The sequence below is a fragment of the Acinetobacter ursingii DSM 16037 = CIP 107286 genome (genome assembly GCF_000368825.1).
Lineage (GTDB): Bacteria > Pseudomonadota > Gammaproteobacteria > Pseudomonadales > Moraxellaceae > Acinetobacter > Acinetobacter ursingii.
In genome coordinates, this window is sequence record NZ_KB849719.1 from 201,803 (window position 1) to 317,145 (window position 115,343).

The window sequence follows — 115,343 nt, forward strand, 5'->3', positions numbered from 1 at the left end:
TCATTCTTGGTTTTACTTTCAGATTTGTCATAAATTCGGAAATTAATTGGAATATTTTGGCCATTCTGATCTGTCGCATACAAGGTAATGAGATTAATACCCTTGACGGATCGGTGGTGTTTGCCTGACCAAAAATAGCTAACCAAGTCCATATGTTGACTATAGGGTTTATCTAAAACAGTATCATCAATACTGACTATAAGTTTATTATTATCAATATGTTGAATTGCTTCTTGATATAGGTCGTGAGGTGTGTAGTCTTCACGTTCTAGAAAGCGATTTACACTATCATGCGAGATGTTATAAGTCTCGGCAAGTTGTGTGCAGCTAATAGAGTTCGGTTCTGTCATGAGAAAGCCCATATAAATGGGTAATGTACAAGTTGCTGTAGAAGCATGTTTAATTCGTCTGATCACAGATACTTTATAAAGTATTTTAATACTTTTTTGAATCCGTCAATGCGTAAGTCCTAGTATATATCTTTATTTTTTTGTGTAGTACATGACTTTTCATTCGTCTTAGATGTGCTAACGTAATAAACTATTGAACATTAAGTATAAAACCTTAGCGGTTGACCATTGATTGAGGATAAAGAATGAACTCATTGGAACAAAATTTTCTAAATAACTTAGATGATAAGCTTTGGAAAGCCGCTGATAAATTACGTAGTAGCTTAGATGCTGCCAACTACAAACATATTGTCCTTGGGTTAATTTTCTTAAAATATGTATCAGATGCCTTTGATGAACGTCAGGCAGAACTTAAAGAGTTATTTGCACAAGCGGATGATCACAACATCTATTACATGCCTCGTGATCAATACGACACAGAAGAGGAATACCAACAAGCAATCGCTGATGAGTTGGAAATAATTGATTACTATAAAGAAAAAAATGTGTTTTGGGTGCCTAAAGCTGCACGTTGGTCAACATTACAAAATACAGCCGCTTTAGCGATTGGTTCGATTATTTGGCAAGATGAACATGGGGAAGATGTCAAACTACGTTCTATCTCGTGGTTAGTCGATAATGCTTTTGATGAAATTGAGAAAGCTAATCCTAAATTAAAAGGTATTCTGAATCGTATTGGGCAATACCAGCTTGATAATGACAAGCTATTGGATTTGATCAATACTTTTTCTGACACTAGTTTTACCAAGCCTGAATATAATGGTGAAAAACTCAGTCTGCACAGCAAAGACATTCTCGGGCATGTCTACGAATACTTTTTAGGGCAGTTTGCTTTAGCTGAAGGAAAACAAGGTGGGCAATATTACACACCTAAAAGTATTGTGACCTTGATTGTAGAAATGTTGCAACCTTATAAAGGTCGTGTTTACGACCCTGCGATGGGTTCAGGTGGTTTCTTTGTTTCCAGTGAGAAGTTCATTGAACAACATGCACAGGAAAAGCATTACAAAGCATCTGAACAGAAAAAGCATATTTCGATTTACGGACAAGAAAGTAATCCAACCACTTGGAAACTGGCTGCCATGAACATGGCAATTCGAGGCATTGATTTTAACTTTGGTAAAAAAAATGCTGACACATTTTTAGATGATCAGCATCCAGACTTACGTGCTGATTTTGTCATGGCAAATCCACCGTTCAATATTAAGGATTGGTGGCACGCTTCACTGGAAAGTGATGTACGTTGGAAATATGGTACACCTCCTCAAGGCAATGCTAACTTTGCTTGGATGCAACACATGCTCCATCACCTATCACCTACAGGTAGTATGGCCTTGTTGCTTGCCAATGGCTCGATGAGCTCCAATACCAATAATGAAGGCGAGATTCGTAAAAACTTGATCGAAGCTGATCTGGTGGAGTGTATTGTCGCATTGCCTGGACAACTGTTTACCAATACGCAGATCCCTGCCTGTATTTGGCTCTTGACCAAAGATAAAAAGAACGGCTTATCTTTGGATAAAAAGAAAGCAAATCGTGAAGGCAAAACCTTATTCATCGATGCTCGTAGTTTAGGTTATATGAAAGATCGTGTACTGCGTGACTTTACTGATTCTGATATAGCTAAAATTACCAATGCCTTACATGCTTGGCAGCAAGGTGGAAATTTTGAAGGTGACGTCTATCAAGATGAAAAAGGCTTTTGCTTCTCGGCTGAATTGAAAGATATTCAAAAGCATGACTATGTATTGACCCCAGGGCGTTATGTGGGTGTAGTCGAGCAGGAAGATGATGGTGAATCTTTTGCTGAGAAGATGGCACGCTTAACAGGACAATTGAAACAGCAATTTGTTGAAAGTGCTGTACTAGAAAGTGAAATCAAAAAGAATTTAAAAGGCTTAGGTTATGAGCTTTGAGCAACCCTCTCTACTGTGCAATGCCGAAAAATGGGTAAGGTCTGAATTTTTAGAAACCAATTATTTCTTTGATGTGAAGTTATATCATCCTGTGATTGAGTCGATAGGTGGTGCAATCGAAGCAAATCAGCTCACTGAACGTCAACAGGAAATTTTAGTCTTAATTCAGCGTAATCCGAAAGTTTCTTATCGTTCTTTGGCAGAACAACTTGGTATTAATCAATTTGCCTTACAAAAGCATCTGAATCATTTAAACGATGCTGGCTGGCTTGAGCGTATAGGTGGAACTCGTGGACATTGGGCGATTAAGAAAAAGTTTGGGGGTGAAGTGTGAGTGATGGATGGTTCAAAACAACGGTTGGTGAATATTCTCCCTTTGTTTATGGGAAAGCTATTAAAAAAGACAATCAGAGAACTATGGGTATTCCAGTTTATGGTTCTAATGGCATATATACATATTCTGACTCAGCACTAGTAAAGCAACATGCTGTAATCATAGGCAGGAAAGGTAGTGTAGGGAAAGTTCATTTAAGTGCTGAAAAGTGCTGGATTAGTGATACAGCTTTTTATGTCATTAAGGATTCTTTGGACGAGTCGTATTTTGTATATTATTTATTGTCCTCGTTAGGGCTTGAGAACATGAATACAGATGCAGCTGTGCCTGGATTAAATAGAGATAATGCGCATCGTTTAGAAATTCAAATCCCAAATAGTATTGAGAAAAGAATTAAATTAGTTGAGCCATTAATTAAGCTAGACAAAAAAATCCATCTAAATAACCAAATCAACCAAACATTAGAATCCATTGCCCAAGCTATTTTTAAAAGTTGGTTTATCGACTTTGACCCTGTACATGCCAAAATTGTAGCAAAGCAAGAGGGTAAAGACCCTGAACTTGCTGCGATGTGTGCGATGAGTGGTAAAAGTGAAGCTGAGCTTGAGCAAATGGCAAAGGAAGATTTTGCAGAGTTAAAAGTTACTGCCGCATTGTTCCCAGATGAATTGGTGGAGAGTGAGTTAGGGGATGTGCCGAAGGGGTGGGAAATACTAGATATTGATAAAACAACTTCATTAATCATTGACCATCGAGGTAAGACACCTAAAAAATTAGATGGAGATTGGTCAGACTCTGGTATAACAGTTTTATCTGCTAAACATGTTAAAGATGGTTGTATTGTTAATCGTGAGCAACTTAGGTTTGTTGATACAGAACTTTATAATAAATGGATGAAAGAAGAGTTAGAGGAGGGTGATATTCTTTTAACATCAGAAGGACCAATGGGGGAAATGTATTATTTGGCTTCTGATGAAAAATATTGTTTGAGTCAAAGATTGTATGCGCTAAGGGCTAATACTGATTTAGTATCTTCAGCATTTTTGTATTTTTGGTTGTTAAGTCCTTTAGCAAAATCAGATATGAATGGACGAGCTACAGGTACGACAGTTGTTGGTATCAGACAATCTGAGCTTAGAAAGGTGAGAGTCTTAACTCCACCGCAGTCTATTTGTCAGTTGTTCGAGGATACAGTAAAAGCAAATTTAAAAAGTATTACAGTAAATAATAGAGGGTCTCTAGATTTAGCTCAGATTCGAGATACCTTATTAGTGAAACTATTATCAGGTGAGGTAGATGTTTCGGATTTGCATGGTGAGGGAGTATAGCTATGTCACTACGTCAAATTACTATACATGGCTATAAATCAATTGAACATTTAGATAGGTTTGAGTTAAACAATTTAAATGTATTGATTGGTGCAAATGGCGCAGGTAAGAGTAATTTTATCAGTATTTTTAAACTGCTCAATGAAATGTATGAGCAACGTCTGCAAAGTTTTGTACAAAAACAAGGCGGACCAGATAGTCTATTGCATTTTGGCAGAGATATAACCGATAAAATTCATGCAGAATTTTATTTTTATATGAATGGCTATAAATTTGATTTAGTACCTACATTAGATAATAGGTTGATTTTTAATCGCGAATCTACGTGGTTTGAAGGTGTATATTACGGTGCAAGTACTCACACGATTGGTTCAGATCATGAAGAGTCAAAATTAAAAGAAACTAAAGATTCATTTGCTGAATATGTCAGACCAGCTATACAAGGATGGCGAATTTATCATTTCCATGATACCAGTGATACAGCTAAAGTTAAGCGATCACATGCAATAAATGATAATTTAAGGTTAAAACCTGATGCAGAAAATTTAGCAGCATATTTAAGAATGCTTTCAATAAAATATCCTGATGAATATCGAAGAATTGTAGAAACAATACAAATTGTTTTGCCATTCTTTAAGGACTTTGTGCAGCGTGAAGATGACGAGATATTTATTGAACTAGAATGGTTTCAGGTTGATCGTCCAGATACGCCTTTAAGAGCACATCTATTATCTGATGGCAGTTTGCGCTTTATTTGTTTAATGACGTTATTGTTGCAACCTAAAGAGTTGTTGCCAGATACCATTATCATCGATGAGCCAGAACTAGGTTTGCATCCGTATGCGATCAGTGTACTTGCTGATATTTTTAAACAAGTGGCAGAAGATAAACAATTAATTATATCAACTCAATCTGTTGAACTCATTAATGAAATGGAAGCAGAAAATATTATTGTTGTGGATCAAGAACAAGGAAAATCAACGTTTAAGCGTTTTGGGCAAGAGGAGTTATCGGAGTGGTTGGATGATTATAGCTTGGGCGAGCTATGGAAGCGTAATGTTTTAGGTGGGAGACCCTGATATGCAAGAGATAATTGTAATTGCTGAGGGGCAAACGGAGGAAGCATTTATTAAACGAGTGGTTGCTCCAGTATTCCATTCGCAACAAATTTTTTTAAAGCCAGTGTTGATGAAGACTTCTTCTACAGCTAAAGGTGGCGCGGTTACTTTTGACCGCTTAAAACTAAACGTTAGAAATGAAATTAGACGAAATCAAAATATAAAACTGACAACATTTTTAGACTTATATGGATTGGATACGAGTTTTCCTGATTTTAATCAAGCACAGTCAATACAAGATGTTTATTTACGTGTAGAACATTTAGAACAGGCCCTACATAGAGAGCTTATTGCATTTGTTGAGTGTAGACCTGAAAGAATTATTACTCATATACAACCTTATGAATTTGAAGGATTACTATTTTCAGATGTTGAACAACTTTGTTCAATTGAACCTACTTGGCAAAGATCTCACGTAACGTTGCAAAGAATGAGAGATGAAGTGGATTCACCAGAACATATTAATAATGGTTATGAGACTAAGCCATCAAAAAGATTAGAAGATAATCTACATCCTAAGTATAAAAAAACGACTCATGGACCACGGATTGCTCAACATATTGGTGTGGAACGAATGGAGCAAGAGTGCGCCCATTTTAAATCTTGGATGGATAAAATCAGGGCATTAGGATAAACCATGAATGAAACACAACTCGAAAACCTATGCCTAGAATGGTTCTCTGAAAATGGCTGGGAAGTCGTTCATGGTATTGATATAGCGCCTGACAGTAGCAATGCTTTGCGTAAAGACTATAAACAAGTTCTGATTGAAGCAGATTTACAGACTGCTTTTGAACGCTTAAACCCACATTTGCCAACGAGCTGTTTTGAGCAGGTTTTACAGAAACTCAGTAAACCTGAAAGTCTGGACTTAATCACCAATAACCGTGCTTTTCACCACATGTTATTGGAAGGTGTGCCCGTCAACTATAAAAAAGAAGATGACTGGGTGAATGATCATGCTTTTTTGGTCGATTTTAATCATGTACAGCAAAACCGTTTTGTCGCAATCAATCAATTTACCATCCAAGGTACAAAGCAACCAAGACGACCTGATATTATCTGTTTTATTAATGGTATTCCGTTTGCAGTATTAGAGTTAAAAAGCCCCACCGTTGAAAATGCAGACATTTGGGATGCGTTTAATCAACTACAAACCTACAAAGAAGAAATCTCTGATTTATTTGTTTTTAACGAAGCTTTGGTGGTGAGTGATGGTATTACAGCTCGGGTAGGTTCATTAACAGCAAGTCAAGAACGTTTCTTACCGTGGCGTACCATTAAAAATGAAGATGATAAGCCTCAGCTAGAGTGGGAACTCGAAACGGTTATTCGAGGTTTCTTTGATCGTAAGTTATTCCTCGATTACATCCGTTTCTTTGTGTTATTTGAAACAGATGGTGAAAAGACCATTAAGAAAATTGCAGGCTATCATCAGTTCCATGCGGTGCGTGAAGCTGTTCAGGCTACTATTGCTGCATCGAATCCTACAGGAAATAAAAAAGCAGGTGTGGTTTGGCATACCCAAGGGTCGGGTAAAAGCATTTCGATGTGTTGCTATGCAGGTAAACTTTTACAACAACCTGCCATGCAGAATCCTACATTATTGATTGTGACTGACCGTAATGATCTGGATGGACAACTATTTGAAACCTTTGGGCAAGCACAAGAATTATTAAAGCAAACACCAGTACAAGCCAATAATCGTGATGAGCTGAGACAACTCCTTTCTGAACGTGAATCAGGCGGAATTATTTTTACCACGGTACAAAAGTTTGCTTTGCTTGATGGAGAAGCTGAGCATCCATTACTGAATGGTCGGCACAATATTGTGGTCATGTCCGATGAAGCACACCGTAGCCAATATGGACTCAAAGCCAAACTGTCTAATGATGGAACGTATAAATTTGGCTATGCCAAGCACATGCGTGATGCCTTAAAAAATGCGGCATTTATTGGTTTTACAGGTACGCCAATTTCCAGTGAAGATAAAGATACCCGAGCTGTCTTTGGTGATTATGTTTCAATTTACGATATCCAAGATGCGGTAGAGGATGGCGCAACCGTACCGATCTATTATGAATCTCGCTTGGCAAAATTGGATATTAATAAGGCTGAAATCGAGGAACTCTCTGATCAAGTCGATGAAGTGGTAGAAGATGAGGAAGATGTCGGTAGTCGTGAAAAGACCAAAGGTGAATGGAGTCGATTAGAGAAGTTAGTAGGTGCAACACCACGCCTGAAACAGATTGCTGCGGATTTGGTGACGCACTTTGAAGCCCGTACTGAAGCCACAGCAGGCAAAGGTATGATTGTGACCATGAGCCGTGAAATCTGCGTGCATTTATATAATGAAATTATCGCTTTGCGCCCAGATTGGCATGATTCTGATCCTGAAAAAGGCAAAATCAAAATTGTGATGACAGGTTCAGCATCGGATAAGCCGTTATTGCAACCGCATATCTACAATAAGCAAACTAAAAAACGCTTTGAGAAACGTTTTAAAGATGTGAATGACCCTTTGCAGTTGGTGATTGTGCGGGATATGTGGCTGACAGGTTTTGATGCACCGTGTACCCATACCATGTATATCGACAAACCAATGAAGGGGCATAATCTCATGCAGGCGATTGCTCGTGTGAACCGTGTCTTTAAAGACAAGCAAGGTGGGTTGGTTGTTGACTATATTGGGATTGCCAATGAGTTAAAGCAGGCATTAAAAACCTATACCGATGCCAAAGGGAAAGGTGAGCCGACTTTACGTGCGGAAGAAGCCTATGCCGTGCTTGCTGAGAAAATGGATGCCATCCGTGGGATGTTTGCCAAGACCAATGACCAAGCTGGGTTGGATTTAAGCAGTTATGAAAAACAAGCACACCGACTGATTATTCCAGCAGCCAACTATGTGTTGAGTCTAAAAGATGGCAAAAAACGCTTTTTAGATTTAGTACTTACAGTCAATAAAGCCTTTTCATTGTGCGGTACCTTGGATGAAGCCAAGACATTGCATAAGGAAATTGCATTTTATTCAGCCATTAAAGCAGTGATTAGTAAGCATACCTCTGTGGATCGTAAATTATCGCAAGCAGAAAAGGACAGTACGCTTAAACAAATTTTAGATAATGCTGTTGTTGCTGATGGCGTAGCAGATGTATTTGCACTTTGTGGTTTAGATAAACCGAATATTGGCTTACTGTCGGATGAGTTTTTAGAGGATGTAAGGCAGATGCCATATCGTAACTTGGCGGTTGAATTACTGGAAAAATTACTCAACGACGGTATTAAAGCCAAAACACGCAATAATCTAGTTCAAGAAAAACGCTTCTCGGATCGTTTACAAGAAACCTTGCGTAAGTATAACAACCGTGCCATTGAAACCTCGCAAGTCATTGAAGAACTGATTCAGATGGCAAAAGAGTTTCAGGCAGAAATGGAGCGTGAAGCTGCGCTCGGTTTGAACCCCGATGAAATCGCCTTTTACGATGCCTTAGCCAATAACGAAAGTGCAGTCCGTGAGTTAGGTGACGATACGCTTAAGCAGATCGCTCGAGAAATTACAGAGAAGTTGCGTAAATCGACCACAGTAGATTGGCAGGTGCGGGACAGTGTACGTGCTCAGCTTAAAATCTTGGTGCGTCGTACTTTACAGCGTTGGAAGTATCCACCAGATAAAGCGGCTGAAGCGATTGAGTTGGTGATGAAGCAGGCTGAAATGCTATCGAATGCATGGACGAAATAAAGTAAGTGTATTAATTCTGCTGTGTTGGTACGCTAACTTTATTTTAATATCAGAAAATCCCAATCTGGAAGTTAATTGGTTTTACATTTGATAAAAGAATATATTTAAGTATTTTGAATTTAAGATTTACTTTGATATTTCTATATTTTAAAAGAATTTATTTAAACAGTTTAAAGCATAACTATTAGGTAGGGGAATTATGACAATTGAACTTGAGATTAAAAAATGGTTATTAACACAAGCCGATTGGTTACAAGAAGCGGCGGTACGAATACTTCAGAAAGCCCAGCTTGATGATAACGACTATAAGGATTTATGCATACTAATAAAGACTCCCGAAGGCAAAGCGGTAACAACTCATCGAACTTACGATGAGTTGACTGTAAACCAAGTCAAAAATGAATTGCGTCTAAAAGCTATCAATGAAGTTGTTGGTATAGAAAACTTAGCTCCTAAAAGCCCCTTAATATTTGGAGAAGGGAATTTAAGTGTAATTTATGGACATAATGGTTCGGGTAAGTCGAGCTATACCCGTATATTAAAAAAAGTATCAGGAGTTCCACGAGCACAGAATTTAAAACCAAATGTTTTTTTGCCACCACCCGATCTTAGTCATTGTATTTTTGTAATTGATATAGATGGAAGTGAGCAAGAAATTAAGTGGGGTGCTCATGAGTCATGTTTAGATGACCTCGTTTCAATTGATATTTTTGATAGTGAAGAAGCAAATTATTATTTAACCAAAGAGAGTATTGCTACATACATGCCTCCAGCAGTTACCTTGTTTGCAGAATTGGCAAAAGTTTGCTCAAGAGTAAAGGATATACTACAAACCGAGCAGGATACTCTTTTAAGTAAATTACCAAAGCTTCCTAGTCAATTCTATTCAACAGAAATAGCTATTAAGTTGAATACATTAAATGAAAAAACGAATGATAAATTCCTAGAGAGCTTTACTTTATGGTCTGAAAATGATCAACAGCAACTCAATAATTTGAATTTAAGATTGAGTACAGATAATCCAACTGAACTTGCGAAGCAAAGAAGAAATACAGCCTTACAAGTGAAGGAAATTATTAAAACACTTGAAGAGGCACAACACTCGCTAAGCTCTTCAAATATAGATTTAATTAGACTTCTTAAACAAGATGTATTACAAAAGCGCCAAGTTGCCTTAGATGCAGCAAAGAATTTAGTTGGTGAATTAGCTGGGGTAAGTGGCGATACTTGGCGAGCAATGTGGAGCGCTGCTAGAAAATATTCTCAAGTAGTATATCCAGAACAAAAATTTCCAGTTACGGATGATGCAAAATGTTTACTTTGCCATCAAGAACTTAATTTTGAGGCAAAAGAACGACTGCAAAATTTTGAAAAATTTGTATGTAGCACTCTTGAGCAAGATGCTGAAAATGCAGAAAAAAACTATAGAACTATCCTTACTCAACTTCCTTTAGTTTTAACGGATCAGCAAATAAGAACTCAATGTGAGGCTGCGGGAATCGGTACTGACGATTGGTTAAAATGTTTGGGAGGTATCTGGTTAAAAATTAAGAATAATATTTTAGTTCTTAATGCTCACGAAGAGCAGGGAGTACTTAGCGATATTTCCGAAGCACAAAAAGTAATAGTTGTTCTTAATGAATATACAGATCGTTTAAATCGAGAAGCAAATCAATTTGATCAGGATGCTACAGAGTTCGATAGAGTTCTGGCTAATAAGCAAAAGTTAGAATTAGAAGCTAAGCTGTGGACCAGCCAGCAAGTTGAATCAATTAAGCAAGAAGTACTTAGATTAAGAAATCATAAGCAGTACGAGTTGTGGAAGTCATTAACAAATCCTAGAAATATTTCCATAAAAGCCGCATCAATTTCTGAAAGAGCTATTACTGAAGCATATATTCGGCGTTTCAATGACGAATTACGATTATTGGGAGCACATCATTTAAAGGTTGAGTTAATAAAATCGAGAACAGCAAGAGGGGAAGTTTTTCATAAAATTCAATTAAAGGGTACAACTAATGAAAACTTATTACCAGAACTAGTTTTAAGTGAAGGGGAGCGTAGAATAATTTCTTTAGCAGCTTTCTTAGCAGATGTGGTCAATAAGCCCTATTTGGCTCCATTTATATTTGATGACCCAATTTCCTCATTAGATCATGATTATGAGTGGCATGTGGCTTCCCGTTTAGCAGATTTAGCCAAACAACGACAAGTTATTATATTTACACATAGACTATCACTTTTTGGCACAATGGAAGATGTTTCTAAGAAAAATGGTGAACAATGGCATAAGGTTCATTTCTCAGCAATATGTATTGAGGGTTTTAATGGGAGTGTGGGACATCCAGCACATCAGCAAACTTGGAATTCTAATACAAAAACAGCTAATAATATTCTTCTAACTAGATTAAAAGATGCTTCTAGTTTAGGACAACAATCTGGAGTAGAAGTTTACCGACAATTAGCTCAAGCTATTTGTAGTGATTTTAGAAAATTATTAGAGAAAAGTGTTGAAGATGACTTATTGAATGCAATTGTAAGAAGACATCGTCGATCCATCACAACAGATAATAAAATACATTCTTTAGCATTGATTGAAAAAGATGATTGTCTATTTATAGAACAATTGATGACTAAGTATTCATGCTTTGAACATAGTCAGTCGACAGAAATCCCAATACGTATTCCTGAAGAAAATGAGCTACGTTCAGATATTGAGAGTCTTAAAAAATGGAGAGAAGAGCTTTCAGCTAAGCGGAAAAGTGCCAGCTAGCAGTAATTGCTATTTTAAAAAATTATGGATGGTGATACTTTCTATCCATTTTTATTATAACGAATATGTCTTTGGTGACCCACTTATTTATTGGCGGGAACATATTGATGAACTAGGAATTAACTATTGCTGATCCTGAATCTATAAAAAAGCAATGTCGGATCTACAGCGATGACTTCAAATGCGAGCTTGTAAAAAAATGTAGCCACCCTCATATTTTGATTGCCAATGTGGCACTTTAAAATGGCATTAATACCAATTTACTCAATCGCTGACTTTAAATTTTTTAACTAATAGATTCCGCTTGAGATTTAGGTGAGTTCAAGTGCCATAGCCTCCTCAAATTGTCATTGTAGTGTTGTTGACAAAAAAAAATATTTTTCATATGATTTCTCTTAAGCAAAAAGCCTAGGTTGAGTTTTAACCTGCGGTTAAGAATTCATACTATCTTAAACAAAAATACTCAGCTTATTTTCAATAAGAAAAATCCGTTATTTCGTAAGTATGCCTCTAAATCAAAAGATTTAGTTGAGGGCTTTTTATTTGCTATCGAAATATAACGGATATGATCATGTATAACACATTTTCTGAAAGACATTTTCTCACTAAACCACCTGTCGTAGGTTATTTACCCCTTAAGAGATTCCATATTCTGCCAGTATTTGGGTTAGAGCCTGAATTAATTAAACAATCTGTTGAAAGCGTATCTCGAGATCGTGAAAAAATAGCTCATTGCACACTCTTAAATGCTCTTGTTCATTCATTGGGTTTTAACGGTGGTTTTTCAGGATTTTTGAATGCCTATGAGCAAATTTTAAAACCTTTTATGGAAGACCATAACTTATGCCAATATGCAGATCTTATTAAACCCCAGTTTCCATGTGATGGTGCAAGCCGTTTAAAACATCAACGTCAAGATGTATCCGATAGAATGTTCTATGGCAATAGTTCTATCCCAGACAAAATTTTTACAGGATATTAGGACTTACGCACTATTATTTATAGATTCTCTGTGGTAGCAGATGATTTTTATCGAGAATAAAGTCATCAATGAAGTTTTTGATAACTGGTCTAAATAATTTCTTCTGCCAACGATATACATTTTCAAAGATCCGCTCAAACTGGTTCTTTTGTATCTCGACGTAGGCCATCAAGGCTGAAAAAATATGATTCAAAATCAGTTTAGATCGTCTTACTTGAAACTTTTCAATATGACAAACCTGTTTAATCACCCGGTGATATTGCTCTATTTTCCAATGACTTGAATGTAATTCATGAAAACCCTCAAAGGACAATAAATCATCTTCATCTTGATGCACAATATAAAACCTCTGCTGTTCTTTTAACTGAGTCTTAAATAATTGTACAAAGCCAAAATCTTTGAGCCAGACCACTTGACCCTGATGGAAATTTGGCAATAAACGCAGTTGAAACCATTGTCCTTTTTCTGGGGAAACCTTACGGTTACAGTCGATACCAAACATAAATCGAATACCATATTTTCTTATGGTTTTTAGATTTCCAGTCGATGAATACCAACTATCACCTGTAATAAATTGAATCTTTGCACCCCAACTGAGTACTTCACTTAACATATCCATAAAGTAATCATTCTTGGTTTTACTTTCAGATTTGTCATAAATTCGGAAATTAATTGGAATATTTTGGCCATTCTGATCTGTCGCATACAAGGTAATGAGATTAATACCCTTGACGGATCGGTGGTGTTTGCCTGACCAAAAATAGCTAACCAAGTCCATATGTTGACTATAGGGTTTATCTAAAACAGTATCATCAATACTGACTATAAGTTTATTATTATCAATATGTTGAATTGCTTCTTGATATAGGTCGTGAGGTGTGTAGTCTTCACGTTCTAGAAAGCGATTTACACTATCATGCGAGATGTTATAAGTCTCGGCAAGTTGTGTGCAGCTAATAGAGTTCGGTTCTGTCATGAGAAAGCCCATATAAATGGGTAATGTACAAGTTGCTGTAGAAGCATGTTTAATTCGTCTGATCACAGATACTTTATAAAGTATTTTAATACTTTTTTGAATCCGTCAATGCGTAAGTCCTAGATATAACTTCCGTTACGATCAATACTTTGATGATGGTATAGGTATCTATAATTTTGAAATTGATCATTCTAATTATGGATTACATCAACGTGCCTATGATGATAATGATTCATCAAATGTAGATGTTGCTCTGAAAAACCCTATATTACAGGTACTTCTGAAACGTAAACAACCAAATACGAGAGCATTGATTGATATCGTGATTGGTGGAGATTTGTTTTATATTCAGGCGGGATTTAACCTACTTGGAGATCAATTAGTTCAACCTAGGGAACAAGAATCAGTTTTTCAAATCTATAATACTAATAAGGAAAACTTGGCAGAGTGTATAATACATTGTAATAAAAAGATGAACTTGTTTCTTCAGCGCATTGAAGAACTTAACCAAGGCTGGGTTGAAGTAATCCCTTTTAATGATAACCTTATTTTTTTAAAAGGGGAAAATGGACAATATGATTTTATTTTTAAAAATCAATGTGATGAGATGTTTGAACATCAAATTTATGCGCCTTACTTGAAACGAGCTGATGTACCAAAATTTGATGATGAATATCACTTTAAGCGCTGGTTCTACTTCGAATTCAAGGGAAATAGACAACAACGACTACATCAAGCAGAAACTGAATATTATTTTTCGGGTGGTAACACATGCGATTATCCTGGAACAGAAGAGTTATTAAAACGATCTTTGTATAGTAAATATGCTAAAACTCTTGTAGATTTGAGTTCTTCTATCGAGTTACCTTCTTTTCAGAAGATTCGGTTGGAAAATGGTAAATGCTTGATGATTTCCAATTTAATCACAATTGAAGATTTTCAAGATTTTTCAATTTCAAACTCATTGTATTTAGAAGCTAGAGCAACTGTTGTTGAGAAAGTGAAAAAAGGATGCTTGCTTGATAATCTAGAAGCAGTAAATGCTGATGAAGATACGACGTTGCCTGTATCACTGACTTGGTATGATGTGATGGTATTTATTAGCTGGTTTAATCGTAAGAATAAAGTTGAGACACGTCTATTAACTTTCGATGAGTTTAAGGAAGTTTCACCTTTTGATGAGCCTATAGACGATAGTCTAAGCTATTATTCACCTCCTTTAGAAGTAAGAACAAAAGGAAAAACTTATTTTAGTAACCAACGCAATGAACAGTTTGAATACAATTGCTTGAGTTTTTATGATGAAAACGGATATAAAATAATTGGTCATCCACCTTATATGGATGCAGAATCTTTTCAAAAAATTCAATTGAAATTCGAAGATGTAAATTTTTTGGAGAAACATGGGCTTCGATTTATTGATTCGAAAAACTTTGGTGAGTGGTTAAATGATAAAACTTGTGTCTGTTGTAAATCACTAGCGGAATTTTATAATTATATTGCCAGACCAACTCCAGCATTGAATTCTACTGGTAAATATAAGTTTAGAAAAACTGGCTTTAGACTTTGCTATGAATTAAAAAGTTAATTAAGTTGAGGATGGGCAAGATGAAACTCTTGCTCTAGTCTGCTTAAGATCATTTATCAGGGTGAGTAAATATAAAATCATACCTTATTTATGACTTTGAAAACTTATACTTTTAGCATTTAATTAAACAAAACTTTATATTTTATTTAGGAATCTATGCAATACCAACCGCCTTATACCATCACCTCAAAAATCATTCATCTGATTGCGCAGATCAGTGAAAATATAGGGCGTTTGACTGTTTTAGAGGAAATTCAAGATAGTCTGAAACTACGAAAAGCCAATCGTATCCGTACCATCCAAGGTTCATTGGCAATAGAAGGTAACTCCCTTAGCACAGAGCAGATCACGGCGATCCTCAATGGTAAGATCGTGATTGCACCCCCGAAAGAAGTTCAGGAAGTGCGTAATGCTATTAAAGCCTATGAAGCCTTTCAGCAGTGGCAACCAAGTCAAGAATCTGACTTACTACAAGCACATCAAATTTTAATGACGGGTTTGATCGATGAAATCGGTCAGTATCGTCATGGTGGTGTTGGTGTGATGTCAGGTGATCGAGTAGTGCATATGGCTCCGCCTGCTAATCAGATCAATCGTTTAATGGTTGATTTACTTGATTGGTTGAATGACAGTGATGAACATCCACTGATTCAAAGTTCTGTATTCCATTATGAGTTTGAGTTTATTCATCCATTTGCAGACGGTAATGGTCGAATGGGAAGATTATGGCAAACATTGATTTTAAGCAGATGGAATCCAATCTTTGCTAATATCCCTGTTGAGAGTCTGATCTATCAAAATCAAAAAGCCTACTATGAGGCTTTGCAAGCAAGTACTGACCGAACGGATTCAGCCCCGTTTATAGAATTTATCTTGCAGATGATTTTAGATGCCATTCTTAGTTCAACGGATACCGCTCAAGATAGCGACCATGTTACCGCTCAAGCTGACGTACATGCTCATCTAGAAATGAGCGACCAAGTTCAGCGTTTAATTTCGGCAATGAAGCAAGAAGATTATACTTTGGCTGAATTGATGCAATTGATTGGATTAACTCATCGAGCAACGTTCCAAAAGAATTACTTGAATCCTGCTATAGAAGCTGGCTTGATTGAGCGTACTATTCCAGATAAGCCTAAAAGTCCGAAGCAAAAGTATCATAAAGTTCAAAGACAATATTAGAGCCGTTTAAATTTTTTAAAGTCTACAAAAAATTCTGTAGCTTTTCTGTAGACTGCTAGATTGTTTTATAGTGATCTGAATTGTTGTGGATTGTCAGTAATAATTTAAATATATTTAATTAAAACAATATGATGTGTGGTTATGTGCTGTGGTGTGTTTTGATATATTTGTATAAGTCATGGAACTCAAAATCCACTGTCAGCGATGACGTGTCGGTTCGAGTCCGACCCTCGGACCATTGATTCTTCAAAGAATTTTAGATAAACCCCGAAACCTTGATATACAAAGGTTTCGGGGTTTTGTCGTTTCTGGGGTTTGTGTTTTTTTACGGTATTTTTCTGGATTATTTGGTATATGTTTCCGCTCGATTTCCACCCATAGAGTGACTTTGTAGCTCAAAGGTGTCTACATAAAAAGGAGTGTTGTTTTAGATGAGTATTTCGGTTTATCAAAAACTAAATAAAAATTGGATGGCCGATGTAGCACTTAATAGCATTAGAAGAACAAAAACATTTGATAAAAAAATTGATGCAACAAACTGAGCCAGATTTGCTGAACCAGAACTAATACTCAATGGAGCTACAGAATTTGCCTAAGTAAAGTAGTGCATAAGGTGAGCTACGACACGATACAGTTCCTGATCTGAATGTATTTGCTTCGTTCAGGAAAATGCTTGATCTTTTTCAGGTAAGTGCTGATTCACAAGACAAGGTGCTGGATAGATTTCGGGGGTGATTTCATCCAAAGCAGTGTTCAGGTTGAATAATTGGCCAATCTGGTGAAAAAAATAGCGCAGAGGTGATATCGGTTCCTGCATTTACAGGTTAAGGCCTATCAAATCTGATTTGTAGTAATTAAAAAATCGTTCGTTGGTTGAACATCAATGAAAATGTGATTAAAAGATGATTTGTTTTAACTCTTGGATAGGTCTTGATATTTCTCCCAAAGAGAAATATCAAGAGAATCTAAACAAGAATAAAAAACTATTATTCTGCAACTTCAACCGTTAAACCATAGGTATAAATATCGCTGGCTGGTTTTTTAGTGGCATCAGGGTTTGCTTCTGGATAAGCGGTCGTAATCAGGTAAATTCCTGTTTTTTCAAACTTGATTTCAACTTCACCTTTGTTATTGGTTTTCGTATGTGGCTGTTCACGTTGGGCGTTTAAATCATAACTATCGGCACCTTTAAATACATCGATTTCAAGGTTGGGAATAGGCTTACCATCAAACAATACTTGAGCTTTTAAAGCCTCACCTGCATAAAGTTCACCCGGATGGCTAAGAAGTTTGACTTCAAAGCCTTTGTTACTCACGGCTGGAATGGCAGACGGTTTACCTTTGGTCACAAAACTTTCAGCAATCAAATGATTGGTCACTTCGATCACTTGTGCATTTTTGGGGAGTTGATCTTCACTCACAAATCGTGGCGGTTGGTTATTGGCAGGAGCGGCAGGGCGTTGTTCAGTTTTTGCAGTCTCAGCAGGTTTATTCGCCTGATTTGGATTTTGCATTGGCATACGGTTGGCACGAACACGTAACCAACGACCATCGACTAATGCATACTTGCTTGGATTGCCTGTCGCGTTTTGGGTGCGAATACGATAGGTTCCATCTTCATTCAGATCAAACTCTGCGACATTAAATTTTTTCAAGGCAGCAGCAGCATCAAGATTTTTTTGTTGTCCTGATGGCGTGCTAATCACATAATTGGTTTTAAAATTAAAACTAGGAACAAAGAATTTTTCAAGCGTAATTGAACTTTGAAAGCTCACTGAATTTGCTGAAGACGTATCAAATACATCGGGTAAAATATAAGGACTCGCGGTATGAGCCGATGCTAAAACAGGCAATGCCGATGTTAAAATCAACGCTTTGAGCCAAGAAGTACGCATATAAAAATCTCTCTGAAAAATAACGTAACGCAATAAAACATTTTCCTAACAATTTACTTGATAATAAATATCATTTTCAATATTATTTTTGCAGAAAATTCTGGAGAATGAGCATGCCGCATCCTGCTTTGAAAAATGTTCTTAAACAATCCTCATCTGTGTTTCGTTTAAAACCCATCGTCATTGCGATTTCGCTTATTTCTCCACTGACGACCATCGATGCATTTGCTGCAACTTCGCTATCATCAGATTCTACGTCTGAATTAAACCTTAACTCACATCGTTTTCACCAAGATCATGTTTTGGGAACCTCTTTAGATGTAGTGATGATGGGGGTTAATGCTCATCAGGCAGACCAAGCATTTCAAGCAATTCAACAGGAAATTGCCCGCTTAGATCAGATTCTTTCGACTTGGCGAACAGATAGTGAAATTAGTGCGTTGAACCATCAAAAAGACGCACAGGTTTCAAATGAATTATTTGAAGTAATTGCGGCATGTGAAGATTGGCGCAGTAAAAGTTGCGGCGCGTTTGATGCACGTTTGGGGCAGTTGATTGGCCTATGGGAAAAAAATAACGGTGTACATCAATTAGATGAAAATACCCGTCAGCAAGTTATTCAGCAGATACAACAACAATCGATTCATCTGGATGCAAAGCAAAATCGAATTCAACTTGATAAATCGCTCAAGATTGCGCCTGATGCTTATGCCAAAGGTTATATTATTGATCTTGCTTTAGTCGCGGCGCGTCAAGCGGTGCCTTCTCTACAAGGTGTGATGATTGATATTGGTGGCGATTTACGGGTTTGGGGGCAAGCGCCACAAAAATCTGGCTGGAAAGTCGGTGTCCAAAGCGCACAGGCCAAATATGACAATGCCTTACCTGAACAGATTTTAAACTTAAATAATCAAGCGATTGCGTTTAGTGGTAAAGGTTATCGTGATTTGGCAGGACAAAGCCATTTAATTGATCCAAAAACAGGATTGCCACTGCAACAGGTCGAACAATGCGTGGTAGTGGGTCATTGTGCAGCCGATGCTGATGCTTTAGCAACGGCACTTGCTGCGATGCCTCCAGAAGAGGGAATGGCCCTCATAGAGTCCTTAATCGGATATGAAGCTAAAATCAGCATGAGCAATGGCGATGGCTATCAGACGACGGGATGGGGGCAAATGGTGGAGGCACGTCCACAGGCTGACCTATTAAATGTTGCTGTCGGTGCATCATCGTCATGGCCAGCAGGCTATCAGGCTATTCTTGAACTGGTGATTCCTAAAATTGCAGTTGAAAACTACCGTATTCCTTATGTTTCCGTTTGGGTGACAGACAGCAATAAAAAACTGGTGAAAACACTGGCAGTTTGGGGCAAAGACGAAAAATGGATCAATTCGAACTATGTCTGGTGGCGTCGTTATGGTCGTCAAATGCCAAATCTGGATGCCGTCGCCAAACCATCACGTCAACCGGGTCAGTATAAATTGGCTTGGGATGGTAAGGATGATGCAGGTAAAGCCGTTGCCGCAGGTCAATATATTGTGCATGTCGAAACTTCGCGAGAGCATGGCGAGCATTCTTATCAGACTTTTGATTTGGATGTAAAAGCCAAAATATCCAGTCAAAATCTCCCAGCGCAAAAAGAAATTGGCGCATTAAAACTGAATTTCCAGAAAGTGAATTAATCGTTAAAAATATAGACTGGGATTTTATTCGTGTACCAACGCCGTGATTTTTACCGCCATGCACGTTATGTGCATGGCTGGCTTTCTGCTTTTGCCTTTCTGGTTTTAATCTTTTTTGCTCTCACGGGTTTATTTTTAAATAATCCAGACTGGTTTAAATCTTCTGCCCAAGAGCAAACTCATCAAATATCCATTCCTCACGAGATGTTGGAAAAAATTCAGCATCAGGAAAATCCCAGTATGGCGTTATTGGATTACATTCGTCAAAAGCAAAGTATTGTGGGACGTTATCGCAGCAGTGAAGTGTTAGATGATGAAGTGATGATCCGATTGGAAAGTCCCGCAGGAACAACCGATATTTCTGTACTTCTGGATACAGGCGATGCTGAAATTACCCAAAAATCAGCCACCTTGGTATCGGTGCTGAATGATTTGCATCGTGGTAAAAATGTAGGAACTTCATGGCATTGGCTAATCGATATCAGCGCGATTCTCATTTTATTGCTTTCATTGGCGGGCTATATTTTATTTCTAAGTATAAAAACTCGTTTGGTGGCACATCTGCTGCTGACCGCAGCCAGTCTGGTGGTCTTGATACTCTTGGTTTGGTGTGCAATATGAGGACATTTTGATGACCTCTGCGATCATTTGCATTCTGGTTGTACTTTCAGTTTTATTATTTGTGCATCTTTGCGTGATTGTGATTTTATTATTCAATCAGCGTCGATCTTCTGCACAGGCAAATGTCAGTCATGACGGATATCTGGTGGTTTATGCCAGTCAGTCTGGTCATGTAGAACATTATGCCAAACAATTTTCCCATCAATTGCAGCAATCGGGACAGCTCAGTGCCGTTCTCGATCTGCAATATTTGTCGATCTCCGAATTAACCGCCGCCAAGAAAATCTTATGGTGCGTTAGTACTTATGGTGACGGTGATGCGCCCGATACTGCGCGAGCGATTGCCAAAAAAATGTTAGTGCAATCACTGGATTTATCTGCACAGCAATACGCAGTTCTGGCCTTTGGTGATCGTCGTTATGCGCAGTTTTGTGCATTCGGGCAGCATTTGGATCAATGGTTGAAGACTCAACAGGCACAACCACTTTTTGAAATGATTTGTGTCAATGCGCTGAATCTGCGTGATTTGGAGCAATGGCAGGCTCAAATTGAACAATTGATTGAGATTAAACTGGATGTACAAGCTGAACATCAGACATGGCAGCAATTTCAATTACAACAACGGAAATGTTTAAATACAGGCAGTTCAGGATTGCCGATTTTTCAGTTGCAACTGCATGCTCTTGAAACAATGCATTGGCAATCGGGTGATATTTTCGAAGTTCAATGTGGCAATGCTGAAATTGAGATTCAGTCGTTTCTAAAAGCACACGCCATTGCAGATGACATTCTTCATCAGCCTGAGTTGAAACAACAATTACGCCACAATAATCTCAGACATATTCCGCTACGTTTGGTTGATGAAGCGGTGGAAGCTTGGGTGCAGCGTTTCGATCCATTGCCGAGCCGTGATTATTCGATTGCCAGTATTCCAGAGCAGGGTTATGTGGAATTGGTGATTCGCCAGCAACAGACCGAACATGGGCTGGGTTTAGGCTCAGGTTGGCTCACGGCTGCTTTGGCGATGGGCGAGAACATTTCAGCAAAGATCCGTTCAAATCCATCCTTTCATCTGGTTCAACAACAGCAAGCACTGATCCTGATTGGTAATGGAACGGGAATCGCAGGGCTGATGTCGCATTTACATCAACGTGAACACTGGCAACAACAACGCAACTGGTTGATTTTTGGTGAGCGGCAGCAACAATATGATCATCTTTATGCAGAGCAGTTACAACACTGGCAGCAGCGTGGTTTTTTAACAGATCTTGACTATGCTTTTTCACGCGATCAACAACAAAAAATCTATGTGCAGGATCGACTGTTACAAAAAGCAGATCAGCTCAGACAATGGATTGCAGATGGTGCTGCCATTTATGTCTGCGGTAGCTTAAGTGGCATGGCGCAACAGGTTGAACAGGTGTTGATTCAGATTTTAGGTGAAACCCAATTAGAACAACTTCGTGAACAGCATCGTTATCAACGTGATGTGTATTAATATCAATAATTATAGGCTATCAATCATTAAAGCACATAAAAAGTCGTTAAAATTTAAGCCATAAAAAAGCCTTCTTGCAATCGAAGAAGGCTTGAATGTGGGATAAAAAAACAGTTGATTCGGGTGTCTAATCTTAAAATTTCTTCTCGATCGTCAACAGAATATTGGGAATCGATTCATTGATTCGAGCTTGATATAAGCTGCCATCAGATTGATTACGCAAATATTCCTTATAATCTGTACCGAGAATATTTCTTAAACTCAAAGTTGCACCCCAGTTATGACTAAAGTTTTTGGTGGTGCTTAGATCAACCGTGACTCGCTGATTGGTGGTACGGTCATAAGGTTGATTATCCAGTGCGCGTGTGAATTTGGGGGTATAGCTGATATTTACGCTGTTCGACAGTTTCCATGGTTTATAGCTATATGACAAGCCAGAACTGGCAGTATAAGGTGCAACATCACTGGCCAAACGTTCATTGCCATTTGTATCTTCAATACTGACATGAATAGTTGAAACCTGTCCTGTCAGCATGAGGCTATGTCCTGCTCCAGTTTCTTTAATCGCATAGCGCCCAGTCAGTTCAGCGCCGTAGGCAGTCGCTTTGTCCTGATTGATTGGACGTTGCACATAGCGCGAACCTTCAAGCTGAATCACATTTTCAATATAGTCTTTAATTTCACGATTAAATGCTGTCAAATTAAAACCACCCGCAGGCGTGTTGTAGCCGAGTGTCGATTCAATCGCAGTAATTTGTTCAGGTTTTAGGTCTGGATTACCGCCTCGATCTGGATTATTCAAACTTCCTGCATCGCTATCGGTCGAGATAGTCACAGTTGGTGCTAAACGGCTGGCATTGGGCGCCTGAAATGCTTTGCTTAAGTTGGTTTGTAGTGACCAGTGGTCATCAAAATCATAACGATGCGCCAAAACTGGACTTGCATGTTGATCACTATAATCGACGAGACCACTGCGATTAATCCATTCTTGTCGTACACCTAATGTGACGGTTTGTTGATCGGTAAAACGCCAGCTTCCCTCGCCATAAAGTGCATAACGTTCTTCATCTAGCGTCTCGGCAACATTACTTTCCAGTTCATTTTTGCGGGCTTCAAAACCAAATTTGATTTGTTTATTTGGATCTAGCTTTCTGACCCCATCGTAACCAATGGCGTATTCGTTCACTGTTTCATCGGTATAAATATCACCCTGATGAGTACCTGTCAGTTCAGTTTCATTTTGATGTTCACCTGTAATACGAACTTTATCCGAGCCATCGTCCGTTTTTCTTTCATAGCGCGTATTTAAACGAATACTATCATTTTGATCTTTTTGAATTTGATCCTGACGTGTTCCATCACTTTTAGTATTTCGATAAAACAGATCGGCCACCAACTTTTGAGTGTCATCAATCGCATATTCCAAACGTGGAGAAAACATTTGCATGGTGCGATCGGTGGTTCTTTGCTGTTGACGTTCGCCATTATTATCAATGGTTTTGGTTACTGAAGTCGTATCTTGCCACATTTGATTGGCAGAAAGACTATAGCTCCATTGGTTATCGCGACCATCGGTTTGTACGCTGACTTGCTTGCGAACTTCTTCTTGCGGACTGGATTTGGCGATGCCATAGCCGACACGTACATTGCCATTGATTAAGGTATTTAATGGTTCTTTTAAAATAATATTAATGACCGCAGAAGAGGCCACAGAAGCTTGAGCAACACTCGGTTGTTTCACCACTTCAATACGCTCAATCATATCAGTCGTGATGGTATCAATGACAGACATGCCACCACGAGGCCCGCCCTGAACAGGTTCTCCATTGATCAGAAAGGTAGGGCCTGCGCCACCACGAAAACGCATACCTGATGCTGGATTGTTCCCACGTGGCCCTTGACCAGGCGCAGGCATTTGAAAACCAGCGGCGCGACGTAATGCATCACTGACGGATTGGTCGCCATATTGCAGCATTTCTTCGCGGGTAATGATGGTTTTAGGAATTGCACTGATATCATTATCTTTGCTGTTTGGTTCCGACGCCGCTTTAAGAGTTATGGTTTTTAGGGTTTGGGTCGGCGGTATTGCAGGACTGGATTCAGATGGAGCAGTTGCACTATTGCTTGCTGCTGAGGGTTCTGTATCCGCTCCCCATGAATATGAACAAATCGAAAGTAAAGCAAAACTAAGCGGTGAAATCTTCCAGAAAACATGAGCTTGTTTCATGATTCTTATTCCGTTTGGAGTTAATTTTTGCGCAGCATAGCTCACAATTGTGGAGGAATTTTAAAGAAAAATAACAATCTAGGCTTAAATGTAAAATTTATTTATTATTTTTTAGTTGGTTGATAAAAATATCTAAAAAGTGATAAAAATTAAGATTTTCATAATATAAGTCATCAATAATTGTAGTTTATTGCCTCAAAAAGTTACTTCAAAAAAAGTAATCATCATTGGTTTTTTATCCGCACCTTATCAGAACGAATCCATCGCAAATCTATATTGTTTAGAAAAACTGGAAAATTTAAAAAATTTGATAAGATGCTATGCACATTGCTTAAAATAATATGGAGACGATAAGCTCTCAACATATTGAATTCTTGATCCTTTGGAGCATTGCTCTAAGCGACATGTATTTTCTATTTTTCTTGTGAAAATCATGATGTGGTTTCGCGTGGCTCAATGGTCTGTTCGACCCATTTTTATGAGATTGAGTCACCTTATTAAAAGTTGGTTTTTTAATGTGAGTAACAAACACCAATAGTTTGAATATCCGTTCTAAATTTTCTCTGGAAGAATTGAAAAAAAGAATCCTTAATGGCGTGATGGGGAGAAATCCAATCTGAAGTACGGCTTATCGAGGTAGCAAAGTGCTAATCTTCAATAAGAACTAAACAGGATAAATTTACGCCAAGAATTGTCTGATGACACCAAAATCCTAATCTGTTTATAGGTTGAAATACAGCTTTATTTTTAAACCATTTAATACTTCTGAGCGATCTAGCTGGATGTGGGCCTGAATCGATTCTAATGCAGATTTTACGATGGATAAGCCAAGTCCACTGCCGACAATCTGAGATTGTGTTTCCATCAGTCTAACAAAACGCTGCATGACATGATCATATTGTTCTGGTGCGATACCACGACCACTATCATGAATTTCGACCAAAATACCATCAGATTGTTCAAATAATTTAATGAGAATTTGACCATGTTCAGGACTATATTTAATCGCGTTATCAATCAGATTGAGGAAAATACTTTCCAATGCACTAAGCGTGGCTTGGACTTCTATTTTTTCATTAAAATCATCGATATTGACCTGTACATCAATGTCTTTTTTACGAGCATTGGCAAGCAATTGACCTGTACATTGGCGTATGATTTCAAGTAAATTCAAAGGATACAATGCTTCGCTCGAAAGAGCTTCCTGATGCGCCAGCGTCATGAGTTGATGCACCAGATGTGACATTCTTTTTAAATTTTGTTCCAGATCATCAATATTTTCCTGATAAAAAGGATTGTCTTTTGGTGTTTTAATCAGCAAGGCCGTTTGTAAACTTAAGGCAGTCAGTGGTGTTCTGAGTTCATGTGCTGCATTGGCGATAAATTTTTGCTGTTGTTGTTGGGCATCTTCAATTCTTTTAAATAAATAATTGAGTTCATCAATGGCAGGAGTAATCTCAACAGGCAAGTTCTTAACTTGCACCTCAGATAAATCATTATAATCTCGCTGCGAAAAGGTAGTCTTTAACTCGGCAAGGGGTCTTAAATGATATCGAATCAGAAAGTAAACGCCTAAAATTGCAAAAGGCATAAAAATAAAATAGGGGATCAGCATATTGGATGCCAATTCACGGGCTAAATTTTTTCGTACAAAAACCAACTGGCTAATCTGAATCTGCTTATCGGCAAGTGGCAAAACATAAGCTACAATTTGACCGCGATGGCTATTCTTTCTAATAAATTGGGCATGATCCAAATGACCGACCAGATAGTTATGATTTTTAATTAAAACAGGAAGTTGATCAAGGTCAACAATATCAATAAAAACATCTCTTTCGCCATAGCGACGGTGAGGATCATAGCTCGAAAGTCGAGGTGGAATATTGACGCTGGCAAGAAATTCCGCCATTTCCTCCATTTGTTTATCAATCACCTCCTGTGATTCTTCCAGCGCAATTCGATACGCAGAAACTGCAATCAAAACCAGTAAAATAATACTTAAAACAGAAATACTCCAAGTCATTCGAGAGCTTAGAGGTTGTTTATGATAGAAATGCAGCAGTTTGCTAAAAATCATCTTTCTCCTGTTTTATCGAGTTTCAATACAATATCCTAATCCTCGGACTGTACGAATCAAATCTTTACCCAACTTCTGCCGTAGTTTATGGATATGGACTTCAATGGTATTACTATTCAGTTCTACATCCCAGTCATAAAGTTTTTGCTCAAGTGTCTGACGAGAAAAGATCTGATTAGGATACATCATGAGAGGCTCGAGAACTGCCCATTCTTTGGCAGAAAGCTCAACAATATGACCTTGTTTTAATACTTTACGCGTGTTGGGAAACATTTGAGTATCTCCGACTTCAAAGCAGATTTCCTCAATCGTCGAAAATTTACCTCTACGCAGAACTGATTCAATCCTGGCGACCAACTCATCAAAATCGTAAGGTTTTACAATATAATCATCTGCACCGAGTCTAAGCCCTTGAATTTTATCTCGGCTTTGATCTCGTGCACTGATAATAATGACCCCTAATTGTTTTAAATCAGATTTTTGACGAATATGTTTAAGAACTTCCAAACCTTCTAATTCAGGTAGACCTAGATCAAGTAAAACCAGATGATAAACATGATTAAAAAGTAAATCTAAAGCTTCGAGTCCTGTCTTGGCCCAATCGACATTAAATTTTTCATGTTTTAGTAATCGGAAAGTTGATTTACCAATCATGCGGTCATCTTCGATATAGAGTATTTTTATCATGAAGCACCTGTATGAAGATTAAATTCTAACAAAGAGGCAAGGCGAGCACACTTTAGATCAAAATATTGCAATTATAACTCGGCCCATTTACGCATGAGATTATGGTACAAGTTAGTAAGTTTGATCACTTCCTGATGTTTATCGCCTAATTGCATCCGTAAATTTTGGATGGTTTGATCCAGATTAAATAACATATAACGTTCTGCATCATCTCGTACCATACTTTGCACCCAAAAAAATGAAGCAATACGACAGCCAGAAGTCACGGCAGTCACTTCATGCAAGCTGGTCGATGGATACAAGATCATATCGCCTGCCGGTAATTTGACTTCATGATAGCCATAAGTGTCTTCAACCACCAAATCGCCACCTTCATATTCTTCGGGTTCACTTAAAAAAACCGTACAGGATAAATCCGTTCTTAGACGTTCATTTGTTCCTCGAATGCGTCGAATCGAATTATCGACATGAAAACCAAAGGCTTCATTATTTTCATAGCGATTAAAGAGGGGAGGAATAATATCCAGAGGAACCGCAGCAGATAAAAATAAAGGGTGTTGCCCAAGCGACTCTAAAATAATATTACTTAAATGATGCGTTAAAGGGTGGTCTTCTGGAAGTTGCTGATTTTGTTTGACCGTGGCTGAAAGTGTTCCTGCGGTCACTTTTCCATCGACCCACTCAATTTTATTCATTTCTTCACGAAAATATTGAACTTGCTCTTTGCTTAAGACATTTGGAATATGATGAATCATTGTGATACCTATCAGATGATCAATTGATCATAAATAAAAAATAAAATAGCCTCAGGATGAGGCTATTTTATCTTAAATCCCATAATTAAAATATGGGATTAGTACTTAAAGTTTAATGCAACAACAGCACTGCGGCCTTCTGCTTCAGTAGCAAAGTGAGATGCATAAGCTTTAGTGAAATAGCGTGTATCAGATAGATTATTTACATTCAACTGTAAGTTGATATTTTTGTTCACATCGTAGCGAACCATGGCATCATAACGCACATAACCCGGTACCCATTTTGTATTGGCAGCGTTGCCGTAGACTTTATCCATCGCAATTGCACCTGCGCCTAAAGTCAACTGCGGTAACACTTTATAAGTTGTCCACAGTGTTGAGCTGTTGGTCGGAACGTTTGGAAGATCCTTACCTTTAGCTGGATTGTTTGGAGAACATACACCAGTACGTGAGCAAGATGGTCCTGGATCAGTTTGTTCACTATCTAAGTAAGTATAGCCCGCTGATACCGCCCATTTATCCGTAATATTTCCGTTTAGACCTAGCTCAATACCGTCAACCTTACTTTCCCCGCCATTGGTATAAGTGGTTGAATCGATTTGAATACGTGTATTTTGCTTTTCTGTACGGAAAATGGCAGCCGTTAGATTGAGTTTATCGTTGAAAAGATCCCACTTCGTACCCACTTCAAAGGTACGTGCTTTTTCTGGATCTAGATCCTGATTGTTCGCATTGACTGCTGTTTCAGAACCATCGCCAGCATCGGCACCTACAGGGTTGGCAGAAGTTGCATAGCTTGCATAGATTGCGCCGTTTTCCGTTGGTTTAAATGTTAGACCTGCTTGATAACTAAAGAAATCAGTATTGTTCTCTAATTTAGCACCAGTGGTATTGGTTTTTAGTTCAGTATCAAACTTGTCCCAACGTACACCGAGGTCTAACAACCATTGTGGGTTAAATTCAATATTATCCAATAAATAGATAGAGGTCGTTTCAGATGTAGTCGTGGTTACGGCTTTGTTGGCCGTAATAGTTCCGAGGAAACGATCACTTGAATTAGGATTGAAAGTCGATGTACACCAGCCATTAGAAGCGACCAAACCTAAGCTACATGCACCGTTTGCAACAGCGCCAGTAATTGATTTTGTATTTGGATCGGTAATGGTATAGCTACCTTTATCTGACTCTGCTTTACTATATTCAGCGCCAACATTGAAATTGTGTTTCAATGTACCAGTATTAAATTTACCCGCTAAAGATAATTGATCAGAAAAAGTATCAGTATCTGTAATTCGGCTGTTTGCACGACGCCAGATACCTGTATCTTTTAATTCACCAGTCGTTGTATTAATAAAATTACCCTGACTATCATCTGGTTGAGTCCATACATAGTCATTTTTAGATTTGTTGTAAACAGCGGTATTACTGATTGTAATATTGTCAGTCAAATCATGTTCAAGTTTGATGGTACCAATTTGATTTTCCTGTTTTTGAAAATCGCGGTCTTTCCAGCCGTAATAAATACCCTGTTTAACATCAATTGGCTTTCCAGAACCAGCAGCATAATTATTTGGATTGTTATAAGGAACACCAGAGTCAGGAGTATCATCCGTTCTTAAATAATAGTAACTTAAAGTGGCACGAGTAGCACTGTCCAGACCGAACGTGATACTTGGTGCAATACCCGCACGTTTATATTCTGTGCCATCACTTTGTCCGGCTTTGTCATTTTCATGGCCCATAACTGCAACACGAGCAGCAATGCCATTACCAAAGTCTTTATTCGCATCTAGAGTAATACGATGATAATCATCTGTACCATTTTGAATAGAACCTTCTAAAGAGTCGCCTTTCTTGGCTACTTTAGAAATCATATTGATGCTACCACCGACTGAACCTGCACCGCCCATTGACGATGAAGAACCTTTGGTGACTTCAACTTGTTCGATTGCAAACATTTCACGGTTTTGTGAAGTAGAGTTACGCATGCCATCGATATACATTGAACTTTCAGAGCTATAACCACGAATAAATGGACGATCACCATTTGGGTTACCGCCTTCACCTGCACCTAATGTAATCCCGGGTACAGTACGTAACGCATCGCTCAACGTTGTAACATTTGTATCTTCAATCAATTGTTGAGAAATAATCGCAACAGATTTTGGCGTATCAAGTAAAGGAGCAACAAATTTTGCATTTGCAGAATGATCAACTTTTAAAGATTCTTGTTGTGTTGCTGTTGCTGCACTTTGGATAGTTGGAAGTTGAGTCACATTGTCTTGTGCAAATGTAGGTACAGCAACCACCGATAATGAAGAAGCAATTGCAGATGAAACAATTTTCTTTCGCGTTTTGATAAAAGCCATTGTTGCCCCAATAGTTAATAGTCAATAATAAACAGTATGCGAATAGTAATGATTCTTAATTATAGATACAATCTATTTACATTGTTATTTTCGATAACTTTGTAGAAAAAGATAATATTTTTAAATATTTTAAGCTTAATAATAATGATTATTAGTAGTGATTAATTTTGTTTTTTCTCCATGCATTCTTCACATTTTATCTGTATAAAAACAGAAAAAGATTTAATAGATATATTTCTGGTTTTAGAAATATCAAGGATATCCTTTTCGATATTATCATTGTCTAATAAATAGGTTTTTTCACATTCTTCACAATATAATCGAATAGAACCATTTTGTTTTTTTATTGAATAGTAAGCCTGTTGATCTCCTATTTTAAAGCGTTGTATCACGCCTGCCATTTCCAAAGCTCTGAGTGAAGAGTATATAGTTGATATATAAACATTTTTACTATTTTTTTGAGCAACTTTTCTCTCAATTTCATAAGCGGTTATTTCTTTATCTGCCTCAATTAATGTCTGTACGACATGAATTCTAGGTAAAGTAGCGCGCATTTTTGCTTTTTTTAAGATATTTAAAACAACTTCTTCCAAGTTATTACTTTCCATGATAACTCTATTAACACATGTGAAAAGTGGTATTTTAACAATTAGTATAAAGAATGCCTATGTTTTGGAGTTAAAAATAAAAAAATAAAAGCTTAAGTAAGTCTTAAGAATTAATTTGTATAATATTTTTAATCTTCAAATAAAAATAAAATTATGTAGAAATTGTGAAGATACTTATCGAGAATAAAATATCTGTTTAATCGAATTTTGAGAAGTAGAAATCATATTTAATTTAAATTGGGTAATGGTTTAAGTTATGTGTTAAAGAAATTCAAGTAAAGATCTGATTATATATTTTATAAAGTGATTTTGATTGCAATGTCTTCTAGTCAGAAAGTCAGACAAGTACTTTGAAATTTTCCAAAAACTTAAGTTTTAGTTGAAATTAGAAATCCTAACTTTTTGAAGATCAAAATTTCTAGATATATTTTTTCAATACTTCCAAAAATTTTTCGAGTTCCTGTTCATTGTATTGATTTTCCTCTAGTACGTGGTTTTTTAAATGTTGCTCTACCAATTCATTCATCAAACCATTGATCGCGCCACGGATGGCAGCCACTTGCTGTAATACGTCAAGACATGAAACATCTTCATTGCTCATGGCGCTATGTATAGCATTCATTTGTCCTTGTACACGCTTAATACGATTTAAGATTTTGCGGTTGTCATGCAGATGGCTCATAGACGGACTCAAATAATTTAAATATACTCTGGGGGAGTATATTGGATTTCTAAAAAAATGACGAATAATATTTTATTAGATCAACATCATCATCAATTTGATAAAGGCAATCCATTAGCACAAAAGAAAATTCTCTGGGCGACCATCCTGACAGGTGTCATGATGATTGCTGAAATTTCTGGCGGTATGATATTTAACTCAATGGCCTTATTGGCAGATGGCTGGCATATGAGTTCCCATATGGTGGCACTTGGTCTGGCTTATCTTGCATATCGCGCGGCACGTTATTATTCAGCCGATTCCAGATTTTGTTTTGGAAGCTGGAAAATTGAAGTTTTGGCAGGTTATAGCAGTGCCATATTATTGATGGTCGTTGCGATCGTGATGGGTTTTAGTTCGATCGAAAGGTTATTCAATCCTGTAATCATTTACTATAACGACGCCATCGGGATTGCCATGGTGGGTTTAATGGTGAATTTAGTCTGTGCTTGGTTATTACATGACGATCATTCACATCATCACCATTCACATCATCATTCAGAACATGAACATTCTCATGGACATGATCATCAGGATTTAAACCAAAAAGCTGCTTTTATCCATGTGGTGGCTGATGCTGCCACTTCAGTACTTGCCATTATTGCATTATTCGCAGGTAAATATTTTGGATGGAATTTCTTGGATGCTGTATTAGGAATTATCGGAGCAATGCTTGTAGCAAAATGGTCATGGGGTTTGATCCGACAGACTGGAAAAATTCTTCTGGATGCTGAAATGCAAGAACCTGTTGTAGAGGAAATTAAGCAAGTCATTGAACAATTTGATAGCATGATCAAGCTGATGGATTTACATGTCTGGCAAGTAGGTAAAGGGAAGTTTGCCTGTATTTTATCATTACAAACAAGCAATCAGTTTTTAACGCCTCAAGCTATCAAACAGGCTTTATCCATTCATGAAGAAATTGTACATGCCAGTATCGAGATCAATCTTATACATTAAGATGATTTAGAACCGATTTTAAATCCCAAAAAAGTAGTAATGTAGTCAAGCTATTGAATTGATCTATTATTTCATTGATTTTAAATATATTGATTTTAAAAATTTAAACTTTTTACCCAATTTTAATTTTGTCTAGAAGAGGGGTAGCAGTCCATATTGAGTGGATGAGCGCAGTAAAAATGATCTGCAATTTTTATATGACACAGCTTCAATCTAAAATGACTCAACAGACAAAAATATTGAAACGAAGCGGAGTTTCAAGTTAAGGTGAAATTACTGACATATAATGACAATAAGCGGGATTGCCATGTTTGTTTTTGAAGAGGTTTTTAAAGAAAAGAGATTATCGCTTTCTCAAGGCTTGGATTTAAGATTGCAGCGTGCATTGAGTTGGGTAAAGCAAGCAGGTCAATTACAGCATGAACTCGAAGCAAAACTACTTTATCACTCGATCGCCCTTAATGCGCTTTATCTAAACGATATCGAATTAACCTATTCACAGCGTTTACAGCAGCTCTCATTTTTTCTGAAACGATTAGTCGATTTAGATCACGAAGCTAAGATTATGCGTAATCTCACTTCAAAATTAGATGCGACTATGCAAATATTTTTGGATAGTCCTTATTTATCTTATCATTTCTGGCTATTTCAGCATCAAAAACTGAATGAAACACAATGGCAAGAGCATCGATTGAATGAAAGAACTCAACTGAAAAATGCCATACATGTCGCTAACTATGCAGAAATTTTAAATTTCATTTTTGCACGTATTTCGATGTTACAGATGCAAATGAGTTTAGGTGGTTTGGTCAATCAAAGTCAGGTTTTTCGTCAATTGATCGATGCTGCTTGCCAAATATTGACCACGTTATTGCCTGTTTTTATGCATATTATGTTGGAACATACGCAAGACTTCGATGCTGATAAACAGTTTTTTCCAGTTGTTCAGTTTTCCTAAGTTCAAACAAGTTGCTTTTTTTGATGGAAATACATTCGATCAATCAGTGCAAATAATGCAGCAAGTAATGTGAGTGCTAATCCAGCGCTACAGGTCATGACCCAGCCGCCATGTCGCCATGCAAAGATTCCAATCGCTGAGCCGCTGGCTGCACCCGCAAAATATAAGGTCATGTAAATCGCATTTAAGCGTGATTTTGCATCGGGGCGTAGATTAAAAATAATGTTCTGATTACTGGTATGAATTAGCGCCAATCCCCAGTTAATCAAACCAAAACCGATCACATAAAACATAAGTGAGACTTTGGCAAAGAAAAAAGATGTCCAACTGATGAGCAGTAATCCACAACCCGCCCAAGTCAGAACAAGTGTATAACCACGATCAGCCAGTTTCCCTGCATAAGAAGTAGACAATGCACCAAAAACACCAATTAGACTGATAATACCAATCATAAAGTCTTTTAAGTGAAAGGGTGGTGAGGATAATAAAAGTGCCATAGTCGAAAATAAAGTACTCATTGAAGCAAAGGCGCAAGCACCGACCAACGCACGTAAGATCAAACGCTTTTCTTCAAATAGTAAATGGCGCATAGAATTGAAAATTTGCGCATAATTTAACTGAAAACGCATCACATAAGGCAATCGACCTTTAAGTAAATAGGCGGTGAAAAACATGAATGCTGCGCTGAGTAAATAAATGACCTTCCAGTGAAATAAATTGGATAATAAACCTGCCAAACTGGTGGAAAGCAGAATGCCGACCAATAAGCCACTCATTAAAAAGCCGACCACTTCCCCTATTTTTTCAGGTTTCACTGCCATAGTGGCTAACGGAATCAGTACCTGTGCAGTAACCGAAAAAAGCCCGGTCATAACTGTTCCAATCCATAACATCGGCAGGTTGATTGCAAAGCCACATAGCAATAAGCCAATGCCGGCAAGAAACATCAATAAAGGAATAAATTTGGTTTTATTGACCACATCACCTAAAGGAACAATAAACAACAAACCAAGTGCATAAGAAACTTGAGCGAAGGTTACGGTAAGTGCTGCTTGAGCTTCTGGTACGCCAAAGTCAGTCTGTATCGAGTGAATTAAAGGCTGACAATAATAATTTGCTCCTGCACACAGACCACAGGCAATTGCCATCAACCAGAGTAGAGCTTTATTTTGGTTGATGTCAGATGTATGTTGCATTTTTGCTCTCTTATTTAATCTAAGTAGGCGGTTGCTTCAACTTCAAAAAGCATCTCAGATTTTGCAAGTTGTGAAACTGGAATGAGGGTACAGGCTGGAAATTTTTGCTCAGACCAAAATTGCTGCATAATTTCAATCAGAATATGGTGCTTTATTTCATTATGAGCAACGATCAAGACGCGTAACATGGCAATATCTTGAAGTTTTGCACCCACGCAGTCTAAAGCGATTTGTACATTACCAAAAGCTTGTCTGACTTGTTGGGCAAAATCTGCGGAAAGTTCTCCATCTGGGTTTTCACCACCTTGACCCGCAATGTGTATGATACGTCGAAACTGCTGTACTTCAACAATATGGCTATATCCGAATGGCTGTGGATTATACAATGTATCTGGATTGATGATACGAAGATGGTGAGGTGATATGAACATGGCTGATTTTCTCAACTAGATTAACGATGCCATGCTAGTATCAAAGCTCAAGTTAACTTGAGGTCAAGCGTATCATGCAAAATAATCATCTCAAGCAATTTATAAGTATTGGCGAGCTGGCAAAACGTAGCGGTGTGAGTGTCGCAACCTTACGTTTCTATGAAGAAAAGCAATTGATCTGGAGTGTCCGTACCAATGGAAATCAGCGACGTTATCTCAGAGCAATGCTCAGGCGCGTGGCAATTATTAAAATTGCACAAGTGGTTGGCATCCGTTTAGACGAAGTCAAACAAGCTTTTTCAGTGTTGCCTCAGGAGCAAATTGCCTCTAAACAGGATTGGCAAAACATGTCCAAGCTTTGGAAAGAACAACTGGATAACAAAATCTTGACGTTATTACAATTACGGCAACAACTCGATTGGTGCATCGGTTGTGGTTGCTTGTCGATGGATCAATGTCCATTACGCAATCCTGATGATTATCTTGCTCAAGAATCTTCAGGTGCTCATTTTCAACAGGTATTGCTTGCGTTGGATCGGCTGGATCAAACAGAGGTTTAATGTTTCAGTCGATTCTTACTTAAACTGATCATCAGAACTCCAATAATATTAAGAATACATCCTAACCATTGCCATGTATTTAAATGTTCACCTAAAAAAGCAACTGCTAATAAAATGGTGAGAATCGGGCCAATGGAGGCAATCATTGCAGATTGAGATGCGCCCAAACGTTGAATACTTTGCATCAATAATACAGTAGGTAAAACTGTCACAAAGAATCCGAGCCCTAGACCGTACCACCACACACTTAGCGGTAATTGTTGTAACAGTTGGATCGGTCGCGCTGTTTCTATAAAAAAATGCAGTAGTGTTCCTGCACAGGCGACGCTCAAAGCCAGACCCGTAAAGTTCCACGAACCAAATTTTTGAATTAAAGAAGGGGTCATAAGCAAATAAGAGGCAAAAGCCACAGCACTGGCGAAAACCAGACTAACACCCAACCAAAAACCGCCCTGAATTGGTGCAATATTATACTCTTGCAGCATCACCAGAACCGTCCCTCCATAACTCAAAAAAATGGCAAACCAACTTTTTGCATTTATTTTTTGGCGATAGATCAGACTGGAGGCGAGTACAGTGAGGGTAGGATATAAAAATAAAATAATCCGCTCTAAAGAGGCACTGATATACATCAGACCTTTAAAATCCAGCCAACTGGCAAAGTAGTAGCCTAATAGCCCAGCTAAAACCAAAAGCAGCCAGTCTTTCTTGCTGACACCCTGATTATGATGCCGATTCAACCAGCAAATGATCAGGAAAAATGGTAACGCGCTTCCCATGCGTAAAGCCATCAGCACAGTTGCATCGACCAATGGTGAAATGGCATAGGTTTGTTTAATAAAGATTGCTTTGGTACTAAACAGAAATGCAGCACATAGGGCAAATAAAGAGCCGACTTGTGTTGCAGATAAAAAACGTTTCATTGAAAAGCCATGTTGGAGGGCATTGTTTGCCTTAAACTTAAGGCAAAACTGATAAATTGTATATCGGTCGAAATAAAACATGAATCATTAGTTCAAAATATGGGTATTTATTAAATAAATAATGGGTAGCATTTTCCAAAAGTTTGCTTAAAATCCAAAAATTCAACAAGAACACACTCTGGGGGAAACATCGTTTATCACGATGTTTACACTTAAGGAAATTAGCTTGAGGAACGCTCATGCAGATCGGAATCCCAACTGAAACAGTCGCGGGTGAACATCGTGTCGCCGCGACACCTGAGACAGTAAAGAAGTTGATTGGCGCTGGCCACAACGTAGTCATTGAACGTGGGGCAGGGGTAAAAGCTGCTTATATCGACAGTGCCTATGAGCAGGTTGGTGCGACCATTCAGGATGATGCCTATCAGGGCAGCCAATTGATTTTGAAAGTTCGCGCGCCACAAAGCGACGAAATTCAAAAACTTTCAGCCAATACCACTGTTGTGGCAATGTTTGACCCATATCGTAATCCTGATTTAGATCAGTTTGCGAGTCAAAACGTGTCTGCATTTGCGTTAGAGCTATTACCGCGTACCTTATCTCGTGCCCAAAATATGGACGTTTTATCTTCTCAAGCCAACTTGGCGGGATATAAATCTGTGTTATTGGCTGCGGCTGAATATCAACGTATGTTCCCAATGCTGATGACTGCTGCGGGTACAGTAAAACCTGCGCGCGTGGTGATTATGGGGGTGGGTGTAGCAGGTCTTCAGGCCATTGCAACTGCAAAACGTCTGGGTGCTGTAGTTGAAGCCACTGATTTGCGTCCGACTGCCAAAGAACAAGTAGAGTCTTTGGGTGGTAAATGGTTAGACGTACCAATGTCGCCAGAAGAACAAGCCCGTGCAGATGAAGCAGCTAAAAATGGTTACGGTTGGACACCGGGTGAACAGTACATCAAAGACCAAGCAGCAATCGTGGATAAAGCGGTTTCCAATGCCGATATCGTGATTACCACTGCACTCTTGCCAGGTCGTAATGCGCCGCGTCTCATCAAAGCTGAAACCGTGGCTAAAATGAAACCGGGTTCGGTCATTTTGGATATGGCAGTTGAAACTGGTGGAAATGTAGAGGGCTCTAAAGTCGGTGAAACGGTATTTACTGAAAATGGTGTGAAAATTTTGGGTGTTCCGAATATTCCATCGACACTTTCGACCGAAGCTTCTGCACTTTATGCACGTAATGTTTTTAACTTTGTTGAGACATTATTTGATGCCGACAAGAATTTCTCGATTAATCCAGAAGAAGAAATTCAAAAAGCCCTATTGGTCACTCATGGCGGTCAAGTACTGCTGAAACGTGGTTAAGGAGATCTCTCATGGTTGAAACGATTACAATTTTCGTGCTTGCCATCTTCGTAGGTTATTACGTGGTTTGGGGCGTGACACCTGCATTGCATACGCCACTCATGGCCGTGACCAATGCCTTATCTTCGATCATTATCGTGGGTGCGATGATTCAGACGGTGGGTCTGCCAATGATTGGGGTTGAGGGAAATGTGGATTTCCAATCTATTAATGTCGTGAGTGTGCTTGGCGCAATTGCCGTGTTCTTGGCCAGTATTAACATTTTTGGTGGTTTCGCAGTGACTGCGCGCATGCTGGAAATGTTTAAGCCGAAGCAGAAGAAATAAGAGGACTGAAACATGGAATTTATTCGAGACAATGCGGGTTGGTTCTACCTGATTGGTGCAGTTCTTTTTATTTTGACTTTGCGTGGTTTGTCTAGCCCAAAAACAGCGATCTCAGGTAATCGTTACGGCATGGTCGGTATGGCCATTGCTGTATTGACCACGTTTTTTGTGGCTGATCATCCTGTAGTCTGGATGATTGTGGGTGCAATGGTACTGGGTGCAGTGGTTGGTATTAGCCGTGCACGTACTGTTCCAATGACCCAAATGCCTGAAACGGTTGCTTTAATGCACTCTTTAGTTGGTTTGGCTGCGGTTCTAATTGCGATTGCTGCAATTTTACACAACAATCAATTGACTGCATTATTTGCACAAAATGAAGCGGCGTTAACTACTGCGGGTGTTCAACATGCCCACATGAGTAAAGTACATTTATTCGAATTGTTTGTCGGTTGTTTCGTTGGTGCGATTACCTTTACAGCTTCTGTATTTGCCTATGGTAAATTGGCAGCCAAGAAATGGGCGAAAACCATTTCTGGTTCATGGGTAAAACCTGTTCAAGCCTTGATTTTTATTGCAATGTTGGCGTGTGGAATTTATTTCTTTACGACAGGCAACATGGCTGCATTCTGGTCAATGACCATTCTTGCACTAGCGTTTGGTTGGGTGTGGATTGCCCCTGTCGGTGGCGGTGATATGCCAGTTGTGGTGTCACTGTTAAACTCATTCTCTGGCTGGGCTGCTGCGGGTATTGGTTTCACGCTTGAAAACAATATGTTGATTGTAGCGGGTTCATTGGTGGGTTCATCAGGTGCAATTCTGTCTTACATCATGTGTAAAGCGATGAACCGTAGCATCATCAATGTATTGTTTGGTGGTGCGATGGGTGGGGCTGCGGTTGCAAGTGCTGCTAAAGGCGAACAAGTTCAGCGTAACTACCGTTCAGGTTCAGCCGATGATGCAGGCTTCTTGATGTCAAATGCGGATAGCGTGGTGATTGTACCAGGTTATGGTATGGCTCAGGGTCGTGCACAAAATGCAGTGAAAGAGTTGTGTGAAATCCTGAAAGAACAAGGTGTAAAAGTTCGTTTTGCGATTCACCCTGTTGCAGGTCGTATGCCGGGTCACATGAACGTACTTTTGGCAGAAGCTGACGTTGCTTATGAAGATATTTTGGAAATGGATGAGATTAACTCGGACTTTCCAGCAACTGATGTGGTGTTAGTGATCGGTGCGAATGACGTAGTCAACCCTGCTGCAAAAGATGATCCAAGCTCTCCAATTTATGGTATGCCAATTTTGGAAGCACATAAAGCACGTACGATTATGGTGATCAAGCGTTCTATGGCAACGGGTTATGCGGGTCTGGACAATGACTTGTTCTATAACGAAAAAACCATGATGGTGTTTGGTGATGCCAAGAAAGTGGTAGAAGATATGACTAAAGCTGTGAATGGTGGTGGTCACTAATCTGACTCGATATTAAAAACCACCTTCGGGTGGTTTTTTTATGCTTTAGCTGATCAATAACAAGGATCTGGTTACGAAGATTGCTTCAAGCATCAATATTCATGTTCGGATATCGGTTAATTTGCTTTTTATTTTGCTTCTTTCATCCTTGTTTTAAACTCTCTTTATATTTTTAATTTTCTGTGTTTCACAATCTTGTTTAGACAAAGCCATAAAGATGCTAATACTAAATCTGATCTTTTTAGACTAAATGTTGTTACAAAAACAAATTTTTGTGACATTGGTTTTTTATAAAACACCCTTACAATGTTTATATGATTAATTTTATTAAAACAACGAGATAAGCATGCAAAGTAATAACCCTATTCTAACTCGGGTTGAAACCTACAGCGATGTGGGACATTCCATGACGGTTGCTGGTGCAGTACAAAAATCGATTGCTTTAACATTGGTTGCTGCCATTACAGGTTTGGCTGTATTTTTTTATTGTGCTTTTAGCTTGAATTTTGCATTGGCTTCTGCTGCAACGTGGGTAGGGGCAATCGGTGGTTTGATTCTTGCGCTAGTTGCAACCTTTAAACCGAATACTGCCCAGACTTTGGCGATTCCCTATGCTTTATTTGAAGGCGCATTTTTAGGTGGGATTTCGTTTATGTTTCAGGCGAAATTTCCAGGTGCGCCTTTACAGGCGTTATTGGCCACTTTTGTGACGACATTGGTGATGTTTGGTCTATATAAATTCCAAATTATTCGCGCTACTGAAAAATTTAAAGCTGTGGTCATGTCTGCAACCATTGCAATTGCGATTGTATTTTTGGTGCAACTTGTGATGAGACTAGCATTTGCATCAAGTGTACCGTACATCTTTGAAAGTAATTGGTTAGGGATAGGTTTTGCGGCATTTGTTGCTGTGATTGCCTCGCTTAATCTGATTCTGGATTTTGATTTAATTGAATCTGCGGCTGCGCAGCATGCACCTAAAGCGTTTGAGTGGGTGTGTGGGATTGCATTATTGTCAACCTTAGTCTGGATGTATATTTCATTCTTGCGTTTGATTGGCATTTTGTCGAATGACTAAAAAGTTCATTGGTTTACCAGTCCGTAAAAAAATCGCTCCGAAATGAGCGATTTTTTTATACAGTTTTCTTATGAAAAGGTAAAAAAGATGCATTATGCAATTTCGCAAATGCCAGAAGCTTGGCATTATGCATATAAATTTTTTCAAGTGAGTTACCCATGGCACAAGGATTATTAACTGGTAAACGTTTTTTGATTGCTGGTATTGCAAGCAAATTATCAATTGCTTTTGGTATTGCACAAGCATTGCATCGTGAAGGCGCTGAACTAGCATTTACCTATCCAAATGAAAAATTAAAAAAACGTGTTGATGAGTTTGCTGCGCAATTTGGTTCATCATTAGTCTTTCCTTGTGATGTCGCTGTGGATGCTGAAATTGACAATGCTTTTGTAGAGTTGGCAAAACACTGGGATGGTCTGGATGGGGTGGTGCATTCAATTGGTTTTGCCCCAGCACATACATTAGATGGTGACTTTACCGACGTAACTGATCGTGATGGTTTTCGTATAGCTCATGACATCAGTGCCTATAGCTTCGTGGCGATGGCACGTGCCGCAAAACCTTTGTTAAAGGTGCGTCAAGGCTGTCTATTGACTTTGACTTATCAAGGTTCTGAACGTGTGATGCCAAATTATAATGTCATGGGGATGGCAAAGGCTTCACTTGAAGCGGGTGTGCGTTATTTAGCATCAAGTTTGGGTGCGGATGGTATTCGTGTTAATGCGATTTCAGCAGGACCAATTCGTACTTTGGCGGCATCAGGGATTAAATCATTCCGTAAGATGTTAGATGCCAATGAAAAAATTTCGCCACTAAAACGTAATGTGACCATTGAAGAAGTGGGCAATGCTGCATTATTCCTGTGTTCACCATGGGCTTCAGGGATTACAGGTGAAATTATGTATGTAGATGCTGGCTTTAATACGGTTGGTATGAGTGCATCGATGATGGATGATGAGTAAAAACAAAACCCTTATTCGATAAAAAAATGATGCTGCGGCATCATTTTTTATTTATCAAATAAATTTGACTTAAAACTACCCTAGCAACATACCTATCTAGAACAATGCCATCTAGAACAACGCTATGCCAGCGAATTAACTTTAATACGCCGTAGCATCATAACCGTATTTTGATACACCCCCTTACAACACCGACCTGAAACTCATCCACAGCGAGCAAAAGTGGTGGGAACAAAGGATCATGTCATTCATGTGGAAACATAGGGGCGAATTAAAATTTGCTTTTGTTTACTCCAAATTGAAAAGCCTATGACATCAGATAAAATGTACCAAAATGTCAGTGGAAGTTTCATTTTTCACGCTTCAATCCTATGCTAATAATTGACTCTATTTTGAATAGACTTCTTTCATAAGTCCCTTTTATTTCTACCTGTGGGAGAAAAATAAAGAGGGTTTAAACCATCATGAAAGCAGTCTAATATTTAACACGATTACGACCTTGAGCTTTTGCTTCATATAATTTTTCATCTGCCACTCTAAAAACACGTTTAATATCCTTGGAAGAGTTTGGCCAATAGGCAAGACCAATGGAAATAGTCACTTTCCCGACTTCTGGAATCACTGTATTTTCAATTGCCTCTCGAATACGTTCAGCAATAATAAGACCAGTAGAAGAATCTATCGCTGGTGCTAAAATAATGAACTCCTCGCCACCAATACGACAACATGCATCGATATCTCGTGAATTCTCCTTAATTTTTTCTGCGATAATTTTTAAGACGACATCACCATTTTCATGCCCATAAACATCGTTCACTTTTTTAAAATGATCAATATCAAGTGCAATCACAAAAAAATGTGTTTCAGATTTAATAAACTCATCTAAAAATAATTCCATACCACGACGATTATAAAAACCGGTAAGTGGATCGGTATTGACGTAAAAATTTAACTCAGAAATCTTTTGTTTGAATTGTTGAGAACTTAATAATAAGGACAATTTAAATTTGAGTACTTCATAATACCAAGGATCAATTTCCTTAATTTTATGTTCTGTTGTGGTCGCATTTAAATGGCTTGCCATCTTGGCGAGTTGAGCCAATGGTGCTGAGATTAAATAAGAAATTCGCCATACAATAAAAAAGATAAACACGTAAAAGAACAGCATACCAGCAATAATTTTTACAATAATTGAAGATGCCTGTGCTAAAAGCTCACGCGTGGGCTGTTGAGAAATAACAATCCATTGAGTTGTTGGAATAGATGCAAATCCAGCCAAATTATCTTCACCTGAACCATCTTTGATCTGAATCTTTCCATTTTTTTCTTTCAGCATGGTACTGAGTTCACTATTTTGTGTGTCTAAAGTACCAATCCGTTTTTCATCAGGATGGAAAATAATATGCTGATTACTATCAATGACATACATGTAACTTTTTTTATAACCATATTTCATGGTTAGCAATTCATTCAAAATATTGTCTTTTTTGAGATAAATCGCAGCGCCAATAAACCCTAGATATCGATGATTTTGATCAAAAATAGGTTGAGATAAAAATACAATTAAATTCTTTGTAATGGATGAATAAGGCGGTGTGACCACCGTTGATTGATTTTTGAGTGACATTTCAAAGCCAAGCGTGTGATTTACCACGTTCTTATTGAGTTTTAATTGTTCAGGGGCAAAACTTCGAATATTCCCATTACGATCAGACACAATCACACTATTAAAATAATCAGACTGAAATTTCAACCGATCGACTTCTGCTTGCATGACTTGTTCATTGCCAAAGGATTGACCCAAGAGTTTGGCACTATAGTCCAACTCTTTGAGCATCATTTTGAAATGACTATTAGTTCCTTTGGCAATCTTGGATGCATATTCCATATTGACTGAAAGGGAGTTGTTAATGAGTTGATTTTTTTGAATATAGTAACTTACTAATAATGAAATAATAAACAGACTAATCACGCTAAAAATAGCCAGAAGCAGAATTAACTTTCTTAGATTGAGTTGTAATGAGTGAATTAATTGTTGGAAAATCATGGAATAAAAAAATATCTGACTTTGCATTGTATAGTATATTTTTTGAATGATTTAATCGAATTAAATATTAAAAAAATGGGGTATTTATTCTTGGAATAACCCTACAATTAAAAGCGGTGAGTTATCATAAGCTTAAGATTATTTTACTTTTATCGTTGATTTTTTGGTAAAAATTTGCTAAATGTAAGTGGTGTAATGTTTTCATTTTTATTTTTTATTGTTTTGTTTTTATTCTCCATATTCTAACCATAATAATCACAATTTCCATGAGGCGGACCATGAGTTTACAGTTGTTAGAGCTTGATCAAGCAGATCAGCTAAGTGCTTGCCGCTTATCGCTACTCCTTGGTCTAAAAAGTGAGCATAATCTGATTCAACAGTTTTTAGAATTTGGTAAAAACTTGATCGGGGCTCAAAAGGCAATTTTATGTTTCCATGAAGAAACTTATTTTTGGCATCATGCTGATCAGAAGATTCATGCGGTACTTAAATTACAAAAATGTAATAATGCGCAATTTTTTAAAGATCGAGTTTTTATTGATCAAAAACATCCGCATTATATGGATTTTTCAGCCTATATGAATGAAGGCGGCGTAGAACATCATCGTATTATTGCCGTTAATATTTTAAAAAATAATGAATCGATAGGAATTGCATTATTTTTTGATAATGATGAACAAAGCTTTGATCCAGTTAAAATTTCATTGCTTGCTGAACATGGAATGAATTTTTCGCGTTATCTTGAGCTAAAATATAATCATGAGATTTTGAATGAATTATATGAACAGCAGTGTGCTTTGAATTTTAGTAAAACTAAGTTTTTTTCTATTATTTCACATGATTTGCGTGCGCCGTTTCATGGTTTGCTGGGCTTCTCTGAAGTTTTAGCCAAAGAGCGTGATACTTTAGACGAATCAAGTGTGCAAAATATTGCAGACTATCTATATGAAACGTCACAGTCGACCTACAATCTGTTAGAAAGCCTGTTGGAATGGGCGATGGCAGAAGGTGGTCGCTTTGTCTATCATCCAATTAACTTTAACCTCAAACAAGCAACCTCGATTGTCATTAAGGTCTTAAATACATTGGCGATTAAAAAGAAAATTGCGCTGATTGACGAAATTCCAGAAGATTTAAAAGTATATGCCGACATCAATATGATTACTTCGGTGATCCAAAATCTAGTTTCAAATGCCTTAAAATTTACACGATTAGATGGTTATGGTTTTGTGGCACTTCGTGCCAGTTTTACCAATGATGGTATTGAAATTCAGATCGAAGATAATGGTTTGGGCATGACAGAGTTGCAAATGTCTACCGTTTTCCATCCTCGAATTACGGCAAGTTTAAGAGGAACCGATGGGGAAAAAGGTGCGGGTCTGGGTTTAACGTTATGTAAACGATTTATTGACCTCAATCTTGGAAAAATTTCAGTCAGTTCCAAAGAGGGAGAAGGCACGATATTCAAAGTGGTATTGCCTTGCTCGACGGATGGAACTGGAATGTTGCTTGCTCAAAAAGATAGCGGCGATGTTACTGTTGCATAAATAGATTTCCCTAAATGAACCTGCAACTGTTATAACTATGTTAAATAGAAGTTGCAGGTTTGTTATGAATACTGAGCAGTTGCAAAAAACATTAAGAGCGAGTCAATATGCCGAGCAGGTATTGGGTTTACATCAAACTGCTTTAGAACAAGATTATGCAATCGATCAGTTTCATCATGCACTCACTACTAACGATATTTTTCAGCGTGTTGAACAAGAATTAAAAGACATTCAAGACGAAAGTCAGTGGATGCGCACATTGCGTATCTTACGTGCCAAACTCATGTTCCGCTGGATTTGGCAAGATGCCAATCAACTCACTAATGTGATCACACTTACCCGTGAACTTTCAGATTTTGCAGATGCCTGTATTTGTGCAGCCAAGCAGTTTGCGCTCCCTCCTTTACTTGCCAAGCATGGCGAACCGATTGGTTATGATGGTCAGATTCAAGATTTGATCGTGGTAGGCATGGGGAAATTGGGGGCTCAAGAACTCAATTTGTCCAGTGATATTGATCTGATTTTTGCCTTTGATGAGCAAGGTGAAACCAATGGTCGTAAGTCGATTGATGTTCAGCAGTTTTGTATTTTATGGGGACAAAAACTCATCTATTTGCTCGATCATATCACCGCAGATGGTTTTGTATTTCGGGTTGATATGCGCTTGCGTCCTTGGGGAGATGGTTCCGCTTTAGCAATTAGTCATGTGGCACTAGAAAAATATCTGATTCAGCATGGGCGAGAATGGGAGCGTTATGCGTGGATCAAGGCGCGTATTATTAGTGGTGGAAAATGCGGTGATCATTTATTAGAAATGACGCGACCTTTTGTGTTTCGGCGTTATGTTGACTATTCCGCCTTTGAAGCCATGCGTGAAATGAAAGCTATGATTGAGCGAGAAGTGGCTCGTCGTAATATTGCCGATGACATTAAATTAGGAGCGGGCGGGATCCGTGAAATTGAATTTATTGTGCAGGTTTTTCAGCTCATTTATGGGGGTTCCAAGCGCGAATTGCAGGATCGCCAATGTCTGGTGAGCTTGCATCATCTCGGACAAGTCGGTCTGCTAGATTCGCAGGCAGTCATTGAACTTGAAGATGCTTACTTATTCTTAAGACGTGTTGAACATGCGATACAGGCTTTAAATGATCAGCAAACGCAGATGTTGCCTGTAGAGCCTGATTTGCGACAGCGTATGATTGATACGCTTGGTTATGATTCGTGGAATGCTTTTTTAGCGGTTTTAAATGAAAAACGTGCACGGGTCAGTGATCAGTTTAAAAATCTGATTCAGGAAGAAGTTGCTTCACCAGCAGAAACTGAAACCCAGCTTGAACTGCGCTTAGATGCAGTGCTAGATGATTCAACCAAAAATCTGATTCATGAATTCTGGCATGGTAATGCCTTGAAAAGACTGCCGTCTAAAGCGGTGCAGCGTTTAAAAGATTTTTGGCCGCATTTTATTGAAGCCGTCTTACAGTCGGATAAACCGCAAGTTGCACTGACACGTTTGATGCCTTTAGTTGAGTCGGTGATGCGTCGTACCGTATATCTGATCATGCTGATGGAAAGCCGTGGGGCTATGCAGCGATTGGTCAAAATGGCAACGGTGAGCCCGTGGATTTGTGAAGAATTGACTCAATATCCTGTATTACTTGATGAATTTCTTTCGATGGATTTTGAACTGCCAAAGCGTCAAGATCTCGAAGATTCACTACGTCAACAATTACTACGGATTGAAATTGATCAAGTTGAAGATCAAATGCGGGTACTGCGTTTATTTAAAAAGAGCAATGTACTGACCGTTGCTGCCAGTGATGTTCTAGCTGAAAGTCCGCTGATGAAAGTCTCCGATGCATTGACGGATATTGCAGAAGTGAGTGTGATTGCGACATTGAATCTGGCCTATCAGACGGTGGTGAAACGACATGGTTATCCACTGGATGCAGAGGGGCAGCGCTGTTCAATCGAACATACTGGCTTTGCCGTGATCGGCTATGGCAAGGTCGGTGGAATTGAACTGGGATATGGTTCTGATCTGGATCTGGTTTTTATTCATTATTTTGATGAGCAAGCTGAAACCGATGGACCAAAAGCCATTACCGGGTTTGAGTTTGCTGTTCGCGTTGCCCAAAAGTTTTTATCACTCATGACCACCCAAACGCTGGATGGTCGCGTGTATGAAATTGATACTCGATTGCGTCCTTCTGGCGAAGCTGGGCTATTGGTCACGAGTCTGAAAGCATTTGAACAGTATCAGTTAAAAAGTGCCTGGTTATGGGAGCATCAGGCATTGGTGCGCGCACGTTCTATCGCAGGTGAAATGGATTTAAGAAATAAATTTGCCCACTTGCGTGCACAAATATTAACCCAGCCACGTGACGAAAAATACGTTCAGGAAGAAGTATTAAAAATGCGTCAGAAAATGAAAGACCATTTAGGTTCTTCCTCAGAACAAAAAAAACATGGGATTTTTCATTTAAAACAGGACGCAGGTGGTATCGTTGACATCGAATTTATGGCACAGTATATGGTGCTTGCATGGAGTGGTGCGAATCCTGATCTCGCCCATTTTTCCGACAATGTAAGAATTCTTGAAGATGCTGCTCAAGCAGGCTGCTTATCCAGTGAAGATGCCACAGCATTGATACACGCTTATCTCAGTGAACGAGCCGAGAGCCACCGCTTAGCCCTTGCAAATCAATCCATGCAAGTCAGTGCTGCGGACTGGCGCGATACCCGCGAGGTCGTTTGCAAGTTATGGCAAAGATTAATAGATCCAGTATCAACGGTGGTGCTGGAGAGTGAATGATTGTGTAAAAATTTGGAGTGTGTGCCATGAATTTGGCTGATCGTGATGGTTTTATTTGGCAAGATGGACAATTGGTTGACTGGCGTGATGCGAAAATCCACGTCTTAACTCATACGCTACACTATAGTATGGGTGTCTTTGAAGGTGTCCGTGCCTATGAAACACCTAAAGGCACAGCAATTTTCCGTCTCCAAGACCACACTAAACGTTTGCTGAACTCTGCAAAAATTTATCAAATGAAAGTTCCATTTGATCAGGCGACTCTTGAGCAAGCGCAAATTGATGTAGTGCGTGAAAACAAATTAGCTTCATGCTATTTGCGTCCACTTATTTGGATTGGTTCTGAAAAACTCGGAATTGCCGCGACTAATAACACGATTCATGCCGCAGTTGCAGCATGGGGCTGGGGTGCGTATCTGGGTGAAGAAGCGATGGCGCAAGGTATTCGTGTTAAAACATCTTCGTTTACCCACCATCATCCAAACGTGACCATGTGTAAAGCTAAGGCTTCTGGTAACTATACCTTATCCATTCTCGCTCATCAGGAAGTAGCGCATTCAGGCTATGATGAAGCGATGTTGATGGATCCACAAGGCTATGTGTGCCAAGGTTCTGGTGAAAACGTATTTTTGGTAAAAGATGGTGTGTTACATACCCCTGATATTGCGGGTGGCGCATTGGATGGTATTACTCGTCAAACGATTATTACCATTGCCAAAGATTTGGGTTATGAAGTGGTTGAGCGTCGTATTACCCGTGACGAGTTTTATATTGCAGATGAAGCGTTCTTTACTGGAACTGCGGCTGAAGTTACACCGATCCGTGAATATGATGATCGTCAAATTGGTGAAGGTCGTCGTGGCCCGATCACGACGATTATTCAAAAAACATTCTTTGATGCCGTTCAAGGTAAAAATCCAAAATATGAACACTGGTTAACTTACGTTAAATAATTGAATCAGTTAAGATGAAAGGCGAAACTGATGTTTCGCCTTTTTTGTGCTTGTGATATTGGGAAAATAAAATGCATATCGTATATGTGAGTGATGCAAAGGCGGGACATCGATCACAAGCTTTAGGTTTATATCAAGCCATACATCAGCAAAATCCCAATACCAGTTTTGAAGAAATTCAGCTAGAAAACTTAGCTTTATTGAGTATTTTTAAAGGATTATTTAGCCATCAAGTGAGTGGTATTGCGCAACAGCCTGATTTTATTTTTGGGGTAGGTTCGCATACTCATCTTCGAGTTTGGTTATTGGGAAAAGTTTATCCTCAAGCGAAAACTGTAATCTTGATGAAACCCAGCTTACCTATTCACTGTTTTGACTACGCCATTATTCCTGAACATGATGGTATTGCTGCATCTGATCAAGTAATTGTCACCAAAGGTGCTTTAAATCCAATTGAAAATGAACATCGTCATCAAGCCAATCGGATTTTAATTGCGCTTGGCGGAACTTCAAAACGACATCAATGGAACGAAAATAAAGTTTTAACGGCAATAGAACAGATTGTTCAGCACAATTCACATTGTCAGTTGATCTTGACGACCTCCCGACGAACGCCTGAGCATTTCTTGGATCGTTTAAAAAAACAAGATTATGCGTCGCAATTAGACATTTTCCCTGTAGAACACACTCCACAAGGCTGGATTTTTGAACAAATGCAACTGGCGGAAACGGTTTATGTGACAGAAGATAGTGTTTCGATGATTTTTGAAGCATTGACGGCAGGTTGCCGTGTTGGGGTGATTGCAATGGATCGATTGAAACAGGACCGTATTACACATGTGATTGATGCTCTAATCCTAGATCATATTGTTGGGACACAGACTAAAACTGCTCAACTTCCGCAACAACAGACTTTTAAAGAAGCAGAGCGTGTGGCAACATGTTTATTGAAATCCTATTCAGGTCAATGATGTGATTTATCTCGCTTTAGTTCTTGTTTTGGCAATGATTATATTCAGCTATAAATATGCGTGGTGGAAGCCTGCAATTGATTGGAAGCGACCACGTATTCTGATGTATCACATGGTACGAGAACATATTGATGGAGCGAAATTTAATAAATTACGCGTTCAACCTGCTGAATTTGAAAAACAGGTAGCATGGATGAAAGCGCAAGGTTTTCATTTTGTTACTATGCAGGAGTTACAGCAAAACTGGGGTAAACATCCTGAAAAAACCGTTGCAATTACCTTTGATGATGGTTATCTAGATAATCTGGAAAATGCTTTTCCAATCCTTGAGAAATATCAGGCTAAGGCAACTATTTACGTCGTTGTCGATCGTCATGATAGAGATTGGTCAACTTATAAAAAAGCACATCATAATAGCGGTGAGTTGGCACGAGAACCAAAACTCAGTGATGAACAAATTCTTTTTTTAGCGAAAAGTGGTTTAGTTGAAATCGGTTCACACACTTTGACGCATGCCAATCTCGCGAAACTCACAGATCAGCAATGCCTGGATGAACTAGTGGAGTCCAAACACCAACTTGAACAGATCACTGGTCAAGCAGTAAGTAGTTTTGCTTATCCTTTTGGTATTTACTCTGAACGTGATGTGGAATTGGTGAGACAGGCAAATTATACAAATGCTGTAACTACTGTTGAAGGGATTGATAATGATCAACCTGATTTTTTGCAGCTTCAACGCATTAAAATCAGCGGCAAGGATTCACTATTTGCAGTGAAACTAAGATTGAAACTTGGGAAACGTGGGCTGTAGGAGCTATTATGCATATTTGTATGGTGATGGCAGGCGATGAAGAAGGCGGACTTGAGAAACACGTGATTGAGCTTGCTAATGGATTGATAAAACTGAAACATCGTGTCAGTTTGATTGCTCATGAAAAATATCGATCACGTGTTGAAAATGTTCAGTTCTACTCCCTTGATTTATCGAAGAGCCGTAATAACCCGATTCTATTATGGAAGCTTTATCAAACGATTAAATCTATCCAAGCGGATGTCTTACACGTCCAAGCGAACAAAGCGGTCTCGATGATTGCACCAATGTTAAAATGGTTAAATGTCCCGAATGTTGCCACATTACATAATTTAAAAAAGAATATTAAAGCTTTTAATCGTTATGATCGGATTATTGCGGTGAGTCAAAGAGTTGCCAATCAATTTTCATCTCAATCCAAGATTCGCGTGGTATTGAATGGTGTGAAGCCACCTGATTTTATTATAAATAGTAAATCTGCAACTTATCCCCTACAAGCGATTGCCATTGGGCGTTTAGTGAAAGCTAAAGGGTTTGATTTACTTATTGAGGCTTGGAAAGAAGTTGATGCAGGGCTATGGATTGTTGGGGATGGACCTGACCGACAGGTCTTACAGCAACAAATTGAACAAACACAGTTATCTCAGCGTATTAAAATTTGGGGGCATCGTGATGATATTAATGATTTATTGCTGCAATCAGATTTCTTGGTCATTTCTTCTCGGAACGAAGGTGGTCCTTATACGCTTTCTGAAGCACTGTTGTTAAAACGACCAGTGATTTCATCAGATGTTGGTATGGTTTCGCAGGTGTTATTACCCTCTATGATTTGTCCTGCTAATAATACACAGGCACTTCATCAATTATTGCAGCAGCATATTCAACATTTTTCACAGCTACAAAAAGACGCTGAACCAATTTTTCATTTTGCACAGCAACATTTGACCATCAATGCCATGGTTGAACATACGGCAAGGGTATATCAGGAACTTTTAGATGACGGACACGCTTAAACAAACTAAAAAAGTCTGGGTTATCAGTGATGGTGTGCCAGGTCATTTTAATCAATCTAAAGGTGTTTTATTTGCTTTACAGCATTTATTCGAGTTAGACGTTTGTTGGATTGATTTGAAACTTAATCAGGGTTTTTTACGACGTCCATTAAGTTGGTTGCTCAATTCAACTCTTCCTGATTTGAATAAACTTCATTATTTTTATCGGGGTGATGTACTTCCGCAACAATCTCCAGATATTGTTGTTGGTGCAGGCGGAAACACGGCTTATGCAGTCATTTGGATTTCTAAAGCTTTGCATGCCAAAAGTATATTTTGTGGCTCACTTCGGCATTTAAATGCAAAGCTCTTTGATGCTATTTTGGTACTGGAACCTGATCTAGATAAACCTTTTATAAGTCTTGATGTATCGCCTATGGCGATTGATCAACAAGTATTGGCTCAGCAAGCTGAACAATGGCGCAACGAACATGCTGTATTAACGAAACCAGTGTGGACGATGCTTATTGGAGGTAATGGTGCCGGTGCTATTTATCAGGATTCAGACTGGAAAATACTGGCAGAGCAAATGAATCAACTTGCACATCAATTTGATATTCGATGGTTAATCAGCACCTCACGACGTACAGGGGGGCAGGCTGAAAACATACTAAAGCAACATTTGAATGACGATATAATCATTGATGCGGTGTGGTGGAGTGAAGCACCACGTCAGGTTCTACATGCTTTTTTGGGACTTTCTGATCGGGTATATTGTGGGGCTGATTCGATGTCGATGATGATGGAAACGATCAGTGCTATGCGAGCTTTAGTGGTCTATTATCCTTTTGAATTTAATCCTGATCAGCGGTTTGGTGGGGTATTGCAACGAATTGAACGAACTGAATTAGCTACAGTGCAACCCATTTCAGATTTATCCAATATGGATCAGGATAGCGAAAATGTACTAAAACCATTAAAATACGAACCTAGTGAAAAATTAGCACAATTATTGAAAGATAGGCTCTTCTCTTGAAAAAATTTAAAATCATCAATACGGTATATGGGGATGCTACAGGTGGTCGTTGGCAAGCTGTACTGGATATCGCTAATACACTAAAAAGTTATGGCCATGAGATAGTCTTACTACGTGGGGAGGAAAATGCGCATCTGAATAGTGGTGAATGGCCAATTCATGTGATTCCAAATACAGGTTTTTATAGTATTGCGGCCGCGTTAAAAGTACGCAAATTTATTCAGGAACAACAGCCAGATTTAATTATAGCGCATAGTGGAAAAGCTGTTTGGTTATTTAAAAATGCGATGCTGGGCATGCAAAAGAAAATACCAGTACTTGCGGTCAACCACAGCCATAATGTTAAAAGAACCTTGCGTGCAGACGCATTTTTACATATTACGCCTTATGTGCAAGAGCTTGTTCAAGCGTTACAAAGTAACGAGGAAAAAAAGAAACCGCAACGTGTCATTTCAAATCTCACTTATTTACCAAAGGTTGAAGCAAGTCCCAAGCCACTTAAGCAGCCTGTAAATATTGTCATGCTGACACGAATGGTACCTAATAAAGGTGTTCATGTTTTAATTGATGCTTTAGCTTTATTAAAGCAAAGAGGAATACCATTTAGCGCAGTTTTAGCGGGTCAAGGCGAAATGCTTGAACAATGTAAAGCTCAGGCAAGTCAGTTAGGTTTGGATGATCTTGTGAGTTTCCCTGGCTGGATTGGTGGGGACGATAAAATTAATTTAATACAGCAAGCAGATATAATTGCTTTGCCATCAATCACTGAGATCCAAGGAATTGGAATTTTAGATGCATTTGCATGGGGAAAGACATTGATTACCACAGATGATATTGGTATTCGACAGACAGCAAAGCATCAAGTAAATGCATGGTGTGCTAAAGCTGATGATGCGATTAGTCTAGCAGATGGAATTGAATACTTAATTAGTCATCCTGATGAAGCTTTAAAATATGCTCAGCAAGGTAAAAACGAGGCTTTAGAGAAATATTGTTTTGAGCAAATTGCGAAAGAGCATAACGATTTTATTTTTACCATCGTGAATTAAGAAAAAAGCAGTATATTTTAATTTATATACTGCTTTTTTATTTTATTCTTTAACCGATTTTATTATAAAATTTGAGAAAGTATTGGAAATTTTAATCGAAAATACGTCGATGTATTTATGGAATATAAATGATACGAGTATTGTAAAAATTATCGTTGAAGAGCTTGATATAAAAGCAGAAAAATAAAAGGATATGTTGTAAAAATTATAGATAAAATTCATTATTGGTATACCAATAATGTAAAGTATAAAAAGATGAATTAGGTATATAGAGAAAGAAAGCTCTCCTAGTTTTACTAGAGGTCTTATGCTAAGTAGATTTGAAAAGAAAGTAGACTTTAGAGTAGAAATACATATGAATAAAGCTCCTAAAAATATAGTGTAATCATATGTTTTTTTACTATAATTCATAGCTGAATAAATGTAATGATAACTTGTACTTGTTTTATGAAAGCCTATAAAATATAAACCTACTATAAGTAGAAAAGTTGCTAAATAGGCATTTATATTTTTAATCTTATATAAAAAGTGACCTAAAATAAAGCTAAACATACCTAGGAAAAATACTTTTGATATACTTAATGAAATCAATAAAAATAGTAGTAAAAAAATATAATATTTCTTAAGCTGAAAAGTTGATTTAAAGTAAATTAGAATGAATATGGCGATTGATCCGATAAGTTCATTTTTCATAGTCCAGAGAACAACATTATATGAGGATTCTGCATATATAAATGGTGAAATTAGACTAGAATAAATGCTTCCAAAAAATGTTGTTTTATTGGGAATTAAGTCATGAAACCATGTGGTAGTTAAACTTAGGTCTACTGAAATTTTGAAAATAATAAATGCAATTAAACATGATCCTAATGCAGGTATGGCTAATCTTGGATATCTTTTTAAAATAGAATTAATCATTTTTGATTTTGGATCATAATTACTTGAATTGGATGCTGTTAGTACAAATCCACTTAAAATAAAAAATACATATACAGCCCCAAGACCAGAAATAAAGAAACAAAAAGGGGAGTTATGAATCTTATATAAAATATTACTAGAGGGGAAATTAGCTTGTTGAAAGTGATTATGTAATTGTGGATAGAATGTTAGAGAAAGATGTGATAGTAAAACAATAAAACATGCTATACCTCTTAAGCTTTCTGCTGCAAGATTTTTTTTTAACATTTGGCTCTCAAAAGTATAAAACTCTTTACAATTATAGTGTTTATACATATATTTATAAAGATTTAACGATTTTTTATAGATATGAATACAAATATTACGATTGTGACAGCTTTTTTTGATATCGGTCGGGAAAATTGGTCAGTTGAAAATGGTTATCCTGATTATTTGTATAGAACATCTTATACTTACATAGAGTTTTTTAAGAATCTTTCTATACTTGAAAATGAACTTATTGTTTTTACCTCAAGAGAGTTTGTTGATATTGTCAAAGAAATTAGAGGTAATAAACCTACAAAAATTGTTGAATTTGATTATTTGAGTGAGTTCAAAGTTTATAAAAATAGGATAAAAAAAATTCAAAATAGTTTGGAATTTCAAAGTAAAATATCGCCAAAACAAATTATAAACCCTGAGTATTGGTCTTCAGATTATACTTTATTAACTAACTTGAAAACATATTTTGTCAATAGAGCTATATCTTCAGATTTGGTCTCTAATTCAACATTAGCATGGTTAGATTTTGGCTATTGTCGTGACATTGAAATGTTAAATGGAATAACTGAATGGAAATATAATTTTTCTGATGATAAGATCCATACTTTTTCTTTGAAAAAAATACCATCTTTAGATTTTAAAAAAGTAACAGACTCAATTTATAATAATAAGGTTTTTATAATCGGTGGTGTGACTATTGGACATCGTGACTGTTGGAAAGAATTTCATAGATTAGTTTATAAGTGTCAAATTGATTTACTAAGAAAAGGAATAGTTGATGATGATCAAGGTATTTATCTTTATGCTTATTATAAAGATAAAGAATTATTTAAAAATCATGTTTTAGGTAAAAATAATTGGAGAGTAATTTTTAAAGTGTACGATGAAAAAGCCAATTTAAGCTTTAAAAACAAGATAAAAAAGTTTTTTAAAATTCTCTAATTCCTTATAACTACAAAATGTAGTTATAAGGAATTAACTTAATTTTTTTTGTATATATAATATATACCATTGAATACTAGCTAGATATTTTCCTTTTCGCCATAATATTTTAGCAAACTTCTTTGCTTCTTTGGAATTTTTAGGTGCATCAAGTGGTTGGTCTTTCCAAGGCGATTGATAGTAATACTTTAAATACAATTCTCCGTGGGAGGCTGCGATGCTCCAAGGTTTAGGAGAGCTTACAAAATGTATAAGAGCTGGTGAAATATCGTCTCGAGTAAAATAGTTGAATTTTTGATCAATAAAAATCATTTTATTCTTCAGTAAGATATTAAGCACATCTTGATCTGGGAACTTATAATCTCTTTTTGAAATAAGCGTATTAAATTTTGTTAATACATCAAAATTGTTCCATTCTTTTGTATTAATTAAAAGAACGCCTGAATTAAAGTATTTATCATTTGGATTTAAGCCAATGCTTTCAATATAAGTTGGTTTCATGCATTTATCTTGAACTGCTGCAAGAACTTTATTTTCAATATTAATTGAACAAATCTCTTTTAGACTACTAATACATAAAATATCAGCATCTAGATATATAAATTTGTCCAACTTATCTTTAAAAATATTTGCTATCGATAATCGGTAGTAGATTGCAGTTGTGAAATGCCCATTGACTTGTAATTTATCGTAAGGTTCAGTATTTAGAATGTAGACAAAGATTTGTGTATTTTTAAACTGGCTTATAATTTCATCATAGCCAAATGAATCAAAATACGTTGTAAAAATATGGAAATTAATTTTTAAATCTTGATTGTTCTTTGCTATAGAGAATAAAGTAATTCCACAAGGTTTTAAGTAGTTTTTATCAATAGCAAAAGCAATGTCTAAGTCTGGAATAAAAGTCGGCTGTTCACTGAAAAGACGAAAAGACTCTTTGATAAAACTATTAAAATAATTCATTTGGTTTCACAGTTTAAATAATTGGATTTTATTTAATCCAGTATAAAAGAATAGAGAGTGACTCAGGCTTCTAGTTTGCTGCCATTAGTGTAAATTTCATCTTGCCAAACCGAATCTAAAGATTGATTATAAATTAAATTTAACCATTGTTGCAAAACCGTCTTTGCCTCGAAACGGGTATGCGCAATTTCATAGCCTTTTTTTGCAATTTCAATAGCCTGTAATGGATGCTTTTGATAGTAATCAATTTTTTTGAGTAATTCATTAAAATCTTCAAAATAAATAATACTATCTTCTGGAAATAAAATATCTAACCCTGGTGTCCTAGCCGTAAATACTAAAGTGCCCATACCTGTAAGCTGTGCAATACGATCACTACTATACATATAGATATTATTATACTTGGAATAATTAATGCCCATTAAACTGTTTTGAACGGCAGCGTGATACTCATATCCAAATAAAGAAGGATGTCCTAAACAGGCGCCTAATTTAAACTTCAAATTTGGAAGTTCTTCAACTAAATTTTTAATAAACTGTTCACGTTCAGGATATTTACTATTCGAGCCACAAAATACACAATCGTAGTCGTATTTGTGCCAATCAGATCGAGAGTGTTCAATTGAAGCCAGACTTAGATTCGGTGTAAATGCAAATAGAGGATGTGGACACACTTCTGAAAGTTGTTTTAAGTGTTCACCCGCAGTAGTGATAAAAATATGATCAACTTCATCTTGCATTTCTTTGAAATGATCCAGCCGGTGTGGTTCGTTAATTGGATCTACAAACCACATTGCGATTTTAGAATCATTAATTGTTTTTAGTTGTTTTAATAGTGTTTTAGGTAAATGAATATGGCCAATTAAAATAAGATCAAAATGAATATTTTTACATAAATCAATAAGTTGATTATGCACTTTTTTATGAGAAAGCGATGTCGTATTGAAAATATTACTTTTTCTCACCATAAATTTATAATCAAAAGGATATACATAATGACCAAGCTCCATGAGACCATGTTGAACTTTTGCGTCAGTGTTATAAAACATCATTCCATTATTTTCGGGTTTAAAATTGGCTATATGTAATATCTTAAGTGAACGAAGTGGCAAAATTGCTCTCCAATCAGCAGTGTGAAAATCAAAAGATTAGGTCAAAATTATTGATCCGCGTTACCTTTCAGCACCATATAGATGAGTGCAACAAAAATCAACAATGCACCAACTAAACTACTGATACAAAAAAACAAAATACGTTGATTGGTGTCCATATTAAATAATTCATTGGCAAGGATATAGCGCATAAACAACCATTGAGCAAGTGAAAATGCAATGATCACCAGTGCATGACGACGTACATCAGGACGCATAGCCATATTGAATAATCCAAGGGAGAGTAAAGACCTATTATGCCATTATAGAGAATCAATCTCAATTCATGTCATGATGATTGTTGCAACACGGCTCATGCAAGTACAAAGAAGCCAGCATATTGCTGGCTTCTTTTAAAGATTTTACAGTCAGTTAATCTTCTTTCTTAGGCTGCTCACGCAAACGAATACCCAAATCACGTAACTGATTTGGTTCTACTGGCGCAGGTGCCTGCGTCAACGGACATTCCGCAGTTTTAGTTTTCGGGAATGCAATCACATCACGAATAGACGAAGCGCCCGTCATTAGCATGACTAAGCGATCCAAACCAAAAGCCAAACCACCGTGCGGTGGAGCACCATAACGCAACGCATTTAACAAGAAACTGAATTTTTCTTCGGCTTCTTCTTCACCAATACCCAAGGCTTCAAAAATCGCTTTTTGCATGTCTAAAGTATAAATACGTAGTGAACCACCACCGATTTCAGTACCATTAAGCACCATATCGTATGCAACAGAAAGTGCCTCGCCAGGATTCGACTTAACTTCTTCAACGCTTGATTTTGGCAAAGTAAATGGATGGTGAACCGATGTCCATTTACCATCGTCAGTTTCTTCAAACATTGGGAAATCAACGACCCAAAGTGGTGCCCATTCGCATGTTGCAAGTTTTAGGTCATGACCGATTTTAACACGTAGCGCACCCATGGCATCATTGACCACTTTGGCTTTATCCGCACCGAAGAATACGATGTCACCATTTTCTGCACCGACACGTTTAAGCAGATCAAGTACGATCGGTTCAATGAATTTTACGATTGGAGATTGTAAACCTTCAATGCCTTTTTCTAGCTCATTGACTTTAATATAAGCTAAACCTTTCGCACCGTAGATACCGACAAATTTAGTATATTCATCAATCGCACTACGTGGCAGTGAAGCTGCACCTGGTACACGTAAAGCCACAATACGACCTTTAGGATCTTTGGCTGGGCCAGCAAACACTTTGAACTCAACCTCTTGCATTAAGTCCGCAACGTCCACCAATTTCAATGGAATACGCATATCTGGTTTGTCAGATGCATAATCACGCATGGCATCGTTATAAGTCATACGTTCAAATTTATCGAACTTGACCCCAAGCAAATCGTTAAATAATTTAACGGTCATGCCTTCCATCAAATCCATAATGTCATCATCATTTAAGAATGATGTTTCAATGTCGATTTGAGTAAATTCTGGTTGACGATCCGCACGTAAGTCTTCGTCACGGAAACACTTGGCAATCTGGTAATAACGATCAATACCACCCACCATCAACAATTGTTTAAATAATTGTGGTGATTGCGGTAGGGCGTAGAAGCTTCCATTTTGAACACGGCTTGGGACTAAATAGTCACGCGCACCTTCTGGTGTTGCACGAGTCAAAATTGGTGTTTCAACGTCTAGGAAACCATTGTCATCTAAATAGTTACGAATTAAGGTCGTTGCTTTAGAACGTAAACGTAAACGCTCTAACATTTCAGGACGACGGATATCAAGGAAACGATATTTTAAACGATGTTCTTCAGAGACATTGATATTGTCATCATTCAATGGGAATGGCGGTGTTTCAGATTGTGCAAGAACTTCAATTTCTTTGCCCAAAACCTCAATTTGACCACTGACCATATTGGCATTTTCAGTACCTGCATAGCGACGACGAACACGACCTGTAATTTTAAGAACAAATTCAGAGCGCGCTTTGTCTGCGGTTGCAAAAGCTTCTGGGGTGTCAGGGTCGATCACGACTTGGACTAAACCATCACGGTCACGCATGTCTAGGAAAATAACCCCACCGTGATCACGGCGACGGTGTACCCATCCGCAAAGCGTTACGGTCTGGTCAATTTGGGCTTCTGTTAAAGAGCCACAGTAATGAGTTCGCATCATATTTTAAAATCCAAACTATATTGGCTGTAGGGGCGTATACGTAAACAGCGTACCGCCAGTGAATCAGCGATTATGCCTTTTTGAAGGAGCACTCACAAGAACTTGAGCGTAAAACAGCAAAAAAACACAGCAAATTGAAAGCTTAATTCTGTTTTTGGGCGCTAAATGCCTTAAACCATTTCACCAGAATAAAAATAAGGCAGCTCAAACTAAAACTGATGAGAAAACCACGTGAAAAATAATTAATCGCTTTGCCTGTAACGGCATAGGTATCTGTATGCCAGAGTTGAGTGTCGAGTTGTTGCCAATAGCTAAAAAGAAAATAGCTGCCGACAGCGAGCGAGAGAAATATCGCAACACTTAATGATTTATATGATGCGCGTTGTTTTTGAATACGATATTCAATCATGTAGCGATAACACATCCAGCCTAAAATCGGCAAAGTGATGAGAGAGGTAGACAGTTGTAAAAATCGATGAATAGGATAAGTTCGCCCTAAAAATACGATGTCCTGACTGAGTAAGCCTTGAAATGCAAAGGTTCTAAAATCGTCATGCGTGAGTCCATCCCAGAGAATATGTGTTGCACAGCCTATGATAACTCCCAATATACAAGCCATACAAAAACTACAGAACCGATTAAAAGTAGCTAGATTTAAATCATCTTGTAGAGAGAGCCCGTAATACAACACAGGGCGATACAGCACATACCACAGTACGCAAAAAATAAGTCCAAGCAATAAATCTGGAATAATTAAGCCTGCCCATTCATGGCTTATCGTGACATTTTCATCTGTAAATAATCGCACTAAATCTGGTGTCATACAGCCAATCGCCAAAGCACCAATGGGCAATTTGTATCGAGTGATTTTGGCGATAGGGGGAGCAAGAACCGCATGGGATAAAGTAAAAGGCATAAATATAAAGAAATAAATTTTGGATCAAGATCGGGTCTGAGTGTAAAGCTTTAGGGAATGAATGAATGTTTTTTTTTGCAAAACAAATGAAAGGTTATATTATAACAAAAATTAAGAAGATTTTAAGATTTTAAGAATTCGAGGCTTTATATGTTCTTTAAAAAGAATGCACTGACTGTATCGTTATTTGCAGCGATCTGTGGCGTAACACACGCAGCAGAGCAACAGACTGAGATACAAAAATTAGAAACTATCGAAGTTAGCGCACATCCTCTGGTGCAAAGTGCTGTGGATTATGCGGCTGCTGACAATATTATTAAGAATGATCAATTGCGGCAGGGTGGCGCAACAATTGGTGAAGCTTTAAGTCAACAGGTCGGGGTTTATTCCAATCAGTTTGGACCAGGTGCAAGTCGTCCCGTTATTCGCGGGCAAGATGGTGCGCGGGTCAAAGTCTTAGAAAATGCCTCTGAAACGATGGATGTTTCCACTTTATCTCCCGATCACGCCGTCACAGTCGATCCAATTTTGGCGAAGCAGGTTGAAATTGTTCGAGGGCCCTCAACTTTACTGTACGGTGCAGGTACAGTAGGTGGGTTGGTGAATGTTACCGATAGTAAGATTCCAACCCAAATGCCTGAAGGTGGATATGAGGGGCAGATTGGACTGCGCTATAACACAGGTAGCGATGAAAAGTTAGGAGCTGCGGGAGTTACAGTTGGTTTGGGTGATCAGGTCGCGCTACGTGTTGAAGGTTTAAAGCGTGATGCTAACAATTATATTGCACCTGATTATGTTCATGAAGGTGAGCGAGAACGTCGAGTCGATAATACCTTTGCCAAATCAGAGAACGTCAGTGTGGGTTTGTCGTGGATCTATGATCGAGGTTTTACTGGAGTTTCTTATACCAATCGTCAAGATCAATACGGTTTGCCAGGTCATAGCCATGAGTATGAAAGCTGTCATCCGCATGGTACACATCTACATTGTGGTGGGCATGATGGCCATGATGATGAGCATGATCACGACGGTCATGATCATGATGAGGATGGACATGATCATGCTGGCCCGTGGGTCGACCTTAAATCTGAACGTTATGATTTTAGAACAGAGCTAGATGATCCATTTGCAGGCTTTAAAAAGTTACGGGCACAGGTCAGTTATACAGACTATAAACATGACGAAATTGAAGAAGGTGAGGCTGCAACGACATTTAAAAGTACAGGTTATGATGCTCGTTTAGAGTTGGTGCATCAGCCGATTGGCATGTGGGAAGGGGTGTTAGGTACACAATTTGGCCGTCAAAAGCTGGATATTACCGGTGAAGAATCCATCTTTGCAGGGCCGAGTACTACGGATAAATGGAGCGTATTTGCTTTAGAACATACGCAGTGGAAAGATGTACATTTTGAAGTGGCAGCACGTTTTGATCAGCAACAAATTGATATTGATTCGTCGCAAAAAGATTACAATGACCATACTTTTTCTTATTCAGGTGCAGCCAATTGGTTATTTGCGCCGAATTATAAATTGTCATTAGTCGCTTCGCATCAGGAGCGTATGCCACTGGCACAAGAGCTTTATGCCAATGGGAAACATCTCGCCACCAATACTTATGAAATTGGCAATGAAAACCTAAACCCAGAAAAATCCAATAATATCGAACTGGGGTTTCATTACGATACGGACAAGCTGAATTATCATGTACATGTATTCCATAACTGGTTTGATGACTATATCTATGCTCGTACACTGGATCGTTATGAGAACTTCCGACTTGTGCAATAAACACAAGATGAAGCACGTTTTTATGGGGTAGAAGGTGAAATCTCTTATCAACTTTCTCCACGTTATAAAACGACGTTGTTTGGAGATTATGTTCGCGGAAAAATTGATGCTGAAGGTGATGCACCACGTATGCCTGGAGGACGTTTAGGAACACGTTTTGATGCGGACTTTGGAGACGGTTTTTCTGGAATGGCAGAGTACTCTCACGTGTTTAACCAAGACAAAATCGCAGCTTATGAAACTGAGACAGACGGCTATAACATGGTGAATCTAGGGGTTGCCTATGCAGCACGAGTCAGTAATAAAACGGATTATCGGGTTTATTTAAAAGCCAATAACCTGCTGGATGAAACAGTGTATAACCATGCATCGTTTTTATCCAACATCCCTCAAGTTGGACGAAACTTTACGTTGGGGATCGATTTTAGTTTCTAAAGCAGTGGTTTTTAAATATTCACATGGAGCCTATGATATAGGCTTCATGTTTTTGAAATGTTATATTGTTCTATTCATCTTTTGCTTAAATTAGACTTAATTTATTGTCGAAACCATAAAAGTCATATTGCTAATGGAAATAATGATACCGCACTGAATTTTCTTGAAAAATATATAATATATTATAACGTAACATGTGATTAGCATCTGGATGATCATCATGTTTAAAAAAACACATATATTTGCACTTTCTATTCTTTCATTGTCTATACAACATGCTTTTGCGCAAAATTCTCAACAGGAAGTCGATGTCAATGATTTACCTACAATTGAATTGCAAGCTCAGTCTACGCCAAAAGATCATCTCAATCATGCAGCAGGTGACACGGTCATCGGGAAAGACCAATTGGTTCAGGGTGCAACTACAATTGGCAATGCCTTAAATGGTCAGGCAGGTATCTACTCAGCTCAATACACGGGGGGCGTAAGCCGCCCTGTGATTCGAGGTCAGGATGGGGCACGTGTCAAGATTACTCAAAATGGGGGCGATCCATTAGATGTTTCTTCGGTTTCACCTGATCATGCAGTCACGGTCGATCCCAATTCGGCAGATCAGATCGAAGTCTTAAGAGGCCCGGAAACATTAATGTATGGTGCGGGTTCTGTTGGTGGTTTGGTCAATGTGATCGATCATAAAATTCCTGAAACAATGCCAGAAAATGGCTATGAAGGGCGTATAGGTGCGCGTTATAACACGGGTGATGATGGTTTGGTTTATTCGGGTGATACCACAATCGGTTTGGGGCGTCAGGTTGCTTTAAATTTGGGTGCTGTAAAACGCGATGCCAATAACTATATTTTACCGAATGATCTACAAAGCGATTCACGCCGTGAAGATAGCACCTTTGCTAAATCCCATGATTATCATGCAGGCTTGTCATGGATTTATGATCGTGGTTATACCGGAGTTTCCTATAGTGAACGTCATGATAAATATGGTATTCCTGGAGATGTCGATTCAGACTGGGAACCTGACCACAACATGATGTTGACCATTCCTGCGGAACATGAGGACGACGGTGAAAATGGAAGTTCATCGTGGATTAATTTAAAACAAAAACGTTATGACGTTAAAACCCAATTGAATGATCCATTTGTGGGATTTAGCCGCTTAACTGCTCAGGCCAACCACACGACGTATCAACATGCCGAAATGGATGGCGATACGCCAGCTACACTGTTTCATAGTACAGGTACAGATATGCGTATTGTTTTAGACAATCATCCGTGGGCGGGTTGGAATGGTCAAGTGGGCGTACAATTTACTCGCCAAAAACTGACCATTGATGGCGAAGAAGCTCTGATGGCACCCACAGACACCGAACGTTACAGCTTATTTGCCTTACAGACAAAACAGTTTGGTCCAGTTACGACGAAACTCTCTACACGTATTGATCATCAAGATACAAGTGTGGATTCAGATCAGAAAAACTTTAATGGTACGGCCTATTCTGTTGCAGGTGAAAGCGCTTGGGAATTTACACCGAATCATAAAATTTCACTTGATGCATCGCATCAAGAACGTTCTCCAATGGCACAGGAATTATATTCGAATGGAGGATTACATGGACCCACTAAAAGTTTCGAATTTGGTAATGATGAATTAACACAAGAAAAATCCAATAATATTAATTTAGGTTTTCATGGCGACCAAGACGCACTTCAGTACAATTTAAGTGTTTACCATAATTGGTTTGATAACTTTATCTATGCAAATACCATCGACCGTAAGGGAGATTTTCGTTCTATACATTATGACCAAACAGATGCACGTTTTTATGGCGTTGATGGAGATATTAGCTATCAGATGAGTGCGCGCTACAATGTAGGCTTATTTGGTGATTATGTGCGTGCCAAGCTGGATGATAATGGTAATGCACCGCGTATTCCGGGTGGGCGAATGGGCACACGTATTAAGGCAGATTTTGGTGAAGGATACTCTGGTACAGCCGAGTACTATCATGTCTTTCATCAGGATGATATTGCCAACTACGAAACCGAAGGCAAGAGTTATAATATGGTGAATCTAGGCTTGGCTTATCAGGGGCAGTTGAACCAAAAAACAGGCTACCAGTTATATGCCAAAGCCAATAATCTGCTCGATAGTAAAGTCTATTTACACGAGTCTTTCCTCTCTGATGTGCCACAAATAGGTCGAAACTTTAGTGTGGGTGTCGATTTTAATTTTTAAATCTCTAATATTTTTACCTGAAGGAAGACGTGAGATCTTCCTTTTGTGTTTTTGCAGCTTGAGATGAGCCAATTTAACCAAATGTGTCTTGAAAAATAAGGAAATAAACTCTAGCCTGAGACTAATTGTTTAGGTTGTTTGTTATGCGTATTTTTCAACGAATTCACAAAAAGCTGAATTGGTCGGGGCGTCGTTACGTTGCACTGATCGCAGGTGTGTTAGCCCTGAGTTATATTGCTTCCGCGATTTATCATGTCTATAAACCATTACCCGATGGTTTAAATTTTACGGGTAAATTACGTCATGCTGAGGTTAAATTTCTTTCTGATCAAACTTATGTGAATGCTCAAGGTCAACAACAGCAGGATCATCAAATTTTTGATGAAATTTTGAATCTGATCCATCAGGCGAAAACCACCATTGTTCTGGATATGTTCTTATTTAATTCAGAAACAGGTGAATCCAAACTGACACAGCGACCATTAACACAGCAACTTACCCAAGCCTTGATTCAAAAACGGCACGAATCTCCGAATGTTGAAATTACGCTGATTACTGATCCGATTAATTCGGTTTACGGCGGTATCTTGCCTGAACATTATCGACAATTACGTCAGGCAGGCATTGATATCATCGAAACTAACCTCACTCCATTACGTGCCTCGAATCCAACTTGGTCTGGACTCTGGTATCTCTGTTGTCAGGATTTAGGGAATAATCCTGAAAAGGGCTGGTTACCAAATCCATTTGGCAAGGAAAAAATTACTTTACGCAGTTATTTGCAACTGGCTAATTTTAAGGCAAATCATCGTAAGACCTTGGTGGTGGATACCGATGACGGCTGGAAATCTTTGGTGACTTCAGCTAATCCTCATGATGGCAGTTCACGCCATTCCAACGTCGCTTTATTGGTCTCAGGCCGAACAGCCATGGATCTGTTAAAAACTGAACAAAGTGTGGCGCAAATGTCTGCGGGTTCATCACCTATGATGGTGATGGGTGAAATCAATGCAAGTCATCAGGCACCCCAAGTTCAGGTTTTGACTGAAGCGGCAATATATCATGCGGTAGTGGATTTACTTCAGACCGCAAAAGCCAACGATCAAATTGATCTGGCGATGTTTTATTTGTCCGAACGTCAAATTGTGAATGATTTAAAAGCAGCGCAAAAACGTGGCGTGAAATTAAGGGTTTTACTTGATCCGAATAAAGATGCTTTTGGACGTCAAAAAAATGGCATTCCCAATCGTCAAGTGGCTTCAGAGTTACATGCCGCAGGTGTTCCTGTGCGTTGGTGCGACACTCATGGTGAACAATGCCACAGTAAAATGATCATTAAATCTAACCCGACTCAGGCTGAGATGATTTTAGGCTCGGCTAATTTTACTGCACGTAATTTGAAAAACTATAATCTGGAAACGGATATGTTGGTGCAAGGACAAAATCGGGATGCCGTTTTTCAAGATGCGGAGCGTTACTTTAATACTGCATGGTCGAATCTGAATGGTCGTCAAATGAGTGTCGATTATTCCAAATATGCAGATGAGTCCAAGCTTAAGTATTGGACCTATCGTTTTATGGAATGGTCTGGACTTTCTACTTTTTAATGATTTTGCTTAAAAGCGAATCCAATGCTGATCAAAAAGAGAGATTATTGCTCTCTTTTTGATTTTTTATATCGGCTGTTAATGCGTTGGAGGAATTAGTTCATCCAATTCTTGAGCTGATAATTCATCCAGTCCTGCCAAATCGGTTGAAATTTTCCATTGGCTTTCATCTTCTACAGGATTGGGTAAACGTGCTTCGAGCCAGTCACACACAACATCTGGCGTAAAATCTGGATGATTACATTGAATGACCCACGCCAAAAATTCTTTTGGTTCACCATTCATATAGGGTGGAGGAGAAACTGGAAAAAACTGGGTCGGTAACCGTTCATTGGTCGATAAATAATTCAGCACATGTCCCAGCTCTTGCACCGTTTGCCAAGCCAGCGGGTGTTCAACATCAATCTGAAATTTAAACCACCATGCATCTTTGCCATCTGCGCCATGTGCATCGATTCGGCTTTCCTGAATGCTTGGTATTTTACTAAAAAATTGATAAAGGCGTTCAAAACTTAATTCAGCCACAAGCTCTCAATCCAGTCATACAAGGAACCTCTAGTATAGCGGCTTTTTCAATAAAGAAATGTGAAGCATGCCACGCAGTTCAACTTTAAATGAAACCTACATTTATTATGCAGAAATTGTTTGTTTTTTAAGCTAAAATAATAAGGTATTTAAGGAATAAGAAGGGCGATACGATGCGTATTTATGGTGTATATGCCTGTATGGTTGCAATCTTACTCAGTCTCTCCACTGTAAGTATGGCTGAAAATCAATGGGGAAATTATCGTGGTGTAGAACGTCCTAAACCACCGTCACGACCACCGCAATGGAATCGACCTCCACCGCCTTATTATGGGCATCGTCCTCCATCAAATGGACATTATCCTCATTATCCGCAGCGACCTCATCAGGGGCGTTATATTGAATATCACTACCAGCCTCATACTCAGTATGAGTATCGAACTGAGCGCTATGTATTTGTTCGTGGTAATACTTTACCTATCGAATATCGTAATGAACAATATTATCTCAATGACTGGTATGGACATCAGCTTGACGAGCCAACATGGGGAACACGCTGGTATTCAGTAGGCGGGCATTATTTACTGATTTCAGACGATAACTTTCGTATTGAGCTTGTACGTTAATCGATGATATTGAGGAATCATGGTGTGTTACATATTCTTCATCTTTAAGGAAGCAAACTTACAATCTTTAGCAAACTCAGGCTTTTCATCCATGCTTTCTCCTTGACTGTCGCCTAATCTGGAGGCAGATCATAAGAGGATGAACTCATGAATATATCATTGAAGATGACACTGGCTGCACTGGCTTTGGGTATTTCAGCTACCACGATGGCAGCACCCAATGACTGGAATCAATATCGGGGTGTAGATCGTCATTATCATCACGCTCCGCCTAAAGCACCACCAAAATGGTCAAACTCACATCATGAACGTGATCGTTATGTGAGTTTTAGAAAAGGCGATCGCTTACCTTATCAATATCGTGACAACCGTTATCACGTATCAAATTGGCGTAATTCGCGCTTATCTGCACCGCCACGTGGCTATCATTGGGTAAGAGCAGATGGTCGCTATTTATTGGTATCAAATAGTAACCATCGTATTTATGCAGTTCGATAAATTGTTTGAGTCATCATAAAATCCAGCATCGCAATGATCTGACCCCCCAAATTAGGATAGTTTGATTAAGCGGTTTCTAAGGACTGAGTTCTGTACAGGGCTCAGTTTTTTTAATTTTAGGTAGAGAGTCGATTTCATCACTGAAGTGAGATTTAACGATGAAGCCTGTGCCAAAGCTTGAAGCGTCCTCTTTACTTGGATTTATGGAGGTTTTTTAAGTTAATTTACAATGAAATATGAAGCGTATTACAACCCACTAAAATCATAACAATTGATTGCAGATATGGGTCTTTTATTCATGATTTCTCCCAGAGCATTTTCTACACTTTAGACTTGGTGTTATTGCGGACAACTGGATATGAAAAGGATCATTTCCGTTTCACTTTGTGTGTGTATGCTTGGTGTATCCACACTTTCACTGGCTGATCCACCGCCTCCAGATTGGGGTGGACGTGGTTGGGGGCATTATCATGGCGGGCCAGATCGACATGCAGATTGGCATCGTCACGATTGGCGAGCTTATGGACCACCGCCACCTAGGGTGATCGAAAATCGTTACTATTATGCACCACCACCGCCACGATATTACCGAGTACATGATTTCAGACCTAGTTATCGTTTGCCACCGCAGTATTTAGCGGAACGTTATTATGTGAATAACTGGTATGACTATCAACTGCCACCGCCTCCACCGCAACACCGCTGGGCATATATCGATGGACGCTATGTGTTAGTCGCTGTTGCTACAGGAATTATTGCCCAGATTCTTTTTGGCGGGCATTAATACGATTTTTCTCAAACACCATTATCTGAGCAGGGTAGTGGTTTTTTTATGCCAATTCATCATCTTCTGGTCGCGGGGTTTCTCCTTTGGCCAATGGACGTTCCTGATGTTTATCCCGAATGACAGATGGATAATGCCATGAGGCATAACGTACGATCAAAATCGCGATGGCCAAAATCAAGATCGAGCCTGTCACGATCAGCAGATCAACATCGGCTTGATGGTTGTGTTGAATATCTGAGATCAATAAACGAGTTAATGCAGTAATGGCAACATAAATGAGAAATCGTACTGGCATATGATTGGTTTTAAAGTAAATTCCAACCATTGCCCCCAACTCTAAATAGATAAATAACAATAAAATATCGTCAATCGTGGCATATTTTTTAACGGTAAAAATATCGATGGTGGTATGAATTGCTGACCATGCCACCATACAGCCAATAATAAACAACGCCAGATAATGAAAAGCTTCGACGGCGCGATTACCGAGTTTATCCAGAAAAGCCTCTAGATTTTTGGGGGACTTGGGAGTGGGCATGGCTAAGCTTCTTATAATGACAGATGATGGTTATTAAATATCAAGCAAATTTCATGCACATGACGCTTTGATTGACGTAATTTGAAGATCTAAGAGTATAAAAAAACGCCCGATGAATCAGGCGTTTTGATCTGAAAGAATCAATTAGGATTGAGTGGTAAAGTATTCTTCACTAAAACTCATGACTAACTCAGAGCCTGCTTCAATTTTTTTGATGCGAGTTTCAAGTTCTGGCAGGATACGCGCAACAAAGTACTGAGCAAGAGAAAGTTTATGTTGATAGAAATCGCCCGATTTTTCTTGTGCAGCGGCTGCAATTTTGGCAAACATATAGGCAAAGCTGAGTAAGCCAACAGCATGCAAATAATCAACGGCTGCTGCATTTGGGAAATCAACATTTTCTGCTGCTTGTTGCAAAATAAATTGAGTTACCGCTTCAACTTCAGTGGCTGCATCAAGTGTTGCATCTTTAATGAAGTTCAGGTCAGCACTGAGCGTATTGGCAAAATCACGGATTTCGGCAATATATTCAGCAATAAATGCACCGCCAGATTTAATGGTTTTACGACCAATTAAATCCTGTGACTGAACGCCATTGGTTCCTTCATAAATTTGTGAAATACGCAGGTCACGAATACATTGTTCCATGCCCCATTCACGAATATAACCATGTCCACCAAAGCACATTTGCGCATCGAGCGTCGCTTGGAAAGCAGTATCTGTTAAATACGCTTTGGCGATCGGTGTCAGCAATGCAACACGATTATTGGCTTTCTTCACTGCTTCAGCATCGGTTGAAAATTTGGTAATGTCGAGTTGTTGACCCACATAGACCGCAAAAGCACGAGATGCTTCATTATTGGCACGGGCATTCAGCAACATGCGACGGACATCGCCATGCACTAAAATACTATCTGCTGGTTTATTTGGTGATTGTACACCTGCTGCACTACGACCCTGCAAACGATCTGTCGCATATTGAGCAGCATTTTGGTAAGCAAATTCAGATGCGCCAAGACCCTGAATCCCCATCGATAAACGTTCATAGTTCATCATGACGAACATGGCAGCCAGACCTTCGTTTTCCTTACCGACAAGGAAACCTTTGGCACCGTCAAAATTCATGACACAAGTAGCAGAAGCTTTGATGCCCATTTTATGTTCAATCGAACCTGGACCAACCGCATTGCGTTCACCGACTGAACCATCTTCATTGACCATAAATTTCGGTACGATAAAGAGCGAAATACCACGTGAGCCTGCGGGTGCATCAGGTGTTTTAGCCAAGACTAGATGAATGATATTTTCAGCAAGGTCGTGATCACCACCTGTGATGAAGATTTTAGTACCTGTGATGTTATAGGTACCATCTGCATTCGGTTCAGCTTTGGTTTTAATAATCCCTAAGTCTGTACCTGCATGCGGTTCGGTTAAGCACATCGTTCCAGACCATTCACCTGAATAAATTTTAGGTAAATAAGTCTCTTTTTGCTCTTGTGATGCATAACTGTTGAGTGCCATACCTGCACCGACAGAAAGAAGCGGGTAGAGCATAAACGATGGATTAGTAGCAAATAGCATTTCGTCGGCAAGAACAGTCAGCATTTTTGGCATGCCTTGACCGCCCCATTCTTCATCTGCACCTAAACCGATCCAACCGCCTTGCGCATACTGTTGAAATGCATCTTTAAAGCCAGCAGGGGTAAAGACATTGCCGTTTTCATAACGTGCGCCTTCTTCGTCACCTGTACGGTTTAAGGGCAAAGTTACGTTTTGTGCAAATTTAGCCATTTCTTCCAAAATAGCTTCAGCCGTTGCAGCATCAATGTGAGCCAGATTTTCATTGGCTTGCCAGAATTGTTCTGCCTTGAATACGTCATTTAAGATAAAGCGCATATCTGCAAGAGGGGCGTTGTAAATTGGCATCGTTGTTCACCTTTGTTCTTTTTACATTTATGTGTCTAATATTACACAGAAAATGTAAGTCATCAGTATGTTTTGATTGGCATTAATTTAACATTGATTTGATAAAAAAAGGACTGTCAAAACTGATCAGTCCTTTTTTATTAGTATGCAATTGTTTTCACTCATACACACATGTTAGGCAGGTTCAGATTAGAACGCAAAGTGTTCTGCATCTAATGCCATAAGTGGTTCTAAGCCAGTTGAAAGTACATCGACATGCGAACGAACACGTGGCAAGATTTTCTTGAAGTAGAAACGTGCAGTGGTGACTTTAGCGTTGTAGAAGTCAACATCTGTTGTACCTGCCGCTAATGTTTCCTGAGCAACCAATGCCATACGTGCCCATAAATAAGCCAGTGTGACATAACCAGAGAAGTATAGGTAATCAACTGCTGCTGCACCGACTTCATCAGGGTTTTGCATCGCACGCATACCAATTTGCATGGTGAGATCGCCCCATTCTTTGTTCAAGGCAGCCAAAGGTTCAACAAACTCTTTCAAGGCTGCATTGTCTTTGTTCGCTTCAACAAATTTATGAATGATTTTGGTGAAATCACGTAGCATCGCACCTTGAGTTTGTAGAACTTTACGACCTAACAAATCAAGTGCCTGAATTTCAGTGGTTCCTTCATATAGGCAAGAGATACGTGTATCACGAACAATTTGTTCCATGCCATGCTCAGAAATAAAGCCATGACCACCGAATACCTGTACGCCGTGTTTGGCTGACTCTGAACCTGTTTCAGTCAGGAATGCTTTCGCAATTGGAGTCAACAAGGAAAGAATATTGTCCGCAAATTTGCGTTCTTCTTCAGTTGTACCTTGCTCAACTACGTCCGCGTATTGAGACAAGAAATACACAAGGGCACGACCACCTTCTGCAAAGGCTTTTTGAGTCAATAACATGTTACGTACAGCAGGATGTACAATAATCGGATCTGCTTCTTTTTCAGGTGCTTTAGGACCAGAAAGAGCACGCATCGCCAAACGATCTTTGGCATAAGCCAATGCGCCTTGGAACGATGCTTCAGATGCAGATAAACCTTGAACCGCTGTACCAATACGCGCAGTATTCATGAAGGTAAACATGGCATGTAAACCGCGATTTTCAGGTCCGATTAAGAAGCCTTTTGCATTGTCAAAGTTAATGACGCAAGTCGCGTTACCATGAATACCCATTTTATGTTCAATAGAACCACAACGAACTGCATTGCGGTCACCTAAAGAACCATCAGCATTTACATTGAATTTTGGTACGATAAATAATGAAATACCTTTGGTACCTTTAGGAGCACCAGGTAAGCGCGCAAGCACGATATGAATGATGTTTTCAGCCATGTCGTGTTCGCCAGCAGAGATAAAGATTTTCTCGCCAGAGATTGCAAAACTACCATCTTCATTTGGTTCAGCTTTAGAGCGGATGATACCAAGGTCTGAACCCGCATGAGATTCAGTTAAACACATGGTTCCAGTCCATTCACCAGAAACAAGTTTTGGCAAATAAGTTGATTTTTGCTCATCAGAACCATGATGCTCAATAGTACGTACCGCACCATGAGATAGACCTGGGTACATGCCCCATGCCCAGTTTGCTGCACCGACCATTTCAGAAATGGCAGTCCCTAGTGAACCTGGTAAACCTTGACCGCCATGTTCTTCAGGCACTGCAAGAGAAGGGAAGCCGAGTTCGATATATTTTTGATAGGCTTCTTTAAAACCTGTAGGTGTGGTGACAACGCCGTCATTCCATGTACAACCTTCACGGTCACCGATTTGGTTCAGTGGAGAAAGTTCGTTTTCACAAAAATCCGCAGCGGCTTCTAAATATTGATCCACCAATTCACGGCTGACGTTTTCCTGAAATGCAGGAAGTTTTGCATAGTGTTCTTCGGCATTTAATAATTCATGCAAAACAAATTGCATATCACGTAGCGGCGCTTTGTATTGTGGCATATCGGGTTCCTCAATACTGGTTAAACCAGAGTTATAATCCTAATCAACGATAATGGTGTCTGATGACACATCTTTTACTTTTACATCGTGCAACAACTTATTTATATGTACAAGCATTTGCGCGTGAACATCCATGACTGTAAAGTCAAAGAAAATGCTGTTGAAATACCTAAGTACATTGAGTCTAAACACTTTTATCTAATTTTTTATGAAAGGAATAGTCAAAAAACGTAAAAAGTTGTGTCCACAAAAAAAGACGCTTGCGCGTCTTTTAAAGATTAGATTTTGCTTATGAGGCTTTAACTGGTGCTGTTGGAGCAGGTGGAGCCATGCGATCGTCCATTTTGTTCGGTTTAAAACGTATTTGACAGGTTCCATCAATGGTTTTATCACCCACTTTGACTTGAATGGCTTGACCTACAGTTTTACCCACACAGGCTTGTTGAATTTGTTCAAACTGAGCTTGACGTTCAGCACGACGTTGCTGCATTTCAGCGCGTTGTTCAGGGGTTAATTTATGACGTTTCATAAAATGTTTGCCTTGAGGAGCGTCATCCATCATATGACGCGCGGGTGGTTCTTGCGGGCCGGTTGTAGATTGACAGGCAGCTAGACTTCCCATCGTGACCACTGTTGCAGCAAGCATGACAACTTTAGATAACTTATTCATTTTGATCCCCACATTTATGTTGATTTCATGCATTAAAGATTAAGTAATAAACATGAAGAAACAATGGAGAGTTTTTTGAGTGAGTGTTCGCTACAATAGTGAATATAGAAGAAAAATGAGAGTTTACTTTTGAAGATTCGTCGTGTGCCCATCGCCTTGCGTCTGTTTCTGACTGTATTATTGACTACATTGGTCATTACTACACTGAGTCTGGGCGTTTTGCATTGGACCATGCAGAAAAACTTTGCCCGCTATGTGGCAGATGTTGAGATGCAAAAGCTGGATCATCTTATTACCAATTTGGGCAATGTTTATAGCGTTTATCATGATTGGGGCAATGCGATTCAGGCGCAGATTTTACAGATTGAAGGGGATGCTGCTCCAGACGATTATGATCGTTTGTCTCGTTGGTGGTTGCGCCGTCAATATGATATTGCACTGCAACAGCGGATGTTTAAAGAACAAACCTTGTTGAGCCTTTCTCCAGAACTTTCACATAATATCGAGTTTCAAAATCGTCCAATTTTGGATGAGCAAGAACGCAAATTTATTGAGGATAATTTACCTTCTGAATATCAGCCATTTGAAGGGCTTAAATTTCCACTCAGTTCCAATCAAAATTTATTTCGTCCCAACGACAAAAATAAAGATCCCCATCGACCACCCCGTCTTTCTGAAATGGCGGGCATGATGCCGCAAGACGGCAAAAAGCGCTTTATTTCCATGCCTGACCGATTGGGGCTAAGTTCACGCCTTTCGCTGTATGATGTTCATCATCAGTTTGTCGTTGGTGAACCATCGAATGAACAACTGTCTTTTCGACCGATTATGGTTGGTAATCAGGTTGTCGGTTATTTGGGCTTAAAACCTGTACTGGATCAGGATGATGCCTTAAGTATCAACTTCTTTAGTAATCAAAAACGCTTTTTACTGTTAATTTATACTTTCTCTGTACTGGCAAGTTTAGTGGCGGCATTATTACTCGCGACCTATTTTAAAAAACCAATTCAGCGTTTATTGAACGCCACTCGTGAATTGACGCAGGGGAATTATCAACATCAGGTCACGATTAAACGGAATGATGAGCTCGGCGATCTGGCTGCACAATTAAATCAATTAGCGATAATTTTGGATCAACATGAACAGTCACGCCGACAATGGGTGGCTGATACTTCGCATGAATTAAAAACTCCGCTGAGTGTGTTACAGGCGCAGATTGAAGCCATGCAAGATGGGATTCGCAAAGCCAGCCCTGAACATTTAGATGCCATGATGCGTCAGGTGACGAGCCTGAAGAAACTCACACAGGATTTGGGTGATTTGGCACAGGCAGATGCGCAGCAACTAAAATGTTATTTTACCGAGGTCAATCCATGGGAGGCGATGGTACAAGAAGTGGATAACTTTAGGCCGAAGTTTGAACAAGCCGGGCTTAACGTTTCTATAGACGGTCAAGGTACACTTTTACAATTGGATATAGACCGTTTTAAACAAATTATGGTCAACTTGCTGAGTAATAGCGTTCGCTATACTGAACAAGGCGGCCAGATTCATATTCATACGCAGGAAACCAGTCAGCATTGGAGTGTCATTGTGGATGATAGTCCATTGGGTGTCGATGATGAACAGCTTCAACGTTTAGGCGAACGCTTCTACCGTGTAGATGATTCCCGTACCCGCAGTACAGGGGGGACAGGTTTGGGGCTGGCACTTTCATGTAAGCTTGCGCAGGCTTTGGGTGGCCGTTTAAGCTTTGAACATTCACCGCTGGGTGGTCTACGCTGTATTTTGACCTTTCCAAAAACACAGTCTATACATAAGGAATAATTGACGATGAAACATGTAATGTTGGTTGAAGATGAAGTTGAATTGGCTCATCTGGTGCGTGACTATCTGCAAGCCGCAGGTTTTGAAGTCAGTATGTTTCATGATGGTCAGGAAGCGTATGATAGCTTTTTACAACGTAAACCTAGTTTAATGGTATTGGACTTGATGGTGCCACGAATGGATGGACTGACCATTTGCCGTAAAGTTCGAGAGCAGTCCGATTTACCCATTATTATGGTGACGGCGCGTACCGAAGAAATTGACCGTGTGCTTGGTTTAAATATGGGCGCAGATGATTATGTGTGTAAGCCATTTAGTCCTAAAGAGCTGGTTGCGCGGGTACAGGCGGTATTGCGCCGTTTAGACCGTAAAGCAGAACCTGAGCAAAATGATTTATTCCGAATTGATAAAGCGCAGCAACGAATCTGGTATCAACAAAAATCGTTAAGTTTAACACCTACTGAGTTTCGTCTTTTGGAATTGTTTTTGGAACATGTCGGACAGGTTTATTCGCGTGCACAGTTATTAGATCATATTAATCCAGATAGTTTTGATGTGGCGGATCGTGTCATTGATAGCCATATTAAAAACTTACGCAGAAAGGTGACTGAGGCTGCGGATACAGGCAATCGTCATGAATGGATTCAGGCCGTTTATGGGGTTGGCTATCGTTTTGAATATCCAGAAGATTAAAAAATAATATGAGCAGCATGGTAGATTGCTGCTCATCCAAAATTTACTTATTTACTCGACAGAAGTTTGATACGCATTTTTTGGGTTTTATTCAATTTACTGACCACAAGCGCATATGAAGATTTAACCATATCTTCAATAAACTCTGCATCAATATTCTGCCCCTCAAATATCGAAATCCAGTGTTTTTTGTTCATGTGATAGCCTGATGTAATTGAGGGATATAATTCTTTTAGTTCATCTGCTTGTTCTGGTTTAATTTTAAGATTGATAAACTTCTGTTGCTTCAGTTCGCCTGTTAATAAGAACATTTTGTCAAAGACCTTGATCACATTACACTGAGGGCCAAAGGGATGAGATAACACAGTTTCAGGTTGTTTCAGCGCAATCTGGATAGCCAATTTTTGTATTTTTTCTGCGTTCATTGATGTTCCTCATTCAAGGATAGATCTCGATTGTTGTACTATCTTTGACTAATTGCCAAATTTCATCTATGTCACGATTTGACACTGCAACACAACCCCATGTCCAGTCATCTTTTGGCAGTCAAAATAAGTTGGTTGTTTATTCTACATATTATGTTCAAAGACTTATATTTGATTCTTCATGAGAAATTATCCTGTGGATAATCACAATGTTATCCACAGAAAATGGGGATAACTGTGATTATTCTTCAACCCTGATTAGGACGAACAGCTCACCATCACTTCAGGGACATCGCTAGGAAGTGGTGCTAAATCTTCAGGTCGTTCCAGCTCAGGTTGTGGGGTGAACGGGTGACGTAATAAACTAAATAATCGTTCGACTTCACTCAAATCACCACGCTCAGCCTGTTCGATGGCTTTTTGCGCCATATGATTTCTTAAAATATAAACTGGATTGGCCTGTTGCATCTGAGCATTCAGTTGTTCGATATCCTGCTGTTCACGAATAGCATGGTAACTTTGTAAAAACTCATCGAACTGACGAATATCGAGACAATCATCACGAAGCGCTTTGTATTGCTGGTTTTGCAGGCGCAGAAAACTTTGCGTGTAATCCAGTTGTTCAGTTTGCAAAATGCGCAGAAAAGCCATACCACAATCAAAGCTGTCTTTATGAAAATCAGGAAGCCCCATTTTTTTGCATAGACCTGCGCTATAGGTGGCTAAAAAAGTCGGTTCAAAATCTTCGAGACAATCGGCTAATTGCGTTTTAAACTTTTCTTTATCTTCAGGCTTGGCTAGAGGAATGAGATTGTTGAGCCACATCCATAAATTCCAATGCGCAATGCTTGGCTGATTTTGATAGGCATAACGACCCTGATGATCTGAGTGGTTATTGATCCAATTAGGACGAAAACGCTCCATAAACCCATAAGGGCCAAAGTCCAGCGTTGAACCAGTTATATTTAAATTATCGGTATTCATGACCCCATGAGCAAATCCCACCAGCTGCCATTGTGCGATCATTTTGGCCGTGTTTTTAATCACGCCTTTGGCAAAAGCCAGAATTGGTTGTTCTGTTTCCAGAGCTTCTGGATAATGCCATTCGATACATTTTTGAGTAAATTCTGCGAGTAATTCAGGCGCATATTGATTGATCCATTCAAAATGCCCCAAACGAATATGACAATCGGAACTGCGTAATAACATGGCGCCGTATTCCAGTGTTTCACGTTGTACACCCTGACTTGATGTCGTAAAACCCACCGCATTACTCGACGCAATACCTAAACTGTTTAAAGCATGTCCTGCCAGATATTCACGAATCACTGAACGCAACACCGCACGACCATCGCCCATCCGCGAATAAGGCGTCAGACCTGCACCTTTTAAATGTAAGTCGATAGTTTGACCTGAACGATTCAAAATCTGAGCGATCAATAAGCCTCGACCATCACCGAGTTGACCCGCCCACTGTCCAAATTGATGACCTGCATAGACCATGGCCAGCGGAGGAAATTCTGCAAAGGTCTTTTGGCCACTGCAAATTTCAACCCATTGCTGTTTATCCTGTTCAGACCATTGTAAATCATCCGCCAGTTCAGCATTAAAATGTCCTGCGGCAGCGCCTTTCAGGGGGACAGGCGCTTGCTGATGATAAAGCTTTGGACTTAAATCTGGATAACGTGAATTGAAATACATGGCAAAGGAGGGATCAAGGGCTGTAAAAGCACTATAGCAAATAATTCCGCCTCTGCCTAAGCCACAAACTTTCTAGTCGAGTTGGACTATTTTATCTGTATCGTCTTTAGCGAGAGGTTTGCTTTTATCTAGAAGGTTTCTTTCTTCGACTGATCATTAAATTACTCAAACGATTTAAAAACTGCGGGCTAATGCTGGATAATTGATACAAAACTTTGGCTTTTACGCCGATCGGTGTATGTGTTACCCGAAAAACATGATCTTTTTGTTGTGCGAGTTTTAATACTTCAGCGGCAACATCAGAGGGACTCAAGTTTACGCCCATATTTTGAATGCTGCCTGCATCCATATTCTTAACCATCGCGGTTTGTACAAAGAGCGGCATGACATCCAAAACCCGAATGCCATATTTTTGCCATTCCACATCCAACGCTTCAGTCAGCCCACGGACTGCAAATTTACTGGCTGAATAAGAACTCAAATCTGCTTGTCCATAAATGGCAGAAGCCGATGACAGATTAATGATGCGAGCTGAACGGGCTTGTTTGAGATAAGGTAAAGCTGCATGGCAGCCATTGAGTACGCCTTTGACATTAATATCAAGGGTTCGCTGATGGGCTTGGATATTGGTATGTTCAAATGCACCCGAGTAGAGGATGCCTGCATTATTGACCAGAACATTAAGTTCACCTGCCCATTGTACAAACTGTTGCAAACTACACTGCCAGTTGTCGTAGTCACTGACATCCAGATAGCCTGCGAAGGCACGAGAACCTAATTCTTTAGCAAGTTTTTGACTCTGGATTTCATTAATATCAAAAATACCGACCAGATAGTCGTGTTGATAAAAAGTGCGTGCAATTTCAGCCCCAATCCCTTGAGCTGCACCTGTAATCAGGATACTTTGAGCCATATTTTTCTCATTTGTTTTGGGTAAACGGTTTTAATAGATTTTTGTTAAAAGAGCATGCGCATTTCCAATGCGCTGAGTCCACATCATAACAAATCTGTTTTTGAAATGAATGCGCTTCGATGAATTATAAAGGAGTTAAACATGCAACAACTACTCAATATTATGCGTGAATTACGTGAAAAGTGTCCGTGGGATCGTGAGCAAACACCTTTAAGTTTAACTCCATATGCGATTGAAGAAGCTTATGAAGTTGAAGCTGCGGTTCGCGAAGGCCATCTGGATGAGATTCGGGATGAGCTAGGCGACTTACTGTTACAAGTGGTATTTCAGGCACAAATGTATAGTGAACAGGGGGCTTTTGATTTTCAGGACGTGGTCGATGCGATTTGTGAAAAACTGATTCGTCGTCATCCACATGTATTTCAAGTGGAACAGTTTTCAGCACTTGATCCTGATCAGGTGAGCGAGTTATGGCAACAGATTAAGCAACAGGAAAAACAGGGCAAACCCAAGTCGCGTTTAGACGAGATCAAACATGGTCCTGCACTCAATCAGGCACAGGAGCTCCAAAAGAAAGCAGCAAAGCTGGGATTTGACTTTGAGACGGTTGAAGATGCTTATGACAAAGTAAAAGAGGAGCTAGGCGAGTTTGAGCAGGCAATTCAGGCGCAACAATCCGATGAAATACATGAAGAATTTGGAGATTGCCTATTTTCTCTGATCAACGTTGGACGTAAACTTGGGCTGTCCAGCGAATCCGCACTTTTGGCCACCATTTTTAAGTTTAGACAACGTTTTGCGTATATTGAGCAGCAAGCGACTTTACAACAAAAAATTTTAGAAGAGATGAGTCTACAAGAAATGGATGCGCTCTGGGATCAGGCGAAACAACAATTAAAACTTGGGTCTTTATAATCAGGTCTTTATAAAATGGCAATGTTACACAAGATGATTACGTTACGACAACTTTCACTCTATTGGATTCAGATCAGTATTTTGTGTTTATTCTCAAGCATATTACATGCTCAACAATTTGATCAATCTTATCATTCATGGAAAACTCAGCAACAAGCACATGATCAGCGTTTAAAAGCATCTTCATCTACAGCGGACTACTATTTGGGTAAGCCAAGTTTACAAAATACTTCGGCAACATTAAAACAATCATCATCTAAAAATAATTCTTCAAAAGATTTGGGAAGCAAGATTAATCTCAATACAGCTTCTACACAGGAACTGCAACAGCTTAATGGCATTGGAGAGAAAAAAGCACAAGCGATTGTTGATTATCGTAACCAGAATGGTCAATTTAGATCAGTCAATGATTTGCTCAATATTAAAGGGATCGGGCCAAAATTTATTGAAAAAAATAAATCAAATCTTGGTTTATAATACGCAGGATTTAATAAGATTTTTGAGCTAAGTGCCTAATCATTGAGAGAATCAAATTGCCCTTTAGGCGGGTTAGAGATATGATTAGCGCATCTTATCATTTACGTTCAGACGTAGGAGACAGCGTCTTTTGCAAACTTTGCGCGCGTCAAAATGTGGTTTATCTACAACGCAACTTCCTTCTTCTATCTTAGATGTGATCGATAGTCTGACCAAAGCAGGCTATGAAGCCTATATCGTTGGTGGTGGGGTTAGGGATCTCATGTTAGGTCTTAATCCAAAAGATTTTGATGCCGTCACCAATGCTACACCTGCTCAGGTAAAAGAAGTTTTTGGACGACGTTGTCGTATTATTGGACGACGTTTTGAGTTGGCACATGTGTATTCTGGTCGTGAATTGATTGAAGTGGCGACTTTCCGTGCGCCGCCTAAAAAGGCAGTCACCAGTACATCAGGTATGATCTTGCGTGATAATAACTGGGGAACCATCGAACAAGACTTTGCTCGACGTGATTTTTCAATTAATGCGCTGTATTATCAACCACGCAAAGGTATTGTGCTGGATTTTTGTGATGCCATTTCCGATATTGATCATAAAACACTACGCTTATTAGGTGATCCGAAACAGCGTTTTGAAGAAGATCCAGTCAGAATGCTTCGTACACTGCGTTTTGCAGCCAAATTAAATTTTGATATTGATCCACAGATTTTAAAAATCTTCGATGTGGACATGACGCAACTGTTACGTGATGTATCGCCACATCGTTTATATGACGAGTCGCAAAAATTATTCACGATGGGGCATTTGGCTCGTGTTTTACCAATGCTCATCGAATTTGATATCTGGAAGCAATTATTTGCAGATATTAAGCCTGATATCAGCAAATTTATTGAACGTGCCGCAAAAAATACCGATCAGCGTATTCAGATTGGTAAAACCATTAACCCTGCATTTTTCTATGCAGTGTTGTTATGGAAGCCTTTTTTAGAGCGTTGTGATTTTTATCTGGCGAAAGGCATTGTTCCTGCTGAAGCCCGTGCGCAGGCAGGTTTAGACGTACTTAAGCGCCAAGCCACCCGTACTGTTATTCCTCGTTTTGCAGAAACTTTTATTCGTGAAGTTTGGGAAATGCAGGTACGTTTACTCAATCCTAAACCTCAACAAATTGAAGCGCTCGCAAGTCATGCGCGTTTCCGTGCAGGTTTTGACTTCTTGTTGTTGCGTGAAAAATCGGGTGATGATTCAACGCAAGGCATGGGGCAATGGTGGGATCATTATCAGTCCCTGTCGAGTGATGAAAAAGAAACTGCGATTAGTCAATACAATCGGCAACGTGCTAAGACGCGCCGTAAACAAAATATTGAAGCAAACGAATCTAAAGACACTACGGCTGAAATTGAACCTTTAGTTAACGTACCAGAAGCACGTAGTCGTCGTGCGCGCCGTGAACAAACACGGAGTAAAGACCATGTGGCTCGTAGTCCCGAATCTTCGACGGCAAATCTCAATACTGATCACCCAATTATGAAGCGTAAACGGGTACAGCGTGATTTGAGTCAGGTTGTCTTTGGACCCACTCAATGAGTGTTGTCACCTATATTGGGATGGGCAGTAATTTAGGTGATTCCCGTCAGATTCTTCAATATGCAGTTCAGCGTTTAAAAGATTTGGGTCAGGTTCAGGTTTCTCGACTTTATCAAAGTCCTCCGATGGGACCGCAGGATCAACCGCATTATTATAATGCCGCGGCACAGTTAATCACTTTGCTTGAACCTTTGGATTTGCTGGATCAATTACAGCGTATTGAACATGAGGCAGGTAGAGTACGTCTGCGCCGTTGGGGTGAGCGTACATTGGATCTGGATTTACTTATTTATGCTGAGCAAGATATTCAAAATCAGCGTTTGACTGTGCCACATCCTGGGTTACTTGAGCGTGATTTTGTGATTGTACCTTTGTTGGATATTGATGCTGATCTCATTGTAAAAGGTCAAAAGCTAAAAGATTTAGAACTGGTAAAACATCCGTCTTTAACTGTTGTGGCGGATCGCAACTGGGTTGAAAAATAACTTGCCTGTTCGGGTTGGTTGATAGAGGACATCATGATGATTAGTCTAAGTGACTTAAGAAAATTTAAAAGCGAAGGACGCAAGTTTTCCTGCCTGACCTGCTACGATGCGAGCATGGCCAAAGCGATGGAGCTTGCTGAGGTTGATTCAATTTTGATTGGTGATTCTCTGGGAATGGCAATACAGGGTCATGACTCTACGTTGCCTGTGACTGTTGATGATATGGCTTACCACACTGCTGCGGTACGCCGTGGAAACAGCCATGCATTTATTATGACTGATCTACCCTTTATGAGCTATGCCACCTTAAATGATGCTTTGCAAAGTGCCAAAAAAGTCATGCAGGCAGGCGCGCAAATGATCAAAATCGAAGGCGGTGCGTGGCTCAGTGAATCTGTCCGTGTATTGACACAAAACGGTATTCCTGTTTGTGTACACTTGGGTTTAACCCCACAATCTGTGCATGTGTTTGGTGGTTATAAATTACAGGCCAGAACTCGTGAAGCCGCAGATCAGTTAATCGCAGACTGTACTGCGGTGGTGGACGCAGGTGCTGCGATTTTATTACTGGAATGTGTTCCTGCACAATTGGGTCAGGAAATCGCTGAATTATTTCCAAACATTCCTGTTATTGGGATTGGGGCTGGTCATCAAACCGATGGTCAGGTCTTGGTGGTACAAGATATGCTGGGTTTGACATTCGGGCGTGTGGCACGATTTGTACGTAACTTTATGAAAGAACAATCAGGTGAAACTGCGATTGTGGATGCGTTTAAAGCTTACCATGCAGCTGTGCAAGATCAATCTTTCCCAGCACCAGAACATACTTTTCAGGTCGAGTTATAACTCATGAAAACAGAAACAACCATTCATGGATTGGCGGCATCTTTACAAGCTGCTCGTGCGGCGCGTAAAAGTATTGGCTTTGTACCAACCATGGGGAATTTGCACCAAGGACATTTGAATCTGGTGCGTGAAGCAAAAAAACTCTGTGATGTTGTTGTGGTTAGTATCTTTGTGAATCCAATCCAGTTTGGTGAAGGCGAAGATTTCGAAAGCTATCCGCGTACCTTAGAGCAAGACAGTCATTTATTGGCAGATGTTGGCTGTGACATTATTTTTGCACCCACGGTTGAACAAATGTATGGCAAGCAACCACGTTTGACCAATATCACGGTCGGTGGTATTACCAATGACCTCTGTGGTCAATCACGTCCGGGTCATTTTGACGGTGTTGCAGTTGTTGTCACTAAACTGTTCAATATTGTGCAACCAAACTTTGCATTCTTTGGACAAAAAGATTATCAACAATTGGCGGTGATTCGCCAGTTTGTAAAAGATCTAAACATTCCTGTTGAAGTGATTGGAGTGCCGATTGCGCGTGCAGAAGACGGTCTGGCATTGAGTTCACGCAATGGTTATCTGACTGAAGATCAACGTAAAATTGCACCAACTATTTACCAATCGCTGAAACAGGCTGAAAAAGAGTTGCAAGCAGGTCATTCATTATCTGATGTGTTACAAAGTATCAAAGCGCAATTGACAGCTGCGGGCTTTGTTGTGGACTATGTCGAAGCACGTCAGCCAAACTTGCAGCCAATTGAGATATTTAATCAGGACATCGTATTGTTTGTGGCGGCAAAATTAGGCTCAACACGTCTCATTGATAATTTGCAGGTTCAATTTAAGGCATAATACTCATAAAAGGACAGCCATGCCATGAAGCGTATTCTTATCGTCACAGGACAATCTGGATCGGGTAAATCCTCAGCATTGCAGGTTTTAGAAGATCTGGGTTATTACTGTATTGATAACCTACCTTTGGCATTGCTGCCAGAAATTGTGTCTAAACTAGATCATGAAAATAATTTGGAGCAGTTGGCACTTGGTGTAGATGTTCGAAGTACACGGGCAGACTTGCAGGAGTTTGATCAGGTGTTTGAACAATTACAACGACATGGTTCTGTCGATGTGATTTATTTAACCACACAGGATCAAGAGTTAATTGCACGCTTTAGTTCCTCGCGTCGTCCGCACCCGTTGGCGAGTCGTTTTAAAAGCCTGAATGAATGTATTCAGGAAGAAAAACAGCTCTTGATGCCGATTCAATTTCGCTCAACGGTACATATCGATACCACGGATAAAAGTGTGCATGATCTTAAGCATACTTTACTTTCGAAACTGGGGCAGTCAGACAAATTAATTCTGATTTTACAGTCGTTCGGTTATAAACATGGTATTCCCTTAGATGCGGACTATGTGTTTGATGTACGGCATTTGCCTAATCCGCACTGGGATTTGGAGTTACGTAAATTTTCAGGATTAGACCAACCTGTTCAGGAATTTTTGGAAGCCAGTGAACAAACCAATGATATGTTTAATGATGTTTATCATTTTTTAGATAAATGGTTGCCTGTTTTTGCAGAAGGGCATCGACATTACATGACCATTTCGATTGGTTGTACAGGCGGTCAACATCGCTCAGTCTATATTGTAGATAGACTAAAAAAGGCACTTGAGGCAAAATGGTCTATTCAGGTTTTACATAGAGAAATGAAGCACTGGTCATGATTGATACCACTGTTGATGTAATTAATAAACTTGGCCTACATGCACGTGCGTCGGGGAAATTGATCGAAGTGACAACGAAATTTCGATCTTCTATTCAGATTGGTAAAGGCGAAAAGCTCGTCGATGCTAAAAATATTATGTCCTTGCTGATGCTTGGTGCTGGTAAGGGCACGACTTTGCGTTTGGTGATTGACGGCGCTGATGCTGAAAAAGCAGAAGACGAAATCAAGGCATTATTCGCAGCAAAATTTTATGAGGCAGATTAACCGTGGCACGTCGTCCCAATAAGCGTTACAGTGAAGAAGATTTTGATTCTTTAGAAGGGCGTGCAAGTAAAACTGAACAGAAGAAAGCTGTGCAGCGTATGGCAGCATTAGGTGAACAGTTGGCAGAGCTTTCTGCGAAACAAATCCAGAAGTTGCCTGTAGATGAACGTTTAATTGATGCTTTGCTCGATGCGCAAACGATTACTTCATTTGAAGCACGTCGTCGTCAATTCCAGCGTGTGGGTAAGTTGCTACGCAATGAAGATGAAACGGTCATTCTGTCCTATTTGACCCCACAACAAGGACTCAAAAAACAGGCACAATTACAGCGCTGGGTCGATCGTATGATTGAACAAGGTGACCCTGCGATTAATGAATTTAGTAAACTGCATAATGCGTCTGAACGTCATACCTTGCGTCAGCATGTATTACGTATTCAACGTGACATCACTCAAGCGCTAAGCGAAGAAGAACTCGCAGCCTCCAAGTTAAAGCTTTTTAACTACGTACAGCAAGTAGCATTATTATCGGATAATTGATTTTACTGACAGTTTCAAACGATGAATTTATAGTAAATGCCAGTCAGATCAAGTGTTGACTGGCATTTTTATTGACGTTAATTAAACTCACCTGTGGCACGTTGTTTGGCCCAGTCACGTAAAATAAATTTCTGTAATTTACCTGTTGAGGTTTTTGGAATCTCGGTAATCACAATATCTTTAGGGACTTTAAAACGCGCCAATTGTTGCTGACAATGTGCAATTAATTCATCGGTACTGACACTGATGCCTTGTTTTAATTCAATAAAAGCGCAAGGCACTTCCTGCCAGCGTGGGTCAGGTTTGGCAACGACTGCGGCGGTCATGACCGCTGGATGCTGATACAACACCTCTTCCACTTCAAGCGATGAAATATTTTCACCCCCTGAGATAATTACATCTTTGGCACGGTCAGTAATTTTGGCATAACCATCGGCCTGACAAACAGCTAAGTCGCCGCTATGAAACCATCCGCCTGCAAACGCTTCTTCTGTGGCTTTCGGATTTTTCAGATAACCCTTCATCACAATATTGCCACGGAACATAATTTCCCCCAGTGTTTGTCCATCGGCAGGCACGGGTTGCATGGTTTCAGGATCAAGTACCCGCATACTGTCTTGTAATGGATAAGGCACACCCTGACGAGAATGTAACTGCGCCTGTTCCTGAATCGATAAATCATTCCAGCCTGCCTGAGAGGCACAAAGCGCAGAAGGGCCATAAGTTTCAGTGAGTCCATAAACATGGGTCACATTGATACCAATATGACGCATCCCTTCAATAATCGCAGCAGGTGGTGCTGCACCAGCGACCATGACTTCAACGCGATGATCAAAATGAACCTGTTTGTCTTTAGGGGTATTGATCAACATGGATAATACGATGGGTGCGCCACAGAAATAATCCACTTTATGTTTGGCAATCAGCTCAAATACAAGTTCTGGATCTACTTTACGCAAACAGACATTGGTGCCGCCATTGGCTGCAATCGTCCATGCGAAACACCAACCATTACAGTGAAATAGTGGCAGTGTCCATAAATAACTGGCACGAGGCGTCATACCACAGGCAATAATATTGCTTGCTGCATTGAGATAAGCTCCGCGGTGATGATAAACCACACCTTTTGGATTACCTGTGGTGCCAGAGGTGTAATTCAGACTAATCGCATCCCATTCATCATTGGGAAGTGACCATTCAAAATTGGCATCGCCTTGACTCAGCCATGTTTCATATTCAATTTGACCAATCGGGTTGGAAAGTTCAGATTCATATTCGAGATCAGCAACATCAATCACGTAAATTTGTTGTGAGATCAGCGCCAGTGCTTCCCGAGCAACATGAGCAAATTCTGGATCGACTAAAAGTACTTTACTTTCTGCATGTTCCAACATAAACGCAATGGTTTTGGCATCAAGTCGGGTATTCAAGGTATTTAGCACAGCGCCTGCCATAGGAACAGCAAAATGTGCTTCGATCATGGCAGGGATATTCGGAAGTAGGACCGAAACTGTATCGTTTTTTTGAATCCCTAACTTTTGTAATTGATGTGCAAATTGACAACAACGTTGATAGGTTTGTTTCCATGAGAGCTGACGTGCACCATGAATAATAGCTGCCTGATCTGGATAAATATAAGCGGCGCGCTCTAGATACCGTAAGGGTGAAAGTGCTACAAAATTGGCAGCCGTTTTAGGTAGCTCATCATAAGCATTCATGGCAATAGACTCCGTGTCATTGTTTTAATGATTGTTAACTAAAAGATAGGGGTTTAATTTCATCAAATCATTTAGGCTTTAGTCTTAGAGTATGGGGTGCAACCTATGAGCTTTAAATGCTGGATGAAAAAACCTTGTGGTTATTTTTATCATAAACGCCTCATAAACTAATCCGAGCAATAATTTTGCGTCTATTTGTTTTTATATGATTGAGCTTGTAAATGCTCCAATTGTCCTCATTAACTAAGACATGAATGCAAAAAATTGAGAAACTTATCTTTTTTTAAGTGTAGCTGTTTTCTCAAACTCTTAACCCGTGTAAAATTCTGCCATAATTTTATATTATCCACCGTTTTTATCTTTTGAGGTCTTCCTCGATCATAATCTCGCGGTGATATGCTCCATTGTGCGGGGCATCACTCCTTAAGGATTTTCTTATGCCAATTATCACATTGCCAAATGGCGATCAAAAATCATTTGATCAAGCTGTCTCTGTTATGCAAGTCGCTCAGAGTATTGGACCAGGTCTTGCTAAAAATACCGTTGCGGGTCGTGTCAACGATCGCCTTGTAGATGCATGTGATTTAATCACCGAAGATGCAACAGTACAAATTATTACGCCAAAAGACCCAGAAGGTGTCGAGATTATTCGTCACTCTTGTGCGCATTTGGTTGGACATGCGGTTAAGCAATTGTTCCCTGACGTGCAAATGGTGATTGGGCCTGTGATTGAAGAGGGCTTTTATTACGATATCTTTAGTCCAAAGCCATTTACTTTAGAGGATATGGCAGCGATTGAAGCACGTATGAAACAACTGATTGATCAGGATTATGATGTCATTAAAAAAATGACACCGCGTGCTGAGGTGATCAAAGAATTTCAATCTCGTGGTGAAACTTATAAATTACGTTTGATTGATGACATGCCTGAAGAAACCCAAATGGGCTTGTACTATCATCAGGAATATGTGGATATGTGCCGTGGTCCTCACGTGCCAAATACCAAGTTTCTAAAGAACTTCAAGCTGACTAAAATTTCAGGTGCTTATTGGCGCGGTGACGCTAAAAATGAGCAATTACAACGTATTTACGGCACAGCTTGGTCAGATAAAAAAGAGCTAGCGGCTTATATCAAACGTATTGAAGAAGCTGAAAAACGCGACCATCGTAAAATTGGTAAAGCGCTTGATTTGTTCCATATGCAAGAAGAAGCGCCGGGTATGGTGTTTTGGCATGCCAATGGCTGGACGATTTATCAAGTTCTTGAACAATACATGCGTAAAGTTCAGCAAGAAAATGGTTATCAGGAAATCAAAACCCCGCAAATTGTCGATTTTAGTTTATGGGAAAAATCTGGACATGCAGCAAACTATGCTGAAAACATGTTTACCACACATTCTGAAAATCGCAATTATGCTGTTAAACCGATGAACTGTCCTTGCCATGTGCAAGTCTTTAATCAGGGTTTAAAATCTTACCGTGATTTGCCGATTCGTTTAGCCGAGTTTGGCTCATGTCATCGTAATGAACCATCTGGTTCTTTACATGGCATTATGCGTGTCCGAGGTTTTACTCAGGATGACGCGCATATTTTCTGTACCAAAGAACAGATTGGAAAAGAAGTTGCAGACTTTATCCAATTAACTTTGGATGTCTATAAAGACTTTGGTTTTGAAGATGTACAAATGAAACTTTCAACTCGCCCTGAAAAGCGGGTGGGTGAAGATGCACTTTGGGATCTGGCAGAAAAATCATTGGCAGATGCCTTAGATGCTGCTGGACTGGATTGGGAATTACAACCCGGTGAAGGCGCATTCTATGGTCCAAAAATTGAGTTTTCATTAAAAGACTGTTTGGGTCGTGTTTGGCAATGCGGTACTATTCAATGTGACTTTAACTTGCCAGAGCGTCTGGATGCCTCGTTTGTGACAGAAGACAATGAGCGTGATCAGCCTGTCATGTTACATCGCGCAATACTTGGCAGTTTTGAGCGTTTTATTGGTATACTTATTGAACACTATGCGGGTTTTATGCCACCTTGGTTATCACCTGTACAAGCTTGCGTCATGAATATTACCGATTCGCAAGCTGAGGCATGCCAACAAGTGGTGGCAAAACTCAAAGAAAATGGTCTTCGGGCGATTTCTGACTTGAGAAATGAGAAAATCGGCTTTAAGATTCGTGAGCGTACACTTGAGCGTATTCCGTACCTTTTGGTTCTTGGTGACCGTGAAGTTGAAGAAGGTACTGTTAATGTTCGTACTCGCTCAGGAAAAAATTTAGGTACTATGTCAATTGATGCATTCATTGACTTAGTGAAATCTGCCGTTGCCGAACGTGGCCGGTACATTGTGGAGTAAGAAAGATTAAACAGCCTGATCGTAACCAACAACAAGGTGCAAAAAGTAACCGTCCTGCGATTAATGACGAGATCCGTGCAAAAGAAGTACGCCTCGTAGCCGCAGATGGAGAACAAAAAGGGATCGTTTCACTTGCTGAAGCGTTGCGTGCTGCCGAAGATTCAGATCTTGACCTAGTCGAGATTGTTGCTAATGCAGAACCACCTGTTTGTAAAATCATGGATTACAACAAGCACTTGTTTGATTTGAAGCAGAAGCAAAAAGATGCGAAGAAAAAACAGCATCAAGTACAGGTCAAAGAAATCAAACTACGTCCAGCAACGGATGTAGGTGATTATCAGGTCAAGCTTCGTGCGATTTTAAAGTTCCTTGAAGAAGGGAACAAAGTTAAAATCACGTTACGTTTCCGTGGTCGTGAGATGGCACACCAACAGTTAGGTTTGGCGCAATTGCAAAAAATTGAAGCAGACGTGACCGATTTTGGTGTGGTTGAACAGGCTCCGAAAATGGAAGGTCGTCAAATGGGCATGTTACTTGGACCGAAAAAGAAAAAGTAAGCTTTTACCCATTTCAAAAAACGCAGCCTAAACGCTGCGTTTTTTTGTGTTGCTGCTTTTTTTATGTTTAGATTTATAGATAATTGAAAAAATAATCAGCTCACTCTCATTTTATAAAAAATCTAAAGAAAAATAGGAACTCATCCTAGTCATTCCTACATTATTTAAGGTGAATCTATTTGATCCGTTTCCTGTAGAGGAGTGGATAAACGGAGAAAATCCGGGGCGTAAATTTGTCGATAAGCAGGCAAAACCATATCAGAATAAACAGCATCGACTGACTAGATAAAGATTTAGATTCTCATTTTATGATTTTCTTTAAGGTTGTTAAGCAAAGTCACTGCTAAACTAAATCACTCTTTATACTTTTATTCGATGTTAAAAAACATGTTATAAACGTATACAAAGACTTAAAGATAGAAAAATAGGATAAGAAGGTATTTCATGATAGACCTATATTATTGGGGAACCCCCAATGGACATAAGATCAGCATCGCGCTCGAAGAAATGGAGCTGGAATATCAAATTTTTCCAATTAATATTTTAGAAAATGATCAGTTTCAGCCAGACTTTCTTAAAATATCACCGAACAATAAAATCCCTGCCATTATTGATCAAGATGGCCCAAATCATGAACCAATTTCGATTTTTGAATCGGGTGCAATTTTACAATATTTGGGTCGTAAGACGGGACTTTTTTACCCGACAGATGAGCAAGAACGCGTTGAAGTCGAGCAATGGTTAATGTGGCAAATGGGCGGTTTTGGCCCAATGCTGGGTCAAAATCATCATTTTGGTCGCTTTGCCAAAGAAAAAATTCCCTATGCCATCGAGCGTTATGTCACTGAAACTAAACGCTTATATAGCGTACTTAATACGCAGCTCATTGGACAAAAATTTGTGGCAGGTGAGTACTCGATCGCAGATATGGCAATTTTACCGTGGGTATTACGTCATGAGTGGCAATCCATTGATTTAAATGACTATCCTTATGTGAAGGATTATGTAGAACGTTTGACTGCGCGCCCAGCCGTACAGAAAGCTTTATCCATTCAAATCATCTGATTTTTTACTGAAAGATCATTCAATCTTTGATAAAAAGTAATGGCTTTTTGTCAAAGATTCTCTGATGGCGTATTTTCTTTTATTTTTGTCTGCATTTGGTGCAGCAACATTGTTGCCATTGCAGTCCGAAGCCGTATTATTTTCGATGTTCGTACTTCAACAGCATCCAGTCGTGCTTTTATTGTGGATGGCGACGTTGGGTAATGTATTAGGTTCGTGTGTCAACTGGTGGTTAGGTCTACAAATTGAACATTTGAAACATAAAAAATGGTTTCCTGTTTCAGCAAAGCAATTGGAAAAAGCACAAAAGATTTATCATCGTTATGGTTTTTATTCCTTACTGCTAAGTTGGGTACCGATCATTGGGGATCCCATTACCTTAATTGCAGGTGTCCTGAAAGAAAATTTCTGGCGTTTTGTAATAGTGGTCACTTTTGCGAAAGCAGGACGTTATTTGTTTATTTATTTACTTTATATCGGATTGATTCACTGACCAGAAAGCGATGTTTCTGGTCAATTTAAACTTTAGAGTGCAGAACATTTATCCAGTTTAAAATGGATTTCATCTTTAAGCTTGGATTTTTTAAAGAACCAAAGTTTTTTAGGAACATCTACTTGGGTATTTGAAATGGCTTGCATCACCTGTGCATCTAAAGCGTAAATCCCTGAGCCTTTGTTAATTTTGACTTGGGTTGCTTCACCTTGTTTATTCACTTTAAAATTAAAACGCACCAAGCGATCTTTGCCTTTAAGTTCATCACGTGGCACATTTAATGTAGGTTGCTGAACATAGCGAAAAGGAACTGATTTGGCTGTTTGCTGTTTTAACCAGTTCTTTGAATCAAAATGATAAATACATTCAGCAGTTGAGTCATCGCGGTCTTTATAATCCAGATTAAAAGTTTGGTAACCTATCGTCGAAATAAGATTTCCATCTTGTTGGAACGGTTTTACTTTGGCTTGTTCTACTGCTTTTACGAGCAAATCGTCCAGCTTTTTATTACCAGTACTTTCCTGAACTTTGACTTGAGTGACTGTTCCTGTTTCATCTGCCGCGACACGTAAAATCGCAGCCCAATCCTGTCCTTGTAAATCTGCATTGTCATAATTGAGCTTTGGAAACTCACGCCATTCAAGCCGAGTTGTCAAATGTGCGGGAAGGGCAGAGCTTTTTTGTGGTGCCAATTGTGAAGAGTTTTCTTTTGCATCAGCTTGGGTGATGGATACACTTGCAAAAAGTGCAAGGCAAAAAATAGATTGTTTCATCTTGGATGGTTTGTGATTGTAAAAGCATTGTTGCGAAGTATTCCCTGTTCAGGAAATACACGCAACAAAAAAATGCAGACTTGAGGGTATCTAATGAAAAATCATATTATTTGTGTGAAAACATACCTTAAAGTTAGGGATCGGTGCCTTTATTAATATCCACATGAAATAAATCTTTGGTTTTCGTCCAGCTTAATATCACCACTGCAAGCGTCATACAGCCACCAAACAGGGTTGCTGCAAGAGTTCCCATATATTTAGCAGCTAAACCTGATTCAAACGCCCCTAGCTCATTACTACTCGAAACAAACATGCCATTGACCGCGGCAACGCGACCGCGCATATTTTCGGGTGGAAAGATTTGTAGAATGGTTTGACGCACCACTACAGAAATACTGTCGCAAGCGCCTGTCATGGCTAAAGCAAAGAGTGACAGCCACATGTGACTTGAAAAAGCAAAAATAATGGTAAATATGCCGAAACCAGCTACAGCCAGTAACATATTACGCCATGCATGATGTGTTGGTGGAAATCGGGTTAAAGCAATCATGGTAAAGAGCGCACCAATAGAAGGAGCTGCTCTTAAATAACCTAAACCTTCGGGACCAACTTTTAAAATATCTTCAGCAAAAATTGGCAGTAACGCCACTACGCCACCAAATAAGACGGAAACCAGATCCAGTGAGATTGCCCAGAGCACAATCTTGGTTTTCCAGATAAAACGAAAGCCTTCTCCCAAACTTGACCACATATTTTCATGTTCAATTGCGGGAAAGCTTCTTTTTTTCAGCAACATGATTAAACAAAAACAAATGAACAGAAGGATGGAAACACTTAATAGACTGGTTTCACGACCTAAAAAAGCCAGCATAAAGCCACCGAGCATTGGCCCTAAAATCACGCCACTTTGCCAACCTATGGTTGTCCAAGTTGCGCCATTGGTATAAAGCTCTCGTGGAATCAAAAACGGCTTAAGTGATGTCGCAGATGGGCTATAAAAGCCACGAATCACACCAAAACAGAAAATAACCGCATAAATCCCTAATGCCAAGACATGGACACTGATTTGATTTAAACCATATAAGTGAAAGAGTCCCCACAGCACTAAGGGCAATGGAAATGAAAAGAACAGACAAATTTTCATAATCAGTTGTTTATTAAATTTATCTGCTATATAGCCGCCCCAGAGTGACAGACTAATAAATGGAATCGCTTCTGCAAGACCAATCAGACCCAAAGTGAGTGGATCTTTGGTAATTTTATAAAGTGAATAGGCCACAATAATTTCCTGAATCAAAATGGCAAGTGTCAGGCAAAATTGATTGACCGTAATAATGGAAAAATCGCGATATCGGAGTGCGGCAAAAGCATCCTGCTTAGCTTTCATAACTATCGTATTTTGAGAATCTTGCTTTAATTATAAGCACGAATTCTTAAAACAAGGCTATAAAACTAAGTTTTTTGATGGGTAAAATATTAAAACTCAGAGCTGTGTATACGATGCAATTTCAACTGAATTTGCTTTTGTTTTAAGCAAAGATGCTATATCATACTGCCTTCCTTACCTGCAGGTCGATTTGCAATGGTGCAAACGTGCCGAACAGGTGCTCAAAAGAGGTTACTATGGCTAAGTTAAAAACTCGCCGTGGTGCAGCTAAACGCTTCAAAGCGACTGCAAACGGTTTTAAGCGTAAACAAGCGTTCAAGCGCCACATCTTGACCAAAAAATCTGCTAAACGTATTCGTCAATTACGCGGCTGTGTAATGGTTCATGTTTCTGACATGAATTCAGTTCGTCGTATGTGCCCATACATCTAAGGAGATTATAAATGGCTCGTGTAAAACGTGGTGTAGTGGCTCATCGTCGTCACAAAAAAATTCTTGCTCGCGCTAAAGGTTACTATGGTGCTCGTTCACGCGTTTACCGCGTAGCGTTCCAAGCGGTAATCAAAGCTGGTCAATACGCTTACCGTGACCGTCGTCAGAAGAAACGTCAATTCCGTGCTCTATGGATTGCGCGTATCAATGCCGGTGCTCGTCAAAACGGTTTGTCTTACAGCCGTATGATCGATGGCTTGAAAAAAGCTCAAGTGATCATCGACCGTCGCGTATTAGCTGACATCGCTATGCATGATGCAGTTGCATTTGCTGCTTTAGCTGAAAAAGCGAAAGGTGCATTAGCTGCATAAGCTTAGAGATTCAAAAGAAGGCCGCTTTTTAGCGGTCTTTTTTATTGGTTGATTTATGGTTGAGACAGATTTTTCAAAAAATTATAAAAGAAAGAGAGATAAAATGCGTAAACAATACCATTTTCGGCAGGTTGGTCATGATACTTATATTTGGGATATACACCGACTGGTCGATTTGTCAAAAGATTTTAAAGTTAAAGAAATCTCATTAGATCAAATTTTGGAGCTAAATGAAGCGTATTGGTTTCCAGATGAATATCCAACTACACTGCAAATTCTTGAACATATTCAACTTATCGAACAGGCGGATTTAACCTATCCAATCATTCTAAGCGCTGATGGTCGAGTCATGGATGGTATGCATCGAGTGGCTAAGGCAAAACTACAGGGAGATTTGAAGATTCTCGCTGTACAATTTGAGAAAACGCCTGTACCTGATTTTATCAACGTTGATGAGGATGATTTAAACTATGATGAATAAGATGATGTATTGATTGTATTGAAGATTACACAACCCCAACATCTTTGATTAGACATTTAGCCTCGAATCTTTCTACAGTAAAGAAACTTTTATAGTCAAGAGAACTTGAGGAGAATAAAAACATGTTAGTCAGCGTAGAAGGTTTAGAGCAAGGTGCAATTGAAACGGAATTGAGTATTTTGCCAAGAAAAGGTGAAACAATTCGAGTTTTTTATGGACCAGATGCCGAAGTTGAAGGTGAAATTGAAAATGTTCATCACATTGTTAATCAACATGATGGTGGGCACAAAGTCATTATAAAAATAAAACCCAGCTATTAAGAGATAAACCTAAAAACCTAAAGTAAACGTACTTTAGGTTTTTATTCAAAATCGTTATAGACCAAAATAATATGCGCAAGCGCAAATAATAATGGTCAGAATAATAAGTTTGATCACTCCCGATGAACCTACTTTATGATGTTGATGATCTTTAGAGGTAGATGGCTTTTTGTTTTGCGATAGCGTCTGTGCTTGAGGATCGAGAGGGGATACGATTTCGATAGGAGTGCGCTGTGCGGACTTATAATGATTGGCGATCTTTACAATCAGCTTGGCACTCAGGTCGTCCAGTTTCTGAGAAAAATTACGCAGATTAATCTGATCTTCAGGTGTAAGCATTTCACCAGATTCGCGATAAGGATGTTGACGTAACTGCTCAATAAAGTCTGACAAAGCTTCGGTACGATGCAAAAGTTCATGCGCAACATCGGCGGAATAATCTGTTGGAATAAGCGCTAGATATTGCATGTCCTGCAAAAGTGATCCATCTGGTTTTTGTACCAGTTTGGCATCGATTCCATAATAGGGTAAATCAAGATTTTGCGGTTCAACAAAATTTTGAGCGTACTTGCTGCGAAATAATTCATTTTCAATAAAGGTTTGAATTTCGTTCCAATCAGACTCTTTTAAATCGGCTTCAATTTTTTTGGATAACTTATCAGACAGATCAAAGCGCCAAAATGTTTCCTGATGCAAAGTTGACTGTTGTGAAGCTGGAATTTCAAAGTCATTGTCATTTAAGTACCATTCGGCAAGTTCTTTACCTAAGATCCATGCGGTTTTTTTATTCTTTTCATGACTCACAATAAAATGGGCAAAGGGCAGTAGCTCCACATTGGCATTTGGATTTTGTTCATCAGTGAGTAATGTGGAAAGATGTAGACTAATGCGGTAAACACCTTGCTTTTTTAATCCTTCAAGCCAGACTTGAAAATGCTGTGCCAGCAGGTGCTGTGAACTCAGATCACGAAACTGAAAATAGTGCTGATAAAAAATAGAATGCTGTAACCAACGACTAAAACTGAGTTCATGGTTGAGATATTCATTGCCATAGGTGATTAGAGTAAGTTGTTGTTTCCAGATTTGATCAAGTGCCATAGTTCAGTTTTCTCATCTGTGCTGAATGCAATCTTATACGTTTTATAATTCGTATGACTAGAGGTCACTCGCATTGAACAGCAATTTTCCTGCGTTTGATCTTCATCATTGTGTCTAAAAACTGTTAGAATGCAGAGTTTTATTTTATTTATAACTTTGTTGCTTTGAGAGTTACTATGTCACTGGAAGCCCTGACCACCGAAGCGCTTGCTGCCATTGCAGCAGCTCAAGACCTTGCTGCACTCGATCAAGTCCGAGTTCAATTTACAGGGAAAAAAAGCCAGCTTGCAGAACAATCGAAAGCATTGGGCAAAATGGATCCTGAGGAACGTAAGGTTCAAGGTGCTGCTATTCATGCTGTTCGTGAAGCGATGAATAACGCACTGACTGAGCGTCAAAATGCGTTACAACAAGCTGCATTACAACAAAAACTGGCGAGCGAAACGATTGATATTACCTTGCCAGGACGTGGTCAACACACAGGGAGTATTCATCCTGTGATTCAGGTGCAAGAACGTATTTGTCAGTTCTTTACCAAAGCAGGTTTTATGGTCGCGACTGGGCCTGAAGTGGAAGATGATTATCATAACTTTGAAGCCTTGAATATTCCAGGACATCATCCTGCACGCGCGATGCACGATACCTTTTATTTTGATGCCAATCATTTATTGCGTACGCATACCTCTGGTGTGCAGATTCGTACCATGGAAACCACACAACCACCGATTCGTATTGTGTGTCCGGGTCGTGTCTATCGTTGTGATTCGGATCAAACCCATTCTCCGATGTTTCATCAAATCGAAGGTTTGTACGTTGCAGAACATACCAGTTTTGCTGAGTTGAAAGGTTTATTGATCAACTTGCTGAATGAGTTTTTCGAAAAAGATTTAAAAGTCCGTTTCCGTCCATCTTATTTCCCATTCACAGAGCCGAGTGCTGAAGTGGATATTATGGATGAGCGCGGACGTTGGTTAGAAGTTTTAGGCTGCGGCATGGTACATCCAAATGTACTACAAGCAGCAGGAATTGATCCTGAAAAATACAAAGGCTTTGCCTTTGGTTTAGGGGTAGAACGTTTTGCGATGTTGCGTTATGGCATTAATGATTTGCGGATGTTCTATCAAAACGATGTGCGTTTCTTACGCCAATTTGCTTAAACATTTTTCAGGATTAAATAAGGTTTTATACAAATGAAAATTAGCGAAAACTGGTTACGCACTTGGGTGAATCCAGCGATTGATAGTGAAACTCTGGCTGATCAACTGACCATGCTGGGTCTGGAAGTCGATGAACTTGCACCTGTTGCCAAGCCATTTACTGGTGTGGTTGTCGGTGAAGTACTTACGGTTGAGCAGCATCCAGATGCAGATCGCCTACGTGTCACCAAGGTCAATATTGGTTCAGGCGAAGCTTTACAAATTGTGTGTGGCGCGCCCAATGTACGTGTAGGCATGAAAGCACCTGTTGCCACCATTGGCGCAGTATTGCCAGGCGATTTTAAAATTAAAAAAGGCAAACTGCGCGGGGTTGAATCTCAAGGCATGCTGTGTGGTGCTTCAGAAATTGATCTGGAAGACAAAATCGACGGTTTACTTGAGTTGCCTGATGATGCACCAGTGGGTGTCAATGTTCGTGATTACTTAAAACTTGATGACAACGTCATTGATATTAGCATCACGCCGAACCGTGGTGACTGTTTTAGTATTCGTGGAATTGCCCGTGAAATTGGTGTGATCAATCAGTTGCCTGTTACTCAGCCTGAGATTCAAGCGATTGCAGCAAACATTACTGAGCAAAAACAAGTTCAATTGACCACTGATGGCGCACCGCGCTATTTAGGCCGTGTTGTCAAAAATGTCAATGTCAAAGCAGCGACACCTGCTTGGATGGAACAAGCTTTAGCACGTTCAGGGATTCGTACCCATAGCATTTTGGTCGATATTACCAATTATGTGTTGATGGAATTGGGTCAGCCGATGCATGCCTTTGATTTGGCAAAATTGCAAGGCGATATTCAGGTCCGTCAAGCTCAGCCTCAAGAAAAATTGATGCTATTGAACGAACAGGAAGTTGAACTCAATCCTGAGATTATGGTCATAGCGGATGATGTCAAAGTATTGGCGATTGCAGGGATCATGGGCGGTCTTGAAACTAGTGTAACTGATGACACACAAGATATTTTCCTTGAAAGCGCATTCTTTGCCCCACTTGCAATCGCAGGTCGTGCACGTCGTTTTGGTTTGCATACAGATTCTTCACAACGTTATGAACGTGGTGTCGATTTTGAATTACCAATGATCGCAATGGATCGTGCTTCACAGTTGATTCAACAATATGCAGGCGGAGAGTTTGGTCCGATTACAGTAGCTGAAAAAACTGAGCGATTGCCACAACGTAACTCGATCGAACTCAATCAAGCACAGGTTGATGCCTTACTAGGTTACCAAGTATCGGCTGAGTTTATTGCAGATGCTCTAACGCGTCTAGGTTGTATAGTTACGGTTAAAGCGCAAGGGCAGTGGTCAGTTGTACCGCCATCACATCGTTACGATATGGCGATTTATCAGGACTTGATTGAAGAAGTTGCCCGTATTCATGGCTATGATAATATTCAGATTCGTTTGCCACAGATTGATGTGAAATTTAGTGCTTATCAAGATGGTTTTGAGCAAGATCAGTTACGTCAAACGATGGTCACACTGGGTTATCAAGAAGCGATTAGTTTTAGCTTTGCTGACTTAAAACTGGAAAAACAATTGAATCCAGCTGTTCATCCGCTGGCATTGGCGAATCCAATTTCAAGTGATTTGGCGGTGATGCGTAGTACTTTACTGTCGAGTTTGATTCCGTGTGTACAATACAATTTAAATCGTCAACAAAATCGGGTACGTCTGTTCGAACTTGGTCTGCGTTTTGATTATCAAAATGCTCAGTCGATTCATGATTTAAAACAAATTCCGACTTTGGCGTTAATTGCAGTGGGTTCACGTATTCCTGAACAATGGCATGCCAAAGCACAGCCTATGGATTTCTTTGATCTTAAAGGTGAAGTTGAGCAGATATTGGCAGCTGGGCGAGTGCAAGTTGATTATGTCCGTTCAGAACGCGCTTGGTTGCATCCGGGGCAATCTGCTGAGATTGTAGTAAATGGTCAATCGTTCGGATATTTGGGACGTTTACATCCATCACTTGAAAATGATCTGGATTTAGGTGTAACTTGGGTAGCAGAATTAGATCAAAGTGCAGTTTTGCAATCTTATGTATCTAATTTTACAGAATTATCACGTTTTCCATCGGTTCGACGTGATATTGCGCTGTTAATCAGTGATAATATAAATGTGAATGATATTCAGCAGTTAATTAAACAAACAGGTGGAGACCTTTTGGATTCTAGTTGGTTGTTTGATGTGTACACGGGTCAAGGTGTTGAACAAGGCAAGCGCTCTCTAGCATTTGCACTGTTATGGCAACATCCTTCACGTACGCTTGAAGATGCTGAAATTAAATCTGGTATGGATCAAATTATAGAAGTGTTAGAAAACACTTATCAAGCGACATTGAGGGCCTCATGACAGCACTAACTAAAGCAGACATGGCGGATCATTTAAGTGAGCTCACGAGCTTAAATCGTCGTGAAGCAAAACAAATGGTTGAGTTGTTTTTCGACGAGATTAGCCAAGCGCTCATCGCAGGTGAGCATGTGAAACTTTCGGGTTTTGGCAACTTTGAATTACGTGATAAACGTGAGCGCCCTGGGCGTAATCCTAAAACAGGAGAAGAAATTCCGATTTCTGCACGTCGTGTTGTGACTTTTAGAGCGGGTCAAAAATTTAGACAGCGCGTAGGAAATGAGCAGGATTAAACTGTTCTATTTCAGAGCTGTGTTTATTTGATTTTTCTTTTTTATAAAATGGCAGGTTTAATCCTGCCATTTTTTATGTCTAATTGGGTGATTTAGAAAATCCAGAAATTTACATATGACCTTTGATCACTTTATTTGCCGTTCTTATATATTTGAAGGTGTAGGCTGTTTGTTTGAAATTCGAGATAAAATTTACTCTGAACCTAATACTTTTCATTAGATGACTCTAATATTGCAAAATCGATTTGAATGCACTATGCCTTGATTTTATTATAAAAAATAAAATAATAATGAACTGGTAAATAGAAAGGAAAAGGAGCTTATGGTTATGAAAATTATGATCCTAAGCAATAATATGTGAATCGTGAATCGTGAATCGTGAATCGTGAATCGTGAATCGTGAATCGTGAATCGTGAATCGTGAATTTATTAATTTAATAGTGAATCATTTCTAAATAAAAAAGAGAGCTAAAAAGCTCTCTTTTTTGACACTAAATCTAGATACTAGATTAGTGAGCAGCTTCTGATGCAGAAGCAGCAGCGTCAGTTGCAGCGCCAGCAGCGTCAGTTGCAGCAGCAGCAGCTGTGTCAGCAGCAGCAGCAGCGTCAGATGCAGCAGCAGCAGCTTCTGGAGCAGAAACAGCAGCAGCGTCAGTTGCAGCAGCAGAAGCTTCAGATGCAGCAGCAGTAGCTTCAGATGCAGCAGCGTTAGCGTCAGCAGCAGCTTCTTCAGTTTTCTTTGCACAACCAACGAAAGCTAAAGTAGTAGCGATAGCAGCAGCAATAGCGATTTTCTTGAATAACATGGCATCACTCTCATAAATTTTGTGAGATTAAAAAAAACCGGTGTTAGCCTGTTTGTGCTTTAATTATTCCTAACGAAGCTAGGTAACAACGCATGGAGCAGTCTAACTGGTCTGGAAATATGCTATCATTGCCTATGATGAAATACTACTGCTGAACGATAAAATTAAGAGAAAAAAGCGATAAAATAGACGAATTATTAACAGAAAATAACAATCAAAAAGTCAGTTTATATTGGAGAAATAATTGTTAAGCCTCTAAAAGCTAAACGTTTTTTCTTTTTAATCTTGAAATTTATCATTTAATAACACGGGGTTTAACATTAAATACCTACAATTGTATATTTATGTAAAAAATGTCAACCAAAACAAAAGGCTGCCATATGGGCAGCCTTGATATGAAATAACAATGAAATTAATTCGCTGCTTTTCGTTTCATCTGATCGAAGAAATCATCATTGGTTTTGGTTTCTTTCATACGATCAAGTAAGAATTCCATTGCAGCAAGCTCATCCATTGGATGCAGTAGTTTGCGTAGAATCCAGACTTTACGTAGGTTATCTTCATCCATCAAACGCTCTTCACGACGCGTACCAGATTTCTTGATATTCATTGCAGGGAAGACGCGTTTTTCGGCAATACGACGATCCAGTGTAATTTCCTGGTTACCTGTACCTTTGAATTCTTCGTAGATCACATCATCCATCTTACTGCCAGTTTCGATCAATGCAGTTGAAATGATGGTCAGTGAACCGCCTTCCTCAATGTTACGTGCTGCACCAAAGAAACGTTTTGGACGTTCGAGAGCATGCGCATCGACACCACCCGTTAACACTTTACCTGATGATGGAATCACCGTGTTATAGGCGCGAGCCAGACGAGTAATCGAGTCGAGTAGAATCACGACATCTTTTTTGTGCTCAACCAGACGTTTCGCCTTCTCAATCACCATTTCGGCAACTTGAACATGACGTGCAGGAGATTCATCAAAAGTGGAAGCCACGACCTCACCGCGAACGGTACGTTCCATTTCAGTGACTTCTTCTGGACGTTCGTCAATGAGTAGAACGATCAGGAAAACCTCTGGATTATTACGAACAATCGACTGTGCGATGTTTTGTAATAACATGGTTTTACCCGCTTTAGGTGGGGCAACAATGATGGAACGCTGGCCTTTACCAATTGGCGCAATAAGATCTACAACACGTGAGGTCAAATCTTCAGTGGTACCGTTACCAAGCTCCATGACCAGTTGCTCGGTTGGGAAAAGTGGCGTTAAGTTTTCAAAAAGAATTTTATTACGAGAGTTTTCAGGAGTGTCGTAGTTAATTTGGTTGACTTTTAACAGTGCAAAATAACGTTCACCTTCTTTTGGTGGGCGAATGGTTCCTGTAATCGTGTCACCTGTGCGCAAATTAAAACGACGAATTTGCGAAGGGCTGACATAGATGTCGTCTGGACCTGCAAGGTAAGAACCCGCAGCTGAACGTAAAAAACCAAAACCATCAGAGAGGATTTCGAGAACACCATCACCAAAGATTTCTTCACCGTTCATGGCGTGGCGTTTTAAGATGGCGAAAATAATATCTTGCTTACGGTTACGAGCCATTCCTTCAAGGCCCATAAACTCAGCAATCTTAATGAGTTCGCCAATCGGTTTTTTCTTGAGTTCGGTTAAGTTCATAAGTGGTCAGATTGATAAGGAAAATAAAGTTGGAGTCAAATAAGAGAAGCAAAAGTCAGCCGCAAGTTTCAAATGCGAAATATACGCACTTGCATAGTCACAAACGCAGAAGTCTGGTTGATTGTTTCGGTATGAAATATATGAAAACAATTGCTAGTGCCGAGCGGCGATCTTATGTTTTGTGTCTTGCTTTGTAAGAAGGCAGGTGAAGTGATTTTCCTTCAGCACTTCTTGCTCAAGAAATATAAGTCAGATCAGCGCATTTGTCAATTTTTCAGCAAAAAAAATACGCTATTTGAAATAGCGTATTAGGGACTCGCATCGTTTGGCAAAAACTTAGGTGTTTTCATCCAGGAATGCAGCAAGTTTAGAACGAGGTGCCGCACCTACTTGTTGAGCAACAACTTGACCGTCTTTGAACAAAAGTAGTGCAGGAATATTACGGATGTTGTACTTCACCGCAGTTTCTTCGCAAGAAGTCACATCTACTTTTACAATTTTTACTTTACCTTCGTATTCTTGAGACAAATCTTCAAGCACAGGCGCAATGGCTTTACATGGCGCACACCATGCTGCCCAGAAGTCAACCAGTACAGGCGTTTGTGAGTCTAGAACATCTGCTTGGAAATCAGCATCAGTGGTATTTACAATATTAGCAGACATAAGCTTGCTCCAAATCTTTTAAGAAATTTTTAGAAGGATAAGAACGTATCGGCATGAAGTATTACATAGCCTTCTAGGTCAATGTAAGGGTTGTTTTACATTATTCAAGGATTCGATTAATTTGTCTAATAGATGTTGGCAATGCTGATCATCGTGACAAACAATGCTAGATCGTCATTATTTTTATATAAAAGCAGCCAACTGATTGGCAAAAATGGCTTTTCAATTGCATGTATGTGAATTACTCTAAGCGACAATTCTGTAGGGGTTAGTTTCAATGGCTGATTTTTTAATTGATGAAGAATTACTTGCTGCCATCGACATGGGATCGAACAGCTTCCATTTAGCCATTGCACGTGTAGATCATGGTGAAGTCAAAAAAGTCGCTTCAATGTCTGAAAAAGTGCAATTGGCGGCAGGCCTTGATGAAAATAAAAATTTGACCGAAGCCGCGCAACAGCGCGGTTTGGCGTGTCTGGCCCGTTTTGTCGGGCGTTTGGGTTCGGTACAGCCGAATCGTTTGCGGATTGTGGCAACTAATGCTTTGCGTCAGGCTAAAAATGGTCATGAATTTATTCAAAAAGCAGCTGAAATATTACCTAAACCCATCGAAATTATTGCGGGTCGTGAAGAAGCTCGTTTAATTTATTTGGGCGTCTCGCATACCATGGCGAACGGTGGTCGCAGATTGGTGATTGATATTGGTGGTGGTTCAACAGAGCTGATTATTGGTGAAGAGTTTGAGCCAATTCAAACCGAATCTTTACAAATGGGTTGTGTTGCCTATACCAAAGCTTTTTTTCCAGAAGGTGATATTAGCCCTAAAATTTTTGATAAGGCTGTCACAGCGGCACGTAAAGAATTATCTGCAATTGCCAATACCTATAAAGCTGAAGGATGGGACACTGTTGTTGGTTCTTCAGGCACTATCAAAGCGGCCAAGCAAATTATGGTCAATCTGGGCTTAAGCGATGAACAGGAAAATGTCACACGTGACGGTCTGGAAAAACTCAAAGATAAACTCCTCAAATTTAAGCATAGCGCCGAGATCGATTTTGAAGGTTTAAAAGACGATCGGCGAGCAGTTTTGCCAGCAGGCTTGGCGATTTTATATGCAGTTTTTGATGTTCTAAATATCGATAAACTCGCATATTCAGATGGTGCGCTACGTGAAGGGGTCATGTACGACTTACTTGGTCGTTTTAAGCATGAAGATATTCGTGATCGAAGCGTACAGGCACTAATGGGGCGCTATAATGCCGATTTAAAACAGGCAGAGCGGGTGGTCAATACCGCACAACAATTGTTTGATGATGTCGCGCAACAACTGGATTTAACCAACGAAGACAGTGATTTATTGCGCCGCGCAGCCTATTTACATGAAATAGGTTTAGCGATCAGTCACGGTGGTTATCATCGTCATGGTGCATACTTATTGCAACATTCGGACATTCCAGGCTTCTCACAAATTGACCAAAATCATCTATCTTTGTTGGTTGCCTATCATCGCCGCAAATTGCGTAATGACGCTAAACACGACGTTTTAAAAGGCGGCGGCATCAAATTGGTCTATCTTTGCCTACTGCTACGTTTGGCTGTTTTACTCAATCACAGCCGAAGTGATCAGATGCTTCCTGCCATTGAATTGACAGTACTAAATAGTCAACAATGGCAACTTAGTGTTTCTGGTGATGCAAAACAATGGCCGTTGCTGGTTGCCGATCTGCATGATGAGCAAGAGCAATTTAAGCATTGGGACATTGAGTTGGATATTCAGTCGGAAAAATTTATCGATTAACTCGACTTGGTTGGGCGATTGAGCATGTGCAATATGCCATCAATACGCCCCAATTTAGGGATAATACTCGACTTATGAAAAGTAAAGCTGCTCAGTCTAAAGCGTGGAAAACCGTACAAATTGCACGACATCCTGATCGACCACAATTTCTAGATTATGTCGGTGAAATTTTCACTGAATTTGATGCCTTGCATGGCGATCGTCTGTTTGGTGATGATGGTGCAATGGTCGGTGGTTTAGCACGTTTTGAAGGCCGCCCAGTCATGGTGGTGGGTCAGCATCGTGGTCGTAGTACCCGTGAAAAGTTAAAACATAATTTTGGGATGTCGAATCCCGAAGGTTATCGTAAATCACAACGCTTACTGGATATGGCGGAACGTTTTAATCTGCCTGTTTTTACCTTTATCGATACCATGGGAGCATATCCCGGTGTCGGTGCAGAAGAACGCGGTCAGGCTGAAGCGATTGCAACGAGCTTGGCGCAACTGTCTCACTTAAAAGTGCCTGTCATTGCGACAGTATTAGGTGAGGGTGGTTCTGGTGGAGCGTTGGGGATTGGCGTTGCTGACCGTGTGATTATGTTGTCACATAGTATCTATTCAGTGATTTCACCTGAAGGCTGTGCCTCTATTTTATGGAAAACAGCAGAAAAGGCAGAGCAAGCCAGTGATGCTTTGGCACTGACTGCAGATAAGCTGCAAAAGATTGGTATTGTCGAATATGTCGTCGATGAAGGCGAAGGCGCACATTTACATCCAGAACAGGTTATGCAAAATCTGCAAGTCGTGTTAAAACAGGCGCTAGATGAATTGCTACCGATGGATGCAGATGAACGATGCGAAGCTCGTTACCAGCGTTTAATGAAATTTGGCAGCGAAAATTTAGGTCTCACCTCTTAAATCAAGCTGAACAGTTTTCACCTGAAACCACATTTTTAATTGGATGCAGTGGTGGCATGGATTCCATGCTATTGCTGCATTTAATGTCGATTGTTTTTCCAGCGCGCGTTCGTGCGATATATATCGATCATCAATTACAAGCCTCTAGCCCTGACTGGGGCATCTTTGTGCAAAACTATGCACAGCAACTCAATATTCCCGTTATTATTCAGAAGGTTGAAGTTGCCTCAGGCAATCTGGAAAATCAGGCACGTACCGCCCGCTATTCTGCATATCAACAACATTTAAAATCTCATGACATTTTAGTCTTGGCACATCATCAGCAAGATCAGGCTGAAACTGTTTTACTGCGATTACTGTCAGGTGCAGGAGTCAATGGTCTGTCTGCCATGCAAGAATTGGAAAATCGGGAAAATTTTCAATTGTGGCGACCTTTTTTATCGTTATCGCGTGAACAAATTGAATCATGGTCGATGCAATTAAATCTGCCATTTGTACAAGATCAGACCAATTTTGACACGCAGTATGATCGGGCATGGTGTCGTCAAGACGTCTGGCCATTATTGCAACAACGTTATCCCAAAATGCAGCAAGCTTTGAGTCGTACCAGTATTCTAATGCAGGATGCTAATAGCATTTTACAGGAGGTATTACTTCAAGATACGCAGTACTGTGGTGATACCCATCAAATCGATCTAGAAAAATTACAACAACTCAGTTTGCCTCGGCAGCGTCAGCTTTTATCGGCGTGGATGAAAGGAGAGGCAGATTATCGACCACCTTTTGAGATGGTGGCGCGTTTACAACAAGAAGTGATCAATGCCAAAGCAGATGCCCAGTCGGCTTTGCATTGGAATGGACACTATTATGTCCGTTATCAAAAACAACTTTATCGAATTGCTAAAGCTTTATATTTAGCGTCAAAAAATTGTTCTCATGTAACGGGTACGATTTGTTTAGATCTTGATCAAAGCATTTCTTTAATTTCAGGGAAATTTAAAATCATTTCTGCTGAGATAGGACTTTCTGCTGATTTATTAAAGCAAAACTTAACGATACACTCTCGTCAGGGCGGTGAAAAAATCCATTTATATGGGCGTGTTGGGCATTGGCCATTAAAAAAAGCCATACAAGAGGCACAAATTTTGCCGTGGTTACGTCATACAATTCAAATATTAGCCATAGATAATGTTATGCTAGGGGTTTTTACCCCAAAAGGGTTTTGGCTAGCACAATCGAAATATTGTGAAAATGACGGTTGGTTGCCACATTTAAGTTCTGAGATAGATAATTTGCGAGTTGAGCATAATTCATGAATGCGACATTAAATTCAAATATCACATTTATTGGTGGTGGTAATATGGCGCAAGCCCTGATTGGTGGCTTGCTGGCACGTGGATTACCAACAACTCGGATTATGGTGTCTGATCCTGTCGAGGCGATTCGTCAGTTATTGCATGAAAAAGAAATTCAGGCAGTGGATGATAATGTAAAAGCCATTAAGAATGCCGATGTGGTCGTTTTAGCGGTGAAACCACAAGTTTTAGGTACGGTTTTAAAGCCTCTATATGGTCTATTTGAAGGCAAGTTAATTGTTTCGATTATTGCTGGAGCAGAAATAGAGACGATTGCTGCATTGACTGGAACTGATCGAGTTGTACGTGTCATGCCGAATACACCTGCTTTGGTTCAGACAGGCGCCCATGGTTTATATGCCAATGAAAATGTGACAACGAAAGACCGTGATTTAGCCAGTCAGATTTTGGCTGCAACGGGTTTAACCATTTGGGTAAATTCAGAAGCACAAATTGATGCTGTGACAGCGGTTTCAGGCTCAGGCCCAGCGTACTTTTTCTATTTAATGGAAAGTATGATTCGCGCTGGAAAAAATATGGGACTGGATGAAAAAGTCGCGACTGCACTCACTTTGCAAACTGCTTTGGGTGCAGCACAAATGGCGATTACCAGTTCCAATACCCCAGCGGAATTGCGTAAAAATGTGACCTCTCCCAATGGTACGACGCAAGCAGCACTTGAAGTCTTTGATCGCGCCCAGATTTCACAAAATATCCAGACAGCACTTGCTGCTGCGCAAAAACGTAGTCAAGAATTAGCACATGAGCTAAGTGACAGTACCAAGACCCATTAAGTAGGAAAGTAACAGTATGGCGAGTTCTGCGCTTATTTTTGGTATTTTAATTAATGTTGCCATTTTATTGGTGTTCTTCCGCTTTTTAATGCAGTTGACAGGGGTAAGCCCTTATAACCCTGTGGTTTTATCAACGGTCAAAGCGACTAAAATTGTGGATATTTTTAGTCGTATTTTTCCGACAGTGGCAAAAGGTCGTGTCAATCTAGCGGCATTGGCACTTTTAATCGTGCTTTATTTACTCAAAATTTTTGGGTTGATGTATCTATCAGGTGCGATGCCAAATAGCCCGATCCATTTGTTGATTTTAACTTTTGTGACCATGATTCAGGATTTGATCCGTTTCTGCCGTTATCTGATTTTTGCTACGATTATTTTGAGCTGGGTGGTGATGTTTACTCAATCACGTTCTCCATATATTGAAGTGATTCAGGAATTGGCTGAACCTTTACTTGCACCATTTCGTCGTTTATTGCCGAATATGGGCATGATTGACCTTTCTCCAATTATTGCATTTTTAGCTTTATATATTGCTGAAATCTTAATGAATGAAGTCGCAAAAATTTTACTGACTGGATTGTAAAATTGATGTGGTTTTTTAATACGTAAAACTCTTAGATAAAACAAAGGCCGAATCAATCGGCCTTTGTTTTATCTAGATTTTCTCTAAAGATTAATGTGCTTCTTCCCAGTTCAATCCTTTACCGACTTCAACCACTAAAGGTACAGAAATTTCAACCACCGATTGCATGGTTTCAGCAAGCTTAGGTGCTAGTTCATCTGCCAAATCAGTATCGACTTCAAATACGAGTTCATCGTGGACTTGAAGTAATAATACGGCCTGATCCTTTGGCAGCATTTTATCCACTTCAATCATCGCAAGTTTAATGATATCCGCCGCGCTGCCTTGCAATGGCGCATTAATGGCGGCACGTTCCGCACCTTTACGCACCATCATATTTCGGGCATCAATGTCTGGCGTATATAAACGACGACCTAAAATGGTTTCCACAAAGCCTTGTTCTAACGCCACCTGACGGGTACGTTGCATGTATTCATAAATACCCGGATAGCGATGGAAGTATTGCTTAATGTAGTTTTGTGATTCTTCACGGGTAAAGCCAAGTTGACGAATCAAACCAAATTCGGACATTCCATACAGCAAGCCAAAGTTAACAGCTTTGGCTTGACGACGCTGATCATTGTTCACTTCTTCTAGTGGAATATTCAACACTTCGGCTGCTGTACGGCGGTGTACATCTTGACCGTGTTTAAACGCATCCAACAGGGCTTCATCTTGAGAAAAATGTGCCATTAAACGTAATTCGATTTGTGAATAATCGGCAGCCAATAATACGCGACCTTCAGGAGCGATAAAGGCTTTGCGAATTTGACGACCAATTTCTCCACGAATCGGAATATTTTGTAGGTTCGGATCTGAAGAAGATAAACGACCTGTGGCAGTCAATGCCTGATGATAACTGGTATGCACTCGATGCGTTTCGTTGTGTGATTGCTCGACCAAACGATCGGTATAGGTGTTTTTCAACTTCGATAAAGTACGGTGTTCTAAAATTACTTCTGCAATAGGGTGCTCGACTTTCTCAAGAATACTTTCACCTGTACTGTGCTGACCTGTTGCGGTTTTTTTGCCGCCTTTTAGCCCCATTTTATCAAATAAAATTTCACCCACTTGTTTAGGGGAGCTGACGTTAAAGGTTTCGCCTGCCAATTCAATTGCCTGATTTTCCAGACCTTGAATAGTTTCAGTAAATTCGAGGCTGAGTTGATCCAAAAAGGCATGATCAAGTTTAATGCCAGCTTCTTCCATACCCGTGAGGATAGATGCCACACGCATTTCGATGTGATACAGAATATTTTCAAGCTCAGGTGAGGCTTTTAGTTTTTTTGCCAACACTTCATATAAGCGATAGGTGACATGTGCATCTTCGGCAGCATAATGTGCAGCCACTTCAATGTCGATCTGATTAAAGGTTTTTTGTTTTGCGCCTTTTCCTGCGATTTGTTCAAAAGTTGTGGTCAAGTGACTTAGGTAGACTCGCGCTACATCATCCATACCATGACGTGTGGCGACTGAGTTCAATACATAAGAGGCCAGCATAGTATCAAAATACCAACCTTTAAGATCAATGCCATGATTGGCAAAAATATGTGCATCGTATTTAAGGTGATGTCCAATTTTCTGGACTGAATCATCTTCCAGAATTGGCTTCATTTGTGCCAATACTTGCTCACGATCAAGCTGCTCTGGTGCACCTTCGTAGTCATGTGTGAGTGGTACGTAATAGGCATCATGAGCATCAAAAGCGATAGAAAAACCGACCATTTCGGCAACACGATAATCCAGACTGGTGGTTTCTGTATCAATGGCAAAACGTTTCTCAGTCTGTAAACGCTTGAATAAATTGTCCCATGCGTCTTGGGTGAGAATCGTATGATAATTGGCAACACCGAGCTGATCATCATCACTGGTCATGCTAGATTGATCTTCTGTTTCAATAGGTTGCGCACTTTCAGCTTTAGCGATTTCTTTGTTGGCTTCTTTATAGCTGTTGCTAACAGGATTATTAGGATGGTCTAAAGATTGCAACTGATTTCTAAATTCGAGTTCGGTATAAAGATGACGTAAGCTATCGACATGTGGCTCACGTAGTTTTAAATCATCCCATGTTAGACCTAAGTCCAGATCGCAGACGATACTCGCAAGTTGATGATCAATGGCAATACCATCGACATTGTCTTTAATGCTCTGACCGACTTTGCCTTTGATTTGATCGACGTTTTCTAAAATGCCACCGATCGAGCCATATTCCGTTAAAAGCTTAGCTGCTGTTTTAGCACCAATGCCGGGAACCCCCATAATGCCATCTGAGGCATCACCCATTAAGGTAAGGTAATCAATGATCTGGTTCGGCCATACGCCAAACTTATCAAAAACGCCTTGAATATCCATGGGTTTATCTTTGAAACTATCTTCAAGCGTGACTTTTTCGTTGACCAGTTGCGCCATGTCTTTATCACCAGTCGAAATTAAGACTTGATGACCTTCTTTTTCTGCATGTTTCGCCAATGTCCCAATAATATCATCGGCTTCTGCACCCGGCAGCATGTATAAAGGAATGCCTAACGCTTTAATTAAAGCATGTAAATACGGAATTTGCTGTGCCAACTCATCGGGCATGCTTGGGCGGTCGCCCTTATAAATAGGCGAAAGTTCATGACGAAATGTGGGTTCTGGGGTATCAAAAATTACCGCCATATGCGTGGGCTGAGTGCGGCGCATCAATTTTTGAATGGCAGAAATAGCACCACGTATTGCATTGGTTTGTAATCCTGTTGAGGTCGTCAACGGTGGGAGTGCATGAAATGCACGAAATAAAAAATAAGACCCATCAACCAAAACAAATGGTGGCATTGAATACTTCCTTACGAACGATTGGGTCTTATTCTACGTGAAAATGAAGCAAAATGTAGAACTTCGCCTTTAGGGACGGTGGCTAAATATACGCAGATGTTTTGATGAGGTAAGATAGCTTTAAAATAACTGAGTTTGTTTTTTTAATATCTATAAAAATGATAAGTATTACCCCACGATAATCATCATTATTCTTGCTGTCGCTTTATTGGTTGCACTTGCTTTTGAGATCAAAAATGCAGTGGCCGTTGTTATTGTACTTTTGATATTTTTTATCGTACAACAATTCACAGCTTTTGAACGCCGTATCCAGCAGCTTGAACAGCAATATCAAGTAACTGCATCTGTTGATCATTTATATTTACCGCGATGGGCTCTATATCTTGGAACTTTAATTGGTCTTGCAGGTTACTATTTGCACAGTGGTTCGGCTATTTTAGTTGGAAGTGGATTGGTGTTGTTTAGTCTGATTCAGATGTTAAGTTCGATGAATGAGCGCCTAAAAAATCTTGAAAACCATAAAAAGATACAACAAGCATCATTGAGTTCTGATGTTGAACCAATTGAATTGAATCATTTGGAGCAATCGAAAACACCTGTGTGGTTTCAATCTCAAGATGATACACCGATATTGTCAACGCTAGAGAATGATCCGACTCATGATGCTCTTGCTGTAGATCCACCATCTCAAAAACAGGCATGGTGGCAACCAGCACTGGATTGGCTGATGCATGGTAATCCAATTTTGCGAGTTGCGATTGCGATTTTAATGATTGGGGTGGTGCTGTTATTGCGTTTTGCCAGCGAACATTGGCAACTCAGTTTGAGTATAAAATTATTGGGAATCGCTATTACAGGCGGTGCATTGACTGTATTTGGCTATTATTTGAGAAAAAAGAACGCATTATTTGCAGTTGCTTTGCAAGGTGCAGGTCTGGCAATTATTTTCCTGACTTTAATTTTTGCGCATCATTATGCGGTGATTGCAAATTTGAGCATCGCAAGTGTTGGTTTTGCTGTTTTGCTACTTATTACGGTCGCTTTAAGCTTAAAACAAAATGCGGTTTATCTATCGATGCTTGCATTAAGTATGGCTTATCTTGCACCTTTATTGATTCCACAATCGCATCCAGATAGTGTCTTTTTGTTGAGTTACTATTTGATGATTAATCTGGCTGTGGCCGCGATGAATTTTATCAAGCCATGGAAAATACTCAATCAAATTGCTTTTTTCGCGTCAGGATTACTTGCGGGCAGCGTCATTGTTATCTATGCAAATCCCGCACAATATCATACGCTTGATCTTATTTTATGGTTGCATATCGCCTTGTTTATCTGGCTGAGTGTACGTTATAGCCAATTGATTCAGAAAGAATATCGCTCTTTAAAAGATCAGTCTTTAAATGATTCTTCCTTGAACCATCAATCCAATATTCAACTTCCACCATTGGTAGATGTTGGTTTGATTTTTAGTGTGCCGATTTTGGGATTTTCCTTACATGCTTTTTTAGTGCAACAGTCAAGTCTAGCACTGACTCTGGGGGCAGCACTTCTGGGAGGAACTTATGCTGCTTTGGGCTGGTGGATTAAACAAAAACAATCTGAATTATCAATTTTAGCCAAAAGTTTTTTTATTTTAGCGGTGGCATTTATTGCGCTGATTTTCCCGTTATATCAAGGGGCGCACTGGACAGCAATTGGTTGGGTGGTGCAAGGGACAG

The 115,343-nt window shown here is 39.4% G+C and carries 98 protein-coding genes and 4 pseudogenes (1 of these 102 cut by a window edge); 65 read left to right on the top strand and 37 right to left on the bottom strand.

The window, feature by feature from the left end:
• A pseudogene (locus F944_RS15950) lies at positions 1–416 on the bottom strand (IS701-like element ISAba11 family transposase); the annotation flags it as partial.
• 179 nt (positions 417–595) lie between these two features.
• Between F944_RS15950 and F944_RS15955 the strand changes: the two are divergent.
• The 8 genes and pseudogenes from F944_RS15955 to F944_RS15990 all read left to right on the top strand — a co-directional run bounded on the left by F944_RS15955 (position 596) and on the right by F944_RS15990 (position 12,600).
• The gene (locus tag F944_RS15955) at positions 596–2,326 is read left to right on the top strand and encodes a class I SAM-dependent DNA methyltransferase (protein WP_004992816.1); all 1,731 of its coding nucleotides are present in this window, start codon (positions 596–598) and stop codon (positions 2,324–2,326) included.
• A gap of 13 nt (positions 2,327–2,339) precedes the next feature.
• Positions 2,340–2,660: pseudogene (locus F944_RS15960) on the top strand (LexA family protein); the annotation flags it as partial.
• Positions 2,657–3,988 carry a restriction endonuclease subunit S gene (locus F944_RS15965; protein ID WP_004992823.1) on the top strand — a complete coding sequence of 444 codons (1,332 nt, stop codon included), beginning with the start codon at positions 2,657–2,659 and terminating at the stop codon, positions 3,986–3,988. The pseudogene F944_RS15960 and the gene F944_RS15965, both read left to right, overlap by 4 nt.
• 2 nt (positions 3,989–3,990) lie before the next feature.
• Positions 3,991–5,067, top strand: coding sequence for an AAA family ATPase (locus F944_RS15970; RefSeq protein ID WP_004992825.1), 1,077 nt, complete (start codon positions 3,991–3,993; stop codon positions 5,065–5,067).
• Between the two features lies 1 nt (position 5,068).
• Positions 5,069–5,740, top strand: coding sequence for a DUF4276 family protein (locus F944_RS15975; RefSeq protein ID WP_004992827.1), 672 nt, complete (start codon positions 5,069–5,071; stop codon positions 5,738–5,740).
• 3 nt (positions 5,741–5,743) lie between these two features.
• Positions 5,744–8,845: a type I restriction endonuclease subunit R gene (locus F944_RS15980; RefSeq protein ID WP_004992829.1), complete on the top strand. Its 3,102-nt coding sequence runs from the start codon at positions 5,744–5,746 to the stop codon at positions 8,843–8,845.
• A 199-nt stretch (positions 8,846–9,044) separates the two neighbouring features.
• On the top strand, positions 9,045–11,618 hold the full coding sequence (locus tag F944_RS15985; RefSeq protein WP_004992835.1) for an AAA family ATPase: 2,574 nt from the start codon (positions 9,045–9,047) through the stop codon (positions 11,616–11,618).
• A 571-nt stretch (positions 11,619–12,189) separates the two neighbouring features.
• Positions 12,190–12,600: a hypothetical protein gene (locus F944_RS15990; protein ID WP_004992836.1), complete on the top strand. Its 411-nt coding sequence runs from the start codon at positions 12,190–12,192 to the stop codon at positions 12,598–12,600.
• 13 nt (positions 12,601–12,613) lie between these two features.
• On the opposite strand, the gene F944_RS15995 is transcribed toward F944_RS15990, so the two are convergent.
• Positions 12,614–13,642, bottom strand: a complete 1,029-nt coding sequence (locus F944_RS15995) for an IS701 family transposase (protein WP_007116247.1) — start codon at positions 13,640–13,642, stop codon at positions 12,614–12,616.
• A gap of 244 nt (positions 13,643–13,886) precedes the next feature.
• Here F944_RS15995 and F944_RS16000 point away from each other — a divergent pair, with 244 nt between their 5' ends.
• On the top strand, positions 13,887–15,164 hold the full coding sequence (locus tag F944_RS16000; protein ID WP_128910937.1) for a hypothetical protein: 1,278 nt from the start codon (positions 13,887–13,889) through the stop codon (positions 15,162–15,164).
• Positions 15,165–15,320: 156 nt separating this feature from the next.
• A complete protein-coding gene (locus tag F944_RS16005) occupies positions 15,321–16,346 on the top strand; it encodes a Fic family protein (protein ID WP_004992838.1) in 1,026 nt (341 codons plus the stop codon).
• Positions 16,347–17,332: 986 nt separating this feature from the next.
• Here F944_RS16005 and F944_RS16010 read toward each other — a convergent pair.
• On the bottom strand, positions 17,333–18,241 hold the full coding sequence (locus tag F944_RS16010; protein WP_035245932.1) for a DUF4198 domain-containing protein: 909 nt from the start codon (positions 18,239–18,241) through the stop codon (positions 17,333–17,335).
• 113 nt (positions 18,242–18,354) lie between these two features.
• Between F944_RS16010 and F944_RS16015 the strand changes: the two genes are divergently transcribed.
• Genes F944_RS16015 through F944_RS16025 form a run of 3 tightly spaced genes read left to right on the top strand, consistent with a single transcriptional unit; the run spans position 18,355 to position 22,042 of the window.
• Complete coding sequence (locus tag F944_RS16015; protein ID WP_004992846.1) at positions 18,355–19,923, top strand: DUF2271 domain-containing protein; 1,569 nt, start codon at positions 18,355–18,357, stop codon at positions 19,921–19,923.
• 30 nt (positions 19,924–19,953) lie between these two features.
• Complete coding sequence (locus F944_RS16020) at positions 19,954–20,544, top strand: PepSY-associated TM helix domain-containing protein (RefSeq protein WP_004992847.1); 591 nt, start codon at positions 19,954–19,956, stop codon at positions 20,542–20,544.
• Positions 20,545–20,554: 10 nt separating this feature from the next.
• On the top strand, positions 20,555–22,042 hold the full coding sequence (locus F944_RS16025) for a sulfite reductase subunit alpha (RefSeq protein WP_004992850.1): 1,488 nt from the start codon (positions 20,555–20,557) through the stop codon (positions 22,040–22,042).
• A 133-nt stretch (positions 22,043–22,175) separates the two neighbouring features.
• On the opposite strand, the gene F944_RS16030 is transcribed toward F944_RS16025, so the two are convergent.
• From F944_RS16030 to F944_RS16060, 7 genes are all read right to left on the bottom strand, one after another.
• On the bottom strand, positions 22,176–24,269 hold the full coding sequence (locus F944_RS16030; protein ID WP_004992858.1) for a TonB-dependent receptor plug domain-containing protein: 2,094 nt from the start codon (positions 24,267–24,269) through the stop codon (positions 22,176–22,178).
• A gap of 721 nt (positions 24,270–24,990) precedes the next feature.
• Positions 24,991–26,346 (bottom strand): sensor histidine kinase, encoded by a 1,356-nt coding sequence (locus F944_RS16035; protein ID WP_004992860.1) that lies wholly within the window; start codon positions 26,344–26,346, stop codon positions 24,991–24,993.
• A 12-nt stretch (positions 26,347–26,358) separates the two neighbouring features.
• Positions 26,359–27,033, bottom strand: coding sequence for a response regulator transcription factor (locus tag F944_RS16040; RefSeq protein WP_004992864.1), 675 nt, complete (start codon positions 27,031–27,033; stop codon positions 26,359–26,361).
• Positions 27,034–27,104: 71 nt separating this feature from the next.
• On the bottom strand, positions 27,105–27,788 hold the full coding sequence (locus F944_RS16045; RefSeq protein WP_004992868.1) for a Fe2+-dependent dioxygenase: 684 nt from the start codon (positions 27,786–27,788) through the stop codon (positions 27,105–27,107).
• A 98-nt stretch (positions 27,789–27,886) separates the two neighbouring features.
• Positions 27,887–30,157, bottom strand: coding sequence for a TonB-dependent receptor (locus F944_RS16050; protein ID WP_004992869.1), 2,271 nt, complete (start codon positions 30,155–30,157; stop codon positions 27,887–27,889).
• A 161-nt stretch (positions 30,158–30,318) separates the two neighbouring features.
• A complete protein-coding gene (locus tag F944_RS16055; protein ID WP_004992871.1) occupies positions 30,319–30,765 on the bottom strand; it encodes a Fur family transcriptional regulator in 447 nt (148 codons plus the stop codon).
• Positions 30,766–31,183: 418 nt separating this feature from the next.
• Positions 31,184–31,447, bottom strand: coding sequence for a metal/formaldehyde-sensitive transcriptional repressor (locus tag F944_RS16060; RefSeq protein ID WP_004992872.1), 264 nt, complete (start codon positions 31,445–31,447; stop codon positions 31,184–31,186).
• 57 nt (positions 31,448–31,504) lie between these two features.
• On the opposite strand from F944_RS16060, the gene dmeF reads away from it, so the two are divergent.
• A complete protein-coding gene (dmeF, locus tag F944_RS16065) occupies positions 31,505–32,446 on the top strand; it encodes a CDF family Co(II)/Ni(II) efflux transporter DmeF (protein ID WP_004992874.1) in 942 nt (313 codons plus the stop codon).
• A 307-nt stretch (positions 32,447–32,753) separates the two neighbouring features.
• On the top strand, positions 32,754–33,404 hold the full coding sequence (locus F944_RS16070; protein ID WP_004992875.1) for a hypothetical protein: 651 nt from the start codon (positions 32,754–32,756) through the stop codon (positions 33,402–33,404).
• A gap of 2 nt (positions 33,405–33,406) precedes the next feature.
• Here F944_RS16070 and F944_RS16075 read toward each other — a convergent pair whose 3' ends face one another.
• Both F944_RS16075 and F944_RS16080 read right to left on the bottom strand, forming a co-directional pair.
• On the bottom strand, positions 33,407–34,600 hold the full coding sequence (locus F944_RS16075) for an MFS transporter (protein WP_004992877.1): 1,194 nt from the start codon (positions 34,598–34,600) through the stop codon (positions 33,407–33,409).
• A gap of 14 nt (positions 34,601–34,614) precedes the next feature.
• Positions 34,615–35,031 carry a RidA family protein gene (locus F944_RS16080; RefSeq protein ID WP_004992879.1) on the bottom strand — a complete coding sequence of 139 codons (417 nt, stop codon included), beginning with the start codon at positions 35,029–35,031 and terminating at the stop codon, positions 34,615–34,617.
• Positions 35,032–35,105: 74 nt separating this feature from the next.
• Here F944_RS16080 and soxR point away from each other — a divergent pair, with 74 nt between their 5' ends.
• The gene (gene soxR / locus F944_RS16085; RefSeq protein ID WP_004992881.1) at positions 35,106–35,591 is read left to right on the top strand and encodes a redox-sensitive transcriptional activator SoxR; all 486 of its coding nucleotides are present in this window, start codon (positions 35,106–35,108) and stop codon (positions 35,589–35,591) included.
• On the opposite strand, the gene F944_RS16090 is transcribed toward soxR, so the two are convergent.
• On the bottom strand, positions 35,588–36,514 hold the full coding sequence (locus tag F944_RS16090) for a DMT family transporter (RefSeq protein ID WP_010588727.1): 927 nt from the start codon (positions 36,512–36,514) through the stop codon (positions 35,588–35,590). The genes soxR and F944_RS16090 overlap by 4 nt on opposite strands.
• Before the next feature lie 239 nt (positions 36,515–36,753).
• On the opposite strand from F944_RS16090, the gene F944_RS16095 reads away from it, so the two are divergent.
• The 5 genes from F944_RS16095 (at position 36,754) to F944_RS16115 (ending at position 41,714) form a co-directional block, all read left to right on the top strand.
• On the top strand, positions 36,754–37,881 hold the full coding sequence (locus tag F944_RS16095; RefSeq protein ID WP_004992889.1) for a Re/Si-specific NAD(P)(+) transhydrogenase subunit alpha: 1,128 nt from the start codon (positions 36,754–36,756) through the stop codon (positions 37,879–37,881).
• 11 nt (positions 37,882–37,892) lie between these two features.
• Positions 37,893–38,207: a proton-translocating transhydrogenase family protein gene (locus F944_RS16100; protein ID WP_004992891.1), complete on the top strand. Its 315-nt coding sequence runs from the start codon at positions 37,893–37,895 to the stop codon at positions 38,205–38,207.
• 12 nt (positions 38,208–38,219) lie between these two features.
• Positions 38,220–39,674 (top strand): NAD(P)(+) transhydrogenase (Re/Si-specific) subunit beta, encoded by a 1,455-nt coding sequence (locus F944_RS16105; RefSeq protein WP_004992893.1) that lies wholly within the window; start codon positions 38,220–38,222, stop codon positions 39,672–39,674.
• A 346-nt stretch (positions 39,675–40,020) separates the two neighbouring features.
• On the top strand, positions 40,021–40,752 hold the full coding sequence (locus F944_RS16110; protein WP_004992894.1) for a Bax inhibitor-1/YccA family protein: 732 nt from the start codon (positions 40,021–40,023) through the stop codon (positions 40,750–40,752).
• A 158-nt stretch (positions 40,753–40,910) separates the two neighbouring features.
• Entirely contained in the window at positions 40,911–41,714 is an 804-nt protein-coding gene (locus F944_RS16115; RefSeq protein ID WP_004992898.1) for an enoyl-ACP reductase FabI, read from the top strand.
• Positions 41,715–42,189: 475 nt separating this feature from the next.
• Here the strand turns inward: F944_RS16115 and F944_RS16120 are convergent, their stop codons facing one another.
• The gene (locus F944_RS16120; protein WP_004992900.1) at positions 42,190–43,788 is read right to left on the bottom strand and encodes a sensor domain-containing diguanylate cyclase; all 1,599 of its coding nucleotides are present in this window, start codon (positions 43,786–43,788) and stop codon (positions 42,190–42,192) included.
• A gap of 251 nt (positions 43,789–44,039) precedes the next feature.
• On the opposite strand from F944_RS16120, the gene F944_RS16125 reads away from it, so the two are divergent.
• The 8 genes from F944_RS16125 to F944_RS16160 all read left to right on the top strand — a co-directional run bounded on the left by F944_RS16125 (position 44,040) and on the right by F944_RS16160 (position 53,932).
• Positions 44,040–45,308, top strand: a complete 1,269-nt coding sequence (locus F944_RS16125; protein WP_004992901.1) for a sensor histidine kinase — start codon at positions 44,040–44,042, stop codon at positions 45,306–45,308.
• A 64-nt stretch (positions 45,309–45,372) separates the two neighbouring features.
• Positions 45,373–48,120: a bifunctional [glutamate--ammonia ligase]-adenylyl-L-tyrosine phosphorylase/[glutamate--ammonia-ligase] adenylyltransferase gene (glnE, locus tag F944_RS16130; RefSeq protein WP_004992902.1), complete on the top strand. Its 2,748-nt coding sequence runs from the start codon at positions 45,373–45,375 to the stop codon at positions 48,118–48,120.
• A 26-nt stretch (positions 48,121–48,146) separates the two neighbouring features.
• The gene (locus tag F944_RS16135; protein ID WP_004992903.1) at positions 48,147–49,073 is read left to right on the top strand and encodes a branched-chain amino acid transaminase; all 927 of its coding nucleotides are present in this window, start codon (positions 48,147–48,149) and stop codon (positions 49,071–49,073) included.
• A gap of 71 nt (positions 49,074–49,144) precedes the next feature.
• Positions 49,145–50,044, top strand: a complete 900-nt coding sequence (locus F944_RS16140) for an ELM1/GtrOC1 family putative glycosyltransferase (RefSeq protein WP_004992905.1) — start codon at positions 49,145–49,147, stop codon at positions 50,042–50,044.
• Positions 50,045–50,078: 34 nt separating this feature from the next.
• Positions 50,079–50,855: a polysaccharide deacetylase family protein gene (locus F944_RS16145; protein ID WP_370685028.1), complete on the top strand. Its 777-nt coding sequence runs from the start codon at positions 50,079–50,081 to the stop codon at positions 50,853–50,855.
• An 8-nt stretch (positions 50,856–50,863) separates the two neighbouring features.
• Positions 50,864–51,868 (top strand): glycosyltransferase, encoded by a 1,005-nt coding sequence (locus F944_RS16150; protein ID WP_004992910.1) that lies wholly within the window; start codon positions 50,864–50,866, stop codon positions 51,866–51,868.
• Positions 51,852–52,883, top strand: coding sequence for an ELM1/GtrOC1 family putative glycosyltransferase (locus tag F944_RS16155; RefSeq protein ID WP_004992912.1), 1,032 nt, complete (start codon positions 51,852–51,854; stop codon positions 52,881–52,883). The genes F944_RS16150 and F944_RS16155 overlap by 17 nt, the downstream gene beginning before the upstream one ends.
• The gene (locus F944_RS16160) at positions 52,880–53,932 is read left to right on the top strand and encodes a glycosyltransferase family 4 protein (protein ID WP_004992913.1); all 1,053 of its coding nucleotides are present in this window, start codon (positions 52,880–52,882) and stop codon (positions 53,930–53,932) included. The genes F944_RS16155 and F944_RS16160 overlap by 4 nt, the downstream gene beginning before the upstream one ends.
• A 42-nt stretch (positions 53,933–53,974) precedes the next feature.
• Here the strand turns inward: F944_RS16160 and F944_RS16165 are convergent, their stop codons facing one another.
• A complete protein-coding gene (locus F944_RS16165) occupies positions 53,975–55,117 on the bottom strand; it encodes an acyltransferase family protein (protein ID WP_004992914.1) in 1,143 nt (380 codons plus the stop codon).
• Positions 55,118–55,198: 81 nt separating this feature from the next.
• Here F944_RS16165 and F944_RS16170 point away from each other — a divergent pair, with 81 nt between their 5' ends.
• A complete protein-coding gene (locus tag F944_RS16170; protein ID WP_004992917.1) occupies positions 55,199–56,053 on the top strand; it encodes a WlaTC/HtrL family glycosyltransferase in 855 nt (284 codons plus the stop codon).
• Between the two features lie 33 nt (positions 56,054–56,086).
• On the opposite strand, the gene F944_RS16175 is transcribed toward F944_RS16170, so the two are convergent.
• The 5 genes from F944_RS16175 to F944_RS16195 all read right to left on the bottom strand — a co-directional run bounded on the left by F944_RS16175 (position 56,087) and on the right by F944_RS16195 (position 61,234).
• Entirely contained in the window at positions 56,087–57,016 is a 930-nt protein-coding gene (locus tag F944_RS16175; protein ID WP_004992919.1) for a glycosyltransferase family 8 protein, read from the bottom strand.
• A gap of 62 nt (positions 57,017–57,078) precedes the next feature.
• Positions 57,079–58,128 (bottom strand): glycosyltransferase family protein, encoded by a 1,050-nt coding sequence (locus F944_RS16180; protein WP_004992922.1) that lies wholly within the window; start codon positions 58,126–58,128, stop codon positions 57,079–57,081.
• A gap of 47 nt (positions 58,129–58,175) precedes the next feature.
• Positions 58,176–58,391, bottom strand: coding sequence for a hypothetical protein (locus F944_RS16185; RefSeq protein WP_004992923.1), 216 nt, complete (start codon positions 58,389–58,391; stop codon positions 58,176–58,178).
• A 148-nt stretch (positions 58,392–58,539) separates the two neighbouring features.
• The gene (gene aspS, locus F944_RS16190; protein ID WP_004992925.1) at positions 58,540–60,318 is read right to left on the bottom strand and encodes an aspartate--tRNA ligase; all 1,779 of its coding nucleotides are present in this window, start codon (positions 60,316–60,318) and stop codon (positions 58,540–58,542) included.
• Between the two features lie 142 nt (positions 60,319–60,460).
• Positions 60,461–61,234, bottom strand: coding sequence for a DUF4184 family protein (locus F944_RS16195; RefSeq protein WP_004992927.1), 774 nt, complete (start codon positions 61,232–61,234; stop codon positions 60,461–60,463).
• A 150-nt stretch (positions 61,235–61,384) separates the two neighbouring features.
• On the opposite strand from F944_RS16195, the pseudogene znuD (F944_RS16200) reads away from it, so the two are divergent.
• The 3 genes and pseudogenes from znuD (F944_RS16200) to F944_RS16215 all read left to right on the top strand — a co-directional run bounded on the left by znuD (F944_RS16200) (position 61,385) and on the right by F944_RS16215 (position 67,315).
• Positions 61,385–63,457, top strand: a pseudogene (znuD, locus tag F944_RS16200) (zinc piracy TonB-dependent receptor ZnuD).
• A 220-nt stretch (positions 63,458–63,677) separates the two neighbouring features.
• Positions 63,678–65,708 carry a zinc piracy TonB-dependent receptor ZnuD gene (gene znuD, locus F944_RS16210; RefSeq protein ID WP_004992934.1) on the top strand — a complete coding sequence of 677 codons (2,031 nt, stop codon included), beginning with the start codon at positions 63,678–63,680 and terminating at the stop codon, positions 65,706–65,708.
• Positions 65,709–65,851: 143 nt separating this feature from the next.
• The gene (locus F944_RS16215) at positions 65,852–67,315 is read left to right on the top strand and encodes a phospholipase D family protein (protein WP_004992935.1); all 1,464 of its coding nucleotides are present in this window, start codon (positions 65,852–65,854) and stop codon (positions 67,313–67,315) included.
• 78 nt (positions 67,316–67,393) lie between these two features.
• Here F944_RS16215 and F944_RS16220 read toward each other — a convergent pair whose 3' ends face one another.
• Positions 67,394–67,840, bottom strand: a complete 447-nt coding sequence (locus F944_RS16220) for a hypothetical protein (protein WP_004992938.1) — start codon at positions 67,838–67,840, stop codon at positions 67,394–67,396.
• A 173-nt stretch (positions 67,841–68,013) separates the two neighbouring features.
• Here F944_RS16220 and F944_RS16225 point away from each other — a divergent pair, with 173 nt between their 5' ends.
• The 3 genes from F944_RS16225 (at position 68,014) to F944_RS16235 (ending at position 69,748) form a co-directional block, all read left to right on the top strand.
• Positions 68,014–68,466 (top strand): RcnB family protein, encoded by a 453-nt coding sequence (locus F944_RS16225; RefSeq protein ID WP_004992940.1) that lies wholly within the window; start codon positions 68,014–68,016, stop codon positions 68,464–68,466.
• Positions 68,467–68,613: 147 nt separating this feature from the next.
• Positions 68,614–68,964, top strand: a complete 351-nt coding sequence (locus tag F944_RS16230; protein WP_004992942.1) for an RcnB family protein — start codon at positions 68,614–68,616, stop codon at positions 68,962–68,964.
• A gap of 358 nt (positions 68,965–69,322) precedes the next feature.
• Positions 69,323–69,748, top strand: a complete 426-nt coding sequence (locus tag F944_RS16235) for an RcnB family protein (RefSeq protein WP_004992945.1) — start codon at positions 69,323–69,325, stop codon at positions 69,746–69,748.
• A gap of 46 nt (positions 69,749–69,794) precedes the next feature.
• Here F944_RS16235 and F944_RS16240 read toward each other — a convergent pair whose 3' ends face one another.
• The 4 genes from F944_RS16240 to F944_RS16255 form a co-directional block, all read right to left on the bottom strand.
• The gene (locus F944_RS16240; protein ID WP_004992946.1) at positions 69,795–70,289 is read right to left on the bottom strand and encodes a phosphate-starvation-inducible protein PsiE; all 495 of its coding nucleotides are present in this window, start codon (positions 70,287–70,289) and stop codon (positions 69,795–69,797) included.
• A 144-nt stretch (positions 70,290–70,433) separates the two neighbouring features.
• On the bottom strand, positions 70,434–72,215 hold the full coding sequence (locus F944_RS16245) for an acyl-CoA dehydrogenase C-terminal domain-containing protein (protein WP_004992947.1): 1,782 nt from the start codon (positions 72,213–72,215) through the stop codon (positions 70,434–70,436).
• Positions 72,216–72,404: 189 nt separating this feature from the next.
• The gene (locus F944_RS16250) at positions 72,405–74,207 is read right to left on the bottom strand and encodes an acyl-CoA dehydrogenase C-terminal domain-containing protein (protein ID WP_004992950.1); all 1,803 of its coding nucleotides are present in this window, start codon (positions 74,205–74,207) and stop codon (positions 72,405–72,407) included.
• Positions 74,208–74,496: 289 nt separating this feature from the next.
• Positions 74,497–74,877, bottom strand: a complete 381-nt coding sequence (locus F944_RS16255) for a hypothetical protein (RefSeq protein WP_004992954.1) — start codon at positions 74,875–74,877, stop codon at positions 74,497–74,499.
• Positions 74,878–75,006: 129 nt separating this feature from the next.
• Here F944_RS16255 and baeS point away from each other — a divergent pair, with 129 nt between their 5' ends.
• Positions 75,007–76,704 carry a sensor histidine kinase efflux regulator BaeS gene (gene baeS, locus F944_RS16260; protein ID WP_004992956.1) on the top strand — a complete coding sequence of 566 codons (1,698 nt, stop codon included), beginning with the start codon at positions 75,007–75,009 and terminating at the stop codon, positions 76,702–76,704.
• A 6-nt stretch (positions 76,705–76,710) separates the two neighbouring features.
• The gene (locus F944_RS16265) at positions 76,711–77,397 is read left to right on the top strand and encodes a response regulator (protein ID WP_004992959.1); all 687 of its coding nucleotides are present in this window, start codon (positions 76,711–76,713) and stop codon (positions 77,395–77,397) included.
• A gap of 47 nt (positions 77,398–77,444) precedes the next feature.
• Here the strand turns inward: F944_RS16265 and F944_RS16270 are convergent, their stop codons facing one another.
• From F944_RS16270 to F944_RS16280, 4 genes and pseudogenes are all read right to left on the bottom strand, one after another.
• A complete protein-coding gene (locus tag F944_RS16270) occupies positions 77,445–77,822 on the bottom strand; it encodes an MmcQ/YjbR family DNA-binding protein (RefSeq protein ID WP_004992971.1) in 378 nt (125 codons plus the stop codon).
• A 13-nt stretch (positions 77,823–77,835) separates the two neighbouring features.
• Positions 77,836–77,943, bottom strand: a pseudogene (locus F944_RS17355) (L,D-transpeptidase family protein); the annotation flags it as partial.
• Between the two features lie 137 nt (positions 77,944–78,080).
• Entirely contained in the window at positions 78,081–79,523 is a 1,443-nt protein-coding gene (locus F944_RS16275; RefSeq protein WP_004992972.1) for a protein adenylyltransferase SelO, read from the bottom strand.
• Positions 79,524–79,647: 124 nt separating this feature from the next.
• Positions 79,648–80,436, bottom strand: a complete 789-nt coding sequence (locus F944_RS16280) for an SDR family oxidoreductase (RefSeq protein ID WP_004992974.1) — start codon at positions 80,434–80,436, stop codon at positions 79,648–79,650.
• Positions 80,437–80,577: 141 nt separating this feature from the next.
• Here F944_RS16280 and mazG point away from each other — a divergent pair, with 141 nt between their 5' ends.
• From mazG to yjgA, 9 genes are all read left to right on the top strand, one after another.
• A complete protein-coding gene (gene mazG, locus F944_RS16285) occupies positions 80,578–81,351 on the top strand; it encodes a nucleoside triphosphate pyrophosphohydrolase (RefSeq protein WP_004992976.1) in 774 nt (257 codons plus the stop codon).
• A gap of 15 nt (positions 81,352–81,366) precedes the next feature.
• Positions 81,367–81,828 carry a ComEA family DNA-binding protein gene (locus tag F944_RS16290; RefSeq protein WP_004992977.1) on the top strand — a complete coding sequence of 154 codons (462 nt, stop codon included), beginning with the start codon at positions 81,367–81,369 and terminating at the stop codon, positions 81,826–81,828.
• 130 nt (positions 81,829–81,958) lie between these two features.
• Positions 81,959–83,413 carry a polynucleotide adenylyltransferase PcnB gene (pcnB, locus tag F944_RS16295; protein ID WP_004992978.1) on the top strand — a complete coding sequence of 485 codons (1,455 nt, stop codon included), beginning with the start codon at positions 81,959–81,961 and terminating at the stop codon, positions 83,411–83,413.
• On the top strand, positions 83,410–83,898 hold the full coding sequence (gene folK / locus F944_RS16300; RefSeq protein WP_004992979.1) for a 2-amino-4-hydroxy-6-hydroxymethyldihydropteridine diphosphokinase: 489 nt from the start codon (positions 83,410–83,412) through the stop codon (positions 83,896–83,898). The genes pcnB and folK overlap by 4 nt, the downstream gene beginning before the upstream one ends.
• A 36-nt stretch (positions 83,899–83,934) precedes the next feature.
• Entirely contained in the window at positions 83,935–84,744 is an 810-nt protein-coding gene (gene panB, locus F944_RS16305) for a 3-methyl-2-oxobutanoate hydroxymethyltransferase (RefSeq protein WP_010588722.1), read from the top strand.
• Positions 84,745–84,747: 3 nt separating this feature from the next.
• Positions 84,748–85,593 (top strand): pantoate--beta-alanine ligase, encoded by an 846-nt coding sequence (gene panC, locus F944_RS16310; RefSeq protein ID WP_004992987.1) that lies wholly within the window; start codon positions 84,748–84,750, stop codon positions 85,591–85,593.
• A gap of 24 nt (positions 85,594–85,617) precedes the next feature.
• On the top strand, positions 85,618–86,469 hold the full coding sequence (rapZ, locus tag F944_RS16315) for an RNase adapter RapZ (RefSeq protein WP_004992999.1): 852 nt from the start codon (positions 85,618–85,620) through the stop codon (positions 86,467–86,469).
• Positions 86,466–86,735, top strand: coding sequence for an HPr family phosphocarrier protein (locus F944_RS16320; protein WP_004993001.1), 270 nt, complete (start codon positions 86,466–86,468; stop codon positions 86,733–86,735). Before rapZ ends, F944_RS16320 begins: the two co-directional genes overlap by 4 nt.
• 2 nt (positions 86,736–86,737) lie before the next feature.
• Positions 86,738–87,274 (top strand): ribosome biogenesis factor YjgA, encoded by a 537-nt coding sequence (yjgA, locus tag F944_RS16325; RefSeq protein ID WP_004993003.1) that lies wholly within the window; start codon positions 86,738–86,740, stop codon positions 87,272–87,274.
• 77 nt (positions 87,275–87,351) lie between these two features.
• On the opposite strand, the gene F944_RS16330 is transcribed toward yjgA, so the two are convergent.
• Positions 87,352–88,992, bottom strand: a complete 1,641-nt coding sequence (locus tag F944_RS16330) for an acyl-CoA synthetase (RefSeq protein WP_004993005.1) — start codon at positions 88,990–88,992, stop codon at positions 87,352–87,354.
• Positions 88,993–89,429: 437 nt separating this feature from the next.
• On the opposite strand from F944_RS16330, the gene thrS reads away from it, so the two are divergent.
• From thrS to F944_RS16350, 5 genes are all read left to right on the top strand, one after another.
• Positions 89,430–91,352 (top strand): threonine--tRNA ligase, encoded by a 1,923-nt coding sequence (thrS, locus tag F944_RS16335; RefSeq protein ID WP_004993008.1) that lies wholly within the window; start codon positions 89,430–89,432, stop codon positions 91,350–91,352.
• Positions 91,353–91,357: 5 nt separating this feature from the next.
• Positions 91,358–91,909: a translation initiation factor IF-3 gene (gene infC / locus F944_RS16340; protein ID WP_080632311.1), complete on the top strand. Its 552-nt coding sequence runs from the start codon at positions 91,358–91,360 to the stop codon at positions 91,907–91,909.
• Between the two features lie 151 nt (positions 91,910–92,060).
• A complete protein-coding gene (locus F944_RS17495) occupies positions 92,061–92,198 on the top strand; it encodes a DUF7709 family protein (RefSeq protein WP_418655291.1) in 138 nt (45 codons plus the stop codon).
• Positions 92,199–92,353: 155 nt separating this feature from the next.
• Positions 92,354–92,974: a glutathione S-transferase N-terminal domain-containing protein gene (locus F944_RS16345; protein ID WP_004993015.1), complete on the top strand. Its 621-nt coding sequence runs from the start codon at positions 92,354–92,356 to the stop codon at positions 92,972–92,974.
• 64 nt (positions 92,975–93,038) lie between these two features.
• On the top strand, positions 93,039–93,467 hold the full coding sequence (locus tag F944_RS16350) for a YqaA family protein (RefSeq protein ID WP_004993018.1): 429 nt from the start codon (positions 93,039–93,041) through the stop codon (positions 93,465–93,467).
• 32 nt (positions 93,468–93,499) lie between these two features.
• On the opposite strand, the gene F944_RS16355 is transcribed toward F944_RS16350, so the two are convergent.
• Both F944_RS16355 and F944_RS16360 read right to left on the bottom strand, forming a co-directional pair.
• Positions 93,500–94,240, bottom strand: coding sequence for a TonB family protein (locus tag F944_RS16355; RefSeq protein ID WP_004993020.1), 741 nt, complete (start codon positions 94,238–94,240; stop codon positions 93,500–93,502).
• A 133-nt stretch (positions 94,241–94,373) separates the two neighbouring features.
• Positions 94,374–95,627, bottom strand: coding sequence for an MFS transporter (locus F944_RS16360; protein WP_004993022.1), 1,254 nt, complete (start codon positions 95,625–95,627; stop codon positions 94,374–94,376).
• A gap of 236 nt (positions 95,628–95,863) precedes the next feature.
• Here F944_RS16360 and rpmI point away from each other — a divergent pair, with 236 nt between their 5' ends.
• The 4 genes from rpmI (at position 95,864) to F944_RS16380 (ending at position 97,230) form a co-directional block, all read left to right on the top strand.
• On the top strand, positions 95,864–96,058 hold the full coding sequence (gene rpmI, locus F944_RS16365) for a 50S ribosomal protein L35 (RefSeq protein WP_002054552.1): 195 nt from the start codon (positions 95,864–95,866) through the stop codon (positions 96,056–96,058).
• 11 nt (positions 96,059–96,069) lie between these two features.
• Positions 96,070–96,429, top strand: a complete 360-nt coding sequence (rplT, locus tag F944_RS16370) for a 50S ribosomal protein L20 (RefSeq protein WP_000124858.1) — start codon at positions 96,070–96,072, stop codon at positions 96,427–96,429.
• Between the two features lie 103 nt (positions 96,430–96,532).
• Positions 96,533–96,910 carry a hypothetical protein gene (locus tag F944_RS16375; RefSeq protein ID WP_004993027.1) on the top strand — a complete coding sequence of 126 codons (378 nt, stop codon included), beginning with the start codon at positions 96,533–96,535 and terminating at the stop codon, positions 96,908–96,910.
• 122 nt (positions 96,911–97,032) lie between these two features.
• Positions 97,033–97,230 carry a hypothetical protein gene (locus tag F944_RS16380; RefSeq protein ID WP_004993029.1) on the top strand — a complete coding sequence of 66 codons (198 nt, stop codon included), beginning with the start codon at positions 97,033–97,035 and terminating at the stop codon, positions 97,228–97,230.
• A gap of 54 nt (positions 97,231–97,284) precedes the next feature.
• Here the strand turns inward: F944_RS16380 and F944_RS16385 are convergent, their stop codons facing one another.
• Positions 97,285–98,328 carry a hypothetical protein gene (locus F944_RS16385; protein WP_004993030.1) on the bottom strand — a complete coding sequence of 348 codons (1,044 nt, stop codon included), beginning with the start codon at positions 98,326–98,328 and terminating at the stop codon, positions 97,285–97,287.
• 176 nt (positions 98,329–98,504) lie between these two features.
• Between F944_RS16385 and pheS the strand changes: the two genes are divergently transcribed.
• Genes pheS through F944_RS16400 form a run of 3 tightly spaced genes read left to right on the top strand, consistent with a single transcriptional unit; the run spans position 98,505 to position 102,190 of the window.
• Positions 98,505–99,485: a phenylalanine--tRNA ligase subunit alpha gene (gene pheS / locus F944_RS16390; RefSeq protein ID WP_004993033.1), complete on the top strand. Its 981-nt coding sequence runs from the start codon at positions 98,505–98,507 to the stop codon at positions 99,483–99,485.
• 33 nt (positions 99,486–99,518) lie between these two features.
• Positions 99,519–101,900 (top strand): phenylalanine--tRNA ligase subunit beta, encoded by a 2,382-nt coding sequence (pheT, locus tag F944_RS16395; protein WP_004993036.1) that lies wholly within the window; start codon positions 99,519–99,521, stop codon positions 101,898–101,900.
• The gene (locus tag F944_RS16400) at positions 101,897–102,190 is read left to right on the top strand and encodes an integration host factor subunit alpha (RefSeq protein WP_004993038.1); all 294 of its coding nucleotides are present in this window, start codon (positions 101,897–101,899) and stop codon (positions 102,188–102,190) included. Before pheT ends, F944_RS16400 begins: the two co-directional genes overlap by 4 nt.
• Positions 102,191–102,699: 509 nt before the next feature.
• On the opposite strand, the gene F944_RS16405 is transcribed toward F944_RS16400, so the two are convergent.
• The 3 genes from F944_RS16405 to trxA form a co-directional block, all read right to left on the bottom strand.
• Positions 102,700–102,996, bottom strand: coding sequence for a hypothetical protein (locus F944_RS16405; protein ID WP_004993040.1), 297 nt, complete (start codon positions 102,994–102,996; stop codon positions 102,700–102,702).
• A 412-nt stretch (positions 102,997–103,408) separates the two neighbouring features.
• Positions 103,409–104,677, bottom strand: a complete 1,269-nt coding sequence (gene rho / locus F944_RS16410) for a transcription termination factor Rho (protein WP_004993042.1) — start codon at positions 104,675–104,677, stop codon at positions 103,409–103,411.
• A gap of 336 nt (positions 104,678–105,013) precedes the next feature.
• Positions 105,014–105,340 carry a thioredoxin gene (gene trxA, locus F944_RS16415; RefSeq protein ID WP_004993046.1) on the bottom strand — a complete coding sequence of 109 codons (327 nt, stop codon included), beginning with the start codon at positions 105,338–105,340 and terminating at the stop codon, positions 105,014–105,016.
• A 277-nt stretch (positions 105,341–105,617) separates the two neighbouring features.
• Here trxA and ppx point away from each other — a divergent pair, with 277 nt between their 5' ends.
• From ppx to F944_RS16440, 5 genes are all read left to right on the top strand, one after another.
• Positions 105,618–107,138: an exopolyphosphatase gene (gene ppx / locus F944_RS16420; RefSeq protein ID WP_004993048.1), complete on the top strand. Its 1,521-nt coding sequence runs from the start codon at positions 105,618–105,620 to the stop codon at positions 107,136–107,138.
• Positions 107,139–107,212: 74 nt separating this feature from the next.
• Positions 107,213–108,037, top strand: coding sequence for an acetyl-CoA carboxylase carboxyltransferase subunit alpha (locus F944_RS16425; protein ID WP_004993051.1), 825 nt, complete (start codon positions 107,213–107,215; stop codon positions 108,035–108,037).
• Complete coding sequence (gene tilS, locus F944_RS16430) at positions 107,974–109,353, top strand: tRNA lysidine(34) synthetase TilS (RefSeq protein WP_080633059.1); 1,380 nt, start codon at positions 107,974–107,976, stop codon at positions 109,351–109,353. Before F944_RS16425 ends, tilS begins: the two co-directional genes overlap by 64 nt.
• The gene (proC, locus tag F944_RS16435; protein WP_004993054.1) at positions 109,350–110,186 is read left to right on the top strand and encodes a pyrroline-5-carboxylate reductase; all 837 of its coding nucleotides are present in this window, start codon (positions 109,350–109,352) and stop codon (positions 110,184–110,186) included. The genes tilS and proC overlap by 4 nt, the downstream gene beginning before the upstream one ends.
• Before the next feature lie 16 nt (positions 110,187–110,202).
• A complete protein-coding gene (locus F944_RS16440; protein ID WP_004993058.1) occupies positions 110,203–110,769 on the top strand; it encodes a YggT family protein in 567 nt (188 codons plus the stop codon).
• A gap of 90 nt (positions 110,770–110,859) precedes the next feature.
• Here F944_RS16440 and polA read toward each other — a convergent pair whose 3' ends face one another.
• A complete protein-coding gene (gene polA / locus F944_RS16445) occupies positions 110,860–113,622 on the bottom strand; it encodes a DNA polymerase I (protein ID WP_004993061.1) in 2,763 nt (920 codons plus the stop codon).
• A 148-nt stretch (positions 113,623–113,770) separates the two neighbouring features.
• Here polA and F944_RS16450 point away from each other — a divergent pair, with 148 nt between their 5' ends.
• Positions 113,771–115,343: the 5' portion of a DUF2339 domain-containing protein gene (locus F944_RS16450; RefSeq protein WP_026039915.1), read on the top strand. The gene runs 1,280 nt beyond the window's last position; the window shows 1,573 of its 2,853 coding nt (coding positions 1–1,573); it begins with the start codon at positions 113,771–113,773; its stop codon lies beyond the right edge, outside the window.

What these genes read in the sequence shown, in the direction of transcription:
- F944_RS15955 (WP_004992816.1), top strand. Translation starts at nt 596, where the DNA reads ATGAACTCATTGGAACAAAATTTTCTAAATAACTTAGATGATAAGCTT.
- F944_RS15970 (WP_004992825.1), top strand. Translation starts at nt 3,991, where the DNA reads ATGTCACTACGTCAAATTACTATACATGGCTATAAATCAATTGAACAT.
- F944_RS15975 (WP_004992827.1), top strand. Translation starts at nt 5,069, where the DNA reads ATGCAAGAGATAATTGTAATTGCTGAGGGGCAAACGGAGGAAGCATTT.
- F944_RS15980 (WP_004992829.1), top strand. Translation starts at nt 5,744, where the DNA reads ATGAATGAAACACAACTCGAAAACCTATGCCTAGAATGGTTCTCTGAA.
- F944_RS15985 (WP_004992835.1), top strand. Translation starts at nt 9,045, where the DNA reads ATGACAATTGAACTTGAGATTAAAAAATGGTTATTAACACAAGCCGAT.
- F944_RS15990 (WP_004992836.1), top strand. Translation starts at nt 12,190, where the DNA reads ATGTATAACACATTTTCTGAAAGACATTTTCTCACTAAACCACCTGTC.
- F944_RS16005 (WP_004992838.1), top strand. Translation starts at nt 15,321, where the DNA reads ATGCAATACCAACCGCCTTATACCATCACCTCAAAAATCATTCATCTG.
- F944_RS16010 (WP_035245932.1), bottom strand. Translation starts at nt 18,241, where the DNA reads ATGCGTACTTCTTGGCTCAAAGCGTTGATTTTAACATCGGCATTGCCT.
- F944_RS16015 (WP_004992846.1), top strand. Translation starts at nt 18,355, where the DNA reads ATGCCGCATCCTGCTTTGAAAAATGTTCTTAAACAATCCTCATCTGTG.
- F944_RS16025 (WP_004992850.1), top strand. Translation starts at nt 20,555, where the DNA reads ATGACCTCTGCGATCATTTGCATTCTGGTTGTACTTTCAGTTTTATTA.
- F944_RS16030 (WP_004992858.1), bottom strand. Translation starts at nt 24,269, where the DNA reads ATGAAACAAGCTCATGTTTTCTGGAAGATTTCACCGCTTAGTTTTGCT.
- F944_RS16035 (WP_004992860.1), bottom strand. Translation starts at nt 26,346, where the DNA reads ATGATTTTTAGCAAACTGCTGCATTTCTATCATAAACAACCTCTAAGC.
- F944_RS16040 (WP_004992864.1), bottom strand. Translation starts at nt 27,033, where the DNA reads ATGATAAAAATACTCTATATCGAAGATGACCGCATGATTGGTAAATCA.
- F944_RS16045 (WP_004992868.1), bottom strand. Translation starts at nt 27,788, where the DNA reads ATGATTCATCATATTCCAAATGTCTTAAGCAAAGAGCAAGTTCAATAT.
- F944_RS16050 (WP_004992869.1), bottom strand. Translation starts at nt 30,157, where the DNA reads ATGGCTTTTATCAAAACGCGAAAGAAAATTGTTTCATCTGCAATTGCT.
- F944_RS16055 (WP_004992871.1), bottom strand. Translation starts at nt 30,765, where the DNA reads ATGGAAAGTAATAACTTGGAAGAAGTTGTTTTAAATATCTTAAAAAAA.
- F944_RS16060 (WP_004992872.1), bottom strand. Translation starts at nt 31,447, where the DNA reads ATGAGCCATCTGCATGACAACCGCAAAATCTTAAATCGTATTAAGCGT.
- dmeF (WP_004992874.1), top strand. Translation starts at nt 31,505, where the DNA reads ATGACGAATAATATTTTATTAGATCAACATCATCATCAATTTGATAAA.
- F944_RS16070 (WP_004992875.1), top strand. Translation starts at nt 32,754, where the DNA reads ATGTTTGTTTTTGAAGAGGTTTTTAAAGAAAAGAGATTATCGCTTTCT.
- F944_RS16075 (WP_004992877.1), bottom strand. Translation starts at nt 34,600, where the DNA reads ATGCAACATACATCTGACATCAACCAAAATAAAGCTCTACTCTGGTTG.
- F944_RS16080 (WP_004992879.1), bottom strand. Translation starts at nt 35,031, where the DNA reads ATGTTCATATCACCTCACCATCTTCGTATCATCAATCCAGATACATTG.
- soxR (WP_004992881.1), top strand. Translation starts at nt 35,106, where the DNA reads ATGCAAAATAATCATCTCAAGCAATTTATAAGTATTGGCGAGCTGGCA.
- F944_RS16090 (WP_010588727.1), bottom strand. Translation starts at nt 36,514, where the DNA reads ATGAAACGTTTTTTATCTGCAACACAAGTCGGCTCTTTATTTGCCCTA.
- F944_RS16095 (WP_004992889.1), top strand. Translation starts at nt 36,754, where the DNA reads ATGCAGATCGGAATCCCAACTGAAACAGTCGCGGGTGAACATCGTGTC.
- F944_RS16100 (WP_004992891.1), top strand. Translation starts at nt 37,893, where the DNA reads ATGGTTGAAACGATTACAATTTTCGTGCTTGCCATCTTCGTAGGTTAT.
- F944_RS16105 (WP_004992893.1), top strand. Translation starts at nt 38,220, where the DNA reads ATGGAATTTATTCGAGACAATGCGGGTTGGTTCTACCTGATTGGTGCA.
- F944_RS16110 (WP_004992894.1), top strand. Translation starts at nt 40,021, where the DNA reads ATGCAAAGTAATAACCCTATTCTAACTCGGGTTGAAACCTACAGCGAT.
- F944_RS16115 (WP_004992898.1), top strand. Translation starts at nt 40,911, where the DNA reads ATGGCACAAGGATTATTAACTGGTAAACGTTTTTTGATTGCTGGTATT.
- F944_RS16120 (WP_004992900.1), bottom strand. Translation starts at nt 43,788, where the DNA reads ATGCAAAGTCAGATATTTTTTTATTCCATGATTTTCCAACAATTAATT.
- F944_RS16125 (WP_004992901.1), top strand. Translation starts at nt 44,040, where the DNA reads ATGAGTTTACAGTTGTTAGAGCTTGATCAAGCAGATCAGCTAAGTGCT.
- glnE (WP_004992902.1), top strand. Translation starts at nt 45,373, where the DNA reads ATGAATACTGAGCAGTTGCAAAAAACATTAAGAGCGAGTCAATATGCC.
- F944_RS16135 (WP_004992903.1), top strand. Translation starts at nt 48,147, where the DNA reads ATGAATTTGGCTGATCGTGATGGTTTTATTTGGCAAGATGGACAATTG.
- F944_RS16140 (WP_004992905.1), top strand. Translation starts at nt 49,145, where the DNA reads ATGCATATCGTATATGTGAGTGATGCAAAGGCGGGACATCGATCACAA.
- F944_RS16145 (WP_370685028.1), top strand. Translation starts at nt 50,079, where the DNA reads ATGATTATATTCAGCTATAAATATGCGTGGTGGAAGCCTGCAATTGAT.
- F944_RS16150 (WP_004992910.1), top strand. Translation starts at nt 50,864, where the DNA reads ATGCATATTTGTATGGTGATGGCAGGCGATGAAGAAGGCGGACTTGAG.
- F944_RS16155 (WP_004992912.1), top strand. Translation starts at nt 51,852, where the DNA reads ATGACGGACACGCTTAAACAAACTAAAAAAGTCTGGGTTATCAGTGAT.
- F944_RS16165 (WP_004992914.1), bottom strand. Translation starts at nt 55,117, where the DNA reads ATGTTAAAAAAAAATCTTGCAGCAGAAAGCTTAAGAGGTATAGCATGT.
- F944_RS16170 (WP_004992917.1), top strand. Translation starts at nt 55,199, where the DNA reads ATGAATACAAATATTACGATTGTGACAGCTTTTTTTGATATCGGTCGG.
- F944_RS16175 (WP_004992919.1), bottom strand. Translation starts at nt 57,016, where the DNA reads ATGAATTATTTTAATAGTTTTATCAAAGAGTCTTTTCGTCTTTTCAGT.
- F944_RS16185 (WP_004992923.1), bottom strand. Translation starts at nt 58,391, where the DNA reads ATGGCTATGCGTCCTGATGTACGTCGTCATGCACTGGTGATCATTGCA.
- aspS (WP_004992925.1), bottom strand. Translation starts at nt 60,318, where the DNA reads ATGATGCGAACTCATTACTGTGGCTCTTTAACAGAAGCCCAAATTGAC.
- F944_RS16195 (WP_004992927.1), bottom strand. Translation starts at nt 61,234, where the DNA reads ATGCCTTTTACTTTATCCCATGCGGTTCTTGCTCCCCCTATCGCCAAA.
- znuD (WP_004992934.1), top strand. Translation starts at nt 63,678, where the DNA reads ATGTTTAAAAAAACACATATATTTGCACTTTCTATTCTTTCATTGTCT.
- F944_RS16215 (WP_004992935.1), top strand. Translation starts at nt 65,852, where the DNA reads ATGCGTATTTTTCAACGAATTCACAAAAAGCTGAATTGGTCGGGGCGT.
- F944_RS16225 (WP_004992940.1), top strand. Translation starts at nt 68,014, where the DNA reads ATGCGTATTTATGGTGTATATGCCTGTATGGTTGCAATCTTACTCAGT.
- F944_RS16230 (WP_004992942.1), top strand. Translation starts at nt 68,614, where the DNA reads ATGAATATATCATTGAAGATGACACTGGCTGCACTGGCTTTGGGTATT.
- F944_RS16235 (WP_004992945.1), top strand. Translation starts at nt 69,323, where the DNA reads ATGAAAAGGATCATTTCCGTTTCACTTTGTGTGTGTATGCTTGGTGTA.
- F944_RS16240 (WP_004992946.1), bottom strand. Translation starts at nt 70,289, where the DNA reads ATGCCCACTCCCAAGTCCCCCAAAAATCTAGAGGCTTTTCTGGATAAA.
- F944_RS16245 (WP_004992947.1), bottom strand. Translation starts at nt 72,215, where the DNA reads ATGCCAATTTACAACGCCCCTCTTGCAGATATGCGCTTTATCTTAAAT.
- F944_RS16250 (WP_004992950.1), bottom strand. Translation starts at nt 74,207, where the DNA reads ATGCCACAATACAAAGCGCCGCTACGTGATATGCAATTTGTTTTGCAT.
- F944_RS16255 (WP_004992954.1), bottom strand. Translation starts at nt 74,877, where the DNA reads ATGAATAAGTTATCTAAAGTTGTCATGCTTGCTGCAACAGTGGTCACG.
- F944_RS16265 (WP_004992959.1), top strand. Translation starts at nt 76,711, where the DNA reads ATGAAACATGTAATGTTGGTTGAAGATGAAGTTGAATTGGCTCATCTG.
- F944_RS16270 (WP_004992971.1), bottom strand. Translation starts at nt 77,822, where the DNA reads ATGAACGCAGAAAAAATACAAAAATTGGCTATCCAGATTGCGCTGAAA.
- F944_RS16275 (WP_004992972.1), bottom strand. Translation starts at nt 79,523, where the DNA reads ATGTATTTCAATTCACGTTATCCAGATTTAAGTCCAAAGCTTTATCAT.
- F944_RS16280 (WP_004992974.1), bottom strand. Translation starts at nt 80,436, where the DNA reads ATGGCTCAAAGTATCCTGATTACAGGTGCAGCTCAAGGGATTGGGGCT.
- mazG (WP_004992976.1), top strand. Translation starts at nt 80,578, where the DNA reads ATGCAACAACTACTCAATATTATGCGTGAATTACGTGAAAAGTGTCCG.
- F944_RS16290 (WP_004992977.1), top strand. Translation starts at nt 81,367, where the DNA reads ATGGCAATGTTACACAAGATGATTACGTTACGACAACTTTCACTCTAT.
- folK (WP_004992979.1), top strand. Translation starts at nt 83,410, where the DNA reads ATGAGTGTTGTCACCTATATTGGGATGGGCAGTAATTTAGGTGATTCC.
- panB (WP_010588722.1), top strand. Translation starts at nt 83,935, where the DNA reads ATGATTAGTCTAAGTGACTTAAGAAAATTTAAAAGCGAAGGACGCAAG.
- panC (WP_004992987.1), top strand. Translation starts at nt 84,748, where the DNA reads ATGAAAACAGAAACAACCATTCATGGATTGGCGGCATCTTTACAAGCT.
- rapZ (WP_004992999.1), top strand. Translation starts at nt 85,618, where the DNA reads ATGAAGCGTATTCTTATCGTCACAGGACAATCTGGATCGGGTAAATCC.
- F944_RS16320 (WP_004993001.1), top strand. Translation starts at nt 86,466, where the DNA reads ATGATTGATACCACTGTTGATGTAATTAATAAACTTGGCCTACATGCA.
- F944_RS16330 (WP_004993005.1), bottom strand. Translation starts at nt 88,992, where the DNA reads ATGAATGCTTATGATGAGCTACCTAAAACGGCTGCCAATTTTGTAGCA.
- thrS (WP_004993008.1), top strand. Translation starts at nt 89,430, where the DNA reads ATGCCAATTATCACATTGCCAAATGGCGATCAAAAATCATTTGATCAA.
- F944_RS16345 (WP_004993015.1), top strand. Translation starts at nt 92,354, where the DNA reads ATGATAGACCTATATTATTGGGGAACCCCCAATGGACATAAGATCAGC.
- F944_RS16350 (WP_004993018.1), top strand. Translation starts at nt 93,039, where the DNA reads ATGGCGTATTTTCTTTTATTTTTGTCTGCATTTGGTGCAGCAACATTG.
- F944_RS16355 (WP_004993020.1), bottom strand. Translation starts at nt 94,240, where the DNA reads ATGAAACAATCTATTTTTTGCCTTGCACTTTTTGCAAGTGTATCCATC.
- F944_RS16360 (WP_004993022.1), bottom strand. Translation starts at nt 95,627, where the DNA reads ATGAAAGCTAAGCAGGATGCTTTTGCCGCACTCCGATATCGCGATTTT.
- rpmI (WP_002054552.1), top strand. Translation starts at nt 95,864, where the DNA reads ATGGCTAAGTTAAAAACTCGCCGTGGTGCAGCTAAACGCTTCAAAGCG.
- rplT (WP_000124858.1), top strand. Translation starts at nt 96,070, where the DNA reads ATGGCTCGTGTAAAACGTGGTGTAGTGGCTCATCGTCGTCACAAAAAA.
- F944_RS16375 (WP_004993027.1), top strand. Translation starts at nt 96,533, where the DNA reads ATGCGTAAACAATACCATTTTCGGCAGGTTGGTCATGATACTTATATT.
- F944_RS16380 (WP_004993029.1), top strand. Translation starts at nt 97,033, where the DNA reads ATGTTAGTCAGCGTAGAAGGTTTAGAGCAAGGTGCAATTGAAACGGAA.
- F944_RS16385 (WP_004993030.1), bottom strand. Translation starts at nt 98,328, where the DNA reads ATGGCACTTGATCAAATCTGGAAACAACAACTTACTCTAATCACCTAT.
- pheS (WP_004993033.1), top strand. Translation starts at nt 98,505, where the DNA reads ATGTCACTGGAAGCCCTGACCACCGAAGCGCTTGCTGCCATTGCAGCA.
- pheT (WP_004993036.1), top strand. Translation starts at nt 99,519, where the DNA reads ATGAAAATTAGCGAAAACTGGTTACGCACTTGGGTGAATCCAGCGATT.
- F944_RS16400 (WP_004993038.1), top strand. Translation starts at nt 101,897, where the DNA reads ATGACAGCACTAACTAAAGCAGACATGGCGGATCATTTAAGTGAGCTC.
- F944_RS16405 (WP_004993040.1), bottom strand. Translation starts at nt 102,996, where the DNA reads ATGTTATTCAAGAAAATCGCTATTGCTGCTGCTATCGCTACTACTTTA.
- rho (WP_004993042.1), bottom strand. Translation starts at nt 104,677, where the DNA reads ATGAACTTAACCGAACTCAAGAAAAAACCGATTGGCGAACTCATTAAG.
- trxA (WP_004993046.1), bottom strand. Translation starts at nt 105,340, where the DNA reads ATGTCTGCTAATATTGTAAATACCACTGATGCTGATTTCCAAGCAGAT.
- ppx (WP_004993048.1), top strand. Translation starts at nt 105,618, where the DNA reads ATGGCTGATTTTTTAATTGATGAAGAATTACTTGCTGCCATCGACATG.
- F944_RS16425 (WP_004993051.1), top strand. Translation starts at nt 107,213, where the DNA reads ATGAAAAGTAAAGCTGCTCAGTCTAAAGCGTGGAAAACCGTACAAATT.
- tilS (WP_080633059.1), top strand. Translation starts at nt 107,974, where the DNA reads ATGCGAAGCTCGTTACCAGCGTTTAATGAAATTTGGCAGCGAAAATTT.
- proC (WP_004993054.1), top strand. Translation starts at nt 109,350, where the DNA reads ATGAATGCGACATTAAATTCAAATATCACATTTATTGGTGGTGGTAAT.
- F944_RS16440 (WP_004993058.1), top strand. Translation starts at nt 110,203, where the DNA reads ATGGCGAGTTCTGCGCTTATTTTTGGTATTTTAATTAATGTTGCCATT.
- polA (WP_004993061.1), bottom strand. Translation starts at nt 113,622, where the DNA reads ATGCCACCATTTGTTTTGGTTGATGGGTCTTATTTTTTATTTCGTGCA.